The following is an 88027-nucleotide window of genomic DNA, read 5'->3' as shown; positions in this document are numbered from 1 at the left end:
GCCGGTCGATGCCATACCAAGCCGTCGAAAACTGCTTTCCCGGCCATCAAAAAAGCCCCATTAACTCACCAACCAGGATTTCGCTTCCCCGTGCAAAGCCCTCACAAGGGGAGAAGGCAGAGCAGCGCCAATCCCCTAGATAAATTGCACCTGGACGATCTCGTAGCCCCTTGCGCCACCAGGTGCGTTGACCTCGATGGCGTCGCCGACTTCCTTGCCGATCAGGGCGCGGGCGATCGGCGAGGAGATCGAGATGCGGCCGGACTTCACGTCGGCTTCCTGGTCGCCGACGATCTGGTAGGTCTTTTTCTCCTCGGTATCCTCGTCGACCAGCACCACGGTGGCGCCGAACTTGACCTTGTCGCCGCTGAGCTTGGTGACGTCGATCACCTCGGCCCGCGCGATCAGGTCCTCGAGTTCGTTGACCCGGCCCTCATTGAGGCTCTGTGCCTCTTTTGCCGCGTGATATTCGGCATTTTCGGATAGGTCGCCATGCGAGCGCGCTTCGGAAATCGCCTCGATGATACGCGGCCGCTCCTGTTGCTGGCGCCAGCGCAGTTCTTCCTTCAATGACGCGAACCCCTCGCCTGTCATCGGGACCTTGTTCATAATGCCTGACCTTTCCTGCCGCCGCCCCCGCAATCGGGAGCGACCTTGTCGATGGTACAAAAAGAAAACGGTCCGGCAGCCTCGGGCTAACGGAACCGTCTCACCACAATTTCGCAAGATATAGCAATCTTCGCGGGTTTTTCACGTCCAAAAAGTCGGTTTTTGAAAAATCATCCACCGATTGCACGGCTGACCCCACGTCAAGCGGGGGTTTCCAAGATCGTATCGTGTACCGTGATGCCAAATCTCGGTTGTGGCCAACATGTGCAGCACAGCAAAAAACCGGCTGCGATCGCTCACAGCCGGTTATGAGGAGCGTTCAGGAGGATCAGCTCCTCATGAAATGATCGATCTGCTCCGACAGCATGCCATATTCGCGAGACCCCTTGCCCGTGCGCTTCTCGATCTCGCGGAGCTGTTCCTGGGCGCCGGCAAGATCGCCGATCTGCAGGTGCGCCTCGCCGAGATATTCGCGCACCAGCGTGTAGTTCGGGTCGATGCGCAGCGCTTCCTCGTAGTAGCCGAGGCCGACGGTGACGCGGCCGGAATGGCGGTGCGAATAGCCGAGATAGTTGAGGATGCGCGGATCCTGCTTGTTGGCGGCGAGGCTGAGCACGGCGATCGCCTCGTCGTAGCGTCCATCCATCGCCAGCGCGCGACCGGCATCGTAGATGCTGTCGTCGTCCAGCATCCCTTGCTTCGGGGAGACGCATTTCTTCTGTTTCTTGTCCCACGCCTCCCCCTTCTTGCACTGGCTCTGGCCGCCGCCGCCGCCATTGCCGCCGCCGCCGCCACCACCTCCTCCGCCTTCACCAGCCGAAAACGCCGGCGCTACAAACAGCGGCAGGGCGGCGATGGCCATGACCTGAATCAGCAGTCGTCTGCGCATTACACTCTCCTTTGAACCTGACAATGCAACACTAACGCCGGGCCAAAGCCGTTTCGTCCCGGAAAATGTCATCCTATCTCAAAACCGCGATCTCTCCCAGCAAGGCCATCTTATCCCGGGAAGAGAGGGCATCGGAAATCATGCTTCACGATCAACGCCGCCGCGCAAGATAATGTGACGAGCGCTGCAAATCCGCTATCATCGGGCCGACCGAGCACGAAGCAGGGAGACGGCCGGTGCAGCAACGCGTTGAACGAGACTGGGAGCTTTCGATCGGTCCCGACACCGTCCGCCTGTTCATCCTGAAGGCGAAGGCGCTCAGCGCCGCCGTCAACGAAGACTATGCCGACGGCGCCGAGCACGAGGTAGAGCTCGACGGCAACGCGCACGACAACCACCATCATGACGGCCTTGCCGAGGAAAGCTCCGAAGATCTCACCGAAGAAGAACTGCGCGAGCTGATCGACGATCTCAATGTCGACGAAGCGGCCGAACTGATTGCGTTGGCCTGGGTCGGCCGCGGCGACTATGACGCGACGGAATGGACGGACGCGCTGTCCGCCGCCCGCGAGCGCGCCAACAAGCGCACGGCAAAATATCTGCTCGGCATGCCGCTGCTGGCGGACTGGCTCGAGGAAGGCTTGGAAGCGATCGGCGCGTGACGGCGCGGTTACCGATTGTGATCGGCCGCCCCCCTCGCTCAAGGCAACTTCCCTGCATTCTGGCCGTTGCGACGTAATGGCGGCGTTTGGCTTTTTCAGATTGGGCAGATTGCTGCTGGCCGTTGCGGCTACGCCGCTGGCGGGACCCGTTTTAGCCAAGGCACCCGATCTACCGCAAACCGCACCGGTTCCGCAGTTCAACCGGCAAATCACTCCGCCGCCACCAACCGAGATCCCGGTCCCCGAACCGCGCCCGGAGGATGCTCCGGAGCCGCCGGCGATTGCACCGCAGCCGCCCGAAAAGCCGGCACGGGCTGAGCCGCCGGCAACCCCACCAGGCGCGCCACCAAACCCGGCCGAGGCAGACGAGAAGGCGGAGAAAAAAATCCTTCCTGATCCTCGATCGGCCGCCATTGCCGGGAAAGAAATGCCGGCCGAAGAATTGGCCTGCCGCAGGCGGCTGAAGTCGATGGGCGTCGATTTCGTGGAGCGCAAGCCCGAGCGCGATACGGCGGTCGGTTGCTCGATCCCCTACCCGATCGTGCTGAGGACGCTCGGCAAATCCATCGCCATCGGCCCGGAGCCCGAGCTGAATTGCCAGATGGCGGAAGCGGCCGCACGCTTTGCTGCTTCAGTCATCCAGCCTGCCGCAAAGGCCGAGTTCGGCGCGGATATTAAATCGATCGGCCAGGCCTCCGCCTTTGTCTGCCGGTCGCGCAATGGCGGCGGCAAATTGTCGGAGCACGCCTTCGGCAACGCGCTCGATATCGCCAGCTTCAAGCTTTCGGACGGGAAGGAGATCGATGTCGGCCCGGCGCCGCCGGAAAAGGACGCGAAATTCCTGAACGCAGTGCGCAAGGCAGCCTGCGGACCGTTCAAGACCGTGCTTGGCCCCGGCAGCGACGCCGATCATTCGCAGCATCTCCACTTCGACCTCGAACCGCGCCGCAACGGCGGCACGTTTTGCCAATGACGCCGGCCGCCGGTAATGGGGCGCCGCAATTTGGCCGCAGGCGTGAACGGCGCCGCTGATTTTTCCTTTACTCTTCAGGTTTAGAGTCTGTGCCATCTGGGGACAGGAACCCTTCCGATGGCCGGGCTATTTCGCGCTGCGCTTGCCGCTGCGCGGCACACAGGATGCGCGCGCATAGCCGGCAGGCTTGCCGCCATGCTTGCCATTGCGGGGCTCTCCGCCTGCAATACCGGCAGCGTGCTGTCGCTGCAGCCGGCCGTCGATGTCGGCAGCCAGACCGCTGCCGTCCCGCCCAATTCCGGCGCGCCCAATTCAGACCCACAAAGTTCCGGCCCGGAATATTCCGGCATGCAGCGCCTCGTCCCGTCCAACCCCTATATGACCGCCGCCTATCCGCGCATGGACAACCCGATGTCGCCGGCCGAACAGATGCCGGCCACCGAGATCGATTGCCGAAAGGAGCTGAAACGCCTCGGCGTCGTCTACACCGACGTTGCGCCGATCCATGAAGGCCAGTGCGGGATCGACTATCCGGTCAAGGTCTCGGCCATCGGCAGCGTCGAGATGAAGCCGGCCGCGACGCTGACCTGCGACATGGCCGCCACCTTTGCCGGCTGGACCAGGAACGAACTCGTGCCGTCGGCCCGCTGGCGCTATTTCTCAGGCGTCAAGACCATCCACCAGGGCTCGAGCTATTCCTGCCGCAGGATTGCCGGCGAAGGTGTTTTGTCGGAACACGGCAAGGGCAATGCGCTCGACGTGATGAGCATCGAACTCAACAATGGCGACGATATCGACGTCCGCAAGCCCGGCCTGTTCGCCTTCCGCACCCGCGGCTTCCTCAACAATGTCCGCGCCGACGGCTGCCAGTATTTCACCACCGTGCTCGGCCCCGGCTACAATTACGATCACCGCAACCATTTCCATTTCGACATCAAGAACCGCAAGAACGGCTATCGCGCCTGCCGCTGATTGCAGCCCCTGCCCAAGACTTGCTGCGCCGGTTAAGATGGTGCGCAGACGCTTGGGTGGTGCCTCTTGAGCCAACGAAGCCTGCGACGACGTGCAACGACCTGGCTGGTGGCATGCTGTGCCGCCTATCTTTCGCTCGCCTATTTCGCCGCGCCTGAGTTCTGGACGTTGCGGGACCGCAATTTTCGCAATCAGCAATTCGAGATGGTGACGCACACGCCGCAAGGCATTCCGGGCGATCCGATCAATGTCGGCCTTGTCGGCACCAAGAAGGAGCTTGTCCATGCTTTTGCCGTCGCCGGCTGGGATACGGCAGACGCGGTCTCGCTGAAGACGGCGATCGAGATCGGCGAAAGCGTGCTGTTTAACCGCCCCTATCCCGACGCGCCGGTCAGCCGGCTTTTGTTCGAAGGCCGCGCCCAGGACCTCGCCTTCGAAAAACCGGTCGGCGACAGTGCCGACCGGCGCCACCACGTCCGCTTCTGGCAGACCGATGCGACCGGAGACGACGGCCGGCCGCTCTGGCTCGGCTCGGCAAGCTTTGACCGCGGCGTCGGCCTCAGCCATGACACCGGCGCGATCACTCATCACATCGGCCCCGACATCGACGCCGAGCGCGACGGGCTGATGCGCGACCTCTCCGCCGCCGGCATGCTGATCTCGACCAGCGAGATACCAGGCGTCGGCGCCACAAAGACCGGGCGCAACGGCGAAGGCGATCCCTATTTCACCGACGGCAAGGCCATCGTCGGGGTCCTGCTGCAACTGCCGTAGGCGCGCAATCGGCCTTCCCGTCTGACAGCCATTTCGTCCCGACGGGCTCAGGGCACGGTGATCACGATCTTGCCGAACGGTCCTGTCTCCAGACGCTCAAATGCCTGCGGCACCTCGTCGAAGCCAAACACCTTGTCGATCACCGGCTTGATGGGGAGCGTCTCGATCGCCTGGTTCATTCGCTCGAAAGCGCGGCGGTGGCCGATCGATATGCCTTGTACGACGATCCGGTTGCGCAGGAACGGAATGATCGGGAAACTGAGCTCCATGCTGCCGAGAAGGCCGATGAGCGACAGCCTGCCGTCGGCGCCCAGCGCATTGAGCGAGCGCCGCGCATTGTCGCCGCCGACCATTTCCAGCACATGGCTGACGCCGGCGCCGTTTGTCAGGTCGCGCGCGGCCTCGTCCCACGCCGGCCGGCTGCGATAGTTTATCCCTTGCCAGGCGCCGAGCGCCTTCGCCCGTTCGAGCTTCTCGTCGCTGCTCGAGGTGACGATGGCGCGCAGGCCGAAGGCGGCGGCGAACTGCAGCGCAAACAGCGACACGCCGCCGGTGCCTTGGATGAGAACGGTTTCGCCCGGGATCGGCTTGGCCCCCTCGACCAGCGCGAACCACGCCGTCAGCGCCGCAATCGGCAGCGTCGATGCCTCGACGTCGCTGAGCGACGGCGGCGCCGCCACGGCGGCATCCTCATGAAAAAGCACATGCTCGGACAGCATGCCGGGCAGTGACGAACCAAGCGTATGCTTGTGCAGCACCGGCGGGGCGTCGCCGTCCGGCCAGTCGGCGATCACCTGGCCGAGCACGCGCTGCCCGATGCCGAAGCGGCTGACTTCGCTGCCGGTGGCGACTACTTCGCCTACCGCGTCCGATGTCGGCACGAACGGAAAGCTGAGGTCCGGTATCAGCACGCCATCGACGATCATCCTGTCCTTGTAATTCAGCGATACCGCTGTGACGCGTACCAGAAGATTATGCGGCCCGGGTTGGGGCAGCTTTCCATCAGCCGGCTTCAACCTGGCCAGGCCGAAACCGTTCATCTGCCAGGATCTGTTTTCGGTGCTCATTTGGTTCGCGCTCCGTGGTTGATGATTGCGCGAGACATTTACGCCGTTTCACTATGGAGAAAAGTGCTTCCATGTGGCATGTTCTGCAACAGATTAAGGAGCAAAACTCTACAATAGGAGCGCTTCATTGGAATCGGCCAATTTGCAAGGCATCGTCGCATTCGTTCACGCGGTGGAGGCCGGCAGCTTCACCGGCGCTGGCGCACGGCTGCATGTCACCAAATCGGCGGTCGGCAAGTCGATCGCGCAGCTGGAACAGCGATTGGGCGTCCGCCTGCTCAACCGCACCACCCGCAGCCTCAGCCCGACCAGCGAGGGCCTGAGCTATTACGAAGCCTGCGTCAGGGCACTGGCCGAGATCGAAGCCGCCCGGTCTCTGTTGGCTTCCCGCAAGCAGGTGCCTTCCGGGCGGCTGCGCGTCGACCTGCCTTTGGCCTTCGGCCGGCGGTGCGTCGCCCCGCTGCTGTTCGACATTTCCAAAAAATTCCCGGACCTGACGATGGAAATCTCGTTCAACGACCGGCGCGTCGACCTGATCGAGGAAGGCATCGACCTGGCGGTGCGTATGGGCGACCTCGACGACAGCTTGTCGATCGCCGCGCGCCGCATCTATGCCCAACGTTCGGCCATCTGCGCCGCCCCCGCCTATCTCGACGCCCACGGCAGGCCGCTATCGATCGAGGACCTGGCCAGGCACAGCCTCATCGGCTACGGCCGCGACGGCACGGTCCATCCCTGGACCGTCAGGCATGTCGACGGCCGTCTCGAAAAATTCGCGCCCAAGGCGCGGCTGGTGCTCGGCCACGGCGAACCGATGCTCGATGCGGTACTGGCCGGCTGCGGCATCGTCTATCTGCCGACATGGCTGACGGCCGACAGCATCAGGCGCGGCGAGCTCGAAATGGTTCTGTCGGATTGTCTTGTCGAAAACACCGTGGTGCATGCCATCTGGCCGGTAACACGCAATCTCGCGCCAAAGGTGCGCGTCGTCGTCGACGCCCTGATCGAGCATTTTTCCGCGCCGCCCTGGGATGCGGCATGGGTGCCGCCTGATTGCCCGGCTCGCTAAATTTAAAAAGACGCGACCGTCCTATTTTCGAAAACCGCGCGGCAATGCTATGGACCCGGCATGCTTTATGCTGAAATTGCCATCGTGGTCGTCCTCATCTGCGTGAACGGCCTTCTGTCGATGTCCGAACTCGCCATCGTCTCGTCGCGGCCGGCGCGCCTCAAGACGATGATCGACCGCAACGTCAAGGGCGCCGGCCGGGCCCTGGCGCTCGGCGCCAATCCGGGAAAATTCCTGTCCTCGGTGCAGATCGGCATCACTTTGGTCGGCGTCTTGTCCGGTGCCTTTTCCGGCGCCACGCTCGGCGAGCGGCTGGCCACCTCCCTGGCGTCGGCCGGCATCCGCGAAAGCCTCGCCGATCCGCTCGGCGTCGGCATCGTCGTCGCCCTCATCACCTATGGCTCGCTGATCATCGGCGAACTGGTGCCCAAGCAGATCGCATTGCGCGACCCCGAACGGGTAGCCGTCAGGGTCGCCCCGGCAATGACCATCCTCGCCAGCGTCTCGGCGCCGCTGGTCTTCCTGCTCGATTTTTCCGGCCGCGCCCTCCTGTGGCTGCTTGGCCAGCGCGGTCAGAGCGAGGATAAGGTCACCGACGAGGAGATCAAGATGCTGGTCGCCGAAGCCGAGCACCACGGCACCATCGAATCCGACGAACGGCGGATGATCGCCGGCGTCATGCGGCTCGGCGACCGTGCCGTGCGCGCGGTGATGACGCCGCGCACCGAGGTCGACTGGATCAATCTGCAATCCGACGAGGCGGCCATCAGGAAGCTGCTGATGGACACCCAGCATTCGCGCCTGCCGGCCGGCGACGGCGGCGTCGACGCCATGATCGGCGTCGTCCAGACCCGCGACGTGCTGGCCGCAATGCTCGGCGGCCGCGCTCTCGACCCGCGCCGGCACGTGCGGGCCGCGCCGATCGTGCATGACCAGGCCGACGCGCTGGACGTGCTTGCGACGCTGAAGGAATCCGACGTGCCGATGGCGCTGGTGCATGACGAATACGGCCATTTCGAAGGCATCGTCACCCCGGCCGACATTCTGGAAGCGATCACCGGCGTCTTCCGTTCGGATCTCGACGCCGGCGAAGAGGAAAACGCCGTCAAGCGCGAGGACGGCTCATGGCTGCTCGCCGGCTACATGCAGGCCGACGAGATGGCAGAGGTCCTCGGCATCGACCTGCCTGAGAGCCGCGATTACGAAACCGTCGCCGGCTATGTGCTGTCGCATTTGCACCATCTGCCGGCGACCGGCGAATGTGTCGACGCGCAAGGCTGGCGCTTCGAGGTCGTCGACCTCGACGGCCGCCGCATCGACAAGCTCATCGCCACCCGCCTGCCCGGCCGCCACCGCGAGGTCGTGCGGTAACGATCGACGCGACTTATGGGCTATATGCTCGCGGCGACGCCGCTCGCACAGTCAAAGTTGATTGGGAATACCGCCTATGGTCGACCACCTTTTCGCCGACCCATATCTCGCTGCTGTCTACGACGCCTGGCACCCGAGATCTGCGCGCGACGACTATGATTTCTACCTGCCCCGCATTCTAACAGCAGACGCGGTGCTTGATGTCGGATGTGGAACGGGCACCCTCCTTCACGAGGCACGCCTGGCCGGACATTCAGGGCGGCTCTGCGGCATCGACCCAGCACCCGGCGTGTTGAATCGCGCACGAACGCGCGCGGATATCGAATGGGTTCTCGGCGATCTCCAATCGGCCGGCTGGACAGCCGAGTTTGATCTCATTGTGATGACGGGGCACGCATTCCAGGCCCTTGTCAGCGACGAAGACCTGAGGGATTTCATGGCGGCTGTCCGACACGCCCTTGTGCCAGGCGGATGCTTCGCGTTCGAAACGCGGAACCCTTCGGTGCGGGCGTGGGAGCACTGGACACCCGAAAATGCGGTCGTCGTTGAGCTGCCTGACGGGTCGCTGGTGCAGATCACAACAGAGGTGATCATGCGGTTCGATGGACAGACGGTGACATTCACCCACAGGTTCGGCGGAAAGCATCCGAGCCTTCCGCAAGTTAGTCGCAGCACCTTGCGATTCCTCGAGACGGACGCCTTATCGAGCCTGCTGGGGAACGCGGGGCTACGGATCGAACAGCAATTCGGCGGCTTTGACGGCAGCCCACTTGGCCCTTCGAGCCCAGAGATCATCACGTTCGCGACGAGATGAAAAGGAGCATCCGCTCTCCAGCCCTGCAAGCAACGACAACTCGCGGACCCATTGCGGACGTGGAGCCGTATTTCGCGGGGACTGCCGCCGACCGTAGGTCAGAGCCAAGCTTGGCAATCGCAGAACTCAGCGATCAATCGATTGCCTCGATACCTTGTGCCTTCAGCCGTTCGAGATGGTCCTTCATCTCTTTCAGCCGCTCGGGGGAGTGGCCCTGCCACTCGGTGACCTCGCCCGTGATCCTGAGCGGCTCGCGGCAGCGATAGGACTGCGTCGGATTGCCGGGAAATTTCTTGTCCGTAAGATTGGGGTCGTCCATGACCGGGCCGGTTGGTTCCACGATGTAGATCCTTTCGCGTCCGTCACCGGCGGCCAGTTCTGCACCCCAGATAGCCGCATCCAGAGTGCCGGTTAGATAGACCCAGGCTGCCTGCTTTCGCGCCCCGTAATTGGAGCTGTAACCGGCTTCGATCAGGTCTCCCGGCTTAAGATCGGCCCGGGTGCCGTGGTAGAATTGGCGCGGCTTGTCGGAGGCTGTCATCGGCTCATCCTCGCTGTCTCAGGCGTCATGGTGTCGTGGCGCGCACTATTTCATGCACGTCATCGAATCAACCGTCTGGCCGTTCGGTTATCGGACGTCCGCCCATTCCGGTCATCCCGCCCAAAGCACGCTTTCGGTCGGCTGCCGGTGCGGGTATTATTGGCGCTCTGCATCTTACCGAGGTGGAAAAATGGATCTGCAAGCCTTCAGGGATTCGATTGCGAAACCACAGCCGCCAGCCGGCTTGAGCCCTGCCCTGCAGGCGCTGTGGTGGGATGCAAAGGGCGATTGGGCTAAGGCGCACGAGTGCGCGCAGCAGCGCGACGATACGGCGGGCATGCACGTGCATGCCTATCTCCACCGCAAGGAAGGCGACCAGTCGAATGCGGAATATTGGTATCGCCGCAGCAAGGCGGCGCCGTCGACCTTAACGCTTGACGAGGAATGGCAAGAGTTGGCACGTACACTTTTGCAGCAAAGCTGACGCTTGCTCAGTCATTGTAAAATAGCCGGTCCTGCATCCACTCTCCGGGGTTTCAGCTGGCGCCCTGTGGCTTGTCCCTGCGGTTCCATTCCGCATTGCGCGCCTGCGCCTCTTCGGCGATCAGCTTGAACTCCCGCATCTTCGCAGCTTCGATGGCGAATGCGCGGCTTGGCAGGACGCCAGGGTCCTCCTGACTGTTCTGAAACTGAAAACGGGCCTCCAGTTCGGCCCATATTCGCTCGGGTGCCGTATCCTTGCTGGCAAGCAGCGCAACGACCAGCGCCAGAGTCTCGCGCTGGGCGTTCAGCCGCCCTTCGATCTCTTCATTCGGCAATTCGGACATGCGGGTCGCTTCCAGTTTCTGGCTCAACGGCAAAATCGCACCCTTGTTCCGGAACTCGGGGCTGGCGCGGTCCGGCTGGGCAGCAGATGCTCGCAATCGCAATCGAGATGATCTCTCCTCCTCGATCCTGTTGACTCGGGCCGATGGCACTTCTCGCGCCGCTTGCGTCCAGCCTCTTCGAATGCAGCATGCGGACAAATCTTGAGAGCCTGAAGCGAATTCTCGAGACCGCAGCAGGTGATGCTTTGTTGCAGACTGACCCGCAGCCGACGCTCGGCGGTCTGCCCCGCAACGATCAAAGCCTGTCATCGAGAACGACCATAGGCTGCTGCGAGCACCGGAACAGCTGAGAAGCCTTGGCGTTGTTGGCATCTGGGATCTCGAGCGGACGCTATGAAACCTTCTGATTTTTAAGCCGTTATCGCCGGATGCCCGAGGCTAAATTTAAGCTGAAATCGGTTGACGGCGCCCAATCGCGCGATGCCGAGAAGTCGCGCCGCGAGAAACAGTCGACTGTCGAAGTCGCGTCCGAGGTCGTCGGCGAGCCCGCGCCGCCGCCGGATGTCACCGAACCCGATCCTGAGCTGACACCTGAAGAGGCCGAGCGGGCGCGCAAGAGATACCTGCTTAAGCGCTTCTGGATCAGCGCGCGCGGTTACTGGAGCGGCAGTGGCGACAGGGTCGCCTGGCCGTTGACGATCGGGCTGTTGGTCCTGATCGTCGCCAATGTCGGCTTCCAGTATGGGATCAATGTCTGGAATCGCGCAATTTTCGACGCCATTGAGCAACGCAATGCCCACACCGTATATTGGCTGAGCGCCGTATTCCTGCCACTCGTGATCGGAAGCGCCAGCCTTGTGGTGGCACAAGTCTTCTTTCGCATGAGGATACAGCGCCGCTGGCGGTCCTGGCTCACCACCGCGGTCATCGCGCGCTGGCTCGCAAGCGGCCGCTACTATCAGCTGAACCTCGTCGGCGGCGATCATAGCAACCCCGAAGCCCGCATCGCCGAGGATTTGCGGATTGCCACCGAATCGCCCGTCGATTTCATCGCCGGTGTCATCGTCGCATTTCTGTCGGCCTCGACCTTCATCGTGGTGCTGTGGACGATCGGCGGCGCCCTGACCCTGACGATTGCAGGTTCGACGGTCACCATTCCCGGCTTCCTGGTCATCACCGCAGTGCTCTATTCCGCGATCACGTCCACTTCGATGGCGGTCATTGGCCGCCATTTCGTCCACCTCTCCGAGGGAAAAAATCAGGCGGAAGCCGAGTTCCGCTACACGCTGACGCGCGTGCGGGAAAACGGCGAGAGCATCGCATTGCTCGGCGGCGAGGAGGAGGAGCGCAGCGGCATGGACAAGACATTTGCCCATGTGCTCAGGCAATGGGCGCTCCTTGCAGGCCAGCACATGCGCACGGCGCTGGTGTCTCAGGGGTCGAGCCTGTTTGCGCCTGTCGTGCCGGTCTTGCTTTGCGCTCCAAAGTTCCTCGAAGGCAGCATGACACTTGGACAGGTCATGCAGGCTGCCTCGGCCTTTGCCATCGTGCAGGGCGCGTTCGGATGGCTGGTCGACAACTATCCCCGTCTCGCCGATTGGAACGCCTGTGCACGGCGCATCGCCTCGCTGATGATGTCGCTCGACGGGCTCGAGCGCGCGGAACAGAGCAACACGCTGGGACGCATAAAGCGCGGCGAGACCGGCGGCGATGCGATGCTCAGCCTGAACAATCTCTCCGTGTCGCTCGACGACGGCACCGCCGTGGTCAAGGAAACCGAGGTCGTGATCGAACCAGGCGAGCGGGTGCTCGTCGCCGGCGAATCCGGCTCGGGCAAGAGTACGTTGGTGCGGGCCGTCGCGGGTCTGTGGCCATGGGGTAGCGGCAGCGTCAACATCCGCGCCGACAGACGGTTGTTCATGTTGCCGCAACGGCCCTACATCCCGACCGGGACGCTTCGCCGCGCTGTCGCCTATCCAGGCGCCGCCGACAACTGGACGCTGGATAAGATCAAGGCTGCCCTCGACAAGGTGGGACTCGACTACCTCAACGACCGGATCGAGGAGGACGCGCCATGGGACCAGACCTTGTCGGGTGGCGAAAAGCAGCGCCTCGCCTTCGCGCGTCTTCTGCTGCACCGCCCCGATATCATCGTGCTGGACGAGGCAACGTCGGCACTCGACGAGAAGAGCCAGGACAAGATGATGGAGATGATTATTCGCGAATTGCCGAAGGTCACCATCATAAGCGTAGCGCACCGCGCCGAGCTGGAGGCCTTCCACAGCCGCAAGATCACATTGGAGCGGCACAAGGGCGGCGCAAAACTTGTCAGCGATATCGAACTCGTCCCGCGCAAGGACAGACGGAACTTGCTCATGCGCCTTCTGAGGCAACGGCGCGCCAACGGAAAGCCAGCGCGACCTTGAGCAAAGCGGCGCTGCCCTACGCAAAGAGTGAGGCCGCCGGTCGGAGCAGGCGGACCATCGCCGATTCGAGTCACTGCCCGCATCTGGTCCTGAAAGCACCAGCCGTGGTACCTTGATTCCGGGCAGCTGCTGCTGCCGGAACGTCGATGGCACGAGCGCATTTCCATGTCCGGTGCAACGCCGAGGCCAGCTGTGAAAAACCCGGGTTGATTTCAAAAGCCCCGATTGATTTCGAAAGCAAAGGGACCAGCAATGACAATCGCCAAGAACACGATCTGCCTTTGGTACGACAAGGACGCCGAGGCTGCGGCCCGCTTCTATTCCGAGATTTTTCCCGACAGTTCGGTGAAATCCGTCCACCGCGCTCCCAGCGACTACCCGTCCGGCAAGGCAGGCGACGTGCTGACGGTCGAGTTCACGGTCGCCGGCATCCCCTGTCTCGGCCTCAATGGCGGGCCCGCGTTTAAACACAACGAAGCCTTCTCCTTCCAGATCGCCACCGACGATCAGCAGGAGACCGACCGCTATTGGAACGCCATCGTCGGCAATGGCGGCCAGGAAAGTGCCTGCGGCTGGTGCAAGGACAAATGGGGCATCTCCTGGCAAATCACGCCGCGCGTGCTGACCGAAGCGATGGCCGCCGGCGGCGATGAAGCAAAGCGCGCATTCGAGGCGATGATGGAGATGAAGAAAATCGACGTTGCAGCGATCGAGGCGGCGCGGCGCGGCTGACAGTTCGGGGGTGGCCCGACGCGAAAAGATCAGGGCAGAGCGGCCGGAAATGCTGCCGGCCCATCATCTCCAGGCAGGCGTGCGATGGTGCTGAACTGCGCTGCGTTTTACGACGCCGAACTGCGACGGCACAACGAGGTCTTCAGGGCTGCGGTCAAGGTGGGAACGCGCGATCGCGTGCTCGATATCGGATGCGGTTCGGGACAATCCTCTCGTGATGCTGCCCGTGTCGCGGTGGAAGGCAGCGTGCTCGGCGTGGACGTATCGGCCGAGATGCTCGAGATCGCCCGGAAGTGTAGCGCGAAAGAGGGATTGCGAAACGTCGCCTTTGAGCGCGGCGATGCGCAATTGCTGGTATTTCCGCCTGCCGGCTTCGATCTGTGCATTAGTCGATTTGGAGTGATGTTCTTTGCCGATCCGGCGGCGGCGTTCGCCAATATCGCCCGGGCGATGCGACCAGGGGCACGTCTTGTGTGGATGGTATGGCGATGCCAGGACCGTAACGAGTGGGCAACTGCCATTCAGCGGGCAATTGCGCCGGGGACCGCCATATCGGGGGGCGCCGCCACCCCGTTTTCGCTTGGCGACCCCGCCATCACCGCGGAGATCTTGCGTGCATCCGGTTTTGTTTCGGTCGACTTTGCCGAAGTGCATGAGCCGGTCTTCTACGGCCAGGACGTCGATGTGGCCTATGACGCTTTGCTTGGCCTGCAACTGGTCAAGGATCCGCTCGCCCGCGCAGATGTGGATGTCGACGCGCCGCTGCGGCGGTTGCGCGATCTGCTCGACGCGCATTTGACCGCGGACGGTGTGCTTTTCGACTCGCGTGCCTGGATCGTCACCGCGTTTCGGGCGAGCCGATGGTGACTGCGCGATGTAGACGATCCTGTTCTCTCGGCCTTCCCGTCAGTCCATTTGCGGCGCGACTTCTGAGAGCAGCCAATCCCGAAAAGCCTTGACTTTGCGCTGACGGATCGCCTCTGGCGGGTAGACGAAATAGAAGCTGGAGGGGGATTTCAGGGCGTGGCCGAAGGGGCGGACGAGCCGCCCGGCGGCAAGGTCGGCCGCAACGAGCATGGTCCGGCCGAGCACCACCCCCTCGCCTTGTGCGGCCGACTCCATGGCAAAGGTGGCAGAGTCAAAGGTAATCCCGCTCTGCGGGTCAACGCCCTCGACCCCGGCGCTTGCTAGCCAGGTCGCCCAGTCGATCGGAAAGCTGTCACGGATCAGCGTGTGGTGTTTGAGGTCCTGAGGCGTGCGGAGCGGATGTGCACCCTCAAGAAGCTTTGGGCTGCACACTGGAAACACCTCCTCGCCGGTGAGGAACTCCGACGTTAGCCCCGGATAGTTTCCGTTGCCATAACGGACGGCAACATCGATGCCGTCGCCGAGGAAGTTGGTCAGCTTCCCGCTTGTCGAAACCCGCACATCGAGGTCGCCATGCGCACGGTGAAAGCGATAGAGGCGCGGCACCAGCCATCTCCCCGCAAAGCCATCGGAGGTGCTGACGTTCAATGTCGAGCTCGAATAGCGGGCTGTTGCTGCAGCGGTGGCGGTGGCCAACTGGGCGAGCGCCTCGCGCACCGCCCGCGCATAGGGTTCGCCGACGGCTGTCAGGCTCACCGAACGCGTACCGCGCTCGAACAGCTGCACACCGAGCTGATCCTCAAGATTCTTGATCGCCCGGCTGATCGCACCGTGGGTGACATGAAGTTCCTCTGCCGCCTTGGAGAAACTCAACAGGCGCGCCGCGGCCTCGAAACTTGGCAAGGTGGTGAGGGGAGGCAGCTTCCGGGGCATGGATCGATACCTGTACGTGTGAGTGATGCTCACACATTGTCGCCGATAAGTCGTTTGTCGTCCAGGCCAGAAGCCGGCATGTTTGCTCGCGTAATCAGTCATTCACCGCCGCTGCAAAAGGCGAGTTTGATGTGACTGATACTCTCGCTGACGAAAGTCGCGGGGCAACTGCTGAAACCAAAACTGCCGCCACTCTGGGAGAGCACCATGAACGCCAAACGAGTTGAACCCATCGTCGACGTCCTGACCGGCATGGCCGGCCGCATCCTCGCCTCGAGCAGCCGGCGCCGGACCGGGCGGCAGATTGCACGCTTCTCGACCCGCCGGCTCGAAGACCTCGGATTTGCCCGCGACTGGGACGGCTCGGTCCATCGGCCGTCGGACTACCGCTAGCCTAAACGAAAGCAACAGCGGACAGGGTCTTCGCAAAAGATCGCTGTCGCAAGGAATTAACGGAGAACGGACATGGCCACCATCCACCCATTCCTCTGGTTCAACACCGATGCGGAGCAAGCCCGCGACTTCTATCTCTCGGTCTTCAAGAACAGCAAAGCGCTCCAGACCATCGAATACACCGACTGGGTGTCCGGAACCAACAAGACGGTCCCGCATGCCACCTTCGATTTCGAGCTCGAAGGACTGCACCTTACTGCGCTCAATGCCGGGCCGCAGCCGCCCTTCAACGAGCGGCTCTCGCTCTACATCGAGACCAGGGACCAGGCCGAGACCGACTACTACTATGAGGCGCTCACCGCCGGCGGCGGCAGGGCACAACCCTGCGGCTGGCTCACCGACAGATACGGCGTCTACTGGCAGGTCATCCCGGAAATCCTGCCGCGGCTCAGTGCCGATCCGGATCGCGAAAAGGCCAACCGCGTCCGGCAGGCGATGTATGGGATGCGCAAGATCATCATCGCCGAGCTCGAAGCCGCCTACGCCGGCAAGGCCTGACTCTCCCACCGCAATCGCAACGAACGGAGAACCCTCATGACATCGCTCGTGGACAGGAAAGTCATCGTCGTCGGCGGTAGTTCCGGCATCGGTCTCGGCGTCGCGGAAGCTGCTCTCAACGGCGGAGCGAAGGTCGTGATCGTCGGACGCTCGCCCGAGAAACTGCTGGCTGCCGAACGGACGCTCAATGCGGGCCGCGTGACAAGCGTGGTCGCCGACATGACCGACGAAGCGGACGTCGCTCGCCTGTTCGGCGAGGTCGGTCCCTTCGATCACCTCGTATCGACCGCCGGAACACTGCCGCCCGGCGATCCTATCGGCAGTACCGACATGGAGGCTGTGCGAGGCTTCGTCGATAACAAGCTGATTGGCGCCGTCTTGCTCTCCAAGCACGCTGTGCGCACCCTGAAAGCCGGCGGCTCGATGACCTTCACCTCGGGAATAAATAAGGATCGGCCGCCGGTGCCGGGAGGCTCGGTCGTCTCCGCGATTGCCGGTTCATTCAGCTACTTCGCCCGCGCCCTGGCGCTCGAACTGGCCCCGACGCGCGTCAATGTCGTGTCGCCCGGATGGGTCGACACACCGATGTGGGACATTGTTGGAGAAGCCAAATCCAGCTTCTTTGCCGACATGGCTGCCCGGTTGCCATCGAGAAAAATTCCGACCGCTGCGGACGTCGCCGCCGCCTACCTCTACCTCATGGAAAGCGACTTCACGACCGGCGAGACGATCCGCATCGATGGCGGCCATAACCTGATCTAGCCGCCATTTGCACGCCGCCTGAATGGGTTGAGCCGGCATGACCGCTAGTCCGGTGCACTGCTGCCGAAGGCGACGAACGCCGGCGGGTCATGCCGGCGTCGCTCAATCGGGGTTTACATCGGCGGCCAGGTCCCTAGTTTTAGCGTTTCGCGCTGCGCACCTAAGTGCGTGGATGATCGAGGACGGGACCGTGAGCTTTGGCCGGCCCCTCGAAACTTTCAAAGGATGGCTATCATGACACAGGCCAAGAATGGCGACACCGTGCGCATCAATTACAATGGACGCCTGGCAGACGGCACCCAATTCGATTCTTCCGGCAACGAACCGCTGCAATTCACGCTGGGTGAAGGACAAGTGATCCCTGGTCTTGAAACCCATGTCGAGGGCATGGAGGTGGGCGCGAAAAGCACCGTGACTGTTCCCGCCGAGGCCGCCTATGGCCCCCACCGCCCCGAAGCGGTCATGACCGTCGACCGCGCCCGCGTGCCAGACAACATCAACGTCGATATCGGCACTCGATTGCAGGTCAGAACCTCAGAAGGGCGCCCGATGCCGGTAACAGTCGTCGGCGTGGACGACACCAGCGTCAAGCTCGACGGCAATCATCCGTTGGCCGGACGGGATCTGGTGTTCGACGTTGAACTGGTCGAGATCGTTCAGGCGGCGTAGGACACGGCCAAGGCCGCGGTGGCTATGATTTCGGGTGACGCACTTCTGCTGGCGGTTTCGGCGGTGCGTCACCTGTCGGAGGGAAAGACCGCGACGGCGGAAATCGTGTTGCACCACCCATAGAGACATTCGGCATCTGGAATGTCCAATTCAGCGTCGCAGTCTCGAGGACCTGTGGAAGACCTCGCTTGACAGCCGACTTCTCGTGACAGCAAAGTCTCGTGATGCGGGCGATTGGTTGGAATAGAATTGCGCGTGTCGGGGCAATCGTGCTGATGATCGGCACAAATGTTCCTGCGCCGGCGCGTTCCGACTCGCTCCTTCTCACAAGCCCGTCCCAGCCAGCCAATGTCGGCGATGCAATGCTGGCGGCTGCCAATTATCATGATTCCGGCGACTATGACCGCGACCTGGCCACTGTGGCGAAGCAGGCAGGCGACTGGGTCATCAAGCGCGCAATGGAGGTGCCTCGCCCCGCACTGGTGCTCGATATCGACGAGACGGCTTTGGCCAACTGGGAAGTGATCACACGTGACAATTTCGGCCGCCCGATCGGCGGCGCCTGCGACATCGCAATCGATGGTCCCTGTGGCTGGGCCGCCTGGGATCAGCTTGCGAAGGATCCGGCCATCGACGCCGTGCTGGAGGTCTTCCGGCAGGCACGAGCGGCGAAAGTCGCGGTGTTCTTCATCACCGGACGTCCGGAGGACCAGCGTCAGGCAACCGAACAGAACCTGCAGTCGGCCGGCTATGCCGGCTACGAGCACCTTTACATGGTCCAGCCTGGGGCCAAATACGGCTCCGCCGCAGATTTCAAGGCACCCATAAGGGCCGAAATCGAAAAGGCCGGCTACACGATAATTGCCAATGTCGGTGATCAGCCATCCGACCTGTTCGGTGGGCATGCCGAGAAGCTGTTCCTGCTGCCTAATCCGTTCTACCGGGTTCGCTGACGGCCGGAACGGCACAAGCCCGGATCCTCGGCTCTTTGCCGAGCACCTACTAAGGTATCAAGACAACTTTGCCGGTCGCGCCGCGCTCCTCCAGCAGGCGATGTGCGTGGCTGGCCTGGTCGAGCGGGAAGCGGCCACCTTTGGTCACCACAAGCTGACCACCAGCGGCCAGATCGAAAAGCTCCAAAAGGCCGTCACGGAGCCCGTCCGTAGACAGCAACGGCAGCAGGGCAAAACCCTTCAGCGACTGGTTGCGGCCGATCATCGCCTCCATCTTCGGGGCGCCGAGCGCGTATCTGCCAAGTGCTGCAAACACCAACTCTCCGCGAGGTGCCAGAGCCTCCAGCGCAACCGCCGTCAGCGGGCCGCCGACAATGTCGTAGATGATGTCGACGCCAGCGCCACCTGTCGCTGCCCGGACGTGCACCGGCCAATCCGTGTTGCTGTAGTCGACGGCAGCATCGGCTCCCAGCGACAAAGTAAGGTCGAGCTTGGCCTTGCTGCCGGCTGCCGCGATGACACGGCTCGCGCCGGCGCGCTTGGGAAGCTGGACGAGCAACGAACCGACGCCGCCCGCGGCAGCGGCGACCAGCACCGATCTGCCGGCCGGCGGGCTTTGCCGCGATAAATACAATGCCGTCAGTCCTTGCACCATCAATGCCGTCGCGTTTTCGAACGAGAGCGAATCCGGCAAGGGCACGGCCAGGCTTGCGTCGATCGTCACACACTCGGCATAGCCGCCAAACGGGCGGCTCGAGGCTAACAACGGCGCGGCGACGCGCGTGCCGAGCAAGGAAGCGTCCACCCCCTGCCCAAGCGCCTCCACGATCCCGGCGGCCTCGACGCCAGGGATCATCGGCAGTTGCGGCGTCACCGCATAGCGATCCGCGCGCATCAGCACTTCGAAGAAATTCACCCCGGCCGCATGAACGCGGACCAAGACCTCGCCGGCTTGCGGCTCAGGCTTCGGCACCGTGACTATGTCGAGAACGTCGGGCCCGCCGAAGCGGCTCAGTTGAATGGCTCTCATCGCATGCACCGATCGCTGTTGGCATCGGCCGCTGTTTGCCACTATCTGCCTGGCTTCGACTACACACCGATTTGTCCGCTGCTGACCGGGAGGTGACCATGGCCAAGCTGATCAAGAGACTGCCGACGCTGCCGGCGGAGCGCGCGCTGAAAGTGATTTCGGGCCGCTGGAAGGCGGTCATCCTGTACCATCTCTTCGACGGGCCCCGGCGGCTGTCGGCGCTGCAGGCGCTGATGCCCGATATCACCCAGAAAGTGCTGATCCAGCAGCTTCGCGAAATGGAAGAGCACGGCCTCGTCCGCCGCGAGATCTTTGCCGAGATACCTTCGCGCGTCGAATATTCGGCGACGCGGCTCGGCCTCAGCCTCGAGCCGATCCTGCTGGCACTTTGCCAGTGGGGCCAGCATCACGCCGACGAGCTGAATGAGATGGACCGCCTTGCCGATTGCGTCATCAGACCACGGCAAGCGCAGGACGCCCATGCCGTGTGAACAAAAAGGGCGGCGCATGCGCCGCCCCAATGCTTGGGAGAATTAATCCTTGGGAGGACTGCTCGAACCTGTGCTCAGGCCGCCTTGACTTCCTCGGCGACGGCATCGGCCTGACGCGCCGTCTTCAGCACCCTGGCCCACCATGCAATGTCGTTGACCAGCGCGGTTGCCGCCTGGTTGAGGTGCTCGAACTCATCGAGCGTCTTGTCGCCTTGCTTGACGGCAAGGAAATCGGCCCAGGCGATGTGTACGGCGGACTTCACCGGCGCCATCTGCAGCTCGACCGCATGCAGCCTCAGCTGCTCGACCGCGCGCGCGCCACCGACGCTGCCATAGCCGACGAAGCCGGCCGGCTTCTTGTTCCACTCGTTGGCGGCGTAGTCGATGGCGTTCTTCAGCACAGCCGTCGGGCCATGATTGTATTCCGCGGCGGTGAAGATGAAGCCGTCGAATCCGGCGACCTTCTTTTGCCAGCGCTGCGCCACTTCGTTCTGCGACGGCACCCAGGCGGAGGATGCGACCTCATCGAAGAACGGCAGCGGGAAATCGCGCAGGTCGACGACTTCAACGTCGATGTCGGCGTGCGACTTGGCTATCTTGGCAATCCATTGGGTCGGGACGTCGGCAAAGCGGGCCGCGCGGGTTGAACCAATGATGATGGCGATTTTGGGTTTTGACATAGAGGGGGCTCTCCTTACGGGAATACTGGTATCGTTTGGATACCTGAGCTATATGAGTAACTGGCCGCTCAATGTGCAAGGAGGCACTTTTTTGTTACCAAGGCACCCGCACCGCACCGAGGACTGCCGCGCCATCTCGGAAATCCTGCAGCGCGTCGGCGACAAATGGACGGTGCTCGTGGTCGGCAAGCTTGGCAACGGGCCGCTGCGTTTCAACGAGTTGCGCAGCGCGGTCGGCGGCATTTCGCAAAAGATGCTGACCACGACCTTGCGCGGGCTCGAGCGCGACGGCTTCGTTACGCGCACCGTGTTCCCGACCATCCCGCCGCGGGTCGACTACGAATTGACCGATCTTGGCTACGAACTGCTGGTGCCGGTCGATGCGCTCGGCGAATGGGCACGCAAGAACACCGAGCGCGTCAAGGCGGCGCGCGAGAAGTTCGACGCCATGCACAGCTGAACCCTTGTGCTGCAAGGGTTTGAACCTGTCGGGATCCTCCGGACGAGCCCTACTGCTGTAACTGCATCTTGCTCTTCGGCAGCTTCTCGATCCGATTCCATTTCGGGTTGGGACTGACCACCTTGCCGCCAATCGTGCAGGTCGTGGTCGTCTCCTTGCGGCAATTGCTCACCGTCGTGCCGCTGGTGTCGCATTTCGTCGCCGAGCAGATCTCGCACTTGGCCGCTTGCCCGTTGATGGTGCGGTTTTCCGACGTGCAGGTGGCGCCTGGATCGCCTTTTTTGACCTCGGCCAAAGCGCTTGCGGACGACAGGCAGAGCAAGGCTGCAAAGGCACCCGCCAGGGCAGCGTTCAGCATGTGTTGACGCATTGTCTTTCCTCCCAAGATCCCGTCGGTCGCGCTGCAGGCGCGCATGCGGGAACCCGTTAGCCAAAGACCACGCGGGATCGCTGTCCGCATCCCCCGCGCGGGAGAGACGGCTGTTTAAATCCGTCTTCTGGAATCAGGCCGGGTCAGCCTTCGGCCGGAACCGCCTTCGGCTTGCCTTCGCCGTCCAGCGCCACCATGACGAAGTCGGCATGGGTGACCTTCTCCATCAGGTCGGAGAGATAGCGCTGCGCCCAGGCCTCGACCTTGAGCGTCATCGAGGTGCGGCCGACGCGTTCGACATGCGTATAGATGCACAGCGTGTCGCCGATCTTCATCGGCTTGGCGAAGGACATTTCCTTCACCGCCGCCGTCACCACGCGGCCCTTGGCGCGCTCGGCGGCGCGGATGCCGCAGGCAAGATCCATCTGCGCCATCACCCAGCCGCCAAAAATGTCGCCTGCCGCATTGGCGTCGGAAGGCATGGCCAGCGTCCTGAGCGTCAGATCGCCGATCGGCCGCCCGTCCGCGTAATGCACCATTTGGCCAATCCTCTCGAAGCCGATTGTCCCGATCCCGTATCGTCATGGCACGGACAGGTCAACGCGCCACTGAACAGGTCGCGGCCTGAGGTTCGGCTATCGGTCGACAGTGTTGAAAAGATGCTGTGCGGAGCTAGACGAGCGCACCAGCAGGATTGCATTCCATGGCCGAGGTAAGAAAGCTTACCAATAGGCGTGCTTCACAAAGCGGGCCAGGGCGTCGGGACGTAGGCATAGGCGTTGCCCTCGCGAATAACATGACCGATGCCTGGAAAGGGCAGGTGCATGCCTGCGACGAGCAGGCCATCCGCCGACACCATGTCGAGCACCTTCTTGCGTGTGGCGATTGCGGCCTGCTGGTCCACGTCGAAGGCGATTGCCCATTCCGGATGCGCAAATTGCAGCGCGGAGGCGTGGATTACGTCAGTGAAGAGCAGCAGGTTGGCGTCACCAGTGCCAATTCGAAGCGCGAGATGCCCCGGCGTGTGTCCAGGCGCAGGCAACGCCCTGATCCCGGGCGCGATCTCGACTTCGCCTTCGATCTTCCGGACCTTGCCATGGTAAGGCACCAGCGATTTGCGCGCTATTTCGAAGTACGGTTTCATCTGGTCGGGCGCCTTGGACCGGATCCCGTCATCGTGCCAGAAAGCGAATTCCGGCGCGGCAACCACGACCTCCGCTGCCGGGAAGGCGGCCTTGCCTCCAATACCGACAAGGCCGTTGGCATGGTCGGGATGGAGGTGGGTGATGATTACCGTGTCGATTTCTTCCGGCCTGACGCCAGCGGCGGCGAGCGCCTCAGGTATATGTCCCAATATAGGCCCCATCGCCGATGCCGTGCCGGTATCGATCAGCACCCGTCTGTCGCCTTTGGTGACAAGGTAAGCATTGACCGAGGTCGGGAGTGGTTTTGGCAGGAATGCCTTTGCCAGCAGCGCTTCGGCGGCAGCCGTATCTGCGGAAGGGAAGAGTTCGAGGCCGAGATTGAGGTAGCCGTCGCTCAGTGCTGTGATCTCGAGGTCGCCGAGCATGAACCTGTGGGCGCTCGCAAGCGAAGCCGGAGACCGGGCGGCGATAGCCGCAGCGTTGCTCCCAAAGAGGCTGATCGGGGAAAGTAGCAGGGCGCTGGCACTAAAGGTGCCGATGCCGAACGTTCGACGGTCGATATTCATGGTCTTGTCCTTCGAATTGCAGATGAAGCTAGTCCCAGACTACGTCGTCGCTGCCGGGGCGGATGCCGACCGCTCGGACCACTCTTGGGCGGGGGTCGGCGCGGTTCATGGCCAACTCCTCGCGACATCAATAATCCGCCTCACAAACTGCGGGAATAGCGATGGGATGCAGTTCACTGCTGCAGCTTATGCAGCAGTGAACTTAAGCGGGTAAGGCCGCTGGTTTGGCCCTCCGAACGGCCTCGCTGAGCCCCGGCTTCGCCTACTGGACAGGTTGCCGGGGCTCGAGCGCTCGGCGCAACGTCGGCGCCTCTTGCTCGATATAATCCCACAGACGGTTCGAGATCGGCCCGTGCGGCCGGTCGCGGCGGCGCGCCACCACCAACTCCTCGGTACGGCCTGGCAGATGACGGCCGGCCATGGATTGCAGGCGTCCGTCGCGCAGTTCCTCCTCGATCAGGAAGCGGGGCATGTGGCCCCATCCGAGGCCCTGCAGGATGATTTCCTTCTTCATACCCTGATCGGCCACCATGCATTGCGGCGCACCCTCGATCATGAAGTAGTCTTGTTGCGGTGAATGGCGGGCCGTGTCGCGTATGACACATTGGGTGAACGCGTGCATCTGATCCGGCGTGATGGGGTGCTTGATGCGCTCCGGTAGAAAGCCCGACGCCACTACGGGAACGAATGGCACCTTGCACAGATCGATCCATTCCACCCGCGGATCGCTCTTGTCGATCCAGTGCAGGATCAAATCGGCTTCGTCATCGAAGAGGCGCTCCCACGGGCCGCCCACCGCCTCGAAGTGCAGATGCAGGCGTGTGCCCGGACACTGGGCGAAGAACCGTCCGAGCATGCCCAATGCCTGCGGGCGCGGGCAAAGGTCGCCGATCACCACATGGATCTCGCTTTCTTCGCCCATTGACAGCTGAGCAGCATGAAGCCGCAAGCCCTCGAGCTCGCGCAGCAGCGATTGTGCCCTGCGATGGAACGACAGCCCTGCCTCGGTGGGGCGCACGCGATAGCCGCTGCGATCCAAGAGAACGAGGTCGAGTTGCCGCTCCAGCTTTGCAACGGCTGCGAACACCGCCGGGTGCGAGCGATGCAGCATGGCCGCCGCAGGCTGAAAGCCGCCGCAGCGGACCACGGCATCGAAGCATTGCAGGTCGTGCAGGGTGAATTCGGCCATGTCAGCTTCTATTACAGAGATAGTCCTATCTTTGTAATATCGTCAAAAGCGCGCCGCTACTAGGCTTTGCCACATTCAACGCTCCAAGAAGGAAGGTGTATTCACCATGAATGAGCTGGATTTCGTGACCGTCGGCGATGGCACACGCATCGCCTACCGCATCGACGGCGATGCCGGGAAGCCCGTGCTGATGCTGTCGAATTCCATCGCCACCACGCTGCGGATGTGGGACATGCAGGTCGGCGAGTTGTCGAAGCATTTCCGTGTTCTGCGCTATGATTTTCGCGGCCACGGAGGGTCGAGCGTTCCGGCCGGCGCTTATTCGCTCGACCGGCTTGGCCGCGACGTGATCGAGTTGCTCGACGCCCTGGGCATTGAACGCGTACACTTCCTCGGTCTGTCGTTGGGCGGCTTCGTCGGGCAGTGGCTCGGCATCCACGCGCCCGAGCGGATCGAACGATTGATCCTGAGCAACACCTCATCCTACCTCGGACCGGCAAAGCAGTTTGACGAGCGGATTGCCGCCGTGCTGCAGGCGCCGGATATGTCCGAAACCGCCGAGATGTTCCTGGGCAACTGGTTTCCTGCGCGTATGCTGGCGGCCAACGAGCCCGTCATCGAAGAATTTCGCACCATGCTGCTGGCCATCGACCGGCAAGGCTTGGCTGGTCTGTTCGCGGCGGTTCGCGATGCGGACCTTCGCCGAACCATAGCGCTGATTTCCAGGCCAACGCTGGTGATCGCCGGCCGGCACGACACTGTGACAGCCGCCAGCCGTAGCGAGCTAATCGCGGCGACGGTGCCCGGCGCGAACCTGGTTGTCCTGCCCGCGGTCCACTTGTCGAACGTCGAGTACCCCGCCGAATTCATGGAGGCCGTGCTTGGTTTTCTGCGCTGAGATGGAGCACTGAGTGAAACCCCGTTTTCGAACATCCCCCGCATGGACCGCAACCTATGATGCACTAACGCGTAGCTCAGGCTAGACTGGGCAAGGTAGGTAGCGGATGACGGCTGACATGGAACTTGGCTTTCGCCCATTAACGCCCGATCTGTGGCCGGCGCTCGAGGACCTGTTCGGTGACAGCGCCGTCTGCAGTCGCTGTTGGTGTATGTACGGACGGATCGGTCGTTCTTACCGAAAGAGACCCGGCGAGGAAAACAAGGCAGCGTTCCGGCAAGCCGTCCAGCATGGTCCGCCTCCGGGTTTGCTTGCTTTCGACGGCGATGTGGCTGTCGGCTGGTGTCAGGTGACACCGCGAGATGCCCTGCCCTGGCTCGATCGGCTATGGCAGCTCAAGCGCGTGGACGACAGGCCGGTCTGGTCCCTGTCCTGCCTCTACGTGCGAAAACGATACCGCAGGCGGGGCGTAACATTCCAGCTGATTGCGGAAGCACTGGAAGTCGCAAGGCGCGCAAATGCTCCGGCACTCGAAGCCTATCCTTTCGAGGCCGACGTATCGCCGAGTGCTTCCGGCAGCGGATATGCCTCCACCTTCGCGCGCGCCGGGTTCAGGGTCGTCGCTCGCAGAACGCCGGCCCGCCCGATCATGCGCTATGATTTCAAGCAGATTGCCGATCATCGCCTGTGATCGCAGCTTGAAGTTTCGGCTATGGGTGGAAAGTTGTCATCCAGCCGCTATTGCGCCCGCTTCTCTTCTCGCTTTTGCGAGGATGGTCGTCTCCGGCGCAACGGCAAATTGCTCACAAAATGCATCGATGTGATGCTGGCCCCGACCCGCGTCTCCAACGGCAACAAGGGCCAAGCCCCAGGCGAGGTCTGTTTGCACATAGTTTTCCAACGAAAAACGTCGAAATTTCATCTTGGATCGTCGTTCGAAACTAGCAGCAACGTCCTTTAGTGCGGTGATTCTGGACCAGTCCTGCTGGGCAGCATTGAGCGCCGCCAAAGCTGCGCGTTCAACCTGATAGGAGCTATCGCTACTATAGAATGAGCACCAGTTGGGAATCCGGCCCGATGAATCTATCGGGTCAATGCAAAGGTCAAAATTCGCTGACTTCGCCGTCCTTTTCCACCGGAGGCTTCCGCCTCTGAAAAGTGGCACAAAGTCGATCGAGACGCCCCAACAGGCGGAGAAGGTCATGCCTTTCAACATCTGAAATTTCAGCAGATAGCGTATGTGATCTGTTGGACGGCCAACCCAGAACAAATCCCCTACTCGTTGAAAATCGGATGCCAAGCCGCCTTCCAATGCTCCAGCGGCAATGTCGCCCAACGCTTTACCACGCTGAGGCGCACGACCGAGGTCTGGCTGCCGACGAAATCTTTCGATCAAGCGGGAGAACATCTAACCTCTTCAACGGCAATCGTAAATGTTGAGCGTCACCGGCGAACATTACTGATCGTGCGGATCAATTCAATGACCGAGCGCGAACGGCAGCCTTCGGTCATCCCTGCTCGAACACATCGGCATTGATTGCTAAAAACACGTATAATTGTTGCAGTAGCAAAACTAACTACGGCAACAAGCGGCCATTCAAACCGAATATCACCAGTCGCTTTTTTCACATCGGATGCCGGAAGACCCGGCGACGCCGCGTCGCGCCCAAGCCTAGGTTAGAGCCGAATTCCGGAGCCAGCCGCAGCCACCATGCAGACCTATGATTTCATCATCGTTGGCTCCGGTTCGGCCGGCTCGGTCCTGGCCGAAAGATTGTCGGCTTCCGGCCGCTTCTCGGTGCTGGTGCTGGAAGCCGGCGGCAGCGACCGCCGCTTCTACGTGCAGATGCCGCTCGGCTACGGCAAGACCTTCTTCGACCCGGCGGTCAACTGGAACTACAAGGCCGAGCCGGACCCCGGTCTCGCCGGCAATGTCGACCACTGGCCGCGCGGCAAGCTGCTCGGCGGCTCGAGTTCGATCAACGCCATGGTCTGGATCAGGGGCGCGCGCGAGGATTTCGATGCCTGGCGGGATGCCGGCAATCCCGGCTGGGGCTTCGACGACCTGCTGCCTGCGTTCAAGGCGCTGGAGGACAACCAGGCCGGCGCCGACCAATGGCGCGGCGTCGGCGGGCCGCTGCATATCACCGACTGCTCGACCTCCGTCCATCCGCTCACCAAGCGCTATCTCGCCGCCGCCAATCAAGCCGGCCTGCCGCTCAACCCGGATTTCAACGGCGCCTTCCAGGAAGGCGTCGGCGTCTACCAGATCACTACCAGGAACGGCCGCCGCATGTCGGCGGCGCGCGCCTTCCTGCACCCGGCGATGAAGCGCAAAAACGTCCGCGTCGAGATCAACGCGCTGGCAACAAAAATCCTGTTCGAGGGCAAGCGCGCCGTCGGCATCGAATATCTCCAGAATGGCGAGACAAAGACCGCCCGCGCCGGCCGCGAGGTCATTCTCTCCGGCGGTTCGGTGAATTCGCCCCAATTGCTACAGCTTTCAGGCATCGGCCCGTCGGCGCTTCTTGCTGGTCTGGGCATTCCTGTCGTTCACGCCAACGAAAATGTCGGGGCAAACCTGCAGGACCATGTCGGCATCAACTACACTTTCAAGGGCAGGCTGCCGACGCTCAACCAGATCCTGCGCCCGTGGTGGGGCAAGCTGCTGGTCGGCATGCAATATGTCCTCCTGCGATCGGGTCCGCTGTCGCTGTCGATGAACAATGCCGGCGGCTTCTTCCGCACCGATCCGGCCGCGGCACGGCCCAACATGCAGCTCTATTTCCAGGCGTTTTCGACCGTCATTCCGAAGAGCGGCGAACGCCCGATCCTGACGCCCGATCCATGGCCGGGCTTTTCCATCGGGCTGTCCAATTGCCGTCCGTCGAGCCGCGGCGAAATCATGATCCGCTCCGCCAATCCGCGCGATTATCCCAAAATCGTCGCCAATGCCTTTTCGACCGAGGCGGACGTCGCTGAAATGCTGGCGGCGGTGAAATTCGTCCGGAAGATCGCCTCGATGCCGGCAATGGCCGAGATCATCGAGGAAGAGGTTTTGCCTGGTCCCTCGATCACCTCCGACGCCGATCTCATTCAGGATTTCAGGAAGCGCTCGGGCACCGTCTATCACCCGGTCTCGACCTGCCGCATGGGGCCGGACGCGGCGCACGCCGTCGTCGATCCGCGCCTCAAGGTGCACGGCATCCAGACCTTGCGCGTCATCGATGCCTCGATCTTTCCCGACAACATAACCGGCAACACCAACGCCGCCGCGATCATGACCGGATGGAAGGGCGCCGAACTGGTATTGGAGGATCAAAAATGAAAATCACCGACGTCAAGACCTGGGTTGTCGGCAATCCGCCACCCGGCATCGGCGGCAAGTATTTCATTTTCGTCAAGCTCACCACCGATGGCGGCGTCGTCGGCTATGGCGAGGCCTACAACGCCACCTTCTCGGCTCATGTCACGGCGAAAATGGTTGAGGACATGGCCGAACGCTATCTGATCGGCCGCGATCCGCACGATATTGAGACCTTCTTCCGCCGCGCCTATTCGTCCGGCTTCACCCAGCGCCCCGACGTGTCCGGGATGGGATGCTTTTCGGCGCTCGAAATCGCCTGCTGGGACATTATCGGCAAGGAGGCCGGCAAGCCGGTCTACAAGCTGCTTGGCGGCCAGGTACACGAAACGCTGCGTTCCTATACCTACCTTTACCCGCACAGCGGCAGCGTCCACTCCGAGGACGCCCGCGGCAAGAACGTCTATAACGACCCCGATCTGGCCGCCGCCTGCGCGCTCGAATATGTCGAGCAGGGTTTTAACGCGGTCAAGCTCGACCCAGCCGGCCCCTACACCGCCTTCGACGGCCACCAGCCGCGCCTCGTCGACATCGATCTCTCCGCCCGCATGGTCAAGGCGATCCGCGAGGCGGTCGGCACAAGAGCCGACATCCTGTTCGGTACGCACGGCCAGTTCACCGCATCGGGCGCGCTGCGCCTCGCCCGCGCCATCGAGCCCTATGATCCGCTGTGGTTCGAGGAGCCGGTGCCGCCCGACATGCCCGAGGTCATGGCTCAAGTGGCAAGGGGCACGTCGATCCCCATCGCGACAGGGGAAAGACTGACCACAAAATTCGAATTTGCCCGCGTCATCGAAAACCGTGCGGCGACCATTCTTCAGCCCGACCTTGGCCGCTCCGGCGGCATTCTCGAAACCAAGAAGATCGCCGCCATGGCCGAAGCCTACCACATCCAGGTCGCGCCGCACTGCTACTGCGGTCCGATCGTCGGCGCCGCCAACATCCAGCTCGCGGTAACGCTGCCCAACTTCCTCATTCTGGAATCGCTGAAACAGTGGGACGGTTTTCACGCGAAGCTGCTCAAGAAGAAGATCGAATGGCAGGACGGCAACGTCATCCCGTCGAAGGAGCCAGGCCTCGGCGTCGAACTCGACGAAGCCGTCTGCGAGGCGCATCCCTGGACCGGCAAGGACCTGCATTTGCAGATGATGCAGACACCGCTGATGCCGTGACCTGTCGAGCGGGCGACAATGTCACGCGATTTCAACGCGTTGGACGCAGGATCGGAATCACCGCCGAAAGAACTTGAATCAATCCCTCAATGCCTTGATTCAATATCTCAGCGTCAATGCGCCGGGCAGGATTTCGAAGGTCGCCGGTATGCGACCCGGCGATTCGCCGTCTATGTCGATCAGCGCGGCGTTCTTTTGCACATCGCCGAGCGGCTCGACAACCACTTTCTTGCCGCGCAGGATGGTGATCGCCGGATGGTTGCGGTGCCGCCCGCCATAGAGCAGGCGGATGTCCCAGATCAGCTTCAGCTTGCCGGCGGCGCGCAGGATGACGATGTCGAACTCGCCGTCGTTAAGCTCGGCGTCGGGCGCGATCATCATGCCGCCACCGAAGAATTTTCCGTTGGCCACCGCCACCAGCGCCGTGCGCGCCTGAACCGGGGCACCGTCGTCGACGGTGATCGCAACCTCCTGGAACCGATAGCGGAGGAATTCCCAGACCGTGCGCCAGTAGAACAGTGCCTTGGCCGAAACCTTGCCCTTGCGCTTGTCGGCGTTGACCGCGCGGTCGGTAGCGCCGGAAAGCCCCAGGCTGGCGATGTTGATGAAATGGCGGCTGGCCAGTGCGCCATGGTCGTCGACATAGCTGATGCAGCCGGCATCGATCTTGCGCGGCTTGGCCTCGGCAATCCGCTTCAGCGTCAGATCGACATTGTTCGACAGGCCGAGCCCGCGGGCGAAGTCGATGCCGGTGCCGCAAGGCAGCAGCCCAAGTTCGGCCGTCCGGCCGCTTTCCCGGAAAGCCTTCAGCAGCCCGTCGGCGACTTCGCTGGCGGTGCCGTCGCCGCCGGCCGCGATCACCAGCTCGAAGCCGATGGCGGCAAGGTCGAGCGCCAGCCGTTCGGCATCCCCCTCGGCCTGCGTTTCACGCAGCTCGAAATCACCGAAATGTCTTTTCAGCGAAGCCGCAACCTCGGGCCAATGCCGCTTGAGGCTGCCGCCGCCGGCGATCGGATTGAGAACCACCGCGACCTTCAAGCCTGCCTCCCCAAGGCCATCGAACACGCCTTCCAATCATTTGCCGGCATTGAAGCCCGCGCCGGGCCGCGGGGCAAGGGTCGATTACCCGACAATGCGGCTTCGGCATCGAGGCGGCAAATCCCGACCGGCGGCGGCAGAGATCGGAAGGTCGCTATTTTGGCAGGGTCAGTCCCCGATAATCCCGCTATCCACAGGCATGCGGCAGTTCCGCCAAACGCTTATCCGACGTACGTTAAAACCCATCTCAGGCGGCTACCGATCGCCACGCCGAAAGGCAAAGCGGAACGGCGGATTTCCTGAGGCCCGTACGGCCCTGAACGAGAACAGGCTTGCTTGTTGGAGGGATGGACGCCGAGACCTACGGGGCCGCGGAAAGCGTGCGAACGCCGACGGCGGACCGATGCTGCCATGAAGGACGGCAAAAACCTTCGATGGCGCGCTGGGCAAAGCTCGCAAGAGTGGAGACCGGCGTGGTCCGGAACGGACGCTGCCTTCGGGCGGCGACTGGCAGGACCGTCAAAATCAAGGCCGGCATGGCGCGACATCTTTCGGGAGTTGCTGCCGCGACCGTGTCCTGATCTGACAGGGAGGCGCTGGGAGAAATCCCGGCGCCGACTGTCTTTGTGGCCCCGCCTGACGATTTTGCCGGCGACGCTTCACGCTGCGCCAAAATCAGCTACTATCCATTTGCCGTCGGGGGCCGTTTAAAAGGGCTGACGGCAGGGGGACATTTCATGACGCTCATCCAGAAGCTTGCTGTTGCCTATGCCTTCCTGTTCTTCGGCGTTGTTGCCATCGGCTATGTGCCGGCTTTCAACGACGCCGGCGGCAATCTGTTCGGCCTGTTTTCGCTGCAGTGGTATGACGATTTGCTGCACGCCTTCTCCGGCGTCTGGGCGCTGGCGGCCGCCTTCATCTCGCACCGCCAGGCGGTGTTCTATTTCAAGCTGTTCGGCTCGGTCTATCTGTTCGACGGCGTGCTCGGCCTGGTCACCGGTTCCGGCTGCCTCGATGGCGGCATTTTCATCAACGGCTTCCGCTCCCTCAACGACATCGAATTCCCGGCCCGCTTCTTCGCCAACCTGCCGCACATCGTCATCGGCGGCTTCGCCGTCTACGTCGGGTTCTGGCTGTCGAAACGTGTGTACGACCATTTCGCCACGGCCTGACCGGCCATGTTCCTGTTTCGCTGGCTGAAGCGCATCATCAAGGCGATCCTCTGGCTCGTCGTCATTGTCGTGTTGATCCCGATCGCCGGGCTGGCCTACGGCTTTCTCACGACGCCGTCGCTGGACACAACACCATTGCCGGGCATCGCCGAGGGTGCCCCGCCGAAGGCGCTGGCCGACAAGGTCCGTGCCGAGATTCCCGGCTACCAGCGGCCGGAGGAATCGACCTTTCTCACCTATCCGGAATGGGCCATCGTCTACGCCGCGCGCGAATATGCCGGCTTCGTCGACAAGAACCAGCCGAGCGGTTTTCCCTATCTCTCCTATATCGGCCGCTTCTGGCAGGACTATGCGATGGTCATCCGCGCCAGCTCCACCTACAAGTTCAACCTCGACAACCACCAGATGCTGGTGATCATCGGCATCAGCCACACGATCGAGCACGCCATCCAGTGGGCCTATGAAAATACGGTCGGCCGCATTACCGAAGCGACAGCCGGCAAGCGCACCGCCGTCGACATCTACCAGGCCAAGGTCGCGGCCGACTACGCCGGTTTTCTCGACCAGGTGCCGTGGTACCAGTTTCCCTATGCCGAAAAACGTGCCGGCCTGTTTGCCGTCCAGCCGGCAGCGGACGACAGCGCCTTCCGCACTAGCGAACGCAAGCTCGCCTTCGGCCTCGCCGACACCATCAAGCAGGGCTACGCCGATCTGATCAAGTCGGCGCTCGCCGCCACCACCGACCCGGCCTTGCTCGACATTCACGTCTGGGCCAAGGGTCCGGTCAGCGAGGTGACGCGCAACGAGCCCGACACCTTGCTGGAGCGCGATCTCGGCGCCGACGGCACGGTCTTCGTCACCAGGCGCTATCAGGTGTTCACCGACATGATCCCGCGCCTGATCGACAAGGGCGTCTCCTTCGTCGAGATCGGCGGCAATGACGAGATCATGGTCACCATGCTTTCCAATGACGAGATCAATGTTCCCGAAGGTGCACGCACCTTGTTCAGCTACCCGCTTCCGGCGGAACCCTCCACGCGCCGCACTGGCCTGACTGTCGCCGTGCGCAAGCTGCACATTGTGCTGCCGGCGCTGATGACGGCAGGCGCCAGGCTCGAGCACGTCTACGATTACTGAGGCCTTTCAGTCACAGCCGGCCTCGGCAAGACGTAGCGTGATGCTCCGCCACGCTCATTCCACAATCGCGGCCAAATCCCGCCTTGTTCCGCAACGATTGATGATGCCGTAGACACGTTGTCTTGCGCACATGTGCCAGGCAACTCGGAGGGACAAGACCGTGATCAAGACCGCCCTTGTCGCCATGACCATCGTCGGCTGCGATTGCGACGCCAGGCTTTGCGAATATATCGGCGAGACGCCCGCCAAATGGTCGACCATCGCCGAATGCGAAGCGGCGATGAAAAGCCAGATGCTGCACGAGCGCAATTTCGACTATCCGCTGGTCTCCGGCATCTGCCGGACACAGAACTCGTCTTCGTCATCGCAGCTCGCTGCGACCGCTTCCGAGCCTGAATTGACGACGGCCAGCACCGCAGCGACAGACCCGCTGCCACCGGAACTGAGCCATCGGCCCAGTGCTGCGGTCGGAACGCAGGCCACGGCGACGGAAACGGAAGCCGTCCGGCCGGTCGCCTATGAAGCGGCGGTCGATGGCGGCAGCGCCCTGCTCTACCGCACGAAGGCCGGCTACGCCGTGGTCAAGACCGATCTCGGCCGCGCCGCATCGGCAACGATCGGCATCGCCAGGCGTTCGGCGAACTGGCTGGCGGCGAAGCTGCCTGACGGTCTGTAGCCGCCGCTTCAGGCCGTGCCGATCAGTGCCTTGACGGCGCGATAAAAAATCGACGAAAACAGCTCGCCCGGATCGTATTGCAGCTTCTTCGCCAGGAAGGACGGGAGTTCCGGATAGGAGGCAAGCAGTTCCTTGCCTGTGTAGTGGAGCTGGTAGGGCAGGAAAAAACGCCCGCCATGCTTGATCGTCACGTCGATCAGCGCCCTTGTCAGCGCCCGCATCCTGGCATTGCCGTCGGCGTCTGTCGGCTGATTGATGTAGAGCACCAGCGAATAGGCCGGCTCCGGCGCATAATTCAGCGCCACATCCTCCTTGTGGACGATGCGTACCGACGCGTTGAGCACCGGCAGGGTCTGGTTGCGCAGGATCTCGCGCGCTTCCGCGATGAACGGGTTATAGGCCGCCCGCGGGATGAAATACTCGTGCAGGATGTCGGTCTCATCGAGCAGATCGTTGAACAGATAGGGCACTGAATCGTGCATCGGATTGTTGCGCGTGACGAGGCAGGCCTCGCCCTCCGCCATTGCCGTCGTCCGCGCCACCGTGCAGCTCTCGAATTGCGGCTCCAGCGTCTTTTCGGTGAACCATTTCAGCTCCTGGAACAGGCTGCCCCATTTCGCCAGGTTGATGATCACCCGCTTGAGCCCGACCGAACCCGGTTCACCGATTGCCGGCTGGTCGGCCGGCGGCTGGTCGGCCACCTTGTCATAGCGGTAGACGATCATATCCTCGAGGAAATTGCCCGGCGCAGTCGACAGATGCCCATAAAACAGACCGATCGCCCTGTTTGGCTCCAGAACCTCGGCGAAGAACGTCGGGAAATCGTCCGATTTGATGATCTCGCGTGAGGTCCGGTAGACGGCGTTGTCGACGATGTCGAGTGTCGCCTCCAGCACCACGCCGAACAGGCCGTAGCCGCCGACGACGTGGCGGAACAACTCGGTATTTTCGGCCGGTGAGCAGGTCGTCACCGAGCCGTCGGCCAGCATCACCCGCATCGATCGGATCGAGCCGGCGACCGAGCCGGCCTGGTGGTCCATGCCATGGGCGTTGACCGACAGCGAGCCGCCGACCGAAAAGATGTCGGTCGACTGCATCGCCTTCACCGCGAAGCGCGGGTGCAAAAGGTTCTGGATGTCGTGCCAGCGCGCGCCCGGCTGCAAGGTCATCATCTTGGCCGCCGGGTCGACACTGACCTTGTTGAATTTGCGCATGTCGAGGACCAGCGCGTTATCGTCGAAGGCGTGACCGCCCATCGAATGGCGCACCGCCGCGACCGAGACCTTCAGGCTATTGGCGCGGGCAAAGGCCAGCGCGCTCGCGATGTGGTCTTCCTCGCTGACTTCGACGACGCCGTAGACCGGCGTCATCGACAGGCCGCTGGCATCGTTGATGTCGCCGCCCTTGGTCAGCCATGGCAGCGACGGATCGTAGGCTGGCGGGCCCTCCAGCGGCTTCTGCGCCAGGTCAATTCCATCAATGTCGGCGATGCGTCCGGAATTCTTCTGCCCCGACGGACCGCGCGCCAGGCGCGCCACGGTCGTGCCGCCCCAGAGCATCGCGCCGCCGACCACCGCCGCACCCAGCAGCAGCCGCCGCGACAGGCGAAACCCCTTGCGTTCTTCGAACATAGCCCCACCCCACTGTCCCAGGAATAGTGCCTGATGGAGACAAAAACCAGTTGCCAATCAGACGTTCGGCGAACGATGATCCGGTTTTGTCTGGCGAAAATGTCGAAAGCAGTCGCATCATGAAGCTTGCAGCCCGTATCGCGCTTGCCCTGTTGCTTGCGTTTGCTCCGGCATCAGCCGACGCGCAAACTCCTGGTCGGGGCGACGACAAGGTCGTCAGCGTAGCTGGCGACGATCCGGAGATGGCGGCCGGTATCGAGCAGGCGCGTGCCAGTCTCGACGACTTCCTGGTATTGGCCGACGCACCGCCATCCGGAACGGCCGACTTCCAATTGAAAGTCGTGGTCAGGGACGGGGACGCCACTGAACATTTCTGGGTCTTTCCCTTCCACCGGACGGCGGCCGGATTTGCAGGAACCTTGGACAACGAGCCGCAGACCGTGCACAACGTCCTGGCAGGCCAGGAGATCGAATTCAGCCGGGACGATATTTCCGACTGGGGCTACATGAAGAACGGCCGCCGGGTGGGAAGTTTCACTATCTGCGTTCTCTTCAAGAAAATGTCGAAGGAAGACGCCGACTATTATCGCCAGAACTATGGCTTCGATTGCTGACGGCTGAATTCTAGTTCAACCGGCTTCTACATCCTTCACGCCGATCTTGCGCACCAGCGCCGCGGTCGCCAGGATCGTGGCCATGTCGGCGATGATCGGCGCAACATGCGTGGCATAGTCGAGCGGCACAGAGATGTCCGGCAGCTCGAAGAAGTTCTTCGTCTGCGGAAGCAGCAGAAAGCCGTCGCTGCCGTTGAGCGCGACGCGTGCCGGTTCCTTCGGCCATGTTTCGCCAAGCCATTCGAGCGCCTGCGCCAGCCGGCCGGTCACCAGCGGCCGCGCCGCCTCGATATTGTCGGTGCGGAACTCGTAGGCGGCATCGAGCTCCGGCACGCCGCTGGACAGTTCCTGCATCTTGCTGCCGAAGATGCCGCGGAAGAAGCCGACGACCTTGTTGGTCCGGCGCGCGGCCACCAATGTGCCGGGGAACGGCACGATCGTCTCGAAGGCGACGATGACGCCCTTGAACACTGCCGTCGTGCTCTTGCCCGTCCCTTCCCGGAGATCTGCTTCGTAAAGCTCGAACGCAAACCCCTCATAACGGCCGGAAAAAACATCATCGAAAGATTGCCGGTTGAACGGACCAACCGTCTCGCGCGGCAACCGGTCGAACGAATTCGGCTTGACGTTGTGCCGGTACCGCATGTCCTCGATGAAGCCGAAGATGATCGGCAACAGCGTGCTGCGAAACGACTGCTGCAATTTGCTCGCCGGCTTGATCGCCTGGAAATAGAGCAGGATCGCCGCCAGGAATCCGCCGATATAGAGGAACACATGCGGGGTCGAGAACCACTGCTCGTTGGGGTCGGCAACCCCGTTGAAGAGCCAGGCCACAAGCGCCACGAACACCAGCACCAGCCCGATGAAAAGTGGCACCCGCCAGCGCGTCCGGCGATGGGCCGAAGCTCGTTGCGCCTCATAGGCCTCGATGTTCTTCCTGAGGCCGGCGATCACCGCTTCGCTCGGCATGAAATCCGCAGTTTCCATCACCCACCCGCCGCCACAAGCCTGCCCGCGCTGGGCATGATAGCCGGTTTGGTGGACCGCGTCAGCGCACGGCACCGAAGACCGCATCGAGGCGGGCTAGAACCCTTTGCCTGGATTTTCCCGCCAGCGTTTCAACCGGGACCAGCCGCTCGTGATCGCCGGCGCGCAGCCGCATGAAGGCATGCAGCCGGTAGGCGGCGATGGCCCCGCGCGTGCCGGGATCGTCGCTGATGTCGACGACGAGAATGGCGCCGATGCGGCCGGGCCATGGCTGCCGCGCGAAGGCGGTGCCGATGAAATCGCCGAGCCCATAGGCAACGAGTGTCTTGCCGATCCGCTCGATCGGCTGCACGACATGGGCATGATGTCCGGCGATCAGGCCGATGCCATGTTCGGCCAGAAGTCGCGCCATTGCCCGCGTCTTCGCACGTGGAAAATGCCGGAATTCCCAATCCCAATGCGGCACCGCGCAGAGGAGGTCGACACCCGAAGCGGCAGCGTGCGGCCATTGCGTCGGATCGGCTTGCATCGAGACTCGGCCCGCGAACTGAGCCTCGTCGGTATTGCGCCACAAGGTAAAGGCGGCAAGGCCTATGGTCCGCGAACCAACCGCAAACCGCTCGACCGGAGCCGCAGTGCCGATCGTGCGGATGCCTAATTGCTCCAGCGCGGCGACGGTCTCGTCGAAGCCGGCAATACCCTGGTCGAGCACATGGTTGTTGGCCAGCGACAGCACCAGTTTTTCACGCGAAATGCCGGCGGCGGCTAGCGCCTCGGCAAGGAACCGCTCGCTCATCGCGTGGTGCGTGCCAAGCCTGGTGCCCAAAACAGCGCTCGGCCGCTCCACCACCGGGCTTTCGCAATTGCCGACCACCAGATCGGCCGAGGCAAGCAGTGCCGCAATCGCCGGATCGCAGTCCGGCGCGCGGCGATTGGCCACCGCCGAGATATCGCCGACGAAAGCCAGCCGCACCGTCCGCGCCGGCGGCGGCTCGATCAGGGTCGCTGCCGCAGGCGCAAAGCCGCGCGCGTCGCCGTCGAGCGAAGGCCGGAGGAAGCGTGGCAGCCAGGACAGTTTGTAGGAAAGCGGATAGTTCGACACGCGACGCCCAATCGTTTTGCCTTGTGTAGACCGTCCGCCGGATTGATTGAAGCGTCGACTGTTGTGGGTGAACCACAGGGCCACAGGCGCAGCGAACCAAATGCGTGTATGATCCACTGCGGAGCGACAAAAGGGGCGATCACGATGAAGCGTTTTTCCAGGCTGGTGGCGTGCGCCATCATTCTTCTCCTGCGGCTGGCGTTACCCAGCGCCGCGGCTCCCGAACCGGCGGCCCTGTTCGAGGCAAAAACCGTGACTGAGCGCGACAGCGCTCTTGCCGCTCTGGAAGCCGCCGCGCCGGGCGATCCGGCAGCCGCCTATGCCGCCGGCGCCGGCGAATTCTTCACCGCGCTGGAGATACTGGCCGGCGGCCTGCACCGCCACGGTTTCGACAGCCCGCAATCCTTCATGCTGCCGCTGATGCGGCTGCCGGTGCCGGACAATGCCAATCCCGAGCCGCTGACCTACGAACAATTCCGCGCCATTCTCGTCGCCTTCCGCGACCGGCTGGAGAAATCCGCAGCCACGCTGGGTTCGGTACCCGCCGACGCTGACATCGGCATGGTCATCGACCTCACCCGCCTCGGCATCGACCTCAACGAGGACGGCACGATCGCGCCGGACGAAAGCGCCGCGGCGATCATGGCGTCTCTGTCACGCGGCGGCGGTGCGCCAGACGCGGCCGCACCAGCCCTCACCTTCCGCTTCGACCGGGCCGACGGCTACTGGCTGCAGGGCTATGCCGAGTTCCTGATGGCGCAGGCCGACTTCTGGCTGGCGCATGAGTTCAGAAACACGTTCGACGGCTCCTTCCACATGCTGTTCCCGCGCGCAAAACTGCCACTGCAGGACACGCTCGTTCCGCTGGACGGTGGCATGGGCGGCAGCATTCTGTCGTCCGAATGGCGTCTCGCCGATTTCATCTCCCTGGTGCATCTCATTAACTGGCAAGTGGTCGAGCCTGAGCGCCGGCAAGCGGCACGCCGCCATCTCATGGAAATGATCCGGCTGTCGCGCGAGGACTGGAAAGCCATCCGCGCCGAAACCGACAATGACCGCGAATGGCTGCCCGGGCCGCAGCAGAAAGGCGCCAGCCCGCTGACCGGTCTCGAAGTCGGCGAGCAGCAGGTGCAGGCCTGGCTCGCTGCCTTGGCCATGGCCGAGGATCTGCTGGAAGGCCGCACCTTGCTGCCGCATTTCCGCATCGCCGACAAAGGCATCAACATGAAGCGCTTCTTTGATGAGCCAAAAACCTTCGACCTGGTGCTGTCGATCACCGGCCCGGCCATCGCGCCCTATCTAGAACGCGGGAAGATTCTCACCAGCGAGGAGTTCGACCAGATCCAGCGCCAATTCGGCGGCGCCGGGTTTCTGACGTTCGCGCTTTGGTTCAACTGAGGGCGTGCTTAGACGCTACTCCTGACAGCCTGCTGTCAGGAGCCAAATTGCGCCTCGCGCCACCGGCCACTCCGCTCTTTCCATTTTGGCCGATACCTCCCATATTCGGTCCATGGCCAGACTCCCCGACAAGAAAACGCCTCCGCCGGCGAATGACGAGCGCGCTTCACCGCCCAAGCGGCTCAGTCCGCTGACCGATTTCCTCGATGCCTCGGAGCCCCTGTACAAGGGCGGCTTTGCCGAGGCGCCGCAGACCGAGTTCACCGGCGCCCCGCTGACCGGCTCGATCGCCGACTGGGCCGAGCAGATAGAGCAGGAAGCCGAGAAGGAAGGGCGCCAAATCTCCCCCCTCGAGGGGGAGATGTCGCCGAAGGCGACAGAGGGGGTCGCCGGAGGCAGCGCGGGACGCAAAGGAACGTCGAGTACTGCCGCACCGACCCCACCCGGCGGCTCCGCCGCCACCCTCCCCTCGAGGGAGAGGGAAGGCGCCAAGTCTGCCAAGAAAATCCCCGAGCGCTCCTCTTCCCCCGGCCGTACGGCACGCGGTACCTCGATGGGCGGCGCGGCTTCGGCGCGGGAGCGCACCGCGGCCGGTCTCAACCCTGTCGCCGGCCTCGATGTCTCCCTGGAAGAGGCCGAGACCATGGCTTCGGGCGGCGTCACCGCCACCGTCGCGGCGCTGTCGGCGCTGATCGAATCCGGCAATCCGCTGCACAAGGACGGCGTGCTGTGGACGCCGCACCGTCCCGCCCGGCCGGAAAAATCCGAAGGCGGCATCGCCATCAAGATGGTCTCGGATTTCGAGCCCGCCGGCGACCAGCCGACGGCGATCAAGGATCTCGTCGAGGGCGTCAACAGCAACGACCGCACCCAGGTTCTGCTCGGCGTCACGGGCTCGGGCAAGACCTTCACCATGGCCAAGGTGATCGAGGAGACGCAGCGCCCCGCTCTGATCCTGGCGCCCAACAAGACGTTGGCCGCGCAGCTCTATTCCGAATTCAAGAAATTCTTCCCGGAAAACGCCGTCGAGTATTTCGTCAGCTACTACGACTATTACCAGCCTGAGGCCTATGTGCCCCGGACCGACACCTACATCGAGAAGGAATCCTCGATCAACGAGCAGATCGACCGCATGCGCCATTCGGCGACGCGCTCGCTGCTCGAGCGCGACGACGTCATCATCGTCGCCTCGGTGTCCTGCATCTACGGTATCGGCTCGGTCGAGACCTATACGGCGATGACCTTCCAGATGCAGATCGGCGACCGGCTCGACCAGCGCGCGCTGCTCGCCGACCTCGTCGCCCAGCAATACAAGCGCCAGGACATCAACTTCGTCCGCGGCTCGTTCCGGGTGCGCGGCGACACGATCGAGATCTTCCCGGCCCACCTCGAGGACCGCGCCTGGCGCATCTCGCTGTTCGGCGACGAGATCGAGGCGATCACCGAATTCGACCCTCTGACGGGCCAAAAGACCGGCGAGCTGAAGAGCGTCAAGATCTATGCCAATTCGCACTATGTGACGCCACGCCCGACCTTGAACCAGGCCATCAAGTCGATCAAGGAAGAGCTCAAGCACAGGCTGGTCGAACTCGAACGGGCCGGTCGGTTGCTCGAGGCGCAGCGGCTTGAGCAGCGCACCCGCTTCGACCTGGAGATGCTGGAAGCGACGGGCTCCTGCGCCGGCATCGAGAATTACTCGCGCTATCTGACCGGCCGCCAGCCGGGCGATCCGCCGCCGACCTTGTTCGAATACATCCCCGACAACGCTTTGGTCTTTGTCGACGAAAGCCACGTCACCATACCGCAGATCGGCGGCATGTATCGCGGCGACTTTCGCCGTAAGGCGACGCTGGCCGAGTATGGGTTCCGCCTGCCGTCCTGCATGGACAACCGGCCGCTGCGCTTCGAGGAGTGGGACGCCATGCGCCCGCTTTCCGTTGCGGTTTCCGCAACGCCCGGCGGTTGGGAGATGGAGCAGTCCGGCGGTGTCTTCGCCGAACAGGTCATCCGCCCGACCGGCCTGATCGATCCGCCGGTCGAGGTGCGCCCGGCCAAGACGCAGGTCGACGATGTCGTGGGCGAAATCCGCGAGACCACCAGGGCCGGCTACCGCACGCTGGTCACCGTGCTGACCAAACGCATGGCCGAGGACCTGACCGAGTATCTGCACGAGCAGGGCATTCGTGTGCGCTACATGCACTCAGACATCGACACGCTGGAGCGTATCGAGATCCTGCGCGACCTGCGCCTCGGCGCCTTCGACGTGCTGGTCGGCATCAACCTGCTGCGCGAAGGCCTCGACATTCCCGAATGCGGTTTCGTCGCCATCCTCGATGCCGACAAGGAAGGTTTTCTCCGCTCCGAGACCTCGCTGATCCAGACCATCGGCCGCGCCGCCAGGAACGTCGACGGCAAGGTCATCCTCTATGCCGACCAGATCACCGGCTCGATGGAGCGGGCAATGGCCGAGACCAACCGCCGTCGCGAAAAGCAGATGGAGTGGAACGCGGCCAACGGCATCACCCCGGAATCGGTCAAGTCGCGCATTTCGGACATCCTGGACTCGGTCTACGAAAAAGATCATGTCCGCGCCGATATCTCGCAGTTCACCGACAGCGCCGGCGCGATGATGGGCAACAATCTGAAGGCGCATCTCGACGCCCTGGACAAGCAGATGCGCGACGCCGCCGCCAACCTCGATTTCGAGAAGGCCGCCCGCATTCGCGACGAGATCAAACGGCTGCGCGAGATGGAGCTGTCCATCTCCGACGACCCGCTGGCCAAGTATGCCGACATGGAAAGCCCGGTCTCGGGCCGCGAGAAGGGCAAGCACAATAAAGGCGTGGCCAAACATCGCACATCAGAGGAACAGGAGCGTTTCCGCAAGCTCGACGAGGCACGTGCCGCCGAAGAGGCGGCCCGGCCCAATCTCTTCCGCAAGCCGGCGCTCGACGAAATGGGTGCCGATGGCGCCGTGCCGGTGAAGAAGCCGCTGTTTTCGAAGCCCTCGCTCGACGCCATGGGGCCGGGCACGGATATGCCGACCCCGGCCGGCGCAGTGTCGCGTTCGCTGTTCAAGAAGCAGTCGGCCGAAGAGGCGCACGGCTCCGATTTCGGCATCCCGGGCGAACCGACCAAGCCGCTGTTCAAGAAGAACTCGCTCGACGAGTTGACCGTGCGGCGCACCGAGAAGCCGGTCGAGGGAAAAGTTCCGGCGAAGCAGCAGCCGATCTCCCCCCGTGTGGGGGAGATGCCCGGCAGGGCAGAGGGGGGCGCGAAGGATCGCGACGATTTTGCAAAACCCATTGTCCGCCAGCGCGCCGGCATCGGCTCCTACGAAGACCCCGCCGACGCCCGCCGTGAAAAGCGCCGGCCCGGCAAGACGGGTCGGCCGGGACGGTAGCGAGCTTCCCTTCTCCCCTTGTGGGAGAAGGTGGATCGGCGCGCAGCGCCGAGACGGTTGAGGGGTGCTGGACGGATCGCCGTCGGTGCCAAGCTGGAGCACCCCTCATCCGACCGCTTCGCGGCCACCTTCTCCCACAAGTGGAGAAGGGGGAGCCTAGCCACTTGCCATCGGCCCTACCCTTGGTGTAGCCAGTTTCTACAACTCGAACGTCTTGAAAGGAGGGCTGCGTGTTATTTTCTCACCACCGTCAGCGCGGCCCTGTCCCTGCCCTGCGAGCTTGCTTGCAGGGCTGACCAGAGACGGTCCGGGTTTTTCTTCCCGCTTCGATTTTTTTGGTCCGCCCTTCGTGGTGCTGCAACGCTGAGCCTGATGGCCAGCCTGCGCACCGTCAAAGTGCATTGAACCGGAATTCGCTCCGGACAGACCAGAGAAATCGACATGGCCCTGATCAGCCTCAAGTCTCTCGGCGTCACCATGAGTGCGCCGCTCTTCTCCAACCTCGACCTCACCATCGGCACCGGCGACCGGCTCGGCATCGTCGCCGCCAATGGTCGGGGCAAATCCACTTTGCTGAAGTGCCTGACCGGCGAGATGGAGCCGACATCAGGCGACATCACCCGCACGCGCGGCCTGCGCGTCGGCTATGTCGAGCAAGTCGTCCCCGCAGCCTTGGCCGGGCGTAGCTTTCATGAGGTGGTGGCCGACGCCTTGCCGGCCGAGCAGGCCGAAAGCGAGCAATGGCGCGTTGACGTGGTTCTCGACTCGCTCGACGTGCCGCAGCCGATGCGAGCGCGGCCGATGCGGGCCTTGAGCGGCGGCTGGCAAAGGCTGGCGCTGATCGCCCGCGTCTGGGTCACCGACCCCGACGTCCTGCTTCTCGACGAGCCGACCAATCACCTCGATCTCGGCAAGATCAGCCAGCTCGAGACCTGGCTGAACGCGCTGCCACGTGAGGTGCCGCTGGTGATTGCCAGCCACGACCGCGCTTTTCTCGATGCTACGACCAACCGGACGCTGTTCCTGCGCCCCGAACAGTCGCCGGTATTCTCGCTGCCCTATTCACGAGCCAGGGACGCATTGAGCGAAGTCGATGCCTCGACCGAGCGCAAATTCCAGCGCGACATGAAAGTGGCGCAGCAGCTGCGCCGGCAGGCCGCCAAGCTCAACAATATCGGCATCAATTCCGGCAGCGACCTTTTGACGGTCAAGACCAAGCAGCTCAACCAGCGGGCAGAGCGTCTGGAAGAAGCGGCAGCGCCGGCACACCGCGAAAGATCGGCGGGCGCGATCAAGCTCGCCAATCGCGGCAGCCATGCCAAGGTGCTGATCACGCTCGACGATTTGGTGGTCGGAACACCTGACGGCACGGTTCTGTTCAGCACCGGCAAGCGCCACATCTGCCAAGGCGACCGCATCGTCCTGCTCGGCCGTAACGGCGTCGGCAAGTCACGGCTGATCGGCCTGATCCGGAACGCCATCGTCGAGCCGGAAACGGCGGCGCAAAGCCTGAAGGTGACGCCGTCGACGGTGCTCGGCTATAGCGACCAGGCATTGTCGGGCATCGGCGGCGACGACACGCCGCTGGCGATGCTCTCGCGCAGATTCGATGTCGGCGAGCAGCACGCCCGCTCGCTGCTGGCGGGCGCCGGCGTCAGCATCGACATGCAGGAGCGCAGGATCGGCGTGCTGTCGGGCGGACAGAAGGCGCGGCTGATGATGCTGGCGCTGAGGCTCGCCAATCCCAATTTCTATTTACTCGACGAGCCGACCAATCATCTCGATATCGATGGTCAGGAAGCACTGGAAGCGGAATTGCTGGAACATCAGGCGAGTTGCCTGCTTGCCTCGCACGACCGCTCCTTCATCCGCGCGGTTGGCAACCGCTTCTGGCTGATCGAGAAACGGCGATTGACCGAGATCGACAGCCCGGAGGAGTTCTTCCGGGAGGTTGCCGAAGCCGGCGGCTGAAGGCTTGCGGAAAAAAATTCCGGCGCTCTGTCGGATGATGATCGCATGCCACGTCCTTGGGTTGCCGACACGGTGATGCCGGCGCCAATCGAGGAGAAAGCATCATGTCTATTCTGTCATCCATAGGTCACGCCGTGACGCGTTACTCGGCGGCTCGCGCCCGTTATCGCAGCGAACGCGCCATCCTTTCATTGCCGATCGAGCTGCGCAAAGATATTGGCTGGCCGGAAATCGTCGTCGACGCGCAAAACAGCCCGCGGATTCGCATCGAAGGTTGAAAGGTGGCAGTTGGCCGTCGCGACAGGCGCCATTTCGAATCCAAAAAACCATCGGTGTAGGATCGTCGCCGTTCCGTTCGTCCTGTGGTTCGCAAAGGCAAACCAGACGCAAAGAGGAGCATGACATGAATGACCAGCCGCAGACCCAGCCCGCCGCCAAAGTGCTTGGCGGATTGACGCCCTACCTTCAGCTGGACGGCGCTTTCAAAGCCGCCGAATTTTACCAAAAGGCCTTCGGTGCCGAGCAGGTCTTTGCCTATCCGCCGGACGAACAGGGCCGTACCATGCATATCCATCTCCACATCAACGGTTCGACCCTGATGCTTTCCGACTTCTATCCCGAGCATGGAATGGCCGTTGTGAAGCCGCAGGGCTACACCATGCAGCTCCATCTCGGCAGCGACGATATCGACGCCTGGTGGCAGCGGGCCATCGAGGCTGGCTGCGAGGAAGTCGTGCCGTTGCAGGTGATGTTCTGGGGTGACCGCTGGGGCAATATGCGTGATCCGTTTGGCGTCGAATGGGCAATGAACGCACCGGTGAAGAAGGCGTAGCACGTTCTTTCCTTTGCCCTTTGCCGGAGAAGGAAACCTACCCAGGAGGAAATCAGATGTCCTATGTCGACGGTTTCGTACTTGCCGTACCGAAGGCAAAGCTCGATGCTTACAAGAAGCTGGCGGAAACCGGCGGCGCCGTCTGGAAGGAGCACGGTGCTCTTGCCTACTTCGAATGCGTCGGCGACGACGTCCCTTATGGCGAGCTCACCTCGTTCCCGCGCGCCGTACAGGCCAAGGACGACGAGGTCGTCATCTTCTCATGGGTGGTCTACGAATCGCGCCAGAGTCGCGACGCGGTGATGGCCAAGGTGATGGCCGACCCGCGCCTCAAGTCGGACTGGGAGACCATGCCGTTCGACGGCAAGCGCATGATCTTTGGCGGTTTTCAGCCCTTCATCGAGCTGTAGGCGCCCCTCGATCAAGTTTGTCGTGCAGCGGCTTCAGCCGGTCGCCATAGCGCTTCCACAGGTCGACCGAGCCCTGATACATCGGCTGGCGCACTTGCGCAGCCGACGCCGTTCGCACCGGCCGGTCGGTCTGGTGGAACGACAGCACGGCGTCGGCCCACGGCAGGCCGAGATGGGCGATCAGCGCCCGCGACTGGCCTTCCTGGTCGGCGACGAAATCCTCGTAGCGAACGTCGTGCACGACATCAGGCAGCACCGCGTGCCAGTGCGCCATGATGTCGGTGTACAGATTGTGGAAATCGGCGAGCTCGTCGAGATCGTAGCCGTAGCGATGGCTGTCGCCTCGGAAGTGCACCTTGTAGATCGACAGGCAGGTCGCCGCCGCATCGCGCGCGCAATGGATGATCTTGGCCTTCGGCAGCATCAAATGGATGAAGCCCACCAAGAGGAAATTGCCGGGCATCTTGTCGGTGACGTGCCGAGAACCCGGATAGCGGGCGTGCAGCATGTCGAGATAGGCCTGGCCGGCCTCGGCATAGGCCTTGTCGGGCATGTCGGCGATGCCCCAGGGAAAGCCGCCCTTCATGCTGAGCGGAAACTGCTTGCCGACCGCCGTCTTCAATATGCTGAGCTCGCCGGCGCCATAGACCTGCGGATGGCTGGCGATGATCTGCTCGACCAGCGTGGTGCCGGAACGCGGCATGCCGACGACGAAGATCGGCGTGTCGTCGGCTATCCCGCTCGGCCTGTGCCTTTCAAAAAAGGCCTTGTCGAACACCGCCTTCATCGCCTCGAACTCGCCGCGCGTCTTGCCGGCGTCGTAGTCGATGCCCTGGCGGCGGATCGCGTTGCCTTCGGCGAAATAGTCGAAAGCGCGGCCATAATCCCTGAGGTCGTCATTGGCCTTGCCGAGGCCGAAGGAAAGCTGCATGCGCGCCAGGCTGCCTTGCGGCGCCTTGGCGTGCTCCGCCTCCATGCGGGCAAGCTCGGCGTCGCGCTCCTTCTGGCGCTTGACCTGGGTAAGCATCAGCCAGGCCCTCGCCATGCCGGGGTCCACAGCCAGCGCCTGCCTGAAAAGATCCGCAGCCTCGTCGAGATTTCCCTTTTCCATCAGCCCGACACCCAGGCCGTGCAAAAGATCGGCATCCTTCGGCCGGATCGTCAGCGCCTCACGAAAGACAGCCAGTGCCTCATCCAGCCGGCCCGCTTCCTGCAGCGTTTCGGCAAGCCCGACGCGGGCGCGGACATGGAACGGGTTACGGCCGATCGTGCCGCGATAAATATCCTCGGCGCCTTCGAATTGGCCGAGCTGCTTCAGCGACGAGCCGAGATTGTCACGCGCCGCCAGCTGGTCCGGCCGAATCGCCACCACCTTGCGGAAGAGATCGGCGGCGGCCGCGACCCGGCCGAGGTCGCGCAGCACGGTGCCGAGATTGTTGAGGAAATCCGGATTGTTCGGTTGCAGACGCACCGATTGTTCGATCAGCGCCAGCCCCTCGGCGCTGCGCCCGGTCTGGTGCAGCAGAAGCCCGAGGAAATGCGCAGCAGCCGGGTGGTTGGCCTTTTGCGCCAGCACCTGTCGGTAAAGCGCCTCGGCTTCCTGCCGGCGCCCGGCCTGGTGCAGCTGCAGCGCCTGCTGCACGTGCTGGTCGAGCCCCAGCGGCGGCTGTCCGCCTGAGCCGTAACGTGCGCCTGCCGGTTGTCTCGGATCTCTGTTGATGGGAAACCTGCCGTGTTGTCCGCCTGCCGCGATCTAGGCCATCGCTGCGGCGCGTGCAAGAGCAGACGGCGGTCGCTACGAAGCAAAACTTCGAACCCGGGGGAGCCTACCGAAAGTCGGCCGGCGTCAGCACATACATGTTCCTGCGGCCGTGCGAGTAGGCTTGGCGCGCAATCTCGTGGATCGACGAACGCTTGGCGTCGAAGGCGCTGAGAAATTCGGCCTCGGCTCCGCTTGCTGCCGGGTTTGCCGCCGAAAGTGCCGCGACCTCGACAAAGAACGGGACTTCGAGCATGCCGTCATGGCCGACGAAACGAATGCGCTTGGCCGCCGCGTCATAGGAGCGGCTGGGATTGGGAAAATTGAGCGTCATGGCTTGCGCGTCAAATCAGGCGGTTGCTTTCGGCAAGCTGGCGCGCCCGCCGCGCCGTGCCGTCGGTGTCGGCAATCCTTCGCCTTGCCGCCTCGTCGCTTCTTATCGTGAGACGCGGCGACAAGACCTTTATCGGCTTTGCGACAGGACTGACTGCAACTGTCGGGACATCCGGTGTTCTTGCGGAGTTCATGACTCTCTTCCTTCCATTGCTAGATAAATACAAATGCCGGAGGAATTTTTTCGGAAGTTCTTCAAACAATTTTTGAGGTGCACCGGGACCGTATCATCGTTCTGCGGATAACTATAGAAAAGTAATTTGACGTTGGTAGGGGTAAGAGGCCGAAAACTTCTTGAATAAGCCGTATTTTCAGACTATTGGTATGAAACCGTTTTGGGCCATGCTTGGCCCCGCGATGTCAGGGATTCTCGGCCCGCCAAACTTATCCAAATCGCCGACACCTGGTACCGCAATGCAGGCTCCGCTTCCGGGGCAGGCCGGAAAGAAACTTCAAGGCACGAGAACTTCAAGGCACAAGCGAGAACTTCGAGGCACAAGAATGTCTGCTCGCACCACCCATTCCATAGCGCATTTCGCGGCACCTTTCGTGCTTGGCGGGCTGGATGGCGTGCAGCCGGCCGGCGACTATGACATCGACCACGACGAAGAACTGATCGACGGCATGTCCTGGCCTGCCTGGCGCCGCGTCGCCACTTTCATCCATCTGCCGGCAAGGACAGTGAAAAGCGCGACCAGCCAGCTTGTCGCCATTGACCATGCCGAGCTCGACGCAGCGCTTCGGCACGACCAGGAGAATGTCACATGATCCGCTTCCAGCAGAATGCGCGGCGCACGGACACGCCGGCGCATATCTTCACCGTCGGCCAGACCGTCCGCATGAAGAGCCGCACCGGCCTTGCCCAAAAGACCGCGGAGCTGTTCCAGATCAAGAGCCGGCTGCCGGTCAAGGACGGCTCGCCGCAATATCGCATCCGCAGCGATCAGGAGACCTATGAGCGGGTCACCACGGAAGACAATCTCGAACCGGTCGACAACCCGGCCAACTGAGCCGACGCGCCACAACGCTGCTTCACATGCTGATGATGCCGCAGATCCGCGTCGCCTGCGCATCTCCAACGGGAACGGCGCTGAGCTCTACGCCGGCCCCCAGATGGTGCTTATCCGGCCAGGCTGTAGGTCGGTGCGCTAGCAGGGCCCGTCATCGACGACGCGATAATCCGCCGCGCGGGCTTCGCATTCGTTGGGGAATGTGCGCAGTTCGCCATGGCGACGGGCACAGACTGGGCGGTATTCGCGGGTGCAGAATGTCTGCTCCTCACCGCCACCACCACCGCCGCGGCACTCGCCCTCGCGAATGATGCGGTATCCGGCCCGTTCGGCAAGGCAGGCATTGGCGAAGGTCTGGCGGTCGCCGCCGCGCCGGGCACAGACCGGGTCATATTGCCTAGTGCAGAATTGCGGCCCCGGCCGTGGCGGGCGCGGCCCCGGCCCCTCATCATCCACCACGACGGTGCAGGCTGCGAGAATTACCGACAGGAACAGGATGGAAAAAACCTGCCGCGGAAAGATTGCCGCAAGAAACCGCATGAATGTTCCCTCCCTCGAAACTCCTGCCTGCACAAATGGTGCCTGGGTCAGGCCGATCCTCGTCATTCCGCTGCCAGATGCAACCCCTGTTTGCAACTGGCGAGCCAGGGCGGTATGGCGGCGCAAGCCAAGACAGCACCTGCCCCGCTGGCTGGACCATGCCTGGGTGAAGTCTGGCCGATGACCGCGCAGAGAACCGGGACTATCGGTGCGATGCGTCGGGATGCGCCTGTTGGGGCCGCCCGCGGCTGTGTCTTGCAAGCATCACGTTTCCGTGCGATAAATTTTGTGTTCGGGCATTTGCGACCCGGAGAGCGGAACGTTTTGGACGACCTTTCCCCGATACTGTGAATCTCTGACAGCCCCGTTTTCGGCGGGGGGTTTTACCCATGCGCCAATGCATGACTGCCGAAGCAACCACCGGGACTTGCCCACGGCGCCAGGCGGCGGGCGGAACCACCAAGACTGACACGGGTGAAGGAGTTTCCCCAATGGCCCAGACCGGCACCGTTAAATTCTTCAACGCTACCAAAGGCTTCGGCTTCATCACGCCCGATGGCGGCGCCAAGGATGTGTTCGTCCACATCTCGGCGATCGAGGCTTCCGGGCTGCGCACGCTCGTCGACGGTCAGAAGGTCACCTTCGATGTCGAGCCCGACCGTATGGGCAAGGGTCCGAAAGCGGTCAATCTCCGCGCTGCCTGAAACCACAGCGTGCCGCGCGTCCTTTCGGGGTGTGAGGATCTGCAAGGCTTTTGGAGTGAACTTGAATTCTGTAAAGGCGCGGCGGTTTTCGTCGCGCCTTTTGTGTTCCGGGATGCTTGCCCGCAGCCGCAAAACTTTCTCTTGCCGATGGCACTAAAATAAAGGACAAATTTCCGTCCGGGCATTTGCCGGCCCGAGACTGGACTTGTGGGATCAAAGGAGCTTCCCATGCCGCAGACCGGCACCGTCAAATTCTTCAATCACGCCAAGGGCTTCGGCTTCATCACGCCGGACGACGGGGCAAAGGATGTCTTCGTCCATATTTCGGCCGTGCAGGCGTCGGGTCTTCCCGGTCTTGAGGATGGGCAGAAAGTGACATTCGACACCGAGCCGGACAAGCGCGGCAAGGGTCCGAAAGCCGTCAACCTGTCGATCGGCTGAACCACCCCCGGACAGAATGGACGTGGGCCGGTCTGGCCTGCGGTGTTTGCCGCACGCTTGAACCGCCCAGTTAGATGAACCGCCTGGTCAAATTTCGTTCAGCCCCCGTTCAGCCACGGTCGCATATTAATCTTCGTTAAAGCCGGACCGCATCCCCCGAAAACGACCCGGGCCGGCACGAAGGAGACCGACATGAACCGAATTTTCAAGACTGCCATCCTGTCCGCCGCGGTCGTTGCGACCACGCTGGCGACCTTGCCCGCGGCCAATGCCGACGAATGGCGCCATCACCGCCGCCACCACGGCCACGGCGACGCCGTTGCGGCCGGCGTGCTCGGCCTTGCGGCCGGTGCCCTGATCGGCGGCGCGCTCGCCAGCCCGCAGCCCCGCTATTACGACCCGGCCTATGATGATGAATACTACAGGCCTGGCCCGGTGCGCCGTTATTACGTGCAGCCGCGAGTGGCCTATGCCGAAAGCTATGCGGAGCCGTGGACCCGCGGCTGGTACGAATACTGCTCGGACCGCTACCGGAGCTTCAACACCCGTACCGGCACGTTCACCGGCTATGACGGCGAACAGCATTTCTGCACCGCCAATTAGCGGAGGCAGTTTCCCGTCGGAAAAAAGCGCGGTCGCACAGGCCGCGCTTTTTGTTTCCGGCAAGCGGTTTCAGACCAGAAAAGGATTGCTCCGCCGCTCCTCACCAAAACGGCTGCCGGGACCATGGCCGCAGATAAAGCCGATGTCGTCGCCCAACGGCAAAAGCTTCTCCTTGATCGAGGCGATCAGCGCGGCGTGGTTGCCGCCCGGCAGATCGGTGCGGCCGACCGAACCGCGGAACAGCACGTCGCCGACATGGGCGAACTTCGCAGCCCGGCTATAGTAGACGACGTGGCCGGGTGCATGGCCCGGACAATGGAGCACCTCGAACTCGTGTGAGCCGAACGAAACGGTCTCGCCTTCGGCAAGGAACCGGTCGGGGACACAGTTGCGCACGGGATCGGTGATGCCGTAGCGCTTTGCCTGGTTCTCGAGATTGGCGAGCAGCGGCCGGTCGGCGGCATGCGGACCGATGATCTCGATACCGAGCGCCTCCTTCAGTTCCATGGCCCCGCCGGCATGGTCGATATGGCCATGCGTAATCCAGATCGCGCCGGCAGTGATCGCATTGTCCTCGAGCGCCGCCAGCACCTTGTCGATGTCACCGCCCGGATCGACGACAACGCCTTGTCTGTCGTCCATGTCGAAGAGGATGGTGCAGTTCTGCTGGAACGGCGTGACCGGCACGATGCCGGCGTTGAGCTGACCCATATTCGTCCTTTCACGCTGTCGGAGTGCTGCGCGTCCCCTCGAACGCGTCAGGAGAGCTCCAACCTTGAACCATGCCCTGATGTAGAGACACACGCGAACGGCGTCCACCGCTCCCACAAACGGCAAACGAAATGGGCGGCCGAAGCCGCCCATTTGAAAACCTGAAACGTCGAAGCTTATTTCTTCATCGCGTTCATGACCGCACCGATGATGCCGGTCAGGATGGCGCCGCCGCCGGCACCGCCAACGATATTTGAAATGTTCAACGCGCTGCCGGCCCCTGCCGCCGTGGCGGCTGCTGCCGGATCGACCGCGCCACCCAGCAGACTGTTGAGGATGGCCGCACCGCCGACGCCGCCGACAGCGCCTCCCAGGATTTTGGTAAGCTGCCCCATCGCCGCACTCTTGATAGCCGCACCCACCGCCTGGCCACCGATGATGCCCGTAATCACCTGAATAATGATCGGAAGAAGCGTGTTCATATCCATATTTCCAGTCCCTCCATAGCTGCCAGCCTCCCAGGCCGACGCCATCATGAGACGCCGAATTGAATGAAAGTCAAATGCGCAAACGCTTAAATAAAAGGGGCGGCCCGAAAACCGCCCCTACTTGATAAAAAACCTGTGACTTTCGTTATTCTGCAGCAATCGCGTGGTTGGGTTGAACCGCCGCAGAATAGTCGTTCATCAATGTCTTGGCGATATCGCCGACCTCGAATCGGTACGGACCGATCTCCGAAACCGGTGTCACCTCGGCCGCCGTCCCGGTGAGGAAGCACTGGTGGAAGCCTTCAAGCTCCTCCGGCATGATGGCGCGCTCGATCACCTCCACACCGCGGTCCTTGGCAAGGTCGATGACCGTGCGGCGGGTGATGCCGTCGAGGAAGCAATCAGGCTTGGGCGTATGGATCTTGCCGTCCTTGACGAAGAAGATGTTGGCGCCTGTCGCTTCCGCCACCTGGCCACGCCAGTCGAGCATCATGGCGTCGGCATAGCCCTTGGCCTCGGCGGCATGCTTGGACATGGTGCAGATCATGTAGAGGCCGGCCGCCTTCGATTTCGACGGTGCGGTGCGCGGGTCGGGGCGGCGCCATTCGGCCATGTCGAGCCGGATGCCCTTGAGCTTCTGCGCCGGGTCGAAATAGCTTGGCCACTGCCAGATGGCGATGGCGCAGTTGATCCGGCTGTTCTGTGCGGAAACGCCCATCTGTTCACTGCCGCGCCACGCGATCGGCCGGACATAGGCGTCCTGGAAACCTTGCTTCTTCAACAGCGAGCGGCAGGCGTCGTCGATCTCGGCGACCGAGTAGGGTATCTTGAAGCCGAGCAGGCGCGCCGATTCATGCAGGCGTTCGGTGTGGTCGGTCAGCTTGAAAATTTCGCCGCCATAAGCGCGCTCGCCCTCGAATACCGCGCTGGCGTAGTGCAGCCCGTGGGTCAAGACGTGGATCTTGGCGTCGGCCCATTTGACGAATTCGCCGTTCATCCAGATAAAGCCGTCCAGTTGGTCGAAGGGAACGGATGCCATGGTAACCTCCCGCGGGCGGCGGCCCGCACATCATTGTGTCGTTGCGTGTTTCGTTTCGGCCGCTGTGGGCGGCCATTGTCTCAAAGCGTAGGCGGATATTTAAGGTCTGGCAAACTCAGGAAGTTCCGGAAAAAACGGCTTCGCTTGCCTTTTCGTTCGCAATCCGCCGAAAAGCTTGCCAAAAATTAGCATCGCGCGGAAAATACGTCAATAGTGCTGACATAATTTCCTGCTTCACACGGAGAAAAGATGACGAGCCACGCAGCCGCAGAACCGATCAGGACGGCGATCACCGACGAGGACGGCATCGATTTCGCCATCATCGAGTTGTTTTTCTTCGCCTATCGCGACTTTACCTCCGATCCGGACCAGATCCTGGCCGATTACGGTTTTGGCCGTGCCCATCACCGGGTTCTGCATTTCGTCAATCGCCGGCCCGGGCTGACGGTCGCCGAGCTCCTCGACGTGCTCAAGATCACCAAGCAGAGCCTGGCGCGCGTGCTCAAGCAACTGATCGACACCGACCATATCGTGCAGTTGCAGGGCCCTCGCGACCGCCGCCAGCGCGAACTCTACCCGACAGCCAAGGGCCGTGCCCTGGCGCTGGCGCTGGCGCGGCCACAGTCGCGCCGCATCCATGCTGCATTGGAAGATTCCGGAGCCACCGAACGCGCCGTTATCGAACGGTTCCTTGAAGCGATGGTCAATCCGGAACTAAGGGCGCAGATCGACATTGTGCCCGCAAAGATGTCAGGGAAAAACCATGGAGACCATTGAGAGGGTTGATCATCCGACAGCACCGGAAGACGACGCGCCGCATCTGCTGGTGGTCGACGACGACACCCGTATCCGCAATCTTCTGAAACAGTATCTGACCGAAAACGGCTTTCGCGTCACCGTCGCCGGAAATTCCGGCGAGGCGCGGCGCAAGCTCGCCGGCCTCGACTTCGATCTGATCGTGCTCGACGTCATGATGCCGGGTGAAAGTGGCGTCGACCTCACCAAGGCGCTGCGGGCGGAGAAAAACGTGCCGATCCTGATGCTCACCGCACTGTCCGAAACCGACAGCCGGATCACCGGGCTCGAGGCCGGCGCCGACGACTATCTGCCTAAACCGTTCGACCCGCGCGAGCTGATCCTGCGTATCAACAATATCCTGCGCCGCGGCGGCCCCGCGACAACGCCCAAGGTCGAACAGCTGGTCTTTGGCCCCTATACGTTCCAGATCGCCAGGCGTGAGCTGAAGCGCGGCGGCGAGGCGCTCAAGCTGACCGACCGCGAGCAGGAAATCCTGGCGATCTTCGCTGCCCGTGCCGGCGAGACGATACCGCGGCATGAGCTTGTCGGCGATGAATCCGAGGTCGGCGAGCGCACGATCGACGTCCAGATCAATCGGCTCCGCCGCAAGATCGAACGCGATCCGTCCAATCCGGTCTGGCTGCAGACAGTGCGCGGTATTGGGTATCGGCTCAGCGTGGAATAGAATGCCGCCGACAGCGGTCCTTTGCCGGGCCGCCGGTGAGCGAAAAGACGAATGGCGACCACGCAACTCGAACGGCCGGGAGATGGCGGCTTGAGCGCTCGCGCGACGCGGGCGCTCAAGGCCGTGCCGCGCGCCTGGAACCGTTTCTGGCGCCTGGTGTCGCTTTACATGCCGAAGCGGCTCTATGCCCGTTCGCTGATCATCGTCATCGCGCCGATGATCATGCTGCAGTCGGTCGTCGCCTTTGTCTTCATGGAGCGCCACTGGCAGACCGTGACGCAGCGCCTGTCGCAGGCCACGGTGCGCGACATCGCCGCCATCATCGACCTGATAGAGACCTATCCTCACGACGCCGACTACGCCAACGTCATCCGCATCGCCCAGGATCGCATGCAGCTGAAGGTCGACCTCCTGCCGCCCGACCCGCTGCCGCCTCCCGGGCCAAAGCCGTTCTTCTCGATCCTCGACGAGATCCTTTCGTCCGAGATCACCCGCCAGATCAACCGTCCGTTCTGGATCGATACGGTCGGCAATTCCAATATCGTCGAGGTCCGCGTCCAGCTCGAGAACAAGGTGCTGCGCGTCTTCGTGCGCCGCAGCCAGGCCTATGCATCGAACACCCATATTTTCCTGATCTGGATGGTCGGCACCTCGCTGGTGCTGCTGATGATCGCCATTCCCTTCCTGCGCAACCAGATCCGGCCGATTCTGACGCTGGCCGAGGCGGCCGAGAGCTTCGGCAAGGGCCGGCCGATGCCGCGCGATTTTCGCCCGCGCGGAGCCGAGGAGGTCCGCCGCGCCGGCTTTGCCTTCATCCAGATGCGCGAACGCATCGAACGCCAGCTCGAGCAGCGCACCGCCATGCTGAGTGGCGTCAGCCACGATCTGAGGACCATCCTCACCCGCTTCAAGCTGCAATTGGCGCTTGCCGGGACCAAGGCAGCCGATACCCAGGCACTCGACCAGGACATCGACGACATGCAGTCGATGCTGGAAGGCTACCTTGCCTTTGCACGCGGCGAAGCTTCGGAAGACGCCGGCCAGTTCGATCTCGAAGCCTTCTTCGATAAGCTTCGCGAGGAGGCCGCGCTGCGCAAGCGCAAGCTGTCGACCGTGCTCGTCGGCGATCCGCATGTGCACGTGCGCCCCAATGCCTTTGCCCGGCTGCTGTCCAACGTCGTCGGCAATGCATTCCGCTATGCCAAGTCGGTGGAGATCAATGCCAATCATGGGCGCGGTTCGCTGCTCGTCACCATCGACGATGACGGCCCGGGAATTCCGCCCGAAAAGCGAGAGGATGTATTCAAGCCGTTCGTGCGGCTGGACGAGGCCCGCAACCTCGACGCCAGCGGCACCGGCCTTGGCCTCTCCATCGCACGTGACATTGCCCGCAGCCATGGCGGCGACATCGTCCTCGAACGCAGCCCGCTCGGCGGCCTTCGGGCGGTGATCAAGGTCCCCGCTTGACGGCAGCGACACCCGGCCTTCATCGGCCCGTCATGAAACCATGGTGAAGAGCGCCAATGAAGCGCGCGATCCTGATTGATTCGGCCCTGCGGCCTCATTTCGACCCCGCGCCTGTCCGGGTGCGCCGGTGCGAGGCCAGAGTGGCGGCGTGGTCGCCGTTCAGGCATCGCGGCAAGCCAATCAAGCTTGCCGCCAAGGGACCGCCATGCGCATCCTGATGGTCACCGACGCCTGGCGCCCGCAAGTCAACGGCGTCGTCCACACGCTGGAGCGCCTCTCGGAGACCCTGAAATCCTTCGATATCGAGACGGACTTCCTGACGCCGAATATCTTTCGCACCCTGCCGCTGCCGACCTATCCCGATATCAGGCTGGCGCTGACGACGCCGCACCGCGTGGCGCAGCTGATCGAGGCGCGCAAGGTGGACCACATCCATATCGTCACCGAAGGACCGCTCGGCATTATGGCCCGGCGCTACTGCCGCAACGCCGGCCGCCCGTTCACGACCAGCTATCACACACGTTTTCCGGAATATCTGAGCGCGCGCCTGCCGGTGCCTGAAGCATGGGCCTATCGCTGGCTGCGTGATTTCCACAATTCAGGACAGGGCACGCTGGTTGCCACCCAGTCGCTTGCCGACGATCTTGCGGCGCGCGGCTTCACCAAGCTCCGGCCGTGGACGCGCGGCGTCGACACCGATCATTTTCGGCCGGACAAAAGAAAGGACCTGGGATTTCCCGGACCGATCTTCCTCTGCGTCGGCCGCGTCGCGATCGAAAAGAACCTGCCGGCCTTCCTAGACCTCGACCTGCCCGGCAGCAAGTTGGTCGTAGGCGAAGGGCCGGAATTGGCGAAGCTGAAGGCCAGATATCCCGATGCCCATTTCCTTGGCCATCGTCCGAACGACGAACTGACCGAGATCTACGCCTCGGCCGATGTTTTCGTCTTCCCCAGCCGTACCGACACGTTCGGCAACGTCATCATCGAGGCGCTGGCCAGCGGCACGCCGGTCGCAGCCTATCCCGTCACCGGACCGATCGATATTGTGGGTGACGGCATCGGCGGCGCGGTGTCGGACGACCTGCGGCAAGCAGCGCTCGCCGCCCTTCACGTCGACCGCGCCGAGGCGCGGCAACGCGCGATGCGCTACAGCTGGAAGGCCTGCGCGGAAATGTTCATGGAAACGGTCGAAGAAGCGCTGGGTACCACGCGTAAACTGGCTGCGTGAACAACAACGCAGCTAGAACAACCTGCCGCCGTCCGGCACCTTGCGCTCGATCGCGCCAAGGACAACGGCGCCCTCCTCGTCAGGAAAGCCGAGCGTCAGCACTTCCGACATGAATGGCCCGATCTGACGCGGCGGGAAATTGACCACTGCGAACACCTGCCGGCCGATCAGGGCTTCGGACGTATAGTATTTCGTGATCTGGGCCGAGGATTTCTTCACCCCGATCACGGGACCGAAATCGATTTTCAACTTGATCGCCGGCTTGCGCGCCTCGGGAAAAGGCTCGGCCTCGACGATCGTGCCGGCGCGGATGTCGACGCGGTCGAAATCGGCAAAGCTGATCTCGGGTTTTCGCGCGTTGCTCGAACTCATCGACGGTCAGGCGTTTCCGTAGGTTTCGAACAGCACGCCGGCCAACGCATCCTTGGCCGAAGTTCCCGACCAGACGACGAACTGGAACGCCTGGAAATAGCATTCGCAGGCTTCCAGCGCCGACGACAGCAGCACCTCGACCTGCTGGCTCGACGGCTCGACCCCACCGGCCAGCAGCAGCGACTGGCGGAACATGATGGCGCCTTCCTGCTCCCAGAGGTCGAAATGGCCAAATAGCATCTGCTCGTTGATCAGCGAAAGCAGCCGCATCACCTCGAGCGCGCGCGCCTCCGGGACCTTGATGTCGAAGGCGCAGGCCAGGTGCAGCGCCTCGTAGTCCTCCATCCAGGAGAATGAAACGTGGTAGTCGGTCCAGCTTCCGGCAACCGAGATCGAGATCTCGTCGTCGCCGGCCCGCTCGAAGGACCAATCGTTGTTGTGCGCCACCTGCTCGATAACATCCACCGGATGGATTTCGCGGGAGAATTCGAGTTCGAGAAGTTCCATGAAATGCTTCCTGTCGTTCTGGGAGCGCCACCACACGCTCCGCGGGAGAGGCACACTCGAACAATTCTGCCTAGAACTCGGACGGCCAGGACTTCGTGAACGCAAAGACCCCGGACCGGACCCCACCGCCCGGCGCATGACCCTGCTCCGAATCATGCAACAAATTCAGTCTATTGATCGGGAGTCGCGTGACCAGCCAAATTTTTCGCACTGCGTCATTCGCATGTGGAAAGGCGCTGTCACAAAGATTCACGCAGTACCGGTAAGCGATTCACGACAAAGCGCTTTTTGCGATCCGGCTTTGTGGAAAAGTTTAACGATTTATTTCTTGTTATTTTTTTGCACGCGGCTTTGCCGCAGCCGCAGGCGCTGCTTGACCGGTCAATTCGGCAAGCCTGGCCTCGAGCGCCTCGATGCGAGCGGCGAGGCGGGTGTTTTCTTCCCTGGCCTTCGCCGCCATGTCGCGAGCGGCCTCGAATTCCTCGCGCTGCACCACGTCCATGGAGTTGAGTATGCGCTCGGCCTGGCCCCTGAAGGCGGTCTCCACCTCGCGCCGCACGCCTTGCGCGGCACCGGCTGCATCGGTCATCAGCTTGGCGAATTCATCGAGAATGCGGTTCGGTCCGGTCGCCATGGCAAATCCTCGCTTGGTCGAATTGACGTAGTGGCGCGCGATTCGGAATGCAAGCATATGCTTGCCTTGACCCCGCCAAAAGCCTGCCGCATGGTCCGCGCCCGAACCTGATTGGGAACCCGGAGACCCTGTTGAGCGAATATTTGCTGCCGCTGGCCGTCCTGCCCTTTCCCAACATCGACCCGGTCATCGTCCGGATCGGACCGCTGGCGGTGCATTGGTACGGCGTCGGCTACATCGTCGGCATTCTGTTCGCGTGGTGGTACGCCAAGCGCCTCGTCACCAACCCAAAACTCTGGCCCGACGGCACCCTGCCGATGAAGCCCGTCGACCTCGATGACTTCATCGTCTGGGCAGCCATCGGTGTGGTGCTCGGCGGACGCACCGGCTACGTGCTGTTCTACGACCTGCCGCGCTACATTGCCAATCCGCTCGATATCGTCGCCGTCTGGCAGGGCGGGATGTCGTTTCATGGCGGCCTGCTCGGCGTCATTCTCGCAATGACGCTGTTTTCCCGGTCTCGTGGCATCCGCACATGGTCGCTGTTCGACGTGGTTGCCGCCGGCGTGCCGGTGGGGCTTGGCCTCGTTCGCCTGGCAAACTTCATCAATTCCGAACTATGGGGCCGGCCGACCGACGTTCCATGGGCATTCGAATTCCCCAATGGCGGCCCATTTGCACGCCATCCGAGCCAGATCTACGAGGCGCTCCTCGAAGGGCTGGTGTTGTTCCTTGTCCTGCGCTTCCTCACCCATTCGCGGCTCAAGCTGAAGGCGCCGCGCTTCGTCGGCGGCGCCTTCATCGCCGGCTATGGCGCCTCGCGCATCTTCGTCGAATTCTTTCGCGAGCCCGACCAGCAGCTTGGCTACCTCCTTGGCACGAGCTGGCTGACCATGGGAATGGTGCTGTCACTGCCGATGGTGCTGGCCGGCATCTGGGCGATGGCTACAGCCAAGCCGGTGACAAAACCGCAGCCGGCATGACGCGGCTGAAGACCCGCATCGCCGAGCTGATCGGTGCCGTGGGACCGATCCCCATCAGCGAATACATGGCGCTCTGCCTGTTCGATCCGCAGGACGGCTATTATACGACACGTGAGCCGTTCGGCGCCGCCGGCGACTTCGTCACCGCGCCGGAGGTCAGCCAGATGTTTGGCGAGCTGGTCGCCATCTGGCTCTATCAGGCGTGGCTGGCGATCGACCGGCCGACGCCGGTCGCCATCGCCGAAATAGGCCCCGGCCGCGGCACGCTGATGAGAGATATGCTGCGCACGCTTTCGCGGCTCGATCGGACGCTTACCGCCAGCGCATCGTTCGCCTTGATCGAGACCAGTCTGCGGTTGACCGAGGTCCAGAAACGAACGCTTGCCGGGACGTCGGCCACCATCGCCTGGCATGAGGCCGTCGACACACTGCCGCAGGGGCCGCTTCTGATTGTTGGTAACGAGCTGTTTGACGCCGTGCCCATCCGCCAGTTCGTCCGCGCTGGGGCCGGCTGGCGCGAGCGGATGATCGGTCTCGACGATGCGAACCGGCTGCGCTTTTTCGTCGGCGCCGGCTCGCTTGACCCGATGCTGCTGCCGGAGGGTGCCGAGAATGCGCCGCAAGGTGCCATCGTCGAGGTGGCGCCAGCCCGCGCCGCCCTGATGGCGGCCATCGCCGGGCGACTTGCCGGATTTGGCGGCGCCGGCCTGTTTCTCGACTACGGTCACCTCCAGCCCGGGATCGGCGACACCTTGCAGGCCTTGCGCAAGCACGGTCATGAGGACGTGCTGGCCAATCCGGGGCAGGCCGATCTCACAGCCCATGTCGATTTCGCTGCCCTCGCGGCAACCGTTCGGGCACACAGCCTCGATGCCCACCTCTCAACGCAAGGTGAATTCCTGCTCAAGATGGGGCTTCTCGAACGAGCTGGCCGGCTCGGCGCCAATGCCGATGAGGCAGCTCGCGAAAAGATCGCGGCCGACGTCGAGCGCCTCGCCGGCCCGCTGGCCATGGGCGAACTCTTCAAGGTGCTTGCCGTCCTCCCCGCCGGCATTGCCGTTCCGCCGTTTCCAAGCACGGATTGACTTTTCGCTGCCGCCTCTCTCACTCTCCCGTCTCCGACTAGCGCCCGACATCAACTGCGCCAGCCTTCAACTGACCAGCCTTCAACTGCGCCCCTTCAACTCGCTTGACGAAATCGCCCATACGGACAACAAAGCCGCCATGCTGAATCAGACCAAACCGGATCCCGTTCGGTCGCCCTTGCTGGAAACGGCGCAAGGCATCCGCCACGGCTACTTCACGCGAGTCGGCGGCATTTCCAGCGGCATCTACCGGGGCCTCAACATCGGCACCGGCTCGAACGACGACCAGACGCTGGTGCGCGAGAATCGCCGCCGGGTCGCCGAATGGATGGGCGTGCCTGCAAACCATCTGCTGACCGCTCACCAGGTTCATTCGCCGGACGTCGTCATTGCCAGGGAGCCTTTTGCCGGCGAGCGGCCCAAGGCCGACGCCATTGTCACCGACCGGCCGGGCATTGCCGTCGGTGCCTCGACCGCCGACTGCGGACCGGTCCTCTTCGCCGACGCCGAGGCGCGCATTATCGGCGCCGCCCATGCCGGCTGGAAAGGCGCTTTCACCGGAGTGCTGGAAAACACCATCGCGGCAATGGAAAGCCTCGGCGCCCGGCGCGACCGCATCGTCGCAGTGCTCGGTCCTTCGATCGGCCCACGGAATTACGAAGTCGGACCGGAATTCGTCGCCCGTTTCGTCGACGCCGATGCCGGCAATGCTCGCTATTTCGCGCCCTCCGCAACTGCCGGACACGCGATGTTCGATCTCAACCGCTACACGGTCGACCGGCTGACCAAGGCTGGCGTCAACGCCGAAGGACTTGGCCGCTGCACCTATGCCGAGGAAGAGCTTTTCTACTCCTATCGGCGCAGCACGCATCGCAACGAGCCCGACTACGGGCGACAGGTTTCGGCAATCGTTTTGGAGGCTGACTGATGGCGCTGCATTTCGAACGCTCGGAATTCGACGCGCGGCGCGATCGACTGATGATCGAGATCGCCGAAAAGAAGCTCGACGCCGTCCTGCTGTTTGCCCAGGAAAGCATGTATTGGCTAACCGGCTACGACACCTTCGGCTTCTGCTTTTTCCAGTGCCTGGTGGTCAAGGCCGACGGCTCGATGGTGCTGCTGACGCGTTCGGCCGACTTGCGCCAGGCGCGCCACACCTCGATCATCGACAACATCGTTTTGTGGACGGACCGCAACGGCGCCAATCCGGCGGTAGATCTGCGCAATCTGCTCAACGAGCTTGACCTGCTCGGCGCCCGGATCGGCGTCGAATACGACACCCACGGCCTGACCGCCTATAATGGCCGGCGCCTCGACGAGCAGTTGCAGACCTTCGGGCAGATCGCGGATGCCTCCGGCATTGTCAGCCGGCTACGGCTGTTCAAGAGCCCGGCAGAAATCGCCAAGGCGGAAAAAGCCGCAAATCTGGCCGACGACGCGCTGGACGCAGCACTGCCGCTGATCAAGCAGGGCGGCGATGAGGCGCTGATCCTCGCCGCCATGCAAGGTGCGATCTTTGCCGGCGGCGGCGATTATCCGGCCAACGAGTTCATCATCGGCTCCGGAGTCGACGCCCTGCTTTGCCGCTACAAGGCCGGTCGCCGCAAGCTCACCAAGAACGACCAGCTGACGCTCGAATGGGCCGGTGTCTTCCACCACTACCATGCGGCAATGATGCGCACGGTGTTGACCGGCAAGGTATCGAAACGCCAACAGGAATTGTTCGATGCCGCCCGCGCCGCGCTACTTGCAGTCGAGAAGGCGATGACGCCCGGTAATACGTTCGGCGACGTGTTCGACGCCCATGCCCGCACCCTCGAAGCACACAATTTGACCAAGCACCGGCTCAATGCCTGCGGCTATTCGCTCGGCGCCCGCTTCACCCCGTCCTGGATGGATATGCCGATGTTCTATCAGGGTAATCCCGAACCGATTGCGCCGAACATGACGCTGTTCGCCCATATGATCATCATGGACTCCGAAACCGAAACCGCGATGACGCTTGGCCGCACCTATCTGACCACCGAATCCCAGCCGAAGCCGCTGTCCCGCCATGATCTCGACTTGATCGTGCAGTGAATCCATAATGGAAAGAATGTGAGGGGCGTTCGTCGCCAAGGAGTTTTCAGGCTAATGAGACGATCGCATGTGACGACCGTGTCATTGCTCGTGGCGCTGGCACTGGCGGCCTGCACCAATGCGAAGGACGTTCTCGAACCCTCGGCCATTGCCCCGCAATCGACGCAATCGCTCTCCGGAGCCGGAGGTGCCGCAACGCCCCCCGCAACTCCGGCTCAGCCTGCCGGCACCGCGCAAACTGCAGATACAGCGCAGCCTTCCGCTGCAGCAGCCGTGCCGCCCGCCAAAAGCGCGGCTGCCATTGCGCGGACCCGGCTGCAGGTGGCGCCGATCGTCGGCGCCTCGGTAGAAGCCGCGACTCCGCTGACCGCCGAGCTTCAGACACGCGCCAGGCAGCGCGGCATCACCTTGGCCGGCAGCACCGACCAGACCCCTACGCATGTGCTCAAGGGCTATTTCTCGACCATGACGGAAGGCAAGGACACTACCGTCATCTATGTCTGGGACATTTATGACCCGGCCGGCAACCGGCTGCATCGCATCAACGGCCAGCAGAAGGCGCCCTCTGTTGGCGGCGGCGAAGGCTGGACGGCGGTCGCGCCGGCGACCATGCAGGCAATTGCCGACCAGACAATCGACCAGTTCGCCACCTGGCTTGGCGGCGGCGCCGGCTGACCTGGAGCGTGATTCCGAAAAGTGGAATCCGGTTTTCGAAAAAGAGCATGCTCAGACTGAAAGTTAGAAGCTATCCCGATTCCGTCGGCATGGAACTGGCTCTATCGCCGCATGCTCAAGCCGTAAGCGTTTATTGAGATTAGCCGGCGGATTCCCATTCACGACGCTTGCAATACCGGCGCGGGCCGCTAAAAGCCCGACTAAGAGGCTGGAGTGCTATCGGAGTCTCTCAATCCTTCGCCAGGAACGGTGCATGAAGCTCTTCGCGGGCAATTCCAACAGGGTGCTGGCCGAATCAGTCGCCCGTTACCTCAACATTCCGCTGGGCAAGGCCAGCGTCAGGCGCTTCGCCGACCAGGAAATCTTCGTCGAGATCCAGGAGAACGTGCGCGGCGAGGACGTCTTCATCCTGCAGTCCACCTCGTTCCCGACTAACGATCATTTGATGGAACTGCTCATCATGATCGACGCCTTCATGCGCTCCTCGGCCAAGCGCATCACTGCAGTTATTCCTTATTTCGGCTATGCCAGGCAGGATCGCCGCGCCTCGGGCCGCACACCGATCTCGGCCAAGCTGGTCGCCAACATGATCACGAGGGCGGGCGTCAACCGGGTGCTGACCCTGGATCTCCATGCCGGCCAGATTCAAGGTTTCTTCGACATCCCGACCGACAATCTGTTTTCCGTGCCGGTCATGGCCCGCGACGTAAAGGCGAAATACAAGCAGCTTGCCAATGTCATGGTGGTGTCGCCGGATGTCGGCGGCGTGGTCCGCGCCCGCGCGCTCGCCAAGCGCATCGACGCCCAGCTTGCCATCGTCGACAAGCGCCGCGAGCGCCCCGGCGAATCGGAAGTGATGAACGTCATCGGTGACGTGCGCGGCAAGGATTGCCTGTTGATCGACGACATCATCGATTCGGGCGGCACGCTGTGCAATGCGGCCGATGCGCTGCTTGCCGACGGCGCCACCAGTGTCACCGCCTATACTACCCATGGCGTTTTGTCCGGCGGCGCCATCGCCCGCATCGGCGCCTCGAAACTGCAGGAACTGGTCATCACCGATTCCATCCAGCCGACCCAGGCAGTGCTGGACGCCGCCAATATCCGCGTCATCTCCATCGCCGAATTGATGGGCGAGGCGATCTCGCGCACGGCGACCGAGGAATCGGTTTCGAGCCTGTTCGATTAATGCGTGTCGCGCAAAGTGCAGCGGTTTTGCGATAACGACATGCATAAAAGCAAGAACCCAAAGCGCGTCGCATGAGGCCGGTCGAACGCGACGCCCTTCAGGGCTGCGACTCAGGCCGAGCCGGACCGCTTATTCGTCGCACACCTTCGCCAGCGTCACGGGCGCCCCGCATGTAACCGCGTGGCGATGCTCCCAGCATGCGCTTGAACATGGTGATGAACGCCGGCACGCTGTCATAGCCGAGATCGAGCGCCACTCTCGTGATCGGCTCGCCGTCGGCCAGCCGTGGCAGCGCCGCGAACAGACAGGCCTGCTGACGCCAGGTCGACAGCGACAATCCGGTCTGGCGGTGGAACGCGCGGGTGAAAGAGCGGCGGCTCATGCCGACGATAGCGGCCCACTCGTCGATCGTCGCATGCGGTGACGGTGCCGAGACGAAGCGCCGGCACAGCGTCGCCAGCCTTGCATCGGACGGGAACGGAAGGCCGAGCGGCCGTTCCGGCAGGTTCGGGATTTCGTGCAGCAGGAGCTTCATGATCAGTCCGCCCCGCCCCTCCAGCTCGGCGCCTTGCGGCAGCTTTTCCGATTCCACGATCAGGCTGTGCATCAGGTCGGTGATGCCGACGACACGCAACCCGTCCGGCAGGCCGGGAATGGCCTCCGGCATCACATAGACGGACCGCATGCTGACGTCGCCCAGCATCTCGACGGAATGTTCGGTGCCGGCGGGGATCCACATCGCGTGGTCCGGAGGCACCATCCAGCGCCCATGCCGCGTCGTCACCAGCACGACACCGACCAGCGCGTGCAGCAACTGGCTGCGGCTATGATGGTGCCGTGGCACATGGTAGCCGTCCGGATATTCGGTCGGCAGCGCCACAGCCGGCCCTACGGCCTGCTCCAGCCATTGCCAGCGACGCTCATGCAACAGCCCGAGATCGGTGTCGCCCGCTCTGAACATTTCCCTGCCATGCGGCATCAGCTATGGCCCACTTGCGAAACTATTGGACCAAACCACGAAAGAAGTCGCGTGACAAGCAACGTATAAGGCTGCGGCCTATAAGACCGCCTGCGGGAGCGCCCGCCAAAAAGACCACGGAGCCTGCCTTGACCGATACCACAGCAACCGCCGACGCCAAGCCGGCAGCGGCCAGCCACATTTCAGCTCAGGCGACGGCCTTCACCGTCATCCTGGCGGTGAGCTTCTGCCATTGCATCAACGACATCATGCAGTCGCTGCTGTCGGCGATCTATCCGCTGCTGAAGGACAATTACGGTCTCGATTTCTGGCAGATCGGCCTTTTGACTTTCACCTTCCAGGTGACGGCATCCTTGCTGCAGCCGGTGATCGGCATGATTACCGACAAGCGGCCGATGCCCTATTCGCTGCCCTACGGCATGGCTTCTTCGCTGATCGGGCTGGTCGTGCTGGCCTATGCCGGACATTACTCGCTGCTCCTCATCGGCGCCTCGCTGATCGGCATCGGCTCGGCGATCTTCCACCCGGAATCCTCGCGCATCGCCCGCTTCGCCTCCGGTGGCCGGTTCGGTCTTGCGCAGTCGCTGTTCCAGGTCGGCGGCAATTTCGGCCAGGCGATGGGGCCGCTGCTGGCAGCCTTCATCGTCGTGCCCTTCGGCCAGACCAGCATCGCCTGGTTTGCCGGCGGCTCGCTGATCGGCATCATCGTGCTGTGGCAGGTTGGCGGCTGGTACAGCCGCCTGCGTGCCGCACAGGGCACCCGCAAGGCGGCAGGTTTCGTCTCGCCCTTCCCGCGCCGCAAGGTGATGGGAGCGCTGCTGGTGCTGACGCTGTTGGTATTGACCAAGAACGCCTATATTTCCAGCCTTGCCAGCTATTACACCTTCTATTCCATCCGTAAATTCGGCGTTTCAGTCCAGATGTCGCAAGTCATGCTGTTTCTGTTCCTCGGCGCCTCGGCCCTTGGCATCCTGCTCGGCGGCCCGTTCGGCGACCGCTACGGGCAGAAGGCGATGATCTGGTTCTCGATCGTCGGCGTGCTGCCCTTCACCCTGGCCTTGCCCTACGCCAATTTCGAGTGGACGATGGTTCTCACCGTGCTGATCGGCCTGATCCTGTCCTCGGCTTTCTCGAACATCGTCGTCTTCGCCCAGGAACTGGTGCCCGGCCGCGTCGGCATGATCGCCGGCATCTTCTTCGGCTTCGCCTTCGGCATGGGCGGCATCGCCGCCGCCGTGCTTGGCGTCGTCGCCGACATGAAAGGCATCGATTTCGTCTTCCAGGTCTGCTCGTATTTGCCGCTGCTCGGGCTACTGACGGTCCTCCTGCCTAACATGAAGGAAGCGAGGAAGGTGGAGGCTGCGGCCAGCTAAAAATCAGGTCATCTTCGGAATTGATACGAGGGCGCGACAGTTGCCGCGCCCTCGATGATTCTTTCACCATACGCCGGGTGAAAAGCCTGTTAGAGAGGGTCACCTCTGAAGGCAAAATTTTGGTCAGCAACGCCTTCAAGTTGAACATACCGGGCTCAGCCCTGATGCTGCGCAGCGCTCCGCGCCAGGAAAGGCAATTCGCTTATGTCCAGACTAAAAGGCAAGGCCGCATTGATTACCGGCGGCACCAGCGGCATCGGCCTGGTGACGGCACGACGTTTCATCGAGGAAGGTGCGCGCGTCGCTATCACCGGAACAAATGCGAGCCGTCTCGAGGAGGCGCGCACCATCCTCGGCAGTGATGTGCTTGTCATTGCCGCCGACGCCGGAGATGCTGCTGCCCAGAACGACATAGCGCGGCGGATCGAGGAAACCTTCGGCAAGCTCGACGCTCTCTTCCTCAATGCCGGTATCGCCGACCTGCGCCCGCTTGGCGACTGGACCGAGGCCGCGTTTGACAGGAGCATCGACGTCGACCTCAAGGGGCCGTACTTCCTGGTCAAGGCGCTCGTTCCGCTGTTTTCGAACCCGTCGTCGATCATCCTCAGCGGCTCGGTCAACGCGCATATGGGAATGGCTGGAACGCACGTCTATGCGCTGGCCAAGGCCGGCATGATTTCGCTCGCCCGGACGCTCTCGGGCGAACTGATAGAACGCGGTATTCGCGCCAATGTGATCAGCCCGGGTCCGATCGACACTCCGCTCAACGACAAACTTGGGCTGGACCCCGAAGCGGCGAAGGCGCGTGCGAAAGCTGTGGTCGGCCTGGTGCCTGCCCGTCGTTTCGGAACCGCCGAGGAAATTGCCAACGCGGTGGTTTTTCTTGCTTCGGACGAATGCCCGTTCATGGTCGGTGCGGAAATGCTGATCGATGGCGGCTTGAGCATCGCCTGACATCGGCACGACCTGACACGAGATCACCCGCAGATGGCGGGTTTTTTGTTGCGTTCTGAAAGGCCTTACGCCCTGAAGAAGGCCAGCATGTCGGTGTTTATAACATCGGCATGGGTGGTCGCCATACTATGGGGGAAACCCTTGTAGTCCTGTCGCCTGCCATGACTTGCACCCTTTCCCGCCTTCGGCTATAGAGCCGCCACCCGCGTAGACACCCTTGGAGGCAACGCGGCGGAAGGCTGCCTTCCCTTGTGATCCCGAACAAAGGTCCGCTTGCTTATGCGGCTGCCGGCTTTCGGATATGCAGGCCCGGCGGCTTTCGACGTTTACGGCCCCGGCACGTTGCCGGCCGTGAGCGCTCCAGAACAACGCGAAAGGAAATGCCATGAGCCACGATACTTACGAGCTCAACGCCGAAGCGCGCGAACAGGTCGGTAAGGGGTCCGCCCGTGCAGTTCGCCGCAACGGTAAAGTGCCTGCAGTGATTTACGGCGACAAGCAGCCTCCCCTGGCGATTGCGCTGACCTACAAGGACATCTACTACAAGATCCATGGCGGCGGGTTTCTGACCACGGTCGCCACGATCGATGTCGACGGCAACAAGATCCAGGTTCTGCCCAAGGATTTTCAGCTCGACCCGGTCAAGGATTTCCCTGTCCATGTCGATTTCCTGCGCATCGGCAAGGATACCGAAGTCAACGTCGATGTGCCCGTGCACTTCATCAATGAAGATAAGTCGCCCGGCATCAAGCGCGGCGGCGTGCTCAACATCGTGCGCCACGAGGTCGAGTTCCACTGCCCGGCCAATGCGATCCCGGATTTCATCATCGTGGATCTCACCGGTACCGATATCGGCGATTCGATCCACATTTCGGCCGTCACCTTGCCGGCCGGCGTCAAGCCGGTGATCTCCGACCGCGACTTCACCATCGCGACCATTGCCGGCTCCTCGGCGATGAAGCCGGAGGCTGCGGAAGAGACGACTGAAGCGGCTGCGCCCGAAGCGGCTCCTGCCGCTGAAGAGAAGTAACCCCTTCCCGCCCGGAGGCGACGATGCTTGTCTTTGCAGGCCTCGGCAATCCGGGCGCGAAATACGCCAACAACCGGCACAATGTCGGCTTCATGGCGGCGGACGCGATCGCCCGCCGCCATTCCTTTTCGCCCTGGTCGAAGAAATTCCAGGGTCTGATCGCCGAAGGCACGCTTGCCGGCGAAAAGGTGATCCTGATCAAGCCGCAGACCTTCATGAACCTGTCCGGCCAGTCGGTCGGCGAAGCCTTGCGCTTCTACAAGCTCGGCCCTTCGGCGCTGACTGTCTTTTATGACGAGATCGACCTTGCCGCCGGCAAGGTGCGGGTCAAGGTCGGTGGCGGTTCCGGCGGCCACAACGGCATCCGCTCGCTCGACCAGCACGTCGGCAAGGATTTTCGCCGTGTGCGCATCGGCGTCGGCCATCCCGGCGTCAAGGAAATGGTGCACGGCCATGTGCTTGGCGATTTCGCCAAGGGCGACCGCGAATGGCTGGACGTGCTGCTCGACGCAATCGCCGATGGTGCCGGATTGCTTGCCAAGCGCGACGACAATTCGTTCATGAACCGCGTGACGCTGGCGCTGCGCGACAAGCTCACGCCGACGGACGACGACGATCGCCCGCCGCCCAAGGCGCCAAAGGCGCAAAGCCACGTCCGCCAGGCGCGGCCTCAGCAGCCGGCGGCCAAGCTGCCCGAAACCGGCCCGATGGCGGCCATGCTGAAGAAGCTTTTTGGCGGCAAGGACTGAGCCATGGATCTGGATGACATTCAGGAATTGGTCCGTCTCATCAGACAGAAGTATGTTGATTATTTCGTCGCCGCTGCCGGCGAAGTTGCTCGCAACAGCCAAGGATCGCATGCGACCGAAATCAAGTTTTCGAACGTCGATTCCTTCTATCGAAATTTCATCGCGGTTGATTTCGTCAGTAATGACGGACAGCCAAATCCGCAATTCATCAACAGCGATTCCTATGTGAAATTCTCTCCGGATATTCACGCCGGGATGGGTGGAATGGATGTCCTCATCTCACCTTTCAGGTGGGATGAGGTTCATTTTAAATTCCCTATAAATGAGCTCGACGGCGATCTCTTCGACGAATGGTTTCGCGGCTGGTTCGATATCGATGGCGAGCGTGAAACATCGGAGACCGTCGGAAACGTCATTCACAGTGCGCAATTGCTCGACGGGCAACTGACCATCGATTTCGGAACCGCTGAGGTCGACGCGTTCTGGCATCTTCTGCAAATACTGAGCAGGTCCGGCGTTCGTTCGTTGGCGATAGGCACCGATGACATCGCGCAGCGTCTGAATTGAATTGCGCCTTGACGATCATCGGCGCTTTCGCCCATAGCCCTGATCAAATTTCGATTTCCCGATAGGACCAGACAAAAATGGGTTTCAAATGCGGCATCGTTGGCTTGCCCAATGTCGGCAAGTCGACGCTCTTCAATGCGTTGACCAGGACGGCGGCGGCGCAGGCCGCCAATTATCCGTTCTGCACCATCGAACCGAATACCGGCGAGGTGGCGGTGCCCGACCCGCGCCTGCAGAAGATCGCCGCGATCGGCAAGTCGAAGGAGATCATCCCGACCCGCATCTCGTTCGTCGACATTGCCGGCCTGGTGCGTGGCGCCTCCAAAGGCGAAGGGCTTGGCAACCAGTTCCTCGCCAACATCCGTGAGGTCGACGCCATCGTCCATGTGCTGCGCTGCTTCGAGGATGACGACGTCACCCATGTCGAGGGCCGCATCGATCCTGTCGCTGATGCCGAGACCGTCGAAACCGAATTGATGCTTGCCGACCTCGACAGCCTTGAGCGCCGCATCGTGCAGATCCGCAAGCGTGCCGCCGGCAAGGACAAGGAAGCAGCGACCGTACTTCCGATGATGGAAGCGGCGCTTGAACTGCTGCAGGCCGGCAAGCCCGCCCGCATCCTGCTCAACGGCATCTCGGCTGAGGATCTGCGCATCCTGCAGGGGCTGAATCTCTTGACCTCACACCCGGTGCTTTACGTCTGCAACGTCGCGGAAGCCGATGCCGCCACCGGCAACGCGCATACTAGGGCGGTCGAGAAGATGGCCGCCGCGCAAGGTGCCCGCACCGTTGTGATTTCCGCGGCGATCGAGGCCGAGGTCGCCCAGCTCTCGGACGAAGAGGAAATGGAATTTCTGGCAACGCTCGGCCTGGACGAACCCGGCCTGAACAAGGTGATCCGCGCCGGCTACGAGCTGCTCAAGCTCATCACCTACTTTACCGTCGGGCCGAAGGAGACACGCGCCTGGACCGTGCACAAGGGCGCCAAGGCGCCGCAGGCGGCAGGCGTCATCCACACCGATTTCGAGCGCGGCTTCATCCGCGCCCAGACCATCGCCTATGACGACTTCGTCAGGCTGGGCGGCGAAGTGGCGGCCAAGGAGGCCGGCAAGGCGCGCGACGAAGGCAAGGAGTATGTCGTCCAGGACGGCGACATCATGCTGTTTAAGTTCAACACCTGACCTGACGCCACTTGATATGAAAAAATTCCTACGGTAGACTTATTGGGGTATTTACAATCTTCAGGCAGTCTTAAATGGACGAAGAGAAGAGCGGAAATGGCCGAGACATCAATCGAATGGACTGACGCGACGTGGAATCCCGTTGCAGGGTGCACGATCCTCACGGGAGGTTGCACCAACTGCTACGCCATGCGCATGGCAGCCCGCCTCGAGGCGATGGGCGTCGAGAAGTACGTCGGACTGACACGGAAAAGCGGTGGACGGGCGAAGTGGACGGGCAAGATAAGGGTTGATCGCGCTTCTCTCGACATCCCCGCTTCGTGGAAGAAGCCTCGCCGTGTTTTCGTCAATTCGATGTCCGACCTTTTCCATGCCGATGTGCCGGCGGACTTCATCCATGAGGTTTGGCGCGTTATGGGCGCGACCTCACGCCACACCTACCAAATCCTCACCAAGCGGCCAGACAGGATGGCGGAAATCCTGTCAAAGGATGGCTTTAAAGTATTGCCGAATGTGTGGCTTGGAACAAGCGTGGAGGATAGTCGCGTACTTCACAGATTGGATGAACTTCGAGCCGTTCCAGCGACCATAAGGTTTGTCTCCTATGAGCCACTGATAGGCTCTGTGGCGGGTGCAAGCCTGGAAGGCATTCATTGGGCGATAGTCGGCGGAGAGAGCGGTCCCAATGCACGTCCGATGGATCCGAAGTGGATCGATGAGATATTCGACCAATGCACTGATGCTGATGCAGCGTTCTTTTTCAAACAATGGGGCGGGAAGAACAAGAAAGCGATGGGTCGAACCTATCGTGAGCGCTTGTGGGATGGCCTGCCAGAATTGAGAATGTGAGATGCCATGTCTGTCGCCAGTTTCACGGCTGCCGAGCTGGTGTTCGATACCGCAAAGAAGAGGGACGCCAGCGGCGCACCATTCTTGTGGTGCAGACGGACTGGGTTGAGGACAGCGCCCTTAAAGACTGTTTCGAGGCGCTCTTTCACATAGGCCTCGATTGCATTTACATCGGCCCTGCGCACAGCCTGTCCTTGCGTTTCGAAAATGTCTTCCCGCGTAACCTCGTGATTGTACCAACGGGAACGCCAGTCGGTCGCACCTAAGACGCGATCTAGACTTGCTTGCTTGCCAAGATCGAGTTTCTTCGGATCGTGAGGGGCATTCCTGTATAGGCCCGACAGCGGAAAGAAGTACCAGCAATCCAGCGCCTGGGTCTTCGCAATTGCCTCCACCGTCGCCCAAGACACCTCCATACCGTAGGGGTCCAGAAAGATGACCCCCGTATTCCGCGTCCAATAGTTTTAGTGCCTCGCCAGGGGGTATTCGCACATAAGCGTTGGACGAGTTTATTGGCATCACCATTTCGCGGGATAATCTTGCGATCTGGGTACTCACCAACCAATGTCTGGAGTTCAGAGAATCGAGAGGCGTCTTGCTCGATCAGAACAACCGAGTGCATTGGTGGATCGATCTCGATCGCGATCCGCGCCGATCCTGGTGTCGTGACTTCCTCCGGTTCGGCAAAATCTGGTCCAAACAAGGGCAAACCAGGGCGCACCTCAGTGCGGGTGCCAGATCCAGCAAACGCATCAATGTAGATGCAGGCGAACTGCTGATTTCGGAGTGCAATAGAAAATGACTGTAAATACTCCTGCAAACATCGAAGTTTTTTCGATGTATCGGGCCCGCCAAAGACATGTTTTGCCAATTTTCGATATCCCCAATCCCAGCGTATATCCAAGCTGAGAATTAAACGGGTGTCTAGATCGTTTACTGCGGGTAAAAGATGAATAAGGCCAAGCGTCGCTCGGCCTCATAACGGTTGCCTGCGCCATTGCAGCCCCGGCCCGATCACAGCTTCGTGCAGGCAGGACTTGCGCCTTTCCGCTCGGCTTGACTGCCCTTGGTGCCAGGTCTAAGGGGCGTCTGCACCGGGCTCGTGCATTCGTCGAAAGCACCCGTCCAGTGCAATCCGAAACGACGCGCCCACTCGAAGCCATCCTTTTGGCAACAGCAAGGGAGACCCGGCGATGATCAAGGCCTTCGTCGTCGACAATGATCGCCTGCGCCTGGTCGACGATCTCCTGCAAAACAGCGACACTGTCGTCTGGGTCGACCTCTTCAACCCGACAAAGGAAGAAGAGACTTCAATCGAGACCTGGCTCGGCGTCGCCGTTCCGACCCGCGAAGAGATGGAAGAGATCGAGATCTCGAGCCGTCTCTACGTCGAGGACGGCGCCTACTTCATGACCGCCATTCTGCCTGCGCAGACAGAGGTGAACGATCCGTTGATGTCGCCGGTTACCTTCGTGCTCGCCGGCAGCAGGCTGATCACCGTGCGGTACCACGAACCGAAGGCGTTCAAGACCTTTCCGCTGCGCGCCGAAAAGGTGGCGACCGGTTGCACCAGCGGTGACACCATCCTGATCGGACTGCTGGAGGCGATCGTCGACCGCCTCGCCGACATTCTGGAGCGCGCCGGCCGCGACGTCGAGGCGATCTCGCGCGACATCTTCGAGGCACGCTCGACCAAGGTTTCCAAGCGCAACCGCGACTTCCAGGAGCTGTTGAAAGGCATTGGCCGCAAGGAGGACCTCGCCTCCTCGATCCGCGACAGCCTGATCTCGCTGCAGCGCCTTGCCGGCTTTCTCGCCCATGCCTCCACGCAAAGCAGGATGAGCAAGGACAGCCGCGCTCGCATCAAGACCTTGTCGCGCGACGTCCTGTCGCTCGCCGACCACGCCACCTTCCTGTCGCAGAAGATCAGCTTCCTGCTCGACGCGACGCTCGGCATGATCTCGATCGAGCAGAACGCCATCATCAAGATCTTCTCGGTCGCCGCTGTCATCTTCCTGCCGCCGACGCTTGTCGCTTCAATCTACGGCATGAATTTCGACATCATCCCCGAGCTCAAATGGCACTTTGGCTATCCCTTCGCCATCGGCATGATGGTGCTTTCGGCAATCCTGCCCTTCTGGTATTTCCGCCGCCGCGGCTGGCTATAGGGTCGTCAATACCGCGCTGCGGCTTGGGCGCAGCGGGCTGGCGCAATAGAAATTGCTTGACCAAATGCCACGCTGCCTGCATCCGGGACCCGGACCCGTAGCGATCGTACAATCCTGAACAGGATTTTCCAGACCATGACCGCAAAGACCTGGGCTTATGAGGATTTTATCGAGGGCGCTTCGCTCGACCTCGGCACCAAGCTGGTAAGTGCCGCCGAAATCATAGAATTCGCCGGTGAATTCGATGCCCAGCCGATGCATCTCGACGCGGCCGCGGGCCAGGCCAGCATTCTCGGCGGGCTGGCGGCTTCGGGCTGGCACACCTGCGCCATGTTCATGCGCATGCTGTGCGATGCCTTCCTGCTCGACTCGACCTCGCAGGGCGCGCCGGGCGTCGACCAGGTCAAATGGAAACGGCCAGTCCTGGCCGGCGACCTGTTGACCGGCAGCACCACCGTCCTTGCCAAGCGACTGTCCAGATCGAAGCCCCGGCTTGGCCTGGTGACCATGCGCAGCGAGTTGTTCAACCAGCGCGGCGAAGGTGTTTTCGAGCTCGAAAACACCGTCATGTTCCTCACCCGCGAGGGCCGTGCGTGAGCCTCGACGAATTCTTCTGCATCGGTATCACCGTCACGCTCGGTTCACATCGATTCGAACCGGAGGCGATCAAGGCGTTCGCCCGCAAATACGACCCGCAGATATTCCATATCGACGAAGAGGCGGCGAGGAACAGCATATTCGGCGGGCTCTGCGCCTCGGGCTGGCACACCGCCGCCACCTGGATGAAATTGAACCTCGAGGCTGGCATAGAGGCAGAGGTCGCCCGCTGGCTCGGTCCCGGGCCGGTGCCGGAATTCGGTCCCTCACCCGGCTTCAAGAACCTCAAATGGCCCAAACCTGTCTATGCCGGGGAAACCGTGACTTTCACCCGCACCGCGCTGGCCCATCGCCCCATCGCCTCGCGACCGGGCTGGCGGCTGCTGACGCTCCGCTCGGAGGCCTTCGATTCGACCGGCGACAAGGTCATCGAATTCGAAAGTGCCGTGCTGGTGAAGGTGGAATGAGCGGAGTTCTTTCCCTCTCCCACAGGGGAGAAGGAAGAAACGCTCAATGCCCCTCAAACCCGATCAGCGTCCTCACCGGTACGCCGAGCGCCTCTAACCTCTCTCGGCCGCCAAGGTCCGGCAGGTCGATGATGAAGCAGGCGGCGAGGATATCGGCGCCGATCTGCCGCAATAGCATGACGGCCGCCTCGGCCGTGCCGCCGGTGGCGATCAAATCGTCGACGAGGATTACCTTCTCGCCTGGAGAAACACCGTCCTTGTGCATCTCCATCTCGTCCAGCCCGTATTCCAGGCTGTAGGCGACGCGCACCGTCTCGTAAGGCAACTTGCCCTTCTTGCGGATCGGCACGAAGCCGGCCGAGAGCTGGTGGGCGATGGCGCCGCCGAGGATGAAGCCGCGCGCCTCGATGCCGGCGATCTTGTCGATCTTGAGGCCGGCATAGGGATGCACCAGCTCGTCGATGGCGCGGCGGAAGGCCCGCGCATTGCCGAGCAGCGTGGTGATGTCGCGAAACAGGATGCCCGGCTTGGGATAATCCGGAATGGTGCGGATCGCGGCAAGCAGCGTCTCTTCGAGCGAGGATTTCATCAAGCGGCTCTCCGGGCCTTTCAGATTCGGCTGAAGACGTGAAGGGAATTGGCCAATCGTAACCCGCTGCAGCTAAGTCCGGCTACCGCCATGTGACGCCTGACGGAAAATTGTCCGGCAAAGGGCGTGCTCAGCGACGGCTGCAATGAATCGAAATGCCTGCAATGAAAAGGGCGCCTTTCGACGCCCTCGCATTCTCGTATATCGCAGGGCTCAGTGCGCCACGCCGGCCCACACCTTGCGCTTGGTCAGGTAGACCAGTGCGCCGAACAGCAGCAGGAAGACCAGTACGCGAAAGCCGGTCTTCTTGCGGTCCTCGAGATGCGGTTCGGCCGCCCACATCAGGAAGGCCGACACGTCGCGAGAATACTGGTCGACCGTCTGCGGCGCGCCGTCATCATAGGTAACCTGGCCGTCGGAGAGCGGCTTCGGCATCTTCAGCGACACACCGGACAGGAAGTACGGATTGTAGTGCGTGCCTTCCGGTATGACCATGCCCGCCGGCGGCTGCTGGTCGTAGCCGGTCAGCAGCGAGTGGATGTAGTCGGGACCGCCCTGGGCATATTGCGTGAAGATGTCGAAGACGAAGCGCGGGAAGCCGCGCTCAACGCCGCGCGCCTTGGCCAGCAGCGACATGTCGGGCGGTGCTGCGCCGCCATTGGCCGCCGCCGCCGCTTCCGCATTGGGGAACGGCGCCGGGAAATGGTCGGACGGCTTGCCGGGGCGATCGAACATGTCGCCGGCATCGTTCGGGCCGTCGTGGATCGTGTATTCGGCCGCCAGCGTCTTGATCTGCGCATCCGAATAGCCAAGGCCTTCCACCGTGCGGAACGCCACCAAATTCATCGAATGACAGGCTGAGCAGACTTCCTTGTAGACCTTCAGCCCGCGCTGCAGTTGGGCCTTGTCGTAGGTGCCGAACGGCCCGGCGAAGCTCCAGTCCATTTCCTTTGGTTCGTGTATCGGGAAATGCGTCGGCGCCGCCTCGTTGTGCGCCTCTTCCTGGGCGCGCGCTCCAGTGCCTGTGGCCCCAATGCCCGCGGCCACAAGGCCAAGCAGCGCCAGTGAGGTGAGAATCTTCTTCATGCAAATCCCCTTGAGATTCTCTGACGCGCTGTCATCGTCTCGAGCATGATCTTGTCCGAAAACCGGTTTCCACTTTTCGGGATCATGCTCAGCCTTTGGTTTCCGGCGCGGCCGTGGCGCCGGCAGGATGTCCACCGCCACCCTTATTCTTCCCGAGCACTGCCTCGGTGATCGAATTCGGCAGCCGCCGCGGCGTCTCGATCAGCCCAAGTACCGGCAGCGCTACCAGGAAGAAGGCGAAGTAGAACAGCGTCGCCATCTGCGCCATGAACACATAGCTGCCCTCGGCCGGCTGCGAGCCCAGCCAGCCGAGCAGGATGGCGTCGGCCACGAACAGCCAGAAGAACAGCTTGTACCAGGGCCGGTAGACTGCCGAGCGCACCTTCGAGGTGTCGAGCCACGGCACCAGGAACAGCATGACAATCGCGCCGAACATGCAGAGCACGCCGCCGAGTTTGGAATTGATGGGCCCGATATTGAAGGTGATAGCGCGCAGGATCGCGTAGAACGGCAGGAAGTACCATTCCGGCACAATGTGGGCCGGCGTCTTCAGGGGGTTGGCAACGGTGTAATTGTCCGGATGGCCGAGATAGTTCGGCAGATAAAAGACGAAATAGGCGAAGACGAACAGGAACACGATCATGCCGAACCCATCCTTGATGGTCGCGTAAGGCGTGAAGGCGAGCGTGTCGGTCTTCGATTTGACCTCGATGCCGGTCGGATTGTTCTGGCCGACGACGTGAAGCGCCCAGATGTGCAGCACGACAACGCCGGCGATCATGAACGGCAGCAGGTAATGCAGCGCAAAGAAGCGGTTCAGCGTCGGATTGTCGACCGCGAAGCCGCCGAGCAAAAGCTGCTGGATCCAGTCGCCGACCAGCGGGATCGCCGTGAAGAAGCCGGTGATGACGGTGGCGCCCCAGAAGCTCATCTGGCCCCAGGGCAGCACATAGCCCATGAACCCGGTCGCCATCATCAAGAGGTAGATGATGCAGCCGAGGATCCACAGCAGCTCGCGCGGCGCCTTGTAGGAGCCGTAGTAGAGCCCGCGGAAGATATGGATGTAGACGGCGATGAAGAAGAACGACGCGCCGTTCGAATGCAGGTAGCGCAGCAGCCAGCCGGAATTGACGTCGCGCATGATCTTCTCGACCGAATCGAAGGCGAGAGTGCTGTCGGCCGCGTAGTGCATGGCCAGCACGATGCCGGTCAGGATCTGCGCCGCCAGCATGAGCGCGAGGATGCCGCCGAAGGTCCAGGCGTAATTCAAATTGCGCGGCACCGGATAGGCGATGAAGCTGTCATAGACCAGCCGCGGCAGCGGCATGCGCGAATCGAACCAGCGTCCGATCCCGGTCTTGGGCGTATAGGTCGAGTGTCCCTCGCTCATGGAAAATATCCCTTGCCTCAGCCGATACGGATCTTGGTGTCGGAAATGAACTGGAACACCGGCACCGCCATGTTCTCGGGCGCCGGCCCCTTCCGGATGCGGCCGGCGGTATCGTATACGGAACCGTGGCACGGGCAGAACCAGCCGCCGAAATCGCCTTCCTGGCCGAGCGGAATGCAGCCGAGATGGGTGCAGACCTGGACCATCACCATCCAGGCTTCCTTGCCCGGCGTGGTGCGGTTGGCGTCGGTTGCCGGGGCGTCGGCCGGCAAATTGGCGTTGCGGGCGATTGGATCCTTGAGCTCGGCGAGATTGACCGCCTCGCCGTCCTTCATCTCTTGCTCGGTGCGGTTGCGCACGACCACCGGCTTGCCCCGCCACTTCACAACGAGCGACATTCCTGGCGTCAGCGAAGATACGTCGACCTCGACCGAGGCGAGCGCCAGCGTCGAGGCATCCGGGCGCATCTGATCGATGAACGGCCAAGCGACAGCGCCCGCGCCGACCACCGCCGCCATGCCAGTGGCGACGTAGAGAAAATCACGACGGTTGGGATCCTGGGTGTCGGTTGCGCTCACGGGTGCCTGATCCTTTCGCCTCTTCCGTGCCGGCGGCCGAGCCTTGTTCCCCGCTCAATCGCGCCGGCCCGACTGCGCATGGCGAACAGGCTAGCGAATTCCTCCGGCATTTGGGACTTGGGTTTATGCGTGAAGCCTGTTTTTGTCCAGACGGGTGAAGGCACAAGGGCAGATTGTCGCGGGGACGTCATTTGCCCGATGGAATGATTGGAAAATCGCAGCAAAACCAAACGGCTGCGTTCGCCTCGACAGCTGGCGCTGGCCCGGTTTATCCTCGGCCTATGGCGCATGTCATAGACCGCGACAAGTGGGCCGAAGCGCCCGACCACTGGCCCGACCACTGGCAGGGCGAGTTGCAATGCGGCGCCTACGGCTCCAACAGCTGCCTGATCTTCAACTACCTGCCCGAGATCGGCGGCGGCCCCAGGCTGCACAGCCACCCCTATTGCGAGATTTTTATCATCCGGACCGGGACCGGCCTGTTCACCGTCGGCGACCGGCAGATCGAGGCCACAGCCGGCCAGATCCTGATCGTGCCGCCGAACACGCCGCACAAATTCACCAATCTCGGGCCAGGCCCGCTGGAAACCACCGACATACACGAGAACGGCAGCTTCATCACCGAGTGGCTGGAATAACGCTTCCCAAACCAGTTCCGGTTCGGATCATGCGCTAGCGCCGAGCCTGGCCAGCACGGCCTTGGGAATGTTGTATTCCCGGATCACCGCGTCGTGCTTGCGCAGGCCGCAGAGTTCGCGCTGGATGAAATACCCGTGCACCGCTTCGGCTGCATCCCTGAGCAGCCGGGCACGGTCGACACTGTCGCAATTCTCGCGCAGCCTCGTCAATGTTTCCTCGACGCGCCGGCCGGCGCGGCCGAGCGCTGCCGCCTTTTCACCGAGGATTTCATGGCCAAGCAGGTCCAACGCGCTCTCCTGCGCGCCGGACCGTCCGAAATTCGATGGCATTCTCACCGCCATGATTTCACTCCGCTTTATAGAAAACTACTCCGCCGGCCGGGTCTCGGCCAACGCGCTCTCTTCGTTGAACAGGAAGCCGCCGGACTGCCGCTTCCACAGCCTGGCATAGAGCCCGTCGAGCCCGACCAGCTCGTCATGCGTGCCTTGCTCGACGATGCGGCCCTCGTCGAGCACCACCAGCCGGTCGAGTGCCGCAATGGTCGACAGCCGATGCGCGATGGCGATGACCGTCTTGCCTTCCATCAGCCTTGCCAGATTTTCCTGGATCGCCGCCTCGATGTCGGAATCGAGCGCCGAGGTCGCCTCATCGAGCACCAGGATCGGTGCATCCTTGAGGAAGACGCGGGCGATCGCCACGCGCTGGCGCTGGCCGCCGGAGAGCTTGACGCCGCGCTCGCCGACATAGGCCTCGTAGCCGATACGATCGCGATTGTCGCGCAGACCGAGGATGAACTCGTGCGCCTCGGCCTTCTTCGCTGCCGCGACCACCTCGGCGTCGGTCGCTTCCGGCATGCCGAGCTTGATGTTGTCGCGCAGCGAGCGGTGGAAAAGTGCCGTATCCTGGCTGACGACGCCGATATTGGCGCGCAGCGAATTCTGCGTGACCCTGGAGACGTCCTGCCCGTCAATGGTGATCTTGCCGCTCTCGAGGTCGTAGAGGCGCAGGATCAGATTGACCAAGGTCGTCTTGCCGGCGCCGGACGGGCCGACCAGGCCGACCTTTTCGCCCGGCCGCACGACGAGGTCGATGCCGTCGAGCACGCCGGACCCCTTGCCGTAGTGGAACTCGACATTGCTGACGTCGATGCGCCCGCCGACGACGACAATCTCTTTCGCGTCCGGCGCATCGGTCAGGCCGAGCGGCTGTGAGATCAGCGCCTTGGAGTTTTCCAGCACGCCGAGGTTCCGCAAGATGCCGTTGAGCTGCATCATCAGCCGGCCGAGCAGCATGTTCAGCCGCAGCACCAAAGACAGCGTGAAAGCCACGGCGCCGACTGTGATCGAGCCCTCGACCCAGAGATAAACGGCAAAGCAGGCGATCGCCGTGATCATAATGCCCGACAGCATCGTCAGTGCCATGCGCACGCCGGTCAGCCGGCGGGTGAACGGGCGCAGCGCGTCGAGATAGATGTCGAAGCCGTTCCTGATGTAGCGGTCGTCGCCATCGGCCGAGAACAGTTTCAGCGTCTGCACGTTCGAATAGGAATCGACAAGGCGGCCGGTGATCATCGAGCCGGCTTCGGCGGTGGCTTCGGCATGCTTGCGGATCGCCGGCAAATAGCGCCTGGCCAGCAAGCCGAAGGCGGTAATCCAGATCACCACCAGCACCGCCAGCCGGAGATCGAGCCCGGCGACCAGCGCCAGCGTCGTCACCGTATAGACGACCATGAACCAGACGACCTCGATGAAGCTTTCCATCAGATCGCCGGTCGCCTGTCCCGCCTGCCAGACCTTGGTCGCGATACGTCCGGCAAAGTCGTTCTGGAAGAAGGCGTAGGATTGGCGCGAGACATGGCGATGCGCCTGCCAGCGCACCAGATTATAGAAACCCGGCGTGATCGTCTGCTCGTCGACCAGCGCCGACAGGCCGACGACGATGGTGCGGATGACCAGCACCACCGCGATCATGAAGACAAGTTCCGGGCCGGCGGCAGTCCACAACGCGTGCCAGCTGCGTTCGCCGGGAAGCTGGTCGAGGATGTCGACCAGCCGCCCGACGAAATAGAACAGTCCGGCTTCGACTAACGGCGCGATGCCGCCGATCAGCAGCATGGCGAAGAAGGCGATCTTCGCCTGCCCGACATAATGCCAGAGGAAACCCCTGACGCCGGCTGGTGGCCGAAGGTCCGCAGGCTCCCGGAATGGATAGACCCAGTTCTCGAACCAGCGGTAGATGGCAGTCATTCGGCGGCTTCACCCTTGACGAGTGCATCGTTGGCGGCTGCATCATTGGCAGAGGGGACGTCGTCGAGCAGGAAGCCGCCCGACTGGCGCTGCCAGAGCTGGGCGTAGAGCCCGCCGCTGGCAACCAGTTCCTCATGCGAACCTTCCTCGATGACGCGGCCCTTGTCCATGACGACGAGCCGGTCCATGGCGGCGATCGTCGACAGCCGGTGCGCAATGGCGATGACGGTCTTGCCTTGCATCAGTCTGTAGAGGTTCTCCTGGATGGCCGCCTCGGCCTCGGAATCTAGGGCGGAGGTCGCTTCGTCGAGGATAAGGATTGGTGCGTCCTTCAGCATAACACGGGCTATGGCGATGCGTTGCCGCTGGCCGCCGGACAATTTGACGCCGCGATCACCGACATGCGCGTCGAAACCCTTTCGACCGTTAGAATCCGACAATCCGGCGATGAAATCCAGCGCCTCGGCGCGCCGCGCCGCCTCGATCAGCATCTGGTCACTGGCGTCCGGCCGGCCATAGAGGATATTCTCGCGCACCGAGCGATGCAGCAGCGAGGTGTCCTGCGTGACCATGCCGATCTGGGCGCGCAGCGAGTCCTGCGTCACCGCCGCAATGTCCTGGCCGTCGATCAGGACCTTGCCGCTTTCGAGGTCATAGAAGCGCAACAGAAGATTGACCAGCGTCGACTTGCCGGCACCCGAACGGCCGACGATGCCGACCTTCTCGCCCGGCTTCACCGTCAGCGACAGGCTTTCGATCACGCCCTTCTGCTTGCCATAATGGAAGCGGATGTCCTCAAAACGGATCTCGCCCTTGGTCACGGCAATATCCTTGGCGCCAGGCCGGTCTTCGACGAGGCGCGGCAGCGAGATCGAGGCGATGCCGTCCTGCACCGTGCCGATATTCTCGAACAGCGTGGACATCTCCCACATGATCCATTGCGACATGCCCCAGAGCCGAAGCACGAGGCCGATGACCAGGGCGACGGCGCCGATCGTCACGGCTTGGCCGAGCCACAGCCATAGCGAGATTGCGGTGACCGAAAACAACAGCAGCGAATTCAGGACGTAGAGCAGGCCGTAGAGTTGTGTCACCAGCCGCATCGACCGGTAGACTGTATCGAGAAAGCCGGCCATACCGTCCTTGGCGAAGGATGCCTCGCGCCGCGCATGCGAGAACAGCTTGACCGTCTGGATGTTGGAGTAGCTGTCGACGACACGGCCGGTCATGGTTGAGCGCGCATTGGCCTGCTCCTCGCCGACCTTGCCCAGCCGCGGGATGAAATAGCGCAACAGCAGGACATATCCGGCAAGCCAGACGGCAAGCGGCGCAGCCAGCCGCCAGTCTGCCGAGCCGACAATGAACAGCATGCCGAGAAAATAGACGACGATATAGTTGAGCACATCGATGAGCTTGATGACGCACTCGCGCACCGCGAGCGCGGTCTGCATCAGCTTGGTCGCGATGCGCCCGGCAAACTCGTCCTGATAGAAGCTCATCGACTGCTTGAGCAGGTAACGATGCACCTGCCAGCGGATACGCATCGGATAATTACCCATCAGCGTCTGCTGGTTGAGCAGCGAATGGAACCAGACCGTCGCCGGCAGCGCGAAAACCACGATGAATGCCATGCCGACCAGCTTCAAGCCTTCGGTCTGCAGGAACGTCTCGCGATTCTGTCCGGACAGCCAGTCGACGATCCGGCCCATGAAGCCGAACATCCACACCTCGGCAAGGGCGATGGCCGTCACCAGTACCGCATCGAGAGCGATGTAGGGCCACGCGCCGCGCGTATAATGCACGCAGAAGGCGATCAGTGTCTGCGGCGGCTCGACCGGCTCCTTGGCAGGGAACGGATCGAGCCTTTTTTCAAACCAGCTAAACATAGAGATGCTCACAATACTGTTTCCGCTCACGCAGCACGCGAACGGACGAGGTGCCCAGACCGCATGGCGTCAAGGACCGGCGATACGGAATCGTCCGCCTCGCCGGTCCTGCTTCGCGCTATATAGGTTGTCGCGGGCCTTTCGCCGACAGTCTCGTTTGAGGATGCTGACGACGTTTTGACGATCCGGATTTTCGCGCCGGTTTTTGCACCGGGCCGGATCAGCCTGATGATCCGGCGCACCAGCGACGGCCGGCTATAGTCCGGAACGGCGCGCGAGAAATCGACGTCCGGCAGCATGCCGCGATGCGGACGCCGGCGGGTCTCGGCGTGAACCGCCGACGAGTAGGTCTCGCCGATCAAAAGCGCCCAGGTCGCAGTCTTGCGCTCGTGCAGGCTTCTTGAGCCGGGTATTCTACAGGGATCGAACATCGGTCCGTCCTCCAGTTGAAGATGCAGGTAGAAGGGTGAACCAACCCAGGCCGCGGGCACGCGCGGCGCGGCAAAGGTGGCATCTGTCGAAGCGTGTTCAGGTGGGGCGTTCAGCCCCTTCCACAGCTTGAAAAACATCGCAGGATTCCTTCAAAGGCCGAAAAAGGTTTCGGCGGGAATCGGTGCGATTGAAGTCTAGAAGGTCAGGAGAATCGTCGTACCGAAACCGCCGTCGGGCTGGTAAGCCCACGAGAGGGGTGGTGGATGTGCATGGCCATCATGAATTACCCCTCCATCGGTTCGGGTTGACAATGCTGGGCGTATAACCGACTTCGCAGAAAATGACCACCCGCCAGTCCAGGAATTTCCAAAACCGCGAGAGCTCTGTGGCTGATCTGCCACTTATTAGAAAGACGCGGAAATGAACGACCGTCTCCGCATCGCGCTCTACCAGCCTGATATCGCCGGCAACACCGGGACAATCCTGCGCTTCGCCGCTTGCCTCGGTCTCGGCGTCGACATCATCGAACCGACGGGCTTCCCGCTCTCCGACCGTACGCTGAAACGCGCCGGCATGGACTACCTCGAAATGGCGGCGCTGACCCGCCATGTCGACTGGCACGCCTTTGAGGACTGGCGCAGACTCGGCAACCGACGGCTGGTGCTGCTTTCGACCAAAGCCACGACCGCCTACACGGATTTCGCCTTTGCCGGCGACGACATTCTCTTGTTCGGCCGTGAATCCGCAGGCGTGCCGGACGCCGTTCACGAGGCGGCGGATGCGCGACTGATCATCCCGATGCAGCCCGGCGCGCGCAGCATCAACGTCGCGCTTTCCGTTGCGATGGTGGCGGGCGAGGCGATCCGGCAGCTCGGCTAGGATGTGTACGCGATCGCCGGCCGCAGCGACCAAGGCGTCGTCCTCACGCAACACTGCGTCCTCTCCGGTCATTCTCATCCAGACGCCCATCGCCTTCTCCTGCCGTTTGCATCTTCGAGGCTTCTTCGCTACAAGCTCAACTTAACTTGAGGTCAAGCGGAAAATCGGAGATGGCTGCGGCAACGGAATTAACAGTCGGCCAGGTGGCGATGCGCAGCGGCGTGGCGGTGTCGGCGCTGCATTTCTACGAAGCACGCGGGCTGATCCGCAGCCACCGCACATCAGGCAACCAGCGGCGTTACGGCCGCGACGTGCTGCGACGGGTGGCGATCATCAAGGTAGCGCAGGAGGTCGGCATTTCGCTGGCCGAGATCGGCACAGCCCTTCGATCATTGCCTGAAGGCCGGACGCCGACGCGCGAGGATTGGAACCTGCTTTCGACGGCTTGGCGCGACGACCTCGACCAGAAAATTAGTCAGCTCAAGAAGCTGCGCGACGGGCTGAGCGACTGCATCGGCTGCGGCTGCATGTCGATCGACAAATGTCCGCTGCGGAATAAGAACGACAGGCTGGCAAGGGACGGCGCGGGCGCCCGCAGGCTGGTCGTGCGTTGAAGTCATGACGGTCTGGACGGGTTCAGCGAACTTATCCTGTCCGTTAGTCACTATACAGTCTTGTGAAGTTCATGTGCCCGTGCTTGATACGCCCCTGCAACTAACCTTGGGGGGCAGAATTGAAATTTGCATACAAGACTTACGCCGCGTTGCTTGGCGCCATTGTGTTGGCTGGATGCATGCCGAGCGAAGGTGAATGGAATACGGCAAGGACTTTGGTTCAGGGCAGTCCTGCCATGTATAAGAAAGTGCTTACGGAATGCATCAGGCATTCGGAGCAATCGCCTCTCAGTTCGAAGCAGGAAGCTGGCAAGATCATGAATGTCAGCGCAGCCGCGGCGCCACGTGTCTGGTGCGGAAACCGTGCGGGCCTTCGCGAATGGGCGCCTGACGTATGCCGAGATGAAAAGAGCGCATCTTGGAACGGGCGACAGAAGCGTGTTTGTCAAGATCGTTCAGGGCAGATGAACTAGCCCTGATACGTTCAGCCTCGAGACCGGAGCGTTAATCCGCCGCCGGCAGCCGCCTGATGGTGAATTCGATGACGTCGCCCGGCCGCTCGAACCAGCTTTCGATCTCGGTCCAATAGGCCTGCTTAGGAAAGCGCTCGAACCATTCCTTCGCCTTGAGACGAGCATCGGAGCGCGGCAGCACGAAGGTCTCGCGCAGGAAGCCGTCGCGCGGCATGCGCGCGTTCTCGGCGCGCGAACGGTCGAGCCTCTTCTTCAGGCCATCCAGCGGCGGTCTTGCCGGGGTGCGCACGAAAGAACTCCATTCACACCCCCCC

The 88027-nt window shown here is 62.3% G+C and carries 98 protein-coding genes and 2 pseudogenes; 60 read left to right on the top strand and 40 right to left on the bottom strand.

Annotated elements, in window-relative coordinates; all coding sequences use genetic code 11:
* Positions 1-135: 135 nt before the first annotated feature.
* Together greA and NKJ91_RS20205 are read right to left on the bottom strand one after the other, a co-directional pair.
* The gene (greA, locus tag NKJ91_RS20210) at positions 136-609 is read right to left on the bottom strand and encodes a transcription elongation factor GreA (RefSeq protein WP_023719113.1); all 474 of its coding nucleotides are present in this window, start codon (positions 607-609) and stop codon (positions 136-138) included.
* Positions 610-937: 328 nt separating this feature from the next.
* Positions 938-1498, bottom strand: a complete 561-nt coding sequence (locus NKJ91_RS20205) for a tetratricopeptide repeat protein (RefSeq protein ID WP_352456972.1) — start codon at positions 1496-1498, stop codon at positions 938-940.
* A 236-nt stretch (positions 1499-1734) separates the two neighbouring features.
* Here NKJ91_RS20205 and NKJ91_RS20200 point away from each other — a divergent pair, with 236 nt between their 5' ends.
* The 4 genes from NKJ91_RS20200 to NKJ91_RS20185 all read left to right on the top strand — a co-directional run bounded on the left by NKJ91_RS20200 (position 1735) and on the right by NKJ91_RS20185 (position 4879).
* Positions 1735-2160, top strand: a complete 426-nt coding sequence (locus NKJ91_RS20200) for a DUF3775 domain-containing protein (RefSeq protein WP_023678354.1) — start codon at positions 1735-1737, stop codon at positions 2158-2160.
* Between the two features lie 427 nt (positions 2161-2587).
* The gene (locus NKJ91_RS20195) at positions 2588-3133 is read left to right on the top strand and encodes an extensin-like domain-containing protein (protein ID WP_352456971.1); all 546 of its coding nucleotides are present in this window, start codon (positions 2588-2590) and stop codon (positions 3131-3133) included.
* Between the two features lie 117 nt (positions 3134-3250).
* Entirely contained in the window at positions 3251-4105 is an 855-nt protein-coding gene (locus NKJ91_RS20190; protein ID WP_352456970.1) for an extensin-like domain-containing protein, read from the top strand.
* Between the two features lie 66 nt (positions 4106-4171).
* Positions 4172-4879, top strand: coding sequence for an LssY C-terminal domain-containing protein (locus NKJ91_RS20185; RefSeq protein ID WP_352456969.1), 708 nt, complete (start codon positions 4172-4174; stop codon positions 4877-4879).
* A 47-nt stretch (positions 4880-4926) separates the two neighbouring features.
* Here NKJ91_RS20185 and NKJ91_RS20180 read toward each other — a convergent pair whose 3' ends face one another.
* On the bottom strand, positions 4927-5946 hold the full coding sequence (locus NKJ91_RS20180) for a zinc-dependent alcohol dehydrogenase family protein (RefSeq protein WP_352456968.1): 1020 nt from the start codon (positions 5944-5946) through the stop codon (positions 4927-4929).
* 127 nt (positions 5947-6073) lie between these two features.
* On the opposite strand from NKJ91_RS20180, the gene NKJ91_RS20175 reads away from it, so the two are divergent.
* The 3 genes from NKJ91_RS20175 (at position 6074) to NKJ91_RS20165 (ending at position 9200) form a co-directional block, all read left to right on the top strand.
* Positions 6074-7015 carry a LysR family transcriptional regulator gene (locus tag NKJ91_RS20175; protein ID WP_352456967.1) on the top strand — a complete coding sequence of 314 codons (942 nt, stop codon included), beginning with the start codon at positions 6074-6076 and terminating at the stop codon, positions 7013-7015.
* Between the two features lie 60 nt (positions 7016-7075).
* Positions 7076-8386 carry a hemolysin family protein gene (locus NKJ91_RS20170; RefSeq protein ID WP_352456966.1) on the top strand — a complete coding sequence of 437 codons (1311 nt, stop codon included), beginning with the start codon at positions 7076-7078 and terminating at the stop codon, positions 8384-8386.
* A gap of 76 nt (positions 8387-8462) precedes the next feature.
* Positions 8463-9200, top strand: a complete 738-nt coding sequence (locus tag NKJ91_RS20165) for a class I SAM-dependent DNA methyltransferase (RefSeq protein WP_352456965.1) — start codon at positions 8463-8465, stop codon at positions 9198-9200.
* A gap of 133 nt (positions 9201-9333) precedes the next feature.
* Here NKJ91_RS20165 and arr read toward each other — a convergent pair whose 3' ends face one another.
* Positions 9334-9741, bottom strand: coding sequence for an NAD(+)--rifampin ADP-ribosyltransferase (arr, locus tag NKJ91_RS20160; RefSeq protein WP_352456964.1), 408 nt, complete (start codon positions 9739-9741; stop codon positions 9334-9336).
* Between the two features lie 190 nt (positions 9742-9931).
* Here arr and NKJ91_RS20155 point away from each other — a divergent pair, with 190 nt between their 5' ends.
* Positions 9932-10225 carry a hypothetical protein gene (locus NKJ91_RS20155; protein ID WP_352456963.1) on the top strand — a complete coding sequence of 98 codons (294 nt, stop codon included), beginning with the start codon at positions 9932-9934 and terminating at the stop codon, positions 10223-10225.
* A 52-nt stretch (positions 10226-10277) separates the two neighbouring features.
* Here NKJ91_RS20155 and NKJ91_RS20150 read toward each other — a convergent pair whose 3' ends face one another.
* Positions 10278-10568, bottom strand: a complete 291-nt coding sequence (locus tag NKJ91_RS20150; RefSeq protein WP_352456962.1) for a hypothetical protein — start codon at positions 10566-10568, stop codon at positions 10278-10280.
* Between the two features lie 428 nt (positions 10569-10996).
* Here NKJ91_RS20150 and NKJ91_RS20145 point away from each other — a divergent pair, with 428 nt between their 5' ends.
* The 3 genes from NKJ91_RS20145 (at position 10997) to NKJ91_RS20135 (ending at position 14593) form a co-directional block, all read left to right on the top strand.
* Positions 10997-12994: an ABC transporter ATP-binding protein/permease gene (locus tag NKJ91_RS20145; protein WP_352456961.1), complete on the top strand. Its 1998-nt coding sequence runs from the start codon at positions 10997-10999 to the stop codon at positions 12992-12994.
* A 258-nt stretch (positions 12995-13252) separates the two neighbouring features.
* Complete coding sequence (locus NKJ91_RS20140; RefSeq protein WP_352450557.1) at positions 13253-13726, top strand: VOC family protein; 474 nt, start codon at positions 13253-13255, stop codon at positions 13724-13726.
* 84 nt (positions 13727-13810) lie between these two features.
* On the top strand, positions 13811-14593 hold the full coding sequence (locus NKJ91_RS20135; protein WP_352456960.1) for a class I SAM-dependent methyltransferase: 783 nt from the start codon (positions 13811-13813) through the stop codon (positions 14591-14593).
* Positions 14594-14632: 39 nt separating this feature from the next.
* On the opposite strand, the gene gcvA is transcribed toward NKJ91_RS20135, so the two are convergent.
* Entirely contained in the window at positions 14633-15526 is an 894-nt protein-coding gene (gcvA, locus tag NKJ91_RS20130) for a transcriptional regulator GcvA (RefSeq protein ID WP_352456973.1), read from the bottom strand.
* A gap of 207 nt (positions 15527-15733) precedes the next feature.
* Here gcvA and NKJ91_RS20125 point away from each other — a divergent pair, with 207 nt between their 5' ends.
* The 5 genes from NKJ91_RS20125 to NKJ91_RS20105 all read left to right on the top strand — a co-directional run bounded on the left by NKJ91_RS20125 (position 15734) and on the right by NKJ91_RS20105 (position 18861).
* Positions 15734-15919, top strand: a complete 186-nt coding sequence (locus tag NKJ91_RS20125) for a DUF1127 domain-containing protein (RefSeq protein ID WP_352456959.1) — start codon at positions 15734-15736, stop codon at positions 15917-15919.
* Positions 15920-15991: 72 nt separating this feature from the next.
* Positions 15992-16477: a VOC family protein gene (locus NKJ91_RS20120; protein ID WP_352456958.1), complete on the top strand. Its 486-nt coding sequence runs from the start codon at positions 15992-15994 to the stop codon at positions 16475-16477.
* Between the two features lie 36 nt (positions 16478-16513).
* Positions 16514-17239 carry an SDR family oxidoreductase gene (locus NKJ91_RS20115; protein WP_352456957.1) on the top strand — a complete coding sequence of 242 codons (726 nt, stop codon included), beginning with the start codon at positions 16514-16516 and terminating at the stop codon, positions 17237-17239.
* Between the two features lie 234 nt (positions 17240-17473).
* Entirely contained in the window at positions 17474-17908 is a 435-nt protein-coding gene (locus NKJ91_RS20110) for an FKBP-type peptidyl-prolyl cis-trans isomerase (protein WP_352456956.1), read from the top strand.
* A 275-nt stretch (positions 17909-18183) separates the two neighbouring features.
* Positions 18184-18861 (top strand): HAD family acid phosphatase, encoded by a 678-nt coding sequence (locus NKJ91_RS20105; RefSeq protein ID WP_352456955.1) that lies wholly within the window; start codon positions 18184-18186, stop codon positions 18859-18861.
* A gap of 49 nt (positions 18862-18910) precedes the next feature.
* On the opposite strand, the gene NKJ91_RS20100 is transcribed toward NKJ91_RS20105, so the two are convergent.
* A complete protein-coding gene (locus NKJ91_RS20100; protein WP_352456954.1) occupies positions 18911-19891 on the bottom strand; it encodes a quinone oxidoreductase family protein in 981 nt (326 codons plus the stop codon).
* A gap of 98 nt (positions 19892-19989) precedes the next feature.
* On the opposite strand from NKJ91_RS20100, the gene NKJ91_RS20095 reads away from it, so the two are divergent.
* On the top strand, positions 19990-20382 hold the full coding sequence (locus NKJ91_RS20095; RefSeq protein ID WP_352456953.1) for a winged helix-turn-helix transcriptional regulator: 393 nt from the start codon (positions 19990-19992) through the stop codon (positions 20380-20382).
* 74 nt (positions 20383-20456) lie between these two features.
* On the opposite strand, the gene NKJ91_RS20090 is transcribed toward NKJ91_RS20095, so the two are convergent.
* Positions 20457-21062 carry an NADPH-dependent FMN reductase gene (locus NKJ91_RS20090; protein ID WP_352456952.1) on the bottom strand — a complete coding sequence of 202 codons (606 nt, stop codon included), beginning with the start codon at positions 21060-21062 and terminating at the stop codon, positions 20457-20459.
* A gap of 91 nt (positions 21063-21153) precedes the next feature.
* Here NKJ91_RS20090 and NKJ91_RS20085 point away from each other — a divergent pair, with 91 nt between their 5' ends.
* Entirely contained in the window at positions 21154-21522 is a 369-nt protein-coding gene (locus NKJ91_RS20085) for a winged helix-turn-helix transcriptional regulator (RefSeq protein ID WP_023678378.1), read from the top strand.
* A 49-nt stretch (positions 21523-21571) separates the two neighbouring features.
* Here the strand turns inward: NKJ91_RS20085 and NKJ91_RS20080 are convergent, their stop codons facing one another.
* The 4 genes from NKJ91_RS20080 to NKJ91_RS20065 form a co-directional block, all read right to left on the bottom strand.
* Positions 21572-21892, bottom strand: a complete 321-nt coding sequence (locus NKJ91_RS20080) for a hypothetical protein (protein WP_352456951.1) — start codon at positions 21890-21892, stop codon at positions 21572-21574.
* A gap of 143 nt (positions 21893-22035) precedes the next feature.
* Positions 22036-22431 (bottom strand): acyl-CoA thioesterase, encoded by a 396-nt coding sequence (locus NKJ91_RS20075; protein WP_023678380.1) that lies wholly within the window; start codon positions 22429-22431, stop codon positions 22036-22038.
* A 200-nt stretch (positions 22432-22631) separates the two neighbouring features.
* On the bottom strand, positions 22632-23603 hold the full coding sequence (locus NKJ91_RS20070) for an MBL fold metallo-hydrolase (RefSeq protein WP_352456950.1): 972 nt from the start codon (positions 23601-23603) through the stop codon (positions 22632-22634).
* A gap of 262 nt (positions 23604-23865) precedes the next feature.
* The gene (locus tag NKJ91_RS20065; protein WP_352456949.1) at positions 23866-24792 is read right to left on the bottom strand and encodes a LysR family transcriptional regulator; all 927 of its coding nucleotides are present in this window, start codon (positions 24790-24792) and stop codon (positions 23866-23868) included.
* Positions 24793-24898: 106 nt separating this feature from the next.
* Here NKJ91_RS20065 and NKJ91_RS20060 point away from each other — a divergent pair, with 106 nt between their 5' ends.
* Positions 24899-25690, top strand: a complete 792-nt coding sequence (locus NKJ91_RS20060) for an alpha/beta fold hydrolase (RefSeq protein WP_352456948.1) — start codon at positions 24899-24901, stop codon at positions 25688-25690.
* Between the two features lie 106 nt (positions 25691-25796).
* On the top strand, positions 25797-26381 hold the full coding sequence (locus NKJ91_RS20055) for a GNAT family N-acetyltransferase (RefSeq protein ID WP_352456947.1): 585 nt from the start codon (positions 25797-25799) through the stop codon (positions 26379-26381).
* Positions 26382-26417: 36 nt separating this feature from the next.
* Here NKJ91_RS20055 and NKJ91_RS20050 read toward each other — a convergent pair whose 3' ends face one another.
* Positions 26418-27098 (bottom strand): hypothetical protein, encoded by a 681-nt coding sequence (locus NKJ91_RS20050; RefSeq protein ID WP_352456946.1) that lies wholly within the window; start codon positions 27096-27098, stop codon positions 26418-26420.
* A 303-nt stretch (positions 27099-27401) separates the two neighbouring features.
* Between NKJ91_RS20050 and NKJ91_RS20045 the strand changes: the two genes are divergently transcribed.
* Positions 27402-29018, top strand: coding sequence for a GMC family oxidoreductase (locus tag NKJ91_RS20045; protein WP_352456945.1), 1617 nt, complete (start codon positions 27402-27404; stop codon positions 29016-29018).
* A complete protein-coding gene (locus NKJ91_RS20040; RefSeq protein ID WP_352456944.1) occupies positions 29015-30226 on the top strand; it encodes a mandelate racemase/muconate lactonizing enzyme family protein in 1212 nt (403 codons plus the stop codon). Before NKJ91_RS20045 ends, NKJ91_RS20040 begins: the two co-directional genes overlap by 4 nt.
* Positions 30227-30325: 99 nt before the next feature.
* On the opposite strand, the gene NKJ91_RS20035 is transcribed toward NKJ91_RS20040, so the two are convergent.
* Positions 30326-31264 (bottom strand): diacylglycerol/lipid kinase family protein, encoded by a 939-nt coding sequence (locus NKJ91_RS20035; RefSeq protein ID WP_352456943.1) that lies wholly within the window; start codon positions 31262-31264, stop codon positions 30326-30328.
* A 737-nt stretch (positions 31265-32001) separates the two neighbouring features.
* Here NKJ91_RS20035 and NKJ91_RS20030 point away from each other — a divergent pair.
* The 3 genes from NKJ91_RS20030 to NKJ91_RS20020 all read left to right on the top strand — a co-directional run bounded on the left by NKJ91_RS20030 (position 32002) and on the right by NKJ91_RS20020 (position 34249).
* Positions 32002-32436, top strand: coding sequence for a DUF4383 domain-containing protein (locus NKJ91_RS20030; protein WP_023719157.1), 435 nt, complete (start codon positions 32002-32004; stop codon positions 32434-32436).
* 6 nt (positions 32437-32442) lie between these two features.
* Positions 32443-33573 carry a hypothetical protein gene (locus NKJ91_RS20025; protein WP_352456942.1) on the top strand — a complete coding sequence of 377 codons (1131 nt, stop codon included), beginning with the start codon at positions 32443-32445 and terminating at the stop codon, positions 33571-33573.
* Between the two features lie 160 nt (positions 33574-33733).
* On the top strand, positions 33734-34249 hold the full coding sequence (locus tag NKJ91_RS20020; RefSeq protein WP_352456941.1) for a hypothetical protein: 516 nt from the start codon (positions 33734-33736) through the stop codon (positions 34247-34249).
* 8 nt (positions 34250-34257) lie between these two features.
* Here NKJ91_RS20020 and NKJ91_RS20015 read toward each other — a convergent pair whose 3' ends face one another.
* Entirely contained in the window at positions 34258-35880 is a 1623-nt protein-coding gene (locus tag NKJ91_RS20015) for an FAD-binding oxidoreductase (RefSeq protein ID WP_352456940.1), read from the bottom strand.
* 119 nt (positions 35881-35999) lie between these two features.
* Here NKJ91_RS20015 and NKJ91_RS20010 point away from each other — a divergent pair, with 119 nt between their 5' ends.
* Positions 36000-36494: a YegJ family protein gene (locus NKJ91_RS20010; RefSeq protein WP_352456939.1), complete on the top strand. Its 495-nt coding sequence runs from the start codon at positions 36000-36002 to the stop codon at positions 36492-36494.
* 15 nt (positions 36495-36509) lie between these two features.
* Here the strand turns inward: NKJ91_RS20010 and NKJ91_RS20005 are convergent, their stop codons facing one another.
* Complete coding sequence (locus NKJ91_RS20005; RefSeq protein WP_352456938.1) at positions 36510-37481, bottom strand: hypothetical protein; 972 nt, start codon at positions 37479-37481, stop codon at positions 36510-36512.
* 61 nt (positions 37482-37542) lie between these two features.
* Complete coding sequence (locus NKJ91_RS20000) at positions 37543-38583, bottom strand: CapA family protein (protein ID WP_352456937.1); 1041 nt, start codon at positions 38581-38583, stop codon at positions 37543-37545.
* Positions 38584-38727: 144 nt separating this feature from the next.
* Here NKJ91_RS20000 and NKJ91_RS19995 point away from each other — a divergent pair, with 144 nt between their 5' ends.
* From NKJ91_RS19995 to NKJ91_RS19970, 6 genes are all read left to right on the top strand, one after another.
* Positions 38728-39981 carry a hypothetical protein gene (locus NKJ91_RS19995; RefSeq protein WP_352456936.1) on the top strand — a complete coding sequence of 418 codons (1254 nt, stop codon included), beginning with the start codon at positions 38728-38730 and terminating at the stop codon, positions 39979-39981.
* Positions 39982-40093: 112 nt separating this feature from the next.
* Positions 40094-43384, top strand: coding sequence for an excinuclease ABC subunit UvrB (uvrB, locus tag NKJ91_RS19990; protein WP_352456935.1), 3291 nt, complete (start codon positions 40094-40096; stop codon positions 43382-43384).
* A 441-nt stretch (positions 43385-43825) separates the two neighbouring features.
* The gene (locus tag NKJ91_RS19985) at positions 43826-45355 is read left to right on the top strand and encodes an ABC-F family ATP-binding cassette domain-containing protein (RefSeq protein ID WP_352456934.1); all 1530 of its coding nucleotides are present in this window, start codon (positions 43826-43828) and stop codon (positions 45353-45355) included.
* A gap of 104 nt (positions 45356-45459) precedes the next feature.
* Positions 45460-45633, top strand: coding sequence for a hypothetical protein (locus tag NKJ91_RS19980; RefSeq protein ID WP_023719167.1), 174 nt, complete (start codon positions 45460-45462; stop codon positions 45631-45633).
* Between the two features lie 125 nt (positions 45634-45758).
* Positions 45759-46187 carry a VOC family protein gene (locus NKJ91_RS19975; RefSeq protein ID WP_352456933.1) on the top strand — a complete coding sequence of 143 codons (429 nt, stop codon included), beginning with the start codon at positions 45759-45761 and terminating at the stop codon, positions 46185-46187.
* Positions 46188-46243: 56 nt separating this feature from the next.
* Positions 46244-46597, top strand: coding sequence for a DUF1428 domain-containing protein (locus tag NKJ91_RS19970; RefSeq protein ID WP_352456932.1), 354 nt, complete (start codon positions 46244-46246; stop codon positions 46595-46597).
* Here the strand turns inward: NKJ91_RS19970 and NKJ91_RS19965 are convergent.
* From NKJ91_RS19965 to NKJ91_RS19955, 3 genes are all read right to left on the bottom strand, one after another.
* Positions 46584-48239 carry a tetratricopeptide repeat-containing sulfotransferase family protein gene (locus NKJ91_RS19965; protein WP_352456931.1) on the bottom strand — a complete coding sequence of 552 codons (1656 nt, stop codon included), beginning with the start codon at positions 48237-48239 and terminating at the stop codon, positions 46584-46586. The two genes, NKJ91_RS19970 and NKJ91_RS19965, sit on opposite strands and share 14 nt — an antisense overlap.
* A 184-nt stretch (positions 48240-48423) precedes the next feature.
* Positions 48424-48690, bottom strand: a complete 267-nt coding sequence (locus NKJ91_RS19960; protein WP_023678405.1) for a DUF1488 family protein — start codon at positions 48688-48690, stop codon at positions 48424-48426.
* 10 nt (positions 48691-48700) lie between these two features.
* Positions 48701-48883, bottom strand: a complete 183-nt coding sequence (locus NKJ91_RS19955; RefSeq protein WP_023678406.1) for a hypothetical protein — start codon at positions 48881-48883, stop codon at positions 48701-48703.
* Positions 48884-49250: 367 nt separating this feature from the next.
* Here NKJ91_RS19955 and NKJ91_RS19950 point away from each other — a divergent pair, with 367 nt between their 5' ends.
* Positions 49251-49517, top strand: coding sequence for a hypothetical protein (locus tag NKJ91_RS19950; RefSeq protein ID WP_023678407.1), 267 nt, complete (start codon positions 49251-49253; stop codon positions 49515-49517).
* Positions 49514-49759 (top strand): hypothetical protein, encoded by a 246-nt coding sequence (locus tag NKJ91_RS19945; RefSeq protein WP_023678408.1) that lies wholly within the window; start codon positions 49514-49516, stop codon positions 49757-49759. Before NKJ91_RS19950 ends, NKJ91_RS19945 begins: the two co-directional genes overlap by 4 nt.
* A 138-nt stretch (positions 49760-49897) precedes the next feature.
* Here NKJ91_RS19945 and NKJ91_RS19940 read toward each other — a convergent pair whose 3' ends face one another.
* Positions 49898-50299, bottom strand: coding sequence for a Kazal-type serine protease inhibitor family protein (locus tag NKJ91_RS19940; protein ID WP_352456930.1), 402 nt, complete (start codon positions 50297-50299; stop codon positions 49898-49900).
* Between the two features lie 491 nt (positions 50300-50790).
* On the opposite strand from NKJ91_RS19940, the gene NKJ91_RS19935 reads away from it, so the two are divergent.
* The 3 genes from NKJ91_RS19935 (at position 50791) to NKJ91_RS19925 (ending at position 52047) form a co-directional block, all read left to right on the top strand.
* A complete protein-coding gene (locus NKJ91_RS19935; RefSeq protein WP_006202520.1) occupies positions 50791-51003 on the top strand; it encodes a cold-shock protein in 213 nt (70 codons plus the stop codon).
* A 228-nt stretch (positions 51004-51231) separates the two neighbouring features.
* On the top strand, positions 51232-51444 hold the full coding sequence (locus NKJ91_RS19930; protein ID WP_006202521.1) for a cold-shock protein: 213 nt from the start codon (positions 51232-51234) through the stop codon (positions 51442-51444).
* A 192-nt stretch (positions 51445-51636) separates the two neighbouring features.
* On the top strand, positions 51637-52047 hold the full coding sequence (locus NKJ91_RS19925; RefSeq protein WP_352456929.1) for a BA14K family protein: 411 nt from the start codon (positions 51637-51639) through the stop codon (positions 52045-52047).
* A 69-nt stretch (positions 52048-52116) separates the two neighbouring features.
* On the opposite strand, the gene NKJ91_RS19920 is transcribed toward NKJ91_RS19925, so the two are convergent.
* The 3 genes from NKJ91_RS19920 to NKJ91_RS19910 form a co-directional block, all read right to left on the bottom strand.
* Entirely contained in the window at positions 52117-52758 is a 642-nt protein-coding gene (locus tag NKJ91_RS19920) for an MBL fold metallo-hydrolase (protein ID WP_352456928.1), read from the bottom strand.
* 176 nt (positions 52759-52934) lie between these two features.
* On the bottom strand, positions 52935-53246 hold the full coding sequence (locus NKJ91_RS19915) for a hypothetical protein (protein ID WP_023678412.1): 312 nt from the start codon (positions 53244-53246) through the stop codon (positions 52935-52937).
* A 145-nt stretch (positions 53247-53391) separates the two neighbouring features.
* Positions 53392-54285, bottom strand: coding sequence for a branched-chain amino acid aminotransferase (locus NKJ91_RS19910; protein WP_352456927.1), 894 nt, complete (start codon positions 54283-54285; stop codon positions 53392-53394).
* A gap of 249 nt (positions 54286-54534) precedes the next feature.
* On the opposite strand from NKJ91_RS19910, the gene NKJ91_RS19905 reads away from it, so the two are divergent.
* The 4 genes from NKJ91_RS19905 to NKJ91_RS19890 all read left to right on the top strand — a co-directional run bounded on the left by NKJ91_RS19905 (position 54535) and on the right by NKJ91_RS19890 (position 58463).
* A complete protein-coding gene (locus tag NKJ91_RS19905) occupies positions 54535-55062 on the top strand; it encodes a MarR family winged helix-turn-helix transcriptional regulator (protein WP_352456926.1) in 528 nt (175 codons plus the stop codon).
* Positions 55049-55768 carry a response regulator gene (locus NKJ91_RS19900; RefSeq protein WP_023678415.1) on the top strand — a complete coding sequence of 240 codons (720 nt, stop codon included), beginning with the start codon at positions 55049-55051 and terminating at the stop codon, positions 55766-55768. The genes NKJ91_RS19905 and NKJ91_RS19900 overlap by 14 nt, the downstream gene beginning before the upstream one ends.
* Before the next feature lie 51 nt (positions 55769-55819).
* Complete coding sequence (locus NKJ91_RS19895) at positions 55820-57235, top strand: ATP-binding protein (RefSeq protein ID WP_352456925.1); 1416 nt, start codon at positions 55820-55822, stop codon at positions 57233-57235.
* Between the two features lie 205 nt (positions 57236-57440).
* On the top strand, positions 57441-58463 hold the full coding sequence (locus NKJ91_RS19890; protein ID WP_352456924.1) for a glycosyltransferase family 4 protein: 1023 nt from the start codon (positions 57441-57443) through the stop codon (positions 58461-58463).
* 12 nt (positions 58464-58475) lie between these two features.
* Here NKJ91_RS19890 and NKJ91_RS19885 read toward each other — a convergent pair whose 3' ends face one another.
* The 3 genes from NKJ91_RS19885 to NKJ91_RS19875 all read right to left on the bottom strand — a co-directional run bounded on the left by NKJ91_RS19885 (position 58476) and on the right by NKJ91_RS19875 (position 59976).
* The gene (locus NKJ91_RS19885; RefSeq protein WP_352456923.1) at positions 58476-58835 is read right to left on the bottom strand and encodes a tRNA-binding protein; all 360 of its coding nucleotides are present in this window, start codon (positions 58833-58835) and stop codon (positions 58476-58478) included.
* 6 nt (positions 58836-58841) lie between these two features.
* Complete coding sequence (locus NKJ91_RS19880; protein ID WP_023678420.1) at positions 58842-59342, bottom strand: type III secretion system chaperone family protein; 501 nt, start codon at positions 59340-59342, stop codon at positions 58842-58844.
* A 331-nt stretch (positions 59343-59673) separates the two neighbouring features.
* A complete protein-coding gene (locus tag NKJ91_RS19875) occupies positions 59674-59976 on the bottom strand; it encodes an accessory factor UbiK family protein (RefSeq protein WP_023678421.1) in 303 nt (100 codons plus the stop codon).
* 131 nt (positions 59977-60107) lie between these two features.
* Between NKJ91_RS19875 and lgt the strand changes: the two genes are divergently transcribed.
* The 6 genes from lgt to NKJ91_RS19845 all read left to right on the top strand — a co-directional run bounded on the left by lgt (position 60108) and on the right by NKJ91_RS19845 (position 65987).
* A complete protein-coding gene (gene lgt / locus NKJ91_RS19870; RefSeq protein ID WP_352456922.1) occupies positions 60108-60959 on the top strand; it encodes a prolipoprotein diacylglyceryl transferase in 852 nt (283 codons plus the stop codon).
* Positions 60956-62044, top strand: coding sequence for a class I SAM-dependent methyltransferase (locus NKJ91_RS19865; protein ID WP_352456921.1), 1089 nt, complete (start codon positions 60956-60958; stop codon positions 62042-62044). Before lgt ends, NKJ91_RS19865 begins: the two co-directional genes overlap by 4 nt.
* A 139-nt stretch (positions 62045-62183) precedes the next feature.
* Positions 62184-62972: a peptidoglycan editing factor PgeF gene (pgeF, locus tag NKJ91_RS19860; protein ID WP_023678424.1), complete on the top strand. Its 789-nt coding sequence runs from the start codon at positions 62184-62186 to the stop codon at positions 62970-62972.
* Positions 62972-64123 (top strand): M24 family metallopeptidase, encoded by a 1152-nt coding sequence (locus NKJ91_RS19855; protein WP_352456920.1) that lies wholly within the window; start codon positions 62972-62974, stop codon positions 64121-64123. The genes pgeF and NKJ91_RS19855 overlap by 1 nt, the downstream gene beginning before the upstream one ends.
* Before the next feature lie 54 nt (positions 64124-64177).
* Positions 64178-64798 carry a hypothetical protein gene (locus tag NKJ91_RS19850; protein ID WP_023678426.1) on the top strand — a complete coding sequence of 207 codons (621 nt, stop codon included), beginning with the start codon at positions 64178-64180 and terminating at the stop codon, positions 64796-64798.
* A gap of 253 nt (positions 64799-65051) precedes the next feature.
* Entirely contained in the window at positions 65052-65987 is a 936-nt protein-coding gene (locus NKJ91_RS19845; protein ID WP_023678427.1) for a ribose-phosphate pyrophosphokinase, read from the top strand.
* A gap of 97 nt (positions 65988-66084) precedes the next feature.
* Here the strand turns inward: NKJ91_RS19845 and NKJ91_RS19840 are convergent, their stop codons facing one another.
* Entirely contained in the window at positions 66085-66966 is an 882-nt protein-coding gene (locus tag NKJ91_RS19840; RefSeq protein ID WP_023678428.1) for an AraC family transcriptional regulator, read from the bottom strand.
* A gap of 128 nt (positions 66967-67094) precedes the next feature.
* On the opposite strand from NKJ91_RS19840, the gene NKJ91_RS19835 reads away from it, so the two are divergent.
* Entirely contained in the window at positions 67095-68339 is a 1245-nt protein-coding gene (locus NKJ91_RS19835) for an MFS transporter (RefSeq protein WP_352456919.1), read from the top strand.
* Between the two features lie 204 nt (positions 68340-68543).
* Positions 68544-69293 carry an SDR family oxidoreductase gene (locus NKJ91_RS19830; RefSeq protein WP_352456918.1) on the top strand — a complete coding sequence of 250 codons (750 nt, stop codon included), beginning with the start codon at positions 68544-68546 and terminating at the stop codon, positions 69291-69293.
* Positions 69294-69358: 65 nt separating this feature from the next.
* Here the strand turns inward: NKJ91_RS19830 and NKJ91_RS19825 are convergent.
* Positions 69359-69454: pseudogene (locus tag NKJ91_RS19825) on the bottom strand (alpha/beta fold hydrolase); the annotation flags it as partial.
* A 224-nt stretch (positions 69455-69678) separates the two neighbouring features.
* Here NKJ91_RS19825 and NKJ91_RS19820 point away from each other — a divergent pair.
* The 5 genes from NKJ91_RS19820 to NKJ91_RS19800 all read left to right on the top strand — a co-directional run bounded on the left by NKJ91_RS19820 (position 69679) and on the right by NKJ91_RS19800 (position 73669).
* Positions 69679-70323, top strand: coding sequence for a 50S ribosomal protein L25/general stress protein Ctc (locus NKJ91_RS19820; RefSeq protein ID WP_352456917.1), 645 nt, complete (start codon positions 69679-69681; stop codon positions 70321-70323).
* Positions 70324-70346: 23 nt separating this feature from the next.
* Complete coding sequence (pth, locus tag NKJ91_RS19815) at positions 70347-71072, top strand: aminoacyl-tRNA hydrolase (RefSeq protein WP_352456916.1); 726 nt, start codon at positions 70347-70349, stop codon at positions 71070-71072.
* A 3-nt stretch (positions 71073-71075) separates the two neighbouring features.
* The gene (locus NKJ91_RS19810; RefSeq protein ID WP_352456915.1) at positions 71076-71639 is read left to right on the top strand and encodes a hypothetical protein; all 564 of its coding nucleotides are present in this window, start codon (positions 71076-71078) and stop codon (positions 71637-71639) included.
* A 77-nt stretch (positions 71640-71716) separates the two neighbouring features.
* Positions 71717-72820 carry a redox-regulated ATPase YchF gene (ychF, locus tag NKJ91_RS19805; RefSeq protein ID WP_352456913.1) on the top strand — a complete coding sequence of 368 codons (1104 nt, stop codon included), beginning with the start codon at positions 71717-71719 and terminating at the stop codon, positions 72818-72820.
* A 96-nt stretch (positions 72821-72916) separates the two neighbouring features.
* Entirely contained in the window at positions 72917-73669 is a 753-nt protein-coding gene (locus NKJ91_RS19800; RefSeq protein WP_352456912.1) for a DUF5131 family protein, read from the top strand.
* Here the strand turns inward: NKJ91_RS19800 and tcmP (NKJ91_RS19795) are convergent.
* Together tcmP (NKJ91_RS19795) and tcmP (NKJ91_RS19790) are read right to left on the bottom strand one after the other, a co-directional pair.
* Complete coding sequence (gene tcmP, locus NKJ91_RS19795) at positions 73624-74085, bottom strand: three-Cys-motif partner protein TcmP (protein WP_352456911.1); 462 nt, start codon at positions 74083-74085, stop codon at positions 73624-73626. The genes NKJ91_RS19800 and tcmP (NKJ91_RS19795) overlap by 46 nt on opposite strands.
* 113 nt (positions 74086-74198) lie before the next feature.
* A pseudogene (gene tcmP / locus NKJ91_RS19790) lies at positions 74199-74489 on the bottom strand (three-Cys-motif partner protein TcmP); the annotation flags it as partial.
* 373 nt (positions 74490-74862) lie between these two features.
* Here tcmP (NKJ91_RS19790) and corA point away from each other — a divergent pair.
* From corA to NKJ91_RS19775, 3 genes are all read left to right on the top strand, one after another.
* Complete coding sequence (corA, locus tag NKJ91_RS19785) at positions 74863-75837, top strand: magnesium/cobalt transporter CorA (protein ID WP_023678442.1); 975 nt, start codon at positions 74863-74865, stop codon at positions 75835-75837.
* A gap of 135 nt (positions 75838-75972) precedes the next feature.
* Positions 75973-76434 carry a MaoC family dehydratase gene (locus NKJ91_RS19780; RefSeq protein ID WP_352456910.1) on the top strand — a complete coding sequence of 154 codons (462 nt, stop codon included), beginning with the start codon at positions 75973-75975 and terminating at the stop codon, positions 76432-76434.
* Positions 76431-76901, top strand: a complete 471-nt coding sequence (locus NKJ91_RS19775) for a MaoC family dehydratase (RefSeq protein ID WP_352456909.1) — start codon at positions 76431-76433, stop codon at positions 76899-76901. Before NKJ91_RS19780 ends, NKJ91_RS19775 begins: the two co-directional genes overlap by 4 nt.
* Before the next feature lie 43 nt (positions 76902-76944).
* Here NKJ91_RS19775 and NKJ91_RS19770 read toward each other — a convergent pair whose 3' ends face one another.
* The 4 genes from NKJ91_RS19770 to petA form a co-directional block, all read right to left on the bottom strand.
* The gene (locus tag NKJ91_RS19770; protein WP_352456908.1) at positions 76945-77490 is read right to left on the bottom strand and encodes an adenine phosphoribosyltransferase; all 546 of its coding nucleotides are present in this window, start codon (positions 77488-77490) and stop codon (positions 76945-76947) included.
* Between the two features lie 213 nt (positions 77491-77703).
* On the bottom strand, positions 77704-78576 hold the full coding sequence (locus tag NKJ91_RS19765; protein ID WP_352456907.1) for a cytochrome c1: 873 nt from the start codon (positions 78574-78576) through the stop codon (positions 77704-77706).
* Positions 78577-78664: 88 nt separating this feature from the next.
* The gene (locus NKJ91_RS19760; protein WP_352450515.1) at positions 78665-79966 is read right to left on the bottom strand and encodes a cytochrome b; all 1302 of its coding nucleotides are present in this window, start codon (positions 79964-79966) and stop codon (positions 78665-78667) included.
* Between the two features lie 17 nt (positions 79967-79983).
* On the bottom strand, positions 79984-80544 hold the full coding sequence (gene petA, locus NKJ91_RS19755; RefSeq protein ID WP_023719206.1) for a ubiquinol-cytochrome c reductase iron-sulfur subunit: 561 nt from the start codon (positions 80542-80544) through the stop codon (positions 79984-79986).
* 281 nt (positions 80545-80825) lie between these two features.
* Between petA and NKJ91_RS19750 the strand changes: the two genes are divergently transcribed.
* Positions 80826-81182 carry a cupin domain-containing protein gene (locus NKJ91_RS19750; protein ID WP_023679479.1) on the top strand — a complete coding sequence of 119 codons (357 nt, stop codon included), beginning with the start codon at positions 80826-80828 and terminating at the stop codon, positions 81180-81182.
* Positions 81183-81209: 27 nt separating this feature from the next.
* Here the strand turns inward: NKJ91_RS19750 and NKJ91_RS19745 are convergent, their stop codons facing one another.
* From NKJ91_RS19745 to NKJ91_RS19730, 4 genes are read right to left on the bottom strand one after another with little or no spacing between them, the layout of a single operon-like run.
* Positions 81210-81524: a DUF6665 family protein gene (locus NKJ91_RS19745; protein WP_023679480.1), complete on the bottom strand. Its 315-nt coding sequence runs from the start codon at positions 81522-81524 to the stop codon at positions 81210-81212.
* A gap of 24 nt (positions 81525-81548) precedes the next feature.
* Positions 81549-83429: an ABC transporter ATP-binding protein gene (locus NKJ91_RS19740; protein WP_023679481.1), complete on the bottom strand. Its 1881-nt coding sequence runs from the start codon at positions 83427-83429 to the stop codon at positions 81549-81551.
* Positions 83426-85315: an ABC transporter ATP-binding protein gene (locus NKJ91_RS19735; protein WP_352456906.1), complete on the bottom strand. Its 1890-nt coding sequence runs from the start codon at positions 85313-85315 to the stop codon at positions 83426-83428. The genes NKJ91_RS19740 and NKJ91_RS19735 overlap by 4 nt, the downstream gene beginning before the upstream one ends.
* A 26-nt stretch (positions 85316-85341) precedes the next feature.
* On the bottom strand, positions 85342-85884 hold the full coding sequence (locus tag NKJ91_RS19730; RefSeq protein WP_352456905.1) for a hypothetical protein: 543 nt from the start codon (positions 85882-85884) through the stop codon (positions 85342-85344).
* Positions 85885-86167: 283 nt separating this feature from the next.
* Here NKJ91_RS19730 and NKJ91_RS19725 point away from each other — a divergent pair, with 283 nt between their 5' ends.
* Both NKJ91_RS19725 and soxR read left to right on the top strand, forming a co-directional pair.
* A complete protein-coding gene (locus NKJ91_RS19725) occupies positions 86168-86626 on the top strand; it encodes a tRNA (cytidine(34)-2'-O)-methyltransferase (protein ID WP_352456904.1) in 459 nt (152 codons plus the stop codon).
* Between the two features lie 170 nt (positions 86627-86796).
* Positions 86797-87240 carry a redox-sensitive transcriptional activator SoxR gene (gene soxR, locus NKJ91_RS19720; RefSeq protein ID WP_023679485.1) on the top strand — a complete coding sequence of 148 codons (444 nt, stop codon included), beginning with the start codon at positions 86797-86799 and terminating at the stop codon, positions 87238-87240.
* Positions 87241-87744: 504 nt separating this feature from the next.
* On the opposite strand, the gene NKJ91_RS19715 is transcribed toward soxR, so the two are convergent.
* Positions 87745-88002, bottom strand: a complete 258-nt coding sequence (locus tag NKJ91_RS19715) for a hypothetical protein (protein ID WP_023679487.1) — start codon at positions 88000-88002, stop codon at positions 87745-87747.
* Between the last annotated feature and the right edge of the window lie 25 nt (positions 88003-88027).

The sequence above is a fragment of the Mesorhizobium sp. M0040 genome, assembly GCF_040323505.1.
In the GTDB taxonomy this organism is placed as follows: domain Bacteria; phylum Pseudomonadota; class Alphaproteobacteria; order Rhizobiales; family Rhizobiaceae; genus Mesorhizobium.
This window is presented reverse-complemented; position numbering and strand designations above follow the sequence as displayed.

Coding starts and splice junctions, on each gene's coding strand:
- NKJ91_RS20060 (WP_352456948.1), top strand. CDS start 24,899: ATGAATGAGCTGGATTTCGTGACCGTCGGCGATGGCACACGCATCGCC.
- NKJ91_RS20075 (WP_023678380.1), bottom strand. CDS start 22,431: ATGGTGCATTACGCGGACGGGCGGCCGATCGGCGATCTGACGCTCAGG.
- NKJ91_RS19830 (WP_352456918.1), top strand. CDS start 68,544: ATGTCCAGACTAAAAGGCAAGGCCGCATTGATTACCGGCGGCACCAGC.
- NKJ91_RS19730 (WP_352456905.1), bottom strand. CDS start 85,884: ATGTTTTTCAAGCTGTGGAAGGGGCTGAACGCCCCACCTGAACACGCT.
- NKJ91_RS20030 (WP_023719157.1), top strand. CDS start 32,002: ATGACGCTCATCCAGAAGCTTGCTGTTGCCTATGCCTTCCTGTTCTTC.
- NKJ91_RS20045 (WP_352456945.1), top strand. CDS start 27,402: ATGCAGACCTATGATTTCATCATCGTTGGCTCCGGTTCGGCCGGCTCG.
- NKJ91_RS20115 (WP_352456957.1), top strand. CDS start 16,514: ATGACATCGCTCGTGGACAGGAAAGTCATCGTCGTCGGCGGTAGTTCC.
- NKJ91_RS19770 (WP_352456908.1), bottom strand. CDS start 77,490: ATGAAATCCTCGCTCGAAGAGACGCTGCTTGCCGCGATCCGCACCATT.
- NKJ91_RS19750 (WP_023679479.1), top strand. CDS start 80,826: ATGGCGCATGTCATAGACCGCGACAAGTGGGCCGAAGCGCCCGACCAC.
- NKJ91_RS20015 (WP_352456940.1), bottom strand. CDS start 35,880: ATGTTCGAAGAACGCAAGGGGTTTCGCCTGTCGCGGCGGCTGCTGCTG.
- NKJ91_RS20110 (WP_352456956.1), top strand. CDS start 17,474: ATGACACAGGCCAAGAATGGCGACACCGTGCGCATCAATTACAATGGA.
- NKJ91_RS19780 (WP_352456910.1), top strand. CDS start 75,973: ATGACCGCAAAGACCTGGGCTTATGAGGATTTTATCGAGGGCGCTTCG.
- pth (WP_352456916.1), top strand. CDS start 70,347: ATGCTTGTCTTTGCAGGCCTCGGCAATCCGGGCGCGAAATACGCCAAC.
- NKJ91_RS20040 (WP_352456944.1), top strand. CDS start 29,015: ATGAAAATCACCGACGTCAAGACCTGGGTTGTCGGCAATCCGCCACCC.
- NKJ91_RS19855 (WP_352456920.1), top strand. CDS start 62,972: ATGGCGCTGCATTTCGAACGCTCGGAATTCGACGCGCGGCGCGATCGA.
- ychF (WP_352456913.1), top strand. CDS start 71,717: ATGGGTTTCAAATGCGGCATCGTTGGCTTGCCCAATGTCGGCAAGTCG.
- NKJ91_RS19740 (WP_023679481.1), bottom strand. CDS start 83,429: ATGACTGCCATCTACCGCTGGTTCGAGAACTGGGTCTATCCATTCCGG.
- NKJ91_RS19810 (WP_352456915.1), top strand. CDS start 71,076: ATGGATCTGGATGACATTCAGGAATTGGTCCGTCTCATCAGACAGAAG.
- NKJ91_RS19980 (WP_023719167.1), top strand. CDS start 45,460: ATGTCTATTCTGTCATCCATAGGTCACGCCGTGACGCGTTACTCGGCG.
- NKJ91_RS19975 (WP_352456933.1), top strand. CDS start 45,759: ATGAATGACCAGCCGCAGACCCAGCCCGCCGCCAAAGTGCTTGGCGGA.
- NKJ91_RS19865 (WP_352456921.1), top strand. CDS start 60,956: ATGACGCGGCTGAAGACCCGCATCGCCGAGCTGATCGGTGCCGTGGGA.
- arr (WP_352456964.1), bottom strand. CDS start 9,741: ATGACAGCCTCCGACAAGCCGCGCCAATTCTACCACGGCACCCGGGCC.
- NKJ91_RS20150 (WP_352456962.1), bottom strand. CDS start 10,568: ATGTCCGAATTGCCGAATGAAGAGATCGAAGGGCGGCTGAACGCCCAG.
- NKJ91_RS20195 (WP_352456971.1), top strand. CDS start 2,588: ATGCCGGCCGAAGAATTGGCCTGCCGCAGGCGGCTGAAGTCGATGGGC.
- NKJ91_RS19895 (WP_352456925.1), top strand. CDS start 55,820: ATGGCGACCACGCAACTCGAACGGCCGGGAGATGGCGGCTTGAGCGCT.
- NKJ91_RS19950 (WP_023678407.1), top strand. CDS start 49,251: ATGTCTGCTCGCACCACCCATTCCATAGCGCATTTCGCGGCACCTTTC.
- NKJ91_RS20100 (WP_352456954.1), bottom strand. CDS start 19,891: ATGAGAGCCATTCAACTGAGCCGCTTCGGCGGGCCCGACGTTCTCGAC.
- NKJ91_RS20135 (WP_352456960.1), top strand. CDS start 13,811: ATGGTGCTGAACTGCGCTGCGTTTTACGACGCCGAACTGCGACGGCAC.
- NKJ91_RS20145 (WP_352456961.1), top strand. CDS start 10,997: ATGCCCGAGGCTAAATTTAAGCTGAAATCGGTTGACGGCGCCCAATCG.
- NKJ91_RS19935 (WP_006202520.1), top strand. CDS start 50,791: ATGGCCCAGACCGGCACCGTTAAATTCTTCAACGCTACCAAAGGCTTC.
- corA (WP_023678442.1), top strand. CDS start 74,863: ATGATCAAGGCCTTCGTCGTCGACAATGATCGCCTGCGCCTGGTCGAC.
- NKJ91_RS19915 (WP_023678412.1), bottom strand. CDS start 53,246: ATGGATATGAACACGCTTCTTCCGATCATTATTCAGGTGATTACGGGC.
- uvrB (WP_352456935.1), top strand. CDS start 40,094: ATGGCCAGACTCCCCGACAAGAAAACGCCTCCGCCGGCGAATGACGAG.
- NKJ91_RS19735 (WP_352456906.1), bottom strand. CDS start 85,315: ATGTTTAGCTGGTTTGAAAAAAGGCTCGATCCGTTCCCTGCCAAGGAG.
- NKJ91_RS20065 (WP_352456949.1), bottom strand. CDS start 24,792: ATGGCCGAATTCACCCTGCACGACCTGCAATGCTTCGATGCCGTGGTC.
- NKJ91_RS20055 (WP_352456947.1), top strand. CDS start 25,797: ATGACGGCTGACATGGAACTTGGCTTTCGCCCATTAACGCCCGATCTG.
- NKJ91_RS20205 (WP_352456972.1), bottom strand. CDS start 1,498: ATGCGCAGACGACTGCTGATTCAGGTCATGGCCATCGCCGCCCTGCCG.
- NKJ91_RS19890 (WP_352456924.1), top strand. CDS start 57,441: ATGCGCATCCTGATGGTCACCGACGCCTGGCGCCCGCAAGTCAACGGC.
- NKJ91_RS19760 (WP_352450515.1), bottom strand. CDS start 79,966: ATGAGCGAGGGACACTCGACCTATACGCCCAAGACCGGGATCGGACGC.
- NKJ91_RS19955 (WP_023678406.1), bottom strand. CDS start 48,883: ATGAACTCCGCAAGAACACCGGATGTCCCGACAGTTGCAGTCAGTCCT.
- NKJ91_RS20080 (WP_352456951.1), bottom strand. CDS start 21,892: ATGCGTCAACACATGCTGAACGCTGCCCTGGCGGGTGCCTTTGCAGCC.
- NKJ91_RS19985 (WP_352456934.1), top strand. CDS start 43,826: ATGGCCCTGATCAGCCTCAAGTCTCTCGGCGTCACCATGAGTGCGCCG.
- NKJ91_RS19875 (WP_023678421.1), bottom strand. CDS start 59,976: ATGGCGACCGGACCGAACCGCATTCTCGATGAATTCGCCAAGCTGATG.
- NKJ91_RS20105 (WP_352456955.1), top strand. CDS start 18,184: ATGATCGGCACAAATGTTCCTGCGCCGGCGCGTTCCGACTCGCTCCTT.
- NKJ91_RS19945 (WP_023678408.1), top strand. CDS start 49,514: ATGATCCGCTTCCAGCAGAATGCGCGGCGCACGGACACGCCGGCGCAT.
- NKJ91_RS20010 (WP_352456939.1), top strand. CDS start 36,000: ATGAAGCTTGCAGCCCGTATCGCGCTTGCCCTGTTGCTTGCGTTTGCT.
- greA (WP_023719113.1), bottom strand. CDS start 609: ATGAACAAGGTCCCGATGACAGGCGAGGGGTTCGCGTCATTGAAGGAA.
- NKJ91_RS19880 (WP_023678420.1), bottom strand. CDS start 59,342: ATGGAACTTCTCGAACTCGAATTCTCCCGCGAAATCCATCCGGTGGAT.
- NKJ91_RS20090 (WP_352456952.1), bottom strand. CDS start 21,062: ATGTCAAAACCCAAAATCGCCATCATCATTGGTTCAACCCGCGCGGCC.
- NKJ91_RS19920 (WP_352456928.1), bottom strand. CDS start 52,758: ATGGGTCAGCTCAACGCCGGCATCGTGCCGGTCACGCCGTTCCAGCAG.
- NKJ91_RS20125 (WP_352456959.1), top strand. CDS start 15,734: ATGAACGCCAAACGAGTTGAACCCATCGTCGACGTCCTGACCGGCATG.
- NKJ91_RS19970 (WP_352456932.1), top strand. CDS start 46,244: ATGTCCTATGTCGACGGTTTCGTACTTGCCGTACCGAAGGCAAAGCTC.
- NKJ91_RS19800 (WP_352456912.1), top strand. CDS start 72,917: ATGGCCGAGACATCAATCGAATGGACTGACGCGACGTGGAATCCCGTT.
- NKJ91_RS19745 (WP_023679480.1), bottom strand. CDS start 81,524: ATGGCGGTGAGAATGCCATCGAATTTCGGACGGTCCGGCGCGCAGGAG.
- gcvA (WP_352456973.1), bottom strand. CDS start 15,526: ATGCCCCGGAAGCTGCCTCCCCTCACCACCTTGCCAAGTTTCGAGGCC.
- NKJ91_RS20005 (WP_352456938.1), bottom strand. CDS start 37,481: ATGGAAACTGCGGATTTCATGCCGAGCGAAGCGGTGATCGCCGGCCTC.
- NKJ91_RS20095 (WP_352456953.1), top strand. CDS start 19,990: ATGGCCAAGCTGATCAAGAGACTGCCGACGCTGCCGGCGGAGCGCGCG.
- soxR (WP_023679485.1), top strand. CDS start 86,797: ATGGCTGCGGCAACGGAATTAACAGTCGGCCAGGTGGCGATGCGCAGC.
- NKJ91_RS19850 (WP_023678426.1), top strand. CDS start 64,178: ATGAGACGATCGCATGTGACGACCGTGTCATTGCTCGTGGCGCTGGCA.
- NKJ91_RS20025 (WP_352456942.1), top strand. CDS start 32,443: ATGTTCCTGTTTCGCTGGCTGAAGCGCATCATCAAGGCGATCCTCTGG.
- NKJ91_RS19940 (WP_352456930.1), bottom strand. CDS start 50,299: ATGCGGTTTCTTGCGGCAATCTTTCCGCGGCAGGTTTTTTCCATCCTG.
- NKJ91_RS19910 (WP_352456927.1), bottom strand. CDS start 54,285: ATGGCATCCGTTCCCTTCGACCAACTGGACGGCTTTATCTGGATGAAC.
- NKJ91_RS20120 (WP_352456958.1), top strand. CDS start 15,992: ATGGCCACCATCCACCCATTCCTCTGGTTCAACACCGATGCGGAGCAA.
- NKJ91_RS19765 (WP_352456907.1), bottom strand. CDS start 78,576: ATGAAGAAGATTCTCACCTCACTGGCGCTGCTTGGCCTTGTGGCCGCG.
- NKJ91_RS19930 (WP_006202521.1), top strand. CDS start 51,232: ATGCCGCAGACCGGCACCGTCAAATTCTTCAATCACGCCAAGGGCTTC.
- NKJ91_RS19900 (WP_023678415.1), top strand. CDS start 55,049: ATGGAGACCATTGAGAGGGTTGATCATCCGACAGCACCGGAAGACGAC.
- NKJ91_RS19840 (WP_023678428.1), bottom strand. CDS start 66,966: ATGCCGCATGGCAGGGAAATGTTCAGAGCGGGCGACACCGATCTCGGG.
- NKJ91_RS20170 (WP_352456966.1), top strand. CDS start 7,076: ATGCTTTATGCTGAAATTGCCATCGTGGTCGTCCTCATCTGCGTGAAC.
- pgeF (WP_023678424.1), top strand. CDS start 62,184: ATGCTGAATCAGACCAAACCGGATCCCGTTCGGTCGCCCTTGCTGGAA.
- NKJ91_RS20180 (WP_352456968.1), bottom strand. CDS start 5,946: ATGAGCACCGAAAACAGATCCTGGCAGATGAACGGTTTCGGCCTGGCC.
- NKJ91_RS19905 (WP_352456926.1), top strand. CDS start 54,535: ATGACGAGCCACGCAGCCGCAGAACCGATCAGGACGGCGATCACCGAC.
- NKJ91_RS19885 (WP_352456923.1), bottom strand. CDS start 58,835: ATGAGTTCGAGCAACGCGCGAAAACCCGAGATCAGCTTTGCCGATTTC.
- NKJ91_RS19820 (WP_352456917.1), top strand. CDS start 69,679: ATGAGCCACGATACTTACGAGCTCAACGCCGAAGCGCGCGAACAGGTC.
- NKJ91_RS19995 (WP_352456936.1), top strand. CDS start 38,728: ATGAAGCGTTTTTCCAGGCTGGTGGCGTGCGCCATCATTCTTCTCCTG.
- NKJ91_RS19925 (WP_352456929.1), top strand. CDS start 51,637: ATGAACCGAATTTTCAAGACTGCCATCCTGTCCGCCGCGGTCGTTGCG.
- NKJ91_RS19725 (WP_352456904.1), top strand. CDS start 86,168: ATGAACGACCGTCTCCGCATCGCGCTCTACCAGCCTGATATCGCCGGC.
- NKJ91_RS20050 (WP_352456946.1), bottom strand. CDS start 27,098: ATGTTCTCCCGCTTGATCGAAAGATTTCGTCGGCAGCCAGACCTCGGT.
- NKJ91_RS20190 (WP_352456970.1), top strand. CDS start 3,251: ATGGCCGGGCTATTTCGCGCTGCGCTTGCCGCTGCGCGGCACACAGGA.
- NKJ91_RS20070 (WP_352456950.1), bottom strand. CDS start 23,603: ATGAATATCGACCGTCGAACGTTCGGCATCGGCACCTTTAGTGCCAGC.
- NKJ91_RS20165 (WP_352456965.1), top strand. CDS start 8,463: ATGGTCGACCACCTTTTCGCCGACCCATATCTCGCTGCTGTCTACGAC.
- NKJ91_RS20155 (WP_352456963.1), top strand. CDS start 9,932: ATGGATCTGCAAGCCTTCAGGGATTCGATTGCGAAACCACAGCCGCCA.
- tcmP (WP_352456911.1), bottom strand. CDS start 74,085: ATGGAGGTGTCTTGGGCGACGGTGGAGGCAATTGCGAAGACCCAGGCG.
- NKJ91_RS19845 (WP_023678427.1), top strand. CDS start 65,052: ATGAAGCTCTTCGCGGGCAATTCCAACAGGGTGCTGGCCGAATCAGTC.
- NKJ91_RS19960 (WP_023678405.1), bottom strand. CDS start 48,690: ATGACGCTCAATTTTCCCAATCCCAGCCGCTCCTATGACGCGGCGGCC.